General features: G+C 66.5%; 105 protein-coding genes and 1 pseudogene (1 of these 106 cut by a window edge). 45 read left to right on the top strand and 61 right to left on the bottom strand.

The genetic code is table 11. From position 1 onward, the window contains the following. Positions 1–1242 carry the 5' portion of an MFS transporter gene (locus tag ABQZ09_RS03775; RefSeq protein WP_349776150.1) on the bottom strand. 129 nt of this gene lie to the left of the window's left edge, so the window shows 1242 of its 1371 coding nt (coding positions 1–1242); its start codon is at positions 1240–1242; the stop codon falls past the left edge of the window. Between the two features lie 98 nt (positions 1243–1340). Here ABQZ09_RS03775 and soxR point away from each other — a divergent pair, with 98 nt between their 5' ends. The 6 genes from soxR (at position 1341) to ABQZ09_RS03745 (ending at position 11896) form a co-directional block, all read left to right on the top strand. Next, entirely contained in the window at positions 1341–1787 is a 447-nt protein-coding gene (gene soxR / locus ABQZ09_RS03770) for a redox-sensitive transcriptional activator SoxR (protein WP_039409341.1), read from the top strand. Positions 1788–2190: 403 nt separating this feature from the next. Further along, a complete protein-coding gene (locus ABQZ09_RS03765; protein ID WP_349776149.1) occupies positions 2191–4182 on the top strand; it encodes a M1 family metallopeptidase in 1992 nt (663 codons plus the stop codon). A 749-nt stretch (positions 4183–4931) separates the two neighbouring features. After that, entirely contained in the window at positions 4932–8087 is a 3156-nt protein-coding gene (locus tag ABQZ09_RS03760) for a TonB-dependent receptor (protein WP_184556507.1), read from the top strand. A gap of 305 nt (positions 8088–8392) precedes the next feature. Continuing rightward, a complete protein-coding gene (locus tag ABQZ09_RS03755; RefSeq protein ID WP_228314167.1) occupies positions 8393–9151 on the top strand; it encodes a SapC family protein in 759 nt (252 codons plus the stop codon). A gap of 4 nt (positions 9152–9155) precedes the next feature. Continuing rightward, positions 9156–10202 (top strand): cupin-like domain-containing protein, encoded by a 1047-nt coding sequence (locus ABQZ09_RS03750; protein WP_039565627.1) that lies wholly within the window; start codon positions 9156–9158, stop codon positions 10200–10202. Between the two features lie 176 nt (positions 10203–10378). Further along, positions 10379–11896 (top strand): tryptophan halogenase family protein, encoded by a 1518-nt coding sequence (locus ABQZ09_RS03745; protein WP_349776148.1) that lies wholly within the window; start codon positions 10379–10381, stop codon positions 11894–11896. A gap of 48 nt (positions 11897–11944) precedes the next feature. Here the strand turns inward: ABQZ09_RS03745 and ABQZ09_RS03740 are convergent, their stop codons facing one another. The 4 genes from ABQZ09_RS03740 to ABQZ09_RS03725 all read right to left on the bottom strand — a co-directional run bounded on the left by ABQZ09_RS03740 (position 11945) and on the right by ABQZ09_RS03725 (position 17367). Then, a complete protein-coding gene (locus ABQZ09_RS03740) occupies positions 11945–12952 on the bottom strand; it encodes an MBL fold metallo-hydrolase (RefSeq protein ID WP_349776147.1) in 1008 nt (335 codons plus the stop codon). 224 nt (positions 12953–13176) lie between these two features. Beyond that, on the bottom strand, positions 13177–13581 hold the full coding sequence (locus tag ABQZ09_RS03735; protein ID WP_349776146.1) for a hypothetical protein: 405 nt from the start codon (positions 13579–13581) through the stop codon (positions 13177–13179). A gap of 537 nt (positions 13582–14118) precedes the next feature. After that, positions 14119–15516 carry a trypsin-like serine peptidase gene (locus ABQZ09_RS03730; protein WP_349776145.1) on the bottom strand — a complete coding sequence of 466 codons (1398 nt, stop codon included), beginning with the start codon at positions 15514–15516 and terminating at the stop codon, positions 14119–14121. A gap of 468 nt (positions 15517–15984) precedes the next feature. Continuing rightward, complete coding sequence (locus tag ABQZ09_RS03725) at positions 15985–17367, bottom strand: APC family permease (protein WP_228314162.1); 1383 nt, start codon at positions 17365–17367, stop codon at positions 15985–15987. A 184-nt stretch (positions 17368–17551) separates the two neighbouring features. On the opposite strand from ABQZ09_RS03725, the gene ABQZ09_RS03720 reads away from it, so the two are divergent. The 6 genes from ABQZ09_RS03720 to cydB all read left to right on the top strand — a co-directional run bounded on the left by ABQZ09_RS03720 (position 17552) and on the right by cydB (position 26141). Further along, the gene (locus tag ABQZ09_RS03720) at positions 17552–18316 is read left to right on the top strand and encodes a LuxR family transcriptional regulator (protein ID WP_228314161.1); all 765 of its coding nucleotides are present in this window, start codon (positions 17552–17554) and stop codon (positions 18314–18316) included. A gap of 420 nt (positions 18317–18736) precedes the next feature. Continuing rightward, the gene (locus tag ABQZ09_RS03715) at positions 18737–19678 is read left to right on the top strand and encodes a proline iminopeptidase-family hydrolase (protein ID WP_228314160.1); all 942 of its coding nucleotides are present in this window, start codon (positions 18737–18739) and stop codon (positions 19676–19678) included. Positions 19679–20588: 910 nt separating this feature from the next. After that, positions 20589–21650, top strand: a complete 1062-nt coding sequence (locus tag ABQZ09_RS03710; RefSeq protein ID WP_039409313.1) for a pectate lyase family protein — start codon at positions 20589–20591, stop codon at positions 21648–21650. A gap of 274 nt (positions 21651–21924) precedes the next feature. Beyond that, positions 21925–23313: an amino acid permease gene (locus ABQZ09_RS03705; RefSeq protein WP_039409310.1), complete on the top strand. Its 1389-nt coding sequence runs from the start codon at positions 21925–21927 to the stop codon at positions 23311–23313. Positions 23314–23724: 411 nt separating this feature from the next. Then, positions 23725–25125 carry a cytochrome ubiquinol oxidase subunit I gene (locus ABQZ09_RS03700; RefSeq protein ID WP_228314159.1) on the top strand — a complete coding sequence of 467 codons (1401 nt, stop codon included), beginning with the start codon at positions 23725–23727 and terminating at the stop codon, positions 25123–25125. Next, positions 25125–26141: a cytochrome d ubiquinol oxidase subunit II gene (gene cydB, locus ABQZ09_RS03695; protein WP_184556473.1), complete on the top strand. Its 1017-nt coding sequence runs from the start codon at positions 25125–25127 to the stop codon at positions 26139–26141. Before ABQZ09_RS03700 ends, cydB begins: the two co-directional genes overlap by 1 nt. A 147-nt stretch (positions 26142–26288) precedes the next feature. Here the strand turns inward: cydB and ABQZ09_RS03690 are convergent, their stop codons facing one another. The 15 genes from ABQZ09_RS03690 to ABQZ09_RS03620 form a co-directional block, all read right to left on the bottom strand. Beyond that, positions 26289–27026 (bottom strand): carboxylesterase family protein, encoded by a 738-nt coding sequence (locus ABQZ09_RS03690; protein ID WP_349776336.1) that lies wholly within the window; start codon positions 27024–27026, stop codon positions 26289–26291. Positions 27027–27187: 161 nt separating this feature from the next. Further along, complete coding sequence (gene mgtE / locus ABQZ09_RS03685; RefSeq protein ID WP_039409298.1) at positions 27188–28549, bottom strand: magnesium transporter; 1362 nt, start codon at positions 28547–28549, stop codon at positions 27188–27190. Positions 28550–28850: 301 nt separating this feature from the next. Continuing rightward, a complete protein-coding gene (ptsP, locus tag ABQZ09_RS03680) occupies positions 28851–30590 on the bottom strand; it encodes a phosphoenolpyruvate--protein phosphotransferase (RefSeq protein WP_184556470.1) in 1740 nt (579 codons plus the stop codon). Between the two features lie 58 nt (positions 30591–30648). Further along, complete coding sequence (locus ABQZ09_RS03675; protein WP_039409292.1) at positions 30649–30918, bottom strand: HPr family phosphocarrier protein; 270 nt, start codon at positions 30916–30918, stop codon at positions 30649–30651. Beyond that, entirely contained in the window at positions 30911–31303 is a 393-nt protein-coding gene (locus ABQZ09_RS03670; protein ID WP_039409290.1) for a PTS sugar transporter subunit IIA, read from the bottom strand. Before ABQZ09_RS03670 ends, ABQZ09_RS03675 begins: the two co-directional genes overlap by 8 nt. A 473-nt stretch (positions 31304–31776) precedes the next feature. After that, the gene (gene rapZ / locus ABQZ09_RS03665) at positions 31777–32649 is read right to left on the bottom strand and encodes an RNase adapter RapZ (RefSeq protein ID WP_184556466.1); all 873 of its coding nucleotides are present in this window, start codon (positions 32647–32649) and stop codon (positions 31777–31779) included. Beyond that, positions 32646–33596: an HPr(Ser) kinase/phosphatase gene (gene hprK / locus ABQZ09_RS03660; RefSeq protein ID WP_005993219.1), complete on the bottom strand. Its 951-nt coding sequence runs from the start codon at positions 33594–33596 to the stop codon at positions 32646–32648. Before hprK ends, rapZ begins: the two co-directional genes overlap by 4 nt. Next, positions 33593–34051 (bottom strand): PTS sugar transporter subunit IIA, encoded by a 459-nt coding sequence (locus ABQZ09_RS03655; RefSeq protein ID WP_039409285.1) that lies wholly within the window; start codon positions 34049–34051, stop codon positions 33593–33595. The genes hprK and ABQZ09_RS03655 overlap by 4 nt, the downstream gene beginning before the upstream one ends. A gap of 21 nt (positions 34052–34072) precedes the next feature. Next, the gene (gene hpf, locus ABQZ09_RS03650; protein ID WP_005913379.1) at positions 34073–34390 is read right to left on the bottom strand and encodes a ribosome hibernation-promoting factor, HPF/YfiA family; all 318 of its coding nucleotides are present in this window, start codon (positions 34388–34390) and stop codon (positions 34073–34075) included. A gap of 87 nt (positions 34391–34477) precedes the next feature. Then, the gene (locus ABQZ09_RS03645; RefSeq protein ID WP_184556463.1) at positions 34478–35917 is read right to left on the bottom strand and encodes an RNA polymerase factor sigma-54; all 1440 of its coding nucleotides are present in this window, start codon (positions 35915–35917) and stop codon (positions 34478–34480) included. A 40-nt stretch (positions 35918–35957) separates the two neighbouring features. Then, positions 35958–36677 (bottom strand): LPS export ABC transporter ATP-binding protein, encoded by a 720-nt coding sequence (lptB, locus tag ABQZ09_RS03640; protein ID WP_039409264.1) that lies wholly within the window; start codon positions 36675–36677, stop codon positions 35958–35960. Beyond that, positions 36677–37231, bottom strand: coding sequence for a lipopolysaccharide transport periplasmic protein LptA (gene lptA, locus ABQZ09_RS03635; protein ID WP_081422339.1), 555 nt, complete (start codon positions 37229–37231; stop codon positions 36677–36679). Before lptA ends, lptB begins: the two co-directional genes overlap by 1 nt. After that, positions 37209–37784, bottom strand: a complete 576-nt coding sequence (gene lptC, locus ABQZ09_RS03630; RefSeq protein ID WP_039409260.1) for an LPS export ABC transporter periplasmic protein LptC — start codon at positions 37782–37784, stop codon at positions 37209–37211. The genes lptA and lptC overlap by 23 nt, the downstream gene beginning before the upstream one ends. After that, positions 37781–38329: a KdsC family phosphatase gene (locus tag ABQZ09_RS03625; protein ID WP_184438915.1), complete on the bottom strand. Its 549-nt coding sequence runs from the start codon at positions 38327–38329 to the stop codon at positions 37781–37783. Before ABQZ09_RS03625 ends, lptC begins: the two co-directional genes overlap by 4 nt. 48 nt (positions 38330–38377) lie before the next feature. Next, positions 38378–39379, bottom strand: a complete 1002-nt coding sequence (locus tag ABQZ09_RS03620) for a KpsF/GutQ family sugar-phosphate isomerase (protein WP_166751921.1) — start codon at positions 39377–39379, stop codon at positions 38378–38380. Positions 39380–39432: 53 nt separating this feature from the next. Between ABQZ09_RS03620 and ABQZ09_RS03615 the strand changes: the two genes are divergently transcribed. From ABQZ09_RS03615 to ABQZ09_RS03605, 3 genes are all read left to right on the top strand, one after another. Next, entirely contained in the window at positions 39433–39660 is a 228-nt protein-coding gene (locus ABQZ09_RS03615) for a BolA family protein (protein ID WP_046964476.1), read from the top strand. 232 nt (positions 39661–39892) lie between these two features. Beyond that, positions 39893–41167, top strand: a complete 1275-nt coding sequence (murA, locus tag ABQZ09_RS03610) for a UDP-N-acetylglucosamine 1-carboxyvinyltransferase (protein WP_349776144.1) — start codon at positions 39893–39895, stop codon at positions 41165–41167. Further along, positions 41164–41487, top strand: coding sequence for a hypothetical protein (locus ABQZ09_RS03605; RefSeq protein WP_039564667.1), 324 nt, complete (start codon positions 41164–41166; stop codon positions 41485–41487). Before murA ends, ABQZ09_RS03605 begins: the two co-directional genes overlap by 4 nt. 212 nt (positions 41488–41699) lie before the next feature. Here the strand turns inward: ABQZ09_RS03605 and ABQZ09_RS03600 are convergent, their stop codons facing one another. The 6 genes from ABQZ09_RS03600 to purM form a co-directional block, all read right to left on the bottom strand. Then, positions 41700–42383: a DUF3108 domain-containing protein gene (locus ABQZ09_RS03600; RefSeq protein WP_349776143.1), complete on the bottom strand. Its 684-nt coding sequence runs from the start codon at positions 42381–42383 to the stop codon at positions 41700–41702. A gap of 2 nt (positions 42384–42385) precedes the next feature. Then, positions 42386–43213 (bottom strand): DUF3108 domain-containing protein, encoded by an 828-nt coding sequence (locus ABQZ09_RS03595; RefSeq protein WP_349776142.1) that lies wholly within the window; start codon positions 43211–43213, stop codon positions 42386–42388. A gap of 64 nt (positions 43214–43277) precedes the next feature. After that, the gene (gene purN / locus ABQZ09_RS03590) at positions 43278–43946 is read right to left on the bottom strand and encodes a phosphoribosylglycinamide formyltransferase (RefSeq protein ID WP_349776141.1); all 669 of its coding nucleotides are present in this window, start codon (positions 43944–43946) and stop codon (positions 43278–43280) included. Next, positions 43933–44550, bottom strand: a complete 618-nt coding sequence (locus tag ABQZ09_RS03585) for a DUF2238 domain-containing protein (protein WP_349776140.1) — start codon at positions 44548–44550, stop codon at positions 43933–43935. The genes purN and ABQZ09_RS03585 overlap by 14 nt, the downstream gene beginning before the upstream one ends. Positions 44551–44572: 22 nt before the next feature. Further along, positions 44573–45031, bottom strand: a complete 459-nt coding sequence (locus ABQZ09_RS03580; RefSeq protein WP_047693836.1) for a hypothetical protein — start codon at positions 45029–45031, stop codon at positions 44573–44575. Positions 45032–45044: 13 nt separating this feature from the next. Further along, positions 45045–46178, bottom strand: coding sequence for a phosphoribosylformylglycinamidine cyclo-ligase (purM, locus tag ABQZ09_RS03575; protein ID WP_179454331.1), 1134 nt, complete (start codon positions 46176–46178; stop codon positions 45045–45047). Positions 46179–46200: 22 nt separating this feature from the next. On the opposite strand from purM, the gene ABQZ09_RS03570 reads away from it, so the two are divergent. The 3 genes from ABQZ09_RS03570 to hda are packed head-to-tail and all read left to right on the top strand — an operon-like array spanning position 46201 to position 49174. Beyond that, positions 46201–47313 carry a DUF2066 domain-containing protein gene (locus tag ABQZ09_RS03570; protein ID WP_039404664.1) on the top strand — a complete coding sequence of 371 codons (1113 nt, stop codon included), beginning with the start codon at positions 46201–46203 and terminating at the stop codon, positions 47311–47313. Beyond that, positions 47310–48476, top strand: a complete 1167-nt coding sequence (locus ABQZ09_RS03565) for an AI-2E family transporter (RefSeq protein ID WP_349776139.1) — start codon at positions 47310–47312, stop codon at positions 48474–48476. The genes ABQZ09_RS03570 and ABQZ09_RS03565 overlap by 4 nt, the downstream gene beginning before the upstream one ends. Then, positions 48473–49174 carry a DnaA regulatory inactivator Hda gene (gene hda / locus ABQZ09_RS03560; RefSeq protein ID WP_039564673.1) on the top strand — a complete coding sequence of 234 codons (702 nt, stop codon included), beginning with the start codon at positions 48473–48475 and terminating at the stop codon, positions 49172–49174. Before ABQZ09_RS03565 ends, hda begins: the two co-directional genes overlap by 4 nt. A 392-nt stretch (positions 49175–49566) precedes the next feature. On the opposite strand, the gene murU is transcribed toward hda, so the two are convergent. From murU to ABQZ09_RS03540, 4 genes are all read right to left on the bottom strand, one after another. Beyond that, positions 49567–50277 carry an N-acetylmuramate alpha-1-phosphate uridylyltransferase MurU gene (murU, locus tag ABQZ09_RS03555; protein WP_349776138.1) on the bottom strand — a complete coding sequence of 237 codons (711 nt, stop codon included), beginning with the start codon at positions 50275–50277 and terminating at the stop codon, positions 49567–49569. Next, positions 50274–51293 carry an aminoglycoside phosphotransferase family protein gene (locus ABQZ09_RS03550; RefSeq protein WP_349776137.1) on the bottom strand — a complete coding sequence of 340 codons (1020 nt, stop codon included), beginning with the start codon at positions 51291–51293 and terminating at the stop codon, positions 50274–50276. The genes murU and ABQZ09_RS03550 overlap by 4 nt, the downstream gene beginning before the upstream one ends. Positions 51294–51340: 47 nt before the next feature. Then, a complete protein-coding gene (locus ABQZ09_RS03545) occupies positions 51341–51613 on the bottom strand; it encodes a GlsB/YeaQ/YmgE family stress response membrane protein (RefSeq protein WP_039404677.1) in 273 nt (90 codons plus the stop codon). A 504-nt stretch (positions 51614–52117) separates the two neighbouring features. Then, positions 52118–53611 carry a M20 family metallopeptidase gene (locus ABQZ09_RS03540; RefSeq protein ID WP_039404680.1) on the bottom strand — a complete coding sequence of 498 codons (1494 nt, stop codon included), beginning with the start codon at positions 53609–53611 and terminating at the stop codon, positions 52118–52120. A 157-nt stretch (positions 53612–53768) separates the two neighbouring features. Between ABQZ09_RS03540 and ABQZ09_RS03535 the strand changes: the two genes are divergently transcribed. Together ABQZ09_RS03535 and ABQZ09_RS03530 are read left to right on the top strand one after the other, a co-directional pair. Then, positions 53769–54143, top strand: coding sequence for a ComEA family DNA-binding protein (locus ABQZ09_RS03535; protein WP_005993268.1), 375 nt, complete (start codon positions 53769–53771; stop codon positions 54141–54143). A gap of 299 nt (positions 54144–54442) precedes the next feature. Further along, on the top strand, positions 54443–55180 hold the full coding sequence (locus ABQZ09_RS03530) for a HutD/Ves family protein (protein ID WP_349776136.1): 738 nt from the start codon (positions 54443–54445) through the stop codon (positions 55178–55180). Positions 55181–55189: 9 nt separating this feature from the next. Here ABQZ09_RS03530 and ABQZ09_RS03525 read toward each other — a convergent pair whose 3' ends face one another. The 15 genes from ABQZ09_RS03525 to ABQZ09_RS03455 form a co-directional block, all read right to left on the bottom strand. Further along, the gene (locus ABQZ09_RS03525; RefSeq protein WP_349776135.1) at positions 55190–56815 is read right to left on the bottom strand and encodes a sulfite reductase subunit alpha; all 1626 of its coding nucleotides are present in this window, start codon (positions 56813–56815) and stop codon (positions 55190–55192) included. After that, positions 56812–57786 (bottom strand): FAD:protein FMN transferase, encoded by a 975-nt coding sequence (locus tag ABQZ09_RS03520; protein WP_228314147.1) that lies wholly within the window; start codon positions 57784–57786, stop codon positions 56812–56814. Before ABQZ09_RS03520 ends, ABQZ09_RS03525 begins: the two co-directional genes overlap by 4 nt. A 359-nt stretch (positions 57787–58145) precedes the next feature. Beyond that, on the bottom strand, positions 58146–58949 hold the full coding sequence (locus tag ABQZ09_RS03515; RefSeq protein WP_039564679.1) for a DUF4198 domain-containing protein: 804 nt from the start codon (positions 58947–58949) through the stop codon (positions 58146–58148). Between the two features lie 160 nt (positions 58950–59109). Further along, positions 59110–59625 carry a DUF2271 domain-containing protein gene (locus ABQZ09_RS03510; RefSeq protein WP_184556426.1) on the bottom strand — a complete coding sequence of 172 codons (516 nt, stop codon included), beginning with the start codon at positions 59623–59625 and terminating at the stop codon, positions 59110–59112. Between the two features lie 21 nt (positions 59626–59646). Then, positions 59647–60288, bottom strand: a complete 642-nt coding sequence (locus ABQZ09_RS03505; protein ID WP_349776134.1) for a PepSY-associated TM helix domain-containing protein — start codon at positions 60286–60288, stop codon at positions 59647–59649. Positions 60289–60294: 6 nt separating this feature from the next. Then, entirely contained in the window at positions 60295–61053 is a 759-nt protein-coding gene (locus ABQZ09_RS03500) for a tetratricopeptide repeat protein (RefSeq protein ID WP_349776133.1), read from the bottom strand. Next, on the bottom strand, positions 61046–61732 hold the full coding sequence (locus tag ABQZ09_RS03495) for a Fe2+-dependent dioxygenase (RefSeq protein WP_039564681.1): 687 nt from the start codon (positions 61730–61732) through the stop codon (positions 61046–61048). The genes ABQZ09_RS03500 and ABQZ09_RS03495 overlap by 8 nt, the downstream gene beginning before the upstream one ends. 47 nt (positions 61733–61779) lie before the next feature. Further along, on the bottom strand, positions 61780–64098 hold the full coding sequence (locus ABQZ09_RS03490) for a TonB-dependent receptor (protein ID WP_349776132.1): 2319 nt from the start codon (positions 64096–64098) through the stop codon (positions 61780–61782). 325 nt (positions 64099–64423) lie between these two features. After that, positions 64424–64753 (bottom strand): non-heme iron oxygenase ferredoxin subunit, encoded by a 330-nt coding sequence (locus ABQZ09_RS03485; RefSeq protein WP_039404706.1) that lies wholly within the window; start codon positions 64751–64753, stop codon positions 64424–64426. Beyond that, positions 64750–65289, bottom strand: coding sequence for a GNAT family N-acetyltransferase (locus ABQZ09_RS03480; RefSeq protein WP_184556411.1), 540 nt, complete (start codon positions 65287–65289; stop codon positions 64750–64752). The genes ABQZ09_RS03485 and ABQZ09_RS03480 overlap by 4 nt, the downstream gene beginning before the upstream one ends. A 350-nt stretch (positions 65290–65639) precedes the next feature. Beyond that, positions 65640–66884 (bottom strand): cysteine desulfurase, encoded by a 1245-nt coding sequence (locus tag ABQZ09_RS03475; protein ID WP_184438950.1) that lies wholly within the window; start codon positions 66882–66884, stop codon positions 65640–65642. Beyond that, complete coding sequence (sufD, locus tag ABQZ09_RS03470; RefSeq protein WP_349776131.1) at positions 66881–68143, bottom strand: Fe-S cluster assembly protein SufD; 1263 nt, start codon at positions 68141–68143, stop codon at positions 66881–66883. Before sufD ends, ABQZ09_RS03475 begins: the two co-directional genes overlap by 4 nt. Next, positions 68143–68907: a Fe-S cluster assembly ATPase SufC gene (gene sufC, locus ABQZ09_RS03465; RefSeq protein WP_349776130.1), complete on the bottom strand. Its 765-nt coding sequence runs from the start codon at positions 68905–68907 to the stop codon at positions 68143–68145. The genes sufD and sufC overlap by 1 nt, the downstream gene beginning before the upstream one ends. 109 nt (positions 68908–69016) lie before the next feature. After that, positions 69017–70474: a Fe-S cluster assembly protein SufB gene (sufB, locus tag ABQZ09_RS03460; RefSeq protein ID WP_047693797.1), complete on the bottom strand. Its 1458-nt coding sequence runs from the start codon at positions 70472–70474 to the stop codon at positions 69017–69019. A 15-nt stretch (positions 70475–70489) separates the two neighbouring features. Further along, the gene (locus ABQZ09_RS03455; protein ID WP_039404723.1) at positions 70490–70948 is read right to left on the bottom strand and encodes an SUF system Fe-S cluster assembly regulator; all 459 of its coding nucleotides are present in this window, start codon (positions 70946–70948) and stop codon (positions 70490–70492) included. Between the two features lie 172 nt (positions 70949–71120). Here ABQZ09_RS03455 and ABQZ09_RS03450 point away from each other — a divergent pair, with 172 nt between their 5' ends. Both ABQZ09_RS03450 and ABQZ09_RS03445 read left to right on the top strand, forming a co-directional pair. Next, entirely contained in the window at positions 71121–71588 is a 468-nt protein-coding gene (locus ABQZ09_RS03450) for an SET domain-containing protein (RefSeq protein ID WP_039404726.1), read from the top strand. A gap of 103 nt (positions 71589–71691) precedes the next feature. Further along, positions 71692–72234, top strand: coding sequence for a type 1 glutamine amidotransferase domain-containing protein (locus ABQZ09_RS03445; protein ID WP_104579806.1), 543 nt, complete (start codon positions 71692–71694; stop codon positions 72232–72234). A 122-nt stretch (positions 72235–72356) separates the two neighbouring features. Here the strand turns inward: ABQZ09_RS03445 and ABQZ09_RS03440 are convergent, their stop codons facing one another. The 7 genes from ABQZ09_RS03440 to ABQZ09_RS03410 all read right to left on the bottom strand — a co-directional run bounded on the left by ABQZ09_RS03440 (position 72357) and on the right by ABQZ09_RS03410 (position 77277). Next, entirely contained in the window at positions 72357–72953 is a 597-nt protein-coding gene (locus ABQZ09_RS03440; RefSeq protein WP_166745298.1) for a YceB family lipoprotein, read from the bottom strand. Positions 72954–73008: 55 nt separating this feature from the next. After that, entirely contained in the window at positions 73009–73437 is a 429-nt protein-coding gene (locus ABQZ09_RS03435) for a hypothetical protein (protein ID WP_349776129.1), read from the bottom strand. A gap of 171 nt (positions 73438–73608) precedes the next feature. Further along, a complete protein-coding gene (locus tag ABQZ09_RS03430) occupies positions 73609–73911 on the bottom strand; it encodes a DUF3861 family protein (RefSeq protein ID WP_166751903.1) in 303 nt (100 codons plus the stop codon). Between the two features lie 91 nt (positions 73912–74002). Beyond that, complete coding sequence (locus ABQZ09_RS03425) at positions 74003–74587, bottom strand: M23 family metallopeptidase (RefSeq protein WP_349776128.1); 585 nt, start codon at positions 74585–74587, stop codon at positions 74003–74005. Between the two features lie 149 nt (positions 74588–74736). Further along, positions 74737–75156 (bottom strand): HU family DNA-binding protein, encoded by a 420-nt coding sequence (locus tag ABQZ09_RS03420; RefSeq protein ID WP_039404742.1) that lies wholly within the window; start codon positions 75154–75156, stop codon positions 74737–74739. A gap of 530 nt (positions 75157–75686) precedes the next feature. After that, positions 75687–76541 (bottom strand): pyrroline-5-carboxylate reductase, encoded by an 855-nt coding sequence (gene proC, locus ABQZ09_RS03415; RefSeq protein ID WP_184556398.1) that lies wholly within the window; start codon positions 76539–76541, stop codon positions 75687–75689. Between the two features lie 43 nt (positions 76542–76584). Next, positions 76585–77277 carry a YggS family pyridoxal phosphate-dependent enzyme gene (locus ABQZ09_RS03410; RefSeq protein WP_166749030.1) on the bottom strand — a complete coding sequence of 231 codons (693 nt, stop codon included), beginning with the start codon at positions 77275–77277 and terminating at the stop codon, positions 76585–76587. A 326-nt stretch (positions 77278–77603) separates the two neighbouring features. Between ABQZ09_RS03410 and ABQZ09_RS03405 the strand changes: the two genes are divergently transcribed. From ABQZ09_RS03405 to ABQZ09_RS03395, 3 genes are all read left to right on the top strand, one after another. Then, positions 77604–78641 carry a type IV pilus twitching motility protein PilT gene (locus ABQZ09_RS03405; RefSeq protein ID WP_003489919.1) on the top strand — a complete coding sequence of 346 codons (1038 nt, stop codon included), beginning with the start codon at positions 77604–77606 and terminating at the stop codon, positions 78639–78641. A gap of 113 nt (positions 78642–78754) precedes the next feature. Continuing rightward, entirely contained in the window at positions 78755–79885 is a 1131-nt protein-coding gene (locus ABQZ09_RS03400) for a PilT/PilU family type 4a pilus ATPase (protein ID WP_039404792.1), read from the top strand. Between the two features lie 309 nt (positions 79886–80194). Continuing rightward, positions 80195–80869, top strand: a complete 675-nt coding sequence (locus tag ABQZ09_RS03395; RefSeq protein ID WP_039566430.1) for a YitT family protein — start codon at positions 80195–80197, stop codon at positions 80867–80869. Positions 80870–80881: 12 nt separating this feature from the next. On the opposite strand, the gene ABQZ09_RS03390 is transcribed toward ABQZ09_RS03395, so the two are convergent. Together ABQZ09_RS03390 and ABQZ09_RS03385 are read right to left on the bottom strand one after the other, a co-directional pair. After that, positions 80882–81781, bottom strand: coding sequence for a DUF72 domain-containing protein (locus ABQZ09_RS03390; RefSeq protein ID WP_228314138.1), 900 nt, complete (start codon positions 81779–81781; stop codon positions 80882–80884). Positions 81782–81817: 36 nt separating this feature from the next. After that, on the bottom strand, positions 81818–82384 hold the full coding sequence (locus tag ABQZ09_RS03385; RefSeq protein WP_349776127.1) for a DNA-3-methyladenine glycosylase I: 567 nt from the start codon (positions 82382–82384) through the stop codon (positions 81818–81820). A 308-nt stretch (positions 82385–82692) separates the two neighbouring features. On the opposite strand from ABQZ09_RS03385, the gene ABQZ09_RS03380 reads away from it, so the two are divergent. The 5 genes from ABQZ09_RS03380 (at position 82693) to ABQZ09_RS03360 (ending at position 86113) form a co-directional block, all read left to right on the top strand. Continuing rightward, on the top strand, positions 82693–83259 hold the full coding sequence (locus tag ABQZ09_RS03380; protein ID WP_039404799.1) for a YqgE/AlgH family protein: 567 nt from the start codon (positions 82693–82695) through the stop codon (positions 83257–83259). Further along, complete coding sequence (gene ruvX, locus ABQZ09_RS03375) at positions 83252–83719, top strand: Holliday junction resolvase RuvX (protein WP_184556386.1); 468 nt, start codon at positions 83252–83254, stop codon at positions 83717–83719. The genes ABQZ09_RS03380 and ruvX overlap by 8 nt, the downstream gene beginning before the upstream one ends. Positions 83720–83732: 13 nt before the next feature. Further along, on the top strand, positions 83733–84680 hold the full coding sequence (locus ABQZ09_RS03370) for an aspartate carbamoyltransferase catalytic subunit (protein ID WP_039404804.1): 948 nt from the start codon (positions 83733–83735) through the stop codon (positions 84678–84680). A gap of 243 nt (positions 84681–84923) precedes the next feature. Then, positions 84924–85358: an OsmC family protein gene (locus ABQZ09_RS03365; RefSeq protein ID WP_039404806.1), complete on the top strand. Its 435-nt coding sequence runs from the start codon at positions 84924–84926 to the stop codon at positions 85356–85358. Between the two features lie 152 nt (positions 85359–85510). Beyond that, positions 85511–86113, top strand: coding sequence for a glycine zipper 2TM domain-containing protein (locus ABQZ09_RS03360; protein ID WP_349776126.1), 603 nt, complete (start codon positions 85511–85513; stop codon positions 86111–86113). Between the two features lie 253 nt (positions 86114–86366). Here ABQZ09_RS03360 and ABQZ09_RS03355 read toward each other — a convergent pair whose 3' ends face one another. Together ABQZ09_RS03355 and ABQZ09_RS03350 are read right to left on the bottom strand one after the other, a co-directional pair. Next, entirely contained in the window at positions 86367–87248 is an 882-nt protein-coding gene (locus ABQZ09_RS03355; RefSeq protein WP_349776125.1) for a PhzF family phenazine biosynthesis protein, read from the bottom strand. A 31-nt stretch (positions 87249–87279) separates the two neighbouring features. Continuing rightward, entirely contained in the window at positions 87280–88158 is an 879-nt protein-coding gene (locus ABQZ09_RS03350; RefSeq protein ID WP_349776124.1) for a PhzF family phenazine biosynthesis protein, read from the bottom strand. 179 nt (positions 88159–88337) lie between these two features. Between ABQZ09_RS03350 and ABQZ09_RS03345 the strand changes: the two genes are divergently transcribed. The 5 genes from ABQZ09_RS03345 (at position 88338) to ABQZ09_RS03325 (ending at position 95229) form a co-directional block, all read left to right on the top strand. Then, positions 88338–90947 (top strand): bifunctional aspartate kinase/diaminopimelate decarboxylase, encoded by a 2610-nt coding sequence (locus ABQZ09_RS03345; RefSeq protein WP_349776123.1) that lies wholly within the window; start codon positions 88338–88340, stop codon positions 90945–90947. Beyond that, complete coding sequence (locus tag ABQZ09_RS03340) at positions 90931–91389, top strand: hypothetical protein (protein WP_184556374.1); 459 nt, start codon at positions 90931–90933, stop codon at positions 91387–91389. Before ABQZ09_RS03345 ends, ABQZ09_RS03340 begins: the two co-directional genes overlap by 17 nt. Then, the gene (murL, locus tag ABQZ09_RS03335) at positions 91386–92741 is read left to right on the top strand and encodes a UDP-N-acetyl-alpha-D-muramoyl-L-alanyl-L-glutamate epimerase (RefSeq protein WP_349776122.1); all 1356 of its coding nucleotides are present in this window, start codon (positions 91386–91388) and stop codon (positions 92739–92741) included. The genes ABQZ09_RS03340 and murL overlap by 4 nt, the downstream gene beginning before the upstream one ends. Continuing rightward, entirely contained in the window at positions 92722–94131 is a 1410-nt protein-coding gene (gene murD / locus ABQZ09_RS03330) for a UDP-N-acetylmuramoyl-L-alanine--D-glutamate ligase (protein WP_349776121.1), read from the top strand. Before murL ends, murD begins: the two co-directional genes overlap by 20 nt. A gap of 297 nt (positions 94132–94428) precedes the next feature. Next, positions 94429–95229, top strand: a complete 801-nt coding sequence (locus ABQZ09_RS03325; RefSeq protein WP_349776120.1) for a dienelactone hydrolase family protein — start codon at positions 94429–94431, stop codon at positions 95227–95229. Between the two features lie 187 nt (positions 95230–95416). Here ABQZ09_RS03325 and ABQZ09_RS03320 read toward each other — a convergent pair whose 3' ends face one another. Beyond that, positions 95417–96415 (bottom strand): polyprenyl synthetase family protein, encoded by a 999-nt coding sequence (locus ABQZ09_RS03320; RefSeq protein WP_039566633.1) that lies wholly within the window; start codon positions 96413–96415, stop codon positions 95417–95419. 273 nt (positions 96416–96688) lie between these two features. Here ABQZ09_RS03320 and ABQZ09_RS03315 point away from each other — a divergent pair, with 273 nt between their 5' ends. Further along, a complete protein-coding gene (locus tag ABQZ09_RS03315; protein ID WP_123137275.1) occupies positions 96689–97234 on the top strand; it encodes a single-stranded DNA-binding protein in 546 nt (181 codons plus the stop codon). 155 nt (positions 97235–97389) lie between these two features. Here ABQZ09_RS03315 and ABQZ09_RS03310 read toward each other — a convergent pair whose 3' ends face one another. After that, complete coding sequence (locus ABQZ09_RS03310) at positions 97390–98937, bottom strand: GGDEF domain-containing protein (RefSeq protein WP_349776335.1); 1548 nt, start codon at positions 98935–98937, stop codon at positions 97390–97392. Positions 98938–99148: 211 nt separating this feature from the next. Here ABQZ09_RS03310 and ABQZ09_RS03305 point away from each other — a divergent pair, with 211 nt between their 5' ends. The 8 genes from ABQZ09_RS03305 to ABQZ09_RS03270 all read left to right on the top strand — a co-directional run bounded on the left by ABQZ09_RS03305 (position 99149) and on the right by ABQZ09_RS03270 (position 108808). Then, positions 99149–100156, top strand: coding sequence for a zinc-dependent alcohol dehydrogenase family protein (locus ABQZ09_RS03305; RefSeq protein WP_349776119.1), 1008 nt, complete (start codon positions 99149–99151; stop codon positions 100154–100156). A 397-nt stretch (positions 100157–100553) separates the two neighbouring features. Beyond that, complete coding sequence (paoA, locus tag ABQZ09_RS03300; protein ID WP_349776118.1) at positions 100554–101213, top strand: aldehyde dehydrogenase iron-sulfur subunit PaoA; 660 nt, start codon at positions 100554–100556, stop codon at positions 101211–101213. After that, on the top strand, positions 101210–102160 hold the full coding sequence (locus tag ABQZ09_RS03295) for an FAD binding domain-containing protein (RefSeq protein ID WP_349776117.1): 951 nt from the start codon (positions 101210–101212) through the stop codon (positions 102158–102160). Before paoA ends, ABQZ09_RS03295 begins: the two co-directional genes overlap by 4 nt. Before the next feature lies 1 nt (position 102161). Continuing rightward, positions 102162–104369 (top strand): aldehyde oxidoreductase molybdenum-binding subunit PaoC, encoded by a 2208-nt coding sequence (gene paoC, locus ABQZ09_RS03290; RefSeq protein ID WP_349776116.1) that lies wholly within the window; start codon positions 102162–102164, stop codon positions 104367–104369. Then, positions 104366–105379 carry an XdhC family protein gene (locus ABQZ09_RS03285; protein ID WP_349776115.1) on the top strand — a complete coding sequence of 338 codons (1014 nt, stop codon included), beginning with the start codon at positions 104366–104368 and terminating at the stop codon, positions 105377–105379. Before paoC ends, ABQZ09_RS03285 begins: the two co-directional genes overlap by 4 nt. A gap of 474 nt (positions 105380–105853) precedes the next feature. Next, on the top strand, positions 105854–106462 hold the full coding sequence (locus ABQZ09_RS03280) for a nucleotidyltransferase family protein (RefSeq protein WP_349776114.1): 609 nt from the start codon (positions 105854–105856) through the stop codon (positions 106460–106462). A 533-nt stretch (positions 106463–106995) separates the two neighbouring features. After that, entirely contained in the window at positions 106996–107211 is a 216-nt protein-coding gene (locus tag ABQZ09_RS03275; protein ID WP_039414022.1) for a hypothetical protein, read from the top strand. 346 nt (positions 107212–107557) lie between these two features. After that, complete coding sequence (locus ABQZ09_RS03270) at positions 107558–108808, top strand: DUF819 family protein (RefSeq protein ID WP_039566399.1); 1251 nt, start codon at positions 107558–107560, stop codon at positions 108806–108808. 136 nt (positions 108809–108944) lie between these two features. On the opposite strand, the gene ABQZ09_RS03265 is transcribed toward ABQZ09_RS03270, so the two are convergent. Further along, on the bottom strand, positions 108945–110141 hold the full coding sequence (locus ABQZ09_RS03265) for a Tle-like phospholipase domain-containing protein (protein ID WP_104581723.1): 1197 nt from the start codon (positions 110139–110141) through the stop codon (positions 108945–108947). 36 nt (positions 110142–110177) lie between these two features. Further along, on the bottom strand, positions 110178–110987 hold the full coding sequence (locus tag ABQZ09_RS03260) for an ankyrin repeat domain-containing protein (protein WP_349776113.1): 810 nt from the start codon (positions 110985–110987) through the stop codon (positions 110178–110180). Positions 110988–111180: 193 nt separating this feature from the next. Here ABQZ09_RS03260 and ABQZ09_RS03255 point away from each other — a divergent pair, with 193 nt between their 5' ends. Continuing rightward, positions 111181–111885: an HAD family hydrolase gene (locus tag ABQZ09_RS03255; RefSeq protein ID WP_349776112.1), complete on the top strand. Its 705-nt coding sequence runs from the start codon at positions 111181–111183 to the stop codon at positions 111883–111885. Between the two features lie 169 nt (positions 111886–112054). On the opposite strand, the pseudogene ABQZ09_RS03250 reads toward ABQZ09_RS03255, so the two are convergent. Next, positions 112055–112282, bottom strand: a pseudogene (locus ABQZ09_RS03250) (hypothetical protein); the annotation flags it as partial.

Below are 112282 nucleotides of genomic sequence, written 5' to 3'. Positions count from 1 at the left end.
GCCGGCCACCGCGATTGCCTCGCTCAGCTGCAGCGCCGAGCTGTTGGCGCCTTGCTGCGCGGGCGGCGACAACGACAGCGTCAGCACCGACAGGCTGGGATACAGCAGCCCCATGCCCAGGCCGGTCAACGCCCAGCCGGCCACGGCCACCGGCACCGGAATCACCGGCCAGACCGCGCCCGCGCTGATCGCGATGCCGAGCATCATCAGCAAGGCGCCGGTCTTGAGCAGGCGCGGGCGCGACCAGCCGGCGCGGCTATGGCCCTGGTACCACGAGCCGCTGAACCACCCCAGCGCGCCCACGCTCAACGCGATCCCGGCCAGCAGCGGCGACAGCCCGCGCTCGCGCGACAGCAGCAGCGGCAGGAACGCCTCGAAGCCGAAGAACGCCGCCGCCGCGATACCGCGCAGTGCGATCACGCTGGGCAGCCCGTGTGCCAGCGTCAGCGTGCCGGCGGGTAGCAGACGCCAGGCACATGCCACGGTGAGCACCAGCGCCGGCAGCATCGCCATCAGCGCCGGCAGGCCATGCAGCTGGCCGCCCAGATACACGCCCAGCACGCCCAGTGCCGCGCCGATGGCCCAGCCCAGCAGTGCGCCGGACTGGCTAGGCCGCGCGCCGGACCAGCGCCGCCCACGCAGCGCCGGCCACAGCATCAACCCGGCCGGAATCGCCAGCAGCGGCACCGAGAGGAACACCCAGCGCCAGCCGATGTGCTGCACGATCAGCCCGCTGATGCCCGGGCCGATCAACGACGGCACCACCCAGCCGGCAGAGAACGCGGCAAACACGCGTGGCCGCAACGCTTCCGGATACAGCCGCCCGACAATCACGTACAGGGCCACCGAATACGCACCGGCGCCCATCCCCTGCAGCAGGCGCCCGGCGATCAGCCAGTGCATGTCCGGCGCCAGGCCGGCGATCAACAGGCCGATCACAAAGCACAGCAGGCCGCTGCCCAGGGCAGCGGGGGGGCCGTGGCGGTCGCTCCAGCGGCCGGCCGCGGTCATGCCCACCACGCTGGTGGCCAGCGTCCCGCCGAAGGCCAGGGCGTAGAGCGGCAACCCGTTCAACTCGCGCGCCACGGTCGGCATGGCGGCGGCGACGGCCAACGATTCGAAAGCGTTGAGCGAGACCAGCGCAACCATGCCCAGCGTGGCAGCGCGATAAGGGGCTGCCAGGATCGAGGTGGGCGGCGCGTCATCGCGGGGGGCGGCGGGCAAGGTGGTATCGGTGGGCATCGAACATCCAGAGCGAGTAAGCATGGGCGTGACCCGAAGCGCTTGCGTCGGTCACGGCCGCGCAGCATCCTGCCTCAACCAAGGTTGAGGTCAAGGCAATGCAGCGTGAGTTGTCCGTGGGCGAAGTGGCCAGGCGCAGCGGTGTGGCGGTGTCGGCGCTGCATTTCTATGAGCGCAAGGGGCTGATCCGCAGCCTGCGGACCGCGGGCAATCAGCGCCGTTATGCGCGCGATGTGCTGCGGCGGATTGCGGTGATCCGTGTCGCGCAACGGCTGGGCGTGCCGCTGCAGCAGGTGCTGGACGCGTTTTCGGTGCTGCCCGATCAGCGCACGCCCACCCGGGCGGAATGGGCGCGCATGTCTGCACGCTGGCGCGGCCAGCTGGATGCGCGCATCAGCGAGCTGCAGGCCTTGCGCGACCAGCTCACCGATTGCATCGGCTGTGGCTGCCTGTCGCTGCGCCGCTGTCGCTTGAGCAATCCCGACGATGCACTGGGCGACGATGGCGATGGCGCGTTACGACTGGGCAGCCTGACGCCGGGCTAGCCGGGCGCGCGGCAGCGCGGTGCTGCCGTGCGGCCGTGCAGCAGGGAGCGATGGGCGCAATCGGCACGCCTGCCTTCTGTGTCTGCCCGCGCTGCGTATGTCTTCCGTCGACCTCAGCACTGCGCGCACCTCGTCCGCATCGGTGTGGTGATGAGCCGATGATCGGGCGGTCGCGTGTCGACCACCGCCGTCGATCGCGGCGATGCCAGGCGATGGCCGCCTGCACCACGCGTTTGATGGGCGCTGGCGCCGTCATCAACGCGCCTTGGCGCCCCATCGCGCGCGGGTTCCCCGCGTCATGGCCGGGCCGCCACCTCGCATGCCGCCAACCGGGACCAATGGCAGTGCCGTGCCCGGCGAGCGGCGCCGTAGGATGGGTGTCCCCCCGTTGCAGGACCCGAGCATGTTCCCCACCATGCGCCGTTTGCTCACCGTTGCCGTAGCGCTGGCGTGTGCCAGCGCACCCCCGCTTGCGGTTGCCGCGCCAGATGCCGCCGCGCCGTCAGGCACGTTCGACCCGCTGGCGTTGTTCGCACCGCTGCGATTGCCGGATGCGCCCACCGCCTACCGCAGCGGCAGTGGCGTGCCGGGGCCGCTGTTCTGGCAGAACCGCGCCGATTACCAGCTGGAGGCCACCATCGACCCAGCCAGCCACACGCTCACTGGCGAGGCCGCCATCCACTACACCAACCACAGCCCGGACGCACTGGACGTGCTGTGGCTGCAGCTGGACCAGAACATGTATCGCGCCGACGCGCGCGCGGCCGCCAGCCGTCCTTCGCGGCGCACCGAGTTCAGCGATGGCATGCAGATCGCCGGTGTGGAGATCGACATCGGCGGCCGTCGCACGGCCGCGCACTTCATCGTCGACGACACCCGCATGCGGGTGGATCTGCCGCAGCCGCTGGCCGGGCAGGGCAAGGCACTGACCCTGCATATCCGCTACCGCTACCGCATTCCCGGCACCTGGGGCGGGCGCACTGCCTACAGTGCCAGCAAGCACGGCGAGATCTACGAGATGGCGCAGTGGTACCCGCGCATGGCGGTCTACGACGACCTGCGCGGTTGGGATACGCAACCGTACCTGGGCTCGGAGTTCTATCTGGAATACGGCAACTTCGATTACGCGGTGACCGTGCCGGACGGGTTTATGGTGGCCGGCTCCGGTGCGTTGACCAACCCGGAGCAGGTGCTCAGCCGCGCCCAGCAACAGCGGCTGCAGCAGGCCCGCAACAGCGACCGCACGGTGCTGATCCGCACGCCATCGGAGGTGGCCGCGCAGGCCGCTTTACCGGCGGGCAAGGGCACGCGCACCTGGCGCTTCCATATGGAGCACACCCGCGACGTGGCGTTTGCCGCATCGCCGGCGTTCGTCTGGGATGCGGCGCGCATCAACCTGCCGGACGGCAAGCAATCGCTGGCGATGTCGGTGTATCCGGTGGAGGGCGTGGGCGCGGACAAGTGGAACCGCTCCACCGAGTACGTCAAGGGCGCGATCGAACATTTCTCGCAGTGGTATCCCTATCCGTGGCCGGCGGCGATCAACCTGGGCGGTTACGGTGCGGGCATGGAATATCCGGGCATCGTCTTCGATGGCTTCGAAGATGGCGGCAAGGACCTGTTCTGGATTACGGCGCACGAGATCGGCCACACCTGGTTTCCGATGATCGTGGGCTCCAACGAACGCCGGCACGCGTTCATGGACGAAGGCTTCAACACCTTCATCGATGTCTATGCATCGGACGCCTTCAACAAGGGCGGGTACGCGCCCAAACGCGATTCGGAGTATGCACCCAAGGGCGGTAACCCGGTGGAGGAGATCCTGCCGTTGCTGGCCGATCGCAAGGCACCGACCTTGATGGATATCGCCGATGCCACCAGCGAAACCTACCGCCACACGCTGACCTACTTCAAGGGCGCGCTGGGCCTGGTGTTGTTGCGCGAGCAGATCCTGGGCCCGGAACGGTTCGACCCGGCGTTTCGCAAATACATCGCCACCTGGGCCTACAAGCATCCGACCCCGTCGGACTTCTTCCGGCTGATGGAAAGCGAAAGCGGCGAAGACCTGAGCTGGTGGTGGCGCGGCTGGTATTTCAACAACTGGCAGCTGGACATGGGCATCGCCAGGGCACAGTACATCGATCACGACCCGGCCAAGGGATTGCAACTCACCCTGCGCAGCCGGCAGCCGCTGGTGATGCCGGTCACCGTGCGCGTGGATCTGGCCGATGGCAGCCATCTGGACCGCCGCGTGCCGGTGGAGAGCTGGCTGCAGACCACCACACCGACGCTGACGCTGCCCACCACCCAGAAGGTCCTGCACGTCACCCTGGATCCGGATCACGCAGTACCCGATGCCGATCGCAGCGACGATCGCCTGGATGTGATCGGCTGATCGTCGCCAGCATGCGTTGCCGGCAGGGACAGGCGTTGCCGATCTCCGTCGGCAACGCATGTTGCCACCAGGCGCTGCACGCACCCCGTGGCCCGCAATCGATTGCGACGTGGCTGCCGTTCTTACCAACACGATGGACGACGCTGCGCCGTTGCACGCCTGCGCCTGTCGATGGCGATGGCATCGCGTCCATCGCGTGCGCGCCACCGCAGCCATGCCGAACGCGGGCGTCGCTGCCGCAGGCCTTTTCGACATTTGCGCAGTCGCCGCGTCGCGCTGCGCCAAGGCCGTTGCATTGTGCAAAGTTCGCCGTGTCTGTCGCCGGTTTTTGCGCAATCCGTTGATAACGCTTACAGCCGCGCCGCCATTGAAAGCGGCTTGCGGGCTCAAGCGGCTGCCGTATCGGCTGTAACCGTGCAGGCCAATCACTATGCTGCAACGCACGGTGACAAGGCCTTCATCGGCTGACTAGGCTGCGCGGCGTGTTAGCGCTATCACTGGCTGACATGCAGTGCAGGGCCTGCATCGCGGATGCGCCGCCGACACCATGGGGTGGGTGACGCCCGCAGCATGCACCGCACAACGCAGGGCGACGATCGAAGGGGCGATCGCCGGCATGCGCGTCAGGGGACCTTATTCAAAGCAGTACTGTTCGCCACTGCCCCGTCGGGCAGTGGTCATGACACTGCCGTGTCGCATGCCGCGACATCGGCCGTAGGCGGTTGGACTCCACTCCCGAGGACACATCGATGCGTCGTACGTTGAACAGCTTCAAGTCGAAGGCCATGTTCACCTTCGTTGGTGGCCTGTTGGTCATCAATCCCGCGTTTGCGCAGGATGTCGCTCCGCCGACGCCCGCGCCGCAGTCCAGCAGCGATGCCGCCACCACGCTCGACACCGTCAACGTCACCGGCATCCGCAGCAGCCTGGATCAGTCGATGGGCATCAAGCGCGATGCCGCCGGTGTGGTGGATGCGATCAGCGCCGAAGACATCGGCAAGTTTCCGGACACCAACCTGGCCGAGTCCTTGCAACGCATCACCGGTATCTCGATCGAGCGCCGCGATGGCGAAGGCGCGCAGGTCACCGCGCGCGGCTTTGGGCCGCAGTTCAATACCGTCACCCTCAACGGCCGCCTGATCCCCGGCGCCGACGCATTCGGCGCGCCCGGGCAGACCCCGATCGGCGGCGTGGACGTGGGCACGCGCGCGTTCAACTTCGCCCAGCTCGCCTCCGAAGCCATCACCGGCATCGAGGTGTTCAAGACCAGCCGCGCCACCGCGCCCAGCGGCGGTATCGGTGCGACGATCAACATCCAGACCGACAAGCCGTTCAATCACGAGGGCGTGGTGGCCAATGCGGGCGCCAAGATGGTGTCCGACCGCTCGCAGCCGTTCGGCGACTCGCTCACCCCGGAAGTGTCGGGCATCTTCAGCTACACCAACCCGGACAAGACCTTCGGCATTGGCTTGAGCGCCAGTTACCAGAAGCGTCACGGCGGTTCGGTGCAGGCCACCGAAAACCGCTGGAACATCCAGCGCTGGACCGGTACTGACCCGGCCTTGCGCCCGGACACCGTGGTGACCAACGCGCCGGCGATCGGCCAGCTCTACGGCATGCCCAACGACATCCGCTACGCGTTTGCCGATTTCCAGCGCGAGCGCATGAACGGCCAGGCGGTGATGCAGTTCGCACCGACCGACAGCCTGACGCTGACCCTGGACTACACCTATTCGGCGAACGAAATCCGCGAAGAACGCGGCGAGCAGGGCATCTGGCTGCAACGTGCCAACAGCTTCACCAACCTCACCTTCGATACCGGCCAGACCGTGGCCACGCCGGTGTACCTGCGCGATGTGCCCAATGGTGCCAAGGACTTCGGCATGGAGCAGCAGCGCAACGAGCAGAAGTACACGCTCGGCTCGCTCGGCTTCAATGCGGACTGGCAGGTGAGCGACCGCTTCCAGCTGACCTTCGATGCGCACAACTCCAAGACCCAGAGCCTGCCCAACGATCCGGTCACCGGAGGCAGCGCGACCTATTTCAGCTTTGCCGGAACCAACAACTGCGTCAACGGTCCTTCGTGCGGCGGCCAGTGGGGGCAGGAGCTGTGGTTCAACAATTCCCTGCCGATCGGCGCGCGCACGTGGTACCCCACCGTCGCCGATTCGCTGGCCGGCACCAATGGCGTGGTCAATCCAGATTTCACGCCCAACAATCTCGGCTCGCAGGTGCAACGCATCTACTATCAAAAGCAGGTCACCGAAACCAAGGAAGGCCGCCTGGACGGCAAGTTCGATTTCGATGACGGGCGCTTCCAGTTCGGCGTGAGCTCGTCCAACACCACCATGCACCGCCTGACCAGCGACAACTACTCCACGCTGGGCGACTGGGGCGTGGCCAATGCCGGCAACGAGCCGGGCATGGTTGCGTTGCTGCAGCCGGTGAGCATCGTGGGCATGTTCGACGACTTCAACGCCAACGGCGCCGCGCGCAACGCCTGGCGCGGCGACGCCAGCCAGCTGGCGTTGTGGGGTGGCAGCCAGTACGGCGCGCAGACGCGCTACAACCCGCTGTACAGCGCCAACAACCAGGTCGAAGAAAAGACCCGTGCCGCCTACGTGCAACTGGAGTTGACCGGCGATATCGCCGGCATGACCGCCAACACCCGCCTGGGCCTGCGTTACGAGCGCACCGATGTGGAATCCACCTCGCAGGTTGCCACGCCCACGGCGCTGCAATGGCAGGCCAACAACGACTTCCAGCTGCTGCGATCCACGGAGCAGCAGCCCTTCAGCGAGAAGACCAGCTACAACTACATCCTGCCGAATCTGGATTTCAGCCTGGACATCACCGACCAGCTGAAGGGCCGTGCGTCGTTTGGCCAGACCATTGCGCGCGCACCGTACAACAACCTGCTCGCCGGGCCGACGCCCAATACGCCGGCCGGCTCGATCCTGATCAACCCGTCCAACCGCGCCAGCGGCGATTCGCAGACGCCGACGCTGGACCCGCTGGAATCGGACAACCTCGACCTGGCGCTGGAATGGTATTTCGCCGATGCCAGTTACGTGTCGGCGACCTTCTGGAACAAGCGCGTCAGCAACTTCATCGGCACCACCGTCTCGCGCGAGACCCTGTACGGACTGACCGACCCCACCTCGGGCCCGGATGCGCAGGCGGCACTGGCCTTCCTGCAAAGCGGTGCCTGCGCCGCACAGGTCGGCGCAGCCGGTAACGACGTGGCGGCGGCCTGCTCGGCCAACGACACCTCCCTGTTCGCCGCCACGGCCCTGCTGCGCAACGCCGCGGCCACCGGTGGCCTGGGCGCCTACAACGGCAGCTCTGCGCAGAGCCTCGCGCTGGAAAACGCCTACGACCTGGTCGGCACTGCGGCCGACCCGCTGTATCAGTTCGACGTGTCGCGTCCGGTCAACCAGAACAAGGCCAACATCCACGGCTGGGAACTGGGCGGGCAGTACTTCTTCGGCAGCACCGGCTTCGGTATCTATGCCAACTACACCATCGTCGAAGGCGATGTGGCCTTCGACAACAACGTCATCGACCGCGACCAGTTCGCGTTGCTGGGCCTGAGCGATACCGCCAACGTGATGCTGATGTTCGAGAAGTACGGCTGGAGCGCACGCCTGGCCTGGAACTGGCGCGACGAGTACCTGATCGCGGCCAACCAGGATGCCTCCAACCGCAACCCGTACTACGTCGAGGCGTACCAGCAGTTCGATCTGAGCGTCAGCTATGCGCTCAACAAGCAGCTGTCGGTGGGCTTTGAGGCGATCAACCTCACCGGCGAAGACGTGCGTTGGCATGGTCGGTCGGAGAAGCAGATCGTGCGTCTGATCGATCAGCAGCCGCGCTACACCCTGGGTGTGCGTTACGCGTTCTGACACCGCGTCGCAGGCGCGCACCGGCAGCTCCTGGCGGCCGTCCTGTTCGGATGGCGGCCGCGCCCGGTGACTGCGGCGGGGTTCGCCCGCCCGCGTTCGTCGTGCAGCCGCAGTCGTGTGGCTGCAGGGCGGATGCAAGCAGCCCCAACGCGATGCGCGGGCATTCGCTCGCGCATCGCGCATGCTGCCCTGCGGCTTGCCGGCCTCCTGGTTTTTGGCAATGCTCGGCGTTCGCAGGCGCGCCGGGCGTGCGATCGATCCCTTTCCCACTGCAGTGCGCCGATGGATGCCTGCCGGAGTACCAGATGACGCGATACGCCGTACTCAACAACGTGACGCATCACGACCTGCGCGTCATCCTGCGCTTCGGCCCCGAGTTCGGTGATGCCATTGGCCTGGTCCCCGCATTCGTGACCGAATACGCCGACCTGCAGCGCGAGTACCCGCTGTTTTTCCGCAAGGACCCCGCCGGCAGCGGCTACCAGTCCGTGGCCTTGCTGGGCTTTACCCAGGACGAAAACCTGTTCCTGCAGGAAGGGCGCTGGAACGCCAACTATCTGCCCGGCATCGTGGCCAAGGGCCCGTTTCTGATCGGCTTCCAGGAGCAGCGCATCGACGGTGCGCTGGTGCAGGAGCCGGTGATCCACATCGACCTGGAACATCCGCGCGTCAGCCGCAGCGAAGGCGAGGCGGTGTTCCTGCCACAGGGCGGCCATAGCCCCTACCTGGACCACATCATCGGCGTGCTGCGCGGCATCCGCGAGGGCGTGGATGCCGGGCAGGCCATGGCCGCGGCGTTCGATGCGCTCGGTCTGATCCAGCCCGTGCGCCTGGACGTGGCGCTGGACGCGACCCACGCCGCGCAGCTGGACGGCCTGTTTGCCGTCGACCGCGAACGGCTTGCCGCGCTCGATGCGCAGGCGCTGCACCAGCTGCACCAGGCCGGCTATCTGGAGGGTGCGTTCCTGATGCTGGCATCGCAGTACAACCTGCGCCGGCTGATGGCCGAGAAGCAGCGCCGTCTGCAGCAGGCGCATGCCGCGCCTGCTGCTGCATACGCCTGATCGCATGACCGCCGCTGTCTTGCATCCGCCCGCTGCAGCGATCGCCGGCATTGCCGAGCGCAACGACTGCCGGCCCGACGCCTTGCCGCTGGCCGCGCTCTGCGCAGCAGCCGAGCCGGTGGTATTGCGTGGCCTCGCACGCGACTGGTCGCTGGTGCAGGCCGGCCTGCGCAGCCCGGAGCAGGCCATGGCGCAGCTGCGCGCGCACGATGACGGACGCACCTTGCAGTACTCCTACGGCGGACCGGAGATTGCCGGCCGGCCGTTCTACGCCGACGACTGCAGCGCACTGAACTTCGAGGTACGGCGCGGCAGCATCAGCGCCTTGCTGGATGCCATTGCCGCGCATCGCGATGACCCGCAGCCGCCGACGTACTACCTGGCCTCGCTGCCCATCGACGCTCACCTGCCCGGACTGCGCGCGCACAACGACCTGGCGGTTGCCGCCGGCGGCATCGCCGTGCAGCCGAGCATCTGGATCGGCAATCGCGTCATTGCCTCCTGCCATTACGACGCGCCCGACAACCTGGCCTGCTGCGCGGTGGGGCAGCGCCGCTTCACCCTGTTTCCGCCCGAGCAGGTCGCCAACCTGTACCCGGGGCCGCTCGAGCCCACGCCCGGCGGCCAGGTGGTGAGCATGGTGGATGTCGCCAACCCAGATCTGCAGCGCTACCCACGCTTCGCGCAGGCGCTGGCGCATGCGCGCACCACGGTGCTGGAACCGGGTGATGCCCTGTTCATTCCCGGCATGTGGTGGCATCACGTGCAATCGCTGCAGCCGTTCAATGTGCTGGTCAATTACTGGTGGAGCAGCGCGCCCGCGCAGCTGCCCGCCGCGATGCCGGCGCTGTACCACGCCCTGTGGGCCATCCGCGACCGCCCGGCCGCGGAAAAGGACGCATGGCGCGCGTTGTTCGATTACTACGTGTTCGGGCCTGCGGAACGCGCCGGTGCGCATCTGCCCGAGCAGGCGCGGCAGGCGCTGGGGCCCATCGATCCGATCCTGGCGCGCCAGTTGCGCGCCATGCTGATCGGCAGGCTCAACCGCTGACGGGCGGTGTCGTCCTGCATGCAGGCGGTCAGGCAATCGGTCGTCCTGCCGGAAGAGCAGGCAGCGTCGCAAGCGCGTGCTGGACCCGGCGTCAGCGGCCTGCGCACCGGCTGCTGCAGCCACCTTGATGCCCTGCATCGCCTCAGCCACCTCTTATCCATCCACGGGAGTTCGCAGTGACCCAGGCTCAAATTCGCAAGGTCGTCATCGCCGGCGGCGGTACCGCCGGCTGGATCGCTGCATGTGCGCTGTCGCATCAGTTCCGCAACCTGCTCGACATCACCCTGATCGAGTCCGAGCAGATCGGCACCGTGGGCGTGGGCGAATCGACGGTGCCGCCGATTCGGACCTTCCATCGCTTCCTGCAGATCGACGAACAGGAATTTCTGCGCGAGGTGGCCGGCACCTTCAAGTTGTCGATCTCTTTCGAACATTGGCTGCGCCAGGGCGAGCGGTACATCCACCCGTTCGGCATCACCGGGCAGAGCACCCTGGTGTGCGCGTTCCATCATCTGTGGCTGGAGAGCCAGCGCCGCGGCATGCGCAGCAGCTTTGGCGACTACTGCCTGGAGACCGTCGCCTCGCGCGAGGACCGGTTTGCGTTGCCGCGCGAGCCGGCGGTCAATTACGCGTATCACCTGGATGCGGCGCTGTACGCGCGCTTCCTGCGCACCCGCAGCGAGGCCTGCGGCGTGCAGCGGATCGAAGGCAGGATCCAGCAGGTGACGCAACATCCGGACAGTGGCGATGTCGCCAGCCTGGTGCTGGAAGACGGCCAGGCCCTTGCTGGCGATTTATTCATCGACTGCAGCGGGTTCCGGGGGCTGTTGATCGAGCAGACGCTGCATACCGGCTACGAAGACTGGAGCCATTGGCTGCCGTGCGACCGCGCCGTGGCGGTGCAGACCGAAGCGCTCGGCCCGCCGGTGCCGTACACCCGCGCCATTGCGCACGAAGCCGGCTGGCGCTGGCATATCCCGTTGCAGCACCGGGTCGGCAACGGCCTGGTGTTCTCCAGCCGCCACCTGTCCGACGACGAGGCCCACGCCAAGCTGCTGCGCGATGTTGCCGCCCCGGCGGTGAAAGACCCCTGGATGGTGCCGTTCCGCACCGGCCGCCGGCTCAAGGCATGGAACAAGAACGTGGTGTCGCTGGGCCTGGCCAGCGGCTTCATCGAGCCGCTGGAGTCGACCAGCATCCACCTCACCATCTCTGCGGTGGTGCGGCTGCTGACGCTGTTTCCGGCAGAGGGCATCGCGCCATCGCAGGTGCAGTTGTTCAACGACGTCAGCCGCGCCGAGATGGAGCACGTGCGCGACTTCGTCACCTTGCACTACCACGCCACCCGGCGCGCCGAGCCGCTATGGCAGCAATGCCGGGAGATGGAACTGCCCGAGTCGCTGGCACTGCGCCTGCGCGCGTGGCGCGAACGGGCGCATGCCTGGCAGGCCGCAGATGAATTGTTCCGCGTCGATTCCTGGACGCATGTGCTCATGGGGCAGGGCCTGATGCCGGAACAGCACCACCCGCTGACGCGCGCCTTTTCCGACCAGGATCTGCAAGGCCTGCTCAACGGCATCGCGCAGCCGATCCGGCATGCGGTGGATCAGTTTCCTTCGCAGCAGGCCTTCATCGAACGCTATTGCCAGGCCAGGCCGGAGATCTGGGGGGCGCGCAAGCCGGCCATGGCCTAGCCCGCGTCGTGCAGCGCGTGGCTTGCCGATTGCCAGGCCACCGTTGCGCTACAGCCGCATCAGGTCGGTGCCCACCACGATCGGCCCGCTGTAGTGCTTGCGCGCGCCCTCGCTCCACATCGCATCGGTGATGGTCGGGTCGCCGCCGGGCACGAAGTGCGTGAGCACCAGCTGCCGTGCACGGGCAGCCGCGGCGATCTTTCCGACCTCTTCGCTGGTGGAATGGCTCTTGAGCAGATGGTCGAGCAAGCTGGGCGCGTTGTCGTTGGTCTTGAGCATCCTTTCCAGTGCGGGCAGGTACATCACCTCGTGCACCAGGATGTCGGCGTCCTCGGCAAACGCCGCCAGCGCAGGCAGGTAACGCGTGTCGCCGGAAAACACCACCGTGCGGTCGCGCGCGGCGAAGCGGTAGGCAAAGGCCGGCTTGAGCGTGTAATGGTCCACTACGGTCGCGGTCACGGTGACCTGGTCGTTCTGCAAGACCGTGCCGGGCTGATCGAACTCGTGCACCTGGATGAGCTGCTTGAACGGTGGGCGGCCTTCCTCGCGGATGCGCGCGTCGATGTCGATCGCGTTCATCTCGACAAACGCATCCACCATCCTGGCGATTCCCGGCGGCCCGTAGAGATGCACCGGTGTCTGCAGGCCGCTGGCCCAGGCCAGCCACACCACGTTGAGCAGGTCGGCGTTGTGATCGGAGTGATGGTGGGTGAGAAAGACATCGCGCAATGCCGGCAGCCGGATGCCGGCCTTGGCCAATTGCTGCACCACGCCATTGCCGCAGTCGATGAGGTAGGGCTGCCCGTCGATCACCAGCGCATTGGCCGCCGCTGCGCGCAGTGGCGATGGTGTTGGCCCGCCCTTGGTGCCCAGCAACACCAGCACGCTGCCCTTGGCCGGAAACGGCGCGGGGGCTGCCGCACTGCCGCTGGCACGCGCGTGGCTGGCGCCGGATGTGGACGCCGCCGCGAGCGGGCTGATGGCGGTCAACAGCCCTGCGGACAGTGTCAGCTGCAGCACCGCGCGACGGGAGCAATGCGGAACAGGCTCGGACATGACAATTCCCTGGGCGCCGGAGGGGGGAGTGTGCCGGGAGTGGTGCCGCGCCGCCATCGCGGTGCGCCCGCCCGGGCAGCGGCGTGGCCGGTGCCGATACAGCAGATGCAACACGCCGCGGGTGCGAGCGGGCGGGCGTGGGTGATGAGGGCCGGCGGGCGGTCTGGCTGCAGCAGCGCGGGCCAGCGGCACCTTGCGCTGCGCGGTGCACCACGGCGACCCGCTCACAGCTGGCGAGCGATGAAGTCGGCTAGTGCGGGTGAGCGGTAGAAGCCCATGCAACGCGCAAAGATGGCGTTGAACGGGCCGCGGCGTGCTTCGTCCTTCATCGGCACTTCGCTGCGATCGAACTCTGCGGTGCTGGCATCCACGAATCGTTGCAGGCGATCGGTCGCCCCGGCCTTGGCATTGTCCATTGCGTAGGTGGTCAGCAGGTACGAGCGGTCGCGCAACTGGTCCTGCGCATACTTGCCGCTGCGCACGTAGTTGTTGTCCAGGCAGCGCTGCAACGCATAGGCCTTGACCTCGTCCGGGTTGGCCGGTTTGCCTGCTGCCAGTGCGTTGCCCTGCAATGTCAGTGTTGCCAGTGCAGCGATCCACGCTACGTGGCGATGACGATGAAACGGCATGGGGCATCTCTCCGCGAACAAACCCCAAGTCTGCCCGATCCTGATGGCCTGTTGCAGCGGTGCATCGCGTTGAGGCCGCGAGCCGCAAGTGACCGCGTTGCGCATCGGGCAGCACCACCAATGCCGCTGGCGCCACCGTGACGCACGTGTAGCCGCGCGCTCGGCAACCCGCAGCGCAGCTGCCGTGCTGCCCATTGATCGCGATGCTGACGGCGTTGTCGGGGGTAGGTCTGGTCTGGGCACCATCCCGGTGAGCGCGCTTTCTTGCTGGATCGCAGTGCCCCCTACCGAACGGCCGGGGAAGAGGGCCGCATGCGTTGTAGAGAGTGCCGCCGCTTTTCGAGATGCCGCACCGCAGGCGCGATAGATCACCGTCGCGCAGTGACGACGCCGCAGGTCGCGATCTGCCCTCGCTCGCGTGCTCTGAAGGCATTGGGCCGCAGGCTGCATCGTGCTCGCGTGCTGACATGCGCCAGCCAGGGGTGCATGTGGACCAACGTGGCAGGCGACAGGGCGCCTGCCACGCATCGCGCGTGCTTACTGCCCGAAGAAGGTGGAGATCGACGAGTACACGTCCGAGAAGCGCGAGTAGTAATCAGGATCGGTCTGCGCGGTGCAGTACGAATAGCCGCCATACAGGCCGCCGCGCAGCTGATACGCACCGCCGCTGGCGATGGTGAACAGACCCGAGCCGGACGAGCCGCCTTCGGTGACACCATCGTTCCAGACAACGCGATAGAACGGGCTCTGGCCGTCGATGGACGTGTTCAACCCGGTGACCGTGCCCAGTGAATACTTCTTGACGTCGCCGGAGGGGTGATGGATGCCCACGATCGAGGTCCCGGTCGAGCCGATGGCGGCGCTGTTCCAGGCCGCGTAGAACGCACCGCTGGGCGGTGCGGTCTTCAGCTCCAGCAGCGCGGTATCGCGCGTGGTGTTGGCATGGCGCAGGAACGCGCCGCCGGTCAGCGTGGTGGCCTGCGAACTGGCGGTGTTGCCGTTGCAGCTGGCCGCGTCGTAAAACCAATAGGTCTGCAGCGTATTGGCCACGGTCTGGGTGCTGATGCAATGCGCGGCGGTCCAGAACAGGTTGCGCTTGGGCGTATTGGTGTTGTTGAGCAGGGTGCCGGTGCACAGGAACGAACCCTGGCTGGTGGTGAACACCATGCGCGCCACCGCCTTGGCGGCGCTGGTGAAGCCCGTGGTGGGGTTGGCGCGGCACACGATGTCGTTCTGGCAGGAATCGCTCTCGCCAATGGCAATAGTCATCATGTCGCGCGGGCTGGCGGTGGGGCTGATGTCCAGATGCGACAGCTGCGGAATGCTCAGGCTGAAGTTTTCCGGATACAGGCCGGCCGGCAATGACAGCTCCACCAGCAGGTGTTCGCCGCTCACGGTCGGCGACCAGCCGATGGCATCGCCGGTGCCGGTGAAGCTGGCGCCGGATTGCTCGAACACGCGGCCATCGTCGCCGGCAAAGCGCAGCGTCACCCGGGACGGATCACCCGGCGTTGCACCGGCACCGCGCAAGACCAGTGCCGCGCGCAGCGAGGCGGCCTGTGCAGAGCCGAGCTTCAGGGTTGCCACGCGTGAGCCGTCGCCGGCCATCTGCCAATCGAGCTTGGCCAGGTGCACCAGCGGCTGTGCAACCGCGCGCGAAAAGCCGATCTGCAGCGGCTGGCCGTGCTTGACCTGCGCAATGCGTCGTTCACGCACGCTGCCGAGTTCCTTGCTGCTGGGTGCGGCCAGCTGCGCCACCTGTGTGGGCAGGATGCCGCCGCGCAGGCTTGCCGACTGCAGCGTGGCTGCGCCGAGCTTGGCGGCCTGCGGCGCAGTGCTGACCGGTGCGGCATCCATCTCGGTGGGCGGCGCGGCCAGTGCGGCGCTGGAAACGGCAGAGAGCAGCGCGAAATACAACGCATTCTTGCGAATCATGGGTAGTCCTTCTCGTCAGGGAACGGCAGGCGGCGGCGGGGGCCGGCAGCTGCGGCGCCATCGGTGGCGCGGAACGAGACTAGCGAATGTTTAAAGCTGAATATGTGCTGAAAATCTCGTTCGGAGATCGACAGTCAATAAAATTAGCATCCCTTTGCATGCAGCGATCGGGCGCAGCGCACACGTTGTGCGCGTGACACTCAAACGAGTAGGACGCACGCGCGTCGGCTTCGCGCGTGGCTGCTCCAGCGGAAGGTGGATCATCATGCTTGCAAGGCGAATGCAGTGCGCCTGCACTTGCAAACTCGTAGTGTCGTGTCGTGCAGCAGCACGCCCGCAGCACGGCAAACGCGGGCCGAGTGCAGGCAACGCCAGGATGGTTTGGTTGGCGCTCCTGCGCCTCGGGCGCGCGCAGCGCACCGCACCACGCCAGCGAGCCGGTGCGTCGGCGCCGCAGCGCAGCGGCCGCTATTCCAGCGCGTCGCTGGCGCGGAATTCGGTCGAGCGACCGCTGATTTTCAGAAAGGCCAGAACCGTCAGCCCCACCACCATCCACGCGGTGCCGCCAAGTTGCGCGTGAGGGTCGGCGTTGATCAGTACGTACGCCAGGATCACGATGCCGATCAACGGCACCGCCCCGTGCAGCACACGCCTGCCTTGCCGACGAAAGTGCCAGAGCACCGCGACATGCAGCAGCACGAATGCGGTCAACGCGCCGACATTGCACAACGACGACAGCAACGCGATCTGGCCGACGAACACTTCGCCCAAGACCATGCTCAGCGCCGCCACCAACACGATGGCGCGCTGCGGCACGCCGGTGCGTGGGTGGATATAGCGCAGGAACGCCGGCAACTGGCGGTCGCGCGCCATTGCAAACAACAGCCGCGAGGTTGCCGCCTGCGCCACCAGTGAGTTGGCGATCGCGGCACTGATGGCCACTGTCAGCGCGATGACGATCTGCAGCCATGGCCCTGCAACCAGCCGTCCGATCTCGAAGAACGCATCGTTGGACGCCTGCGCGCTGGGATAGCGCTGCAGGTGAGGCTGCAGCAGCGCGGCTAGCCAGGTCTGCAGCACGAACAGGCCCGCGACCAATACCAGCGCCAGCAGCGTGGCACGGCCGACCACGCGATGGCCGCCGCGGGCCTCCTCCGACAAGGTGGAAATCGCATCGAAGCCGAGAAACGACACCACCGCCACCGATAACGCGCTGAAGATCAGTTGCGGCGAAAATGCATGCGGGTTGTAGAACGGGCGCAGATTCCAGTGCGCGCCGTTGACACCACGCTGGATGGCCAGCGTGGCCAGCACCACGAAAATCGCCAGCACCACCAGCTGCGCCAACAGGAAAAAACGGTTGGCTCGCGCGGTGGTTTCGATGCCGCGCAGGTTGACCACGGTATTGAGCACGACGAAGAACGCGATCCAGGCCGGCTGCGGCACCGCCGGCAGTACAGTGTGCATCGCATTGGCACCGATCACGTAGAGCAGCGTCGGCACCAGCAGGTAATCCAGCAGGATCGCCCAGCCGGCCAGAAAGCCCATGCCGCTGTGCAAGCCTCGGCCGACATAGGCGTACACCGAACCGGCCACCGGAAACGCCTGCGACATCTGCTGATAACTCAACGCGGTGAACAGCATCGCCACGAATCCGACCAGGTACGTCAGCGGCACCATGCCCGCGCTGATGTCGAACACCCCGCCGAAGATCGAGAACGGCGCCGTCGGCACCATGAACACCAGGCCGTAGATCAGCAGATCCTTCAGCGTGAGCTGGCGTTTGAGTTCCTGGGCGTAGCCGAAGCGTTCCAGCGTGGCCGCATCGTCGCGGCGGGGTGAGTCGGTCATGCAGGTGTCCGCTAGGAGAGGGCCGTTGGGTGCAAGCGAGGGCACGGCGATGTTGCTGCGGCACTGCAGCCGTGTGACCGGCATTGTGACGATAATGTGGCCGGCAAGCCCATCCATTGGTAAAAGTGCTAGGTTTTCCGTGCTGGATGTCATCCAGCGGCGTCACTCGCCTCGAAGGACCCCCATGTTCGACACTCTGGCCAGCCTGGGCCGTGACCTGCAGGCACTGCACACGCTCAACGCCTGTCTGGACCGGGCGTTCAGCGACGTCTGCGCGCTGGGTTTCCAGTCGCTGGTGTACGACTACGCGCCAGTGCCGCTCAGCATGGAAGGCGCGCTGATCACTCCGACAGTGTTCATGCAGCGCAATGCGCCGGGCGACATGCAGCACGTGTGGTGCGAACACGGCTACTACCAGCATGACCCGGTCCAGCAGCGTGCCACGCGACGGACCACGCCGTTCGTGTGGTCGTATCGCACCGATGGCGACAGGGACGGGGTGGAATACGTTGGCGCGCAGCACCGCCAGGTCACGCGTTACCTGTGCGATAGCGGCATGGCAACCGGTGTCACCGTGCCGCTGCACCTGCCTGGCGGCGCATTTGCGACCTTCAGCGGTGCGGTGGATGCGGTGGCCGCCGAAGCGCCACGCCTGGCAGAGGCGCAGCTGTCGCCCTTCCTGTTGCTGGCCCATGCCTTCCAGGCGCGCGCGCAGGAGTTGCTGGACCCGCAGGAGCGCCGCTGCCACCACATCGCACTGACCCGGCGCGAGCGCGAGTGCCTGCAGTATTCGGCCAGGGGGCTGACTGCCAAGAGCATCGCCGCTGCGCTCAATCGCTCCACGGCGACGGTGAACCTGCATCTGAACTCGGCCGCGCGCAAGCTGGGCGCGCGCAACCGCGTCGAGGCGGTGGTGCGCGGCATGCACTATCGGTTGCTGGAGCCCTGAGCGGTTGAGCGGATGCGTACGGCGTTCCGGCTGAACGCGGCAGCGCAAAGTCCACTGATTGATGCACGCGGGCGTGCGCAGCGCAGCTGGCCTGCGGTGGCCCACGTGCGCAGCGCCAGGCCCAGCTGCCGTGTGGCGAGCGGCGGCCCCAGGCAGCTGGCGCGAGGCGCATATCCGCTCTAGTGGAGCACACGCGGCGATCGCTAATTTATGCAGAACACATGCAGGCCGATCGACGCGCGCAATCGCCTGGCTGCATCGCCGCTCCCGGCTCCGGTCTCTGTAGCCTGCCCACCTGGCGCGTGCCCGCCTGACTGCGAGGGTGGCACGACCGCATAAACCTGTGAGATTTGCCAGTTAACCCGCGACGTGCCGCTCGCTAGGCTCGGCGCTCATCATTGCCGTAAGCAGGCGCAGGTCATGCAGTCCACCGAAGGTTATGTCGAATTTCGCGGCTATCGCACCTGGTACCGCATCACCGGTGACCTGCGCAGCGATGCCTGTCCATTGGTGATCGTGCACGGTGGGCCCGGCTGCACGCACGACTATGTCGACAGCTTCAAGGACCTGGCCGCCGGCGGCCGCGCGGTGATTCATTACGACCAGCTCGGCAACGGCCGTTCGACGCACCTGCCCAATGCCGACCCGGGCTTCTGGAGCGTGGGGCTGTTTCTGGATGAATTGCAGACGCTGATCGACCACCTGGGGCTGTCGCAATACGCCTTGCTGGGCCAGTCGTGGGGCGGCATGCTGGCCGCCGAACATGCGGTGCGTCGTCCCGGTGGGTTGCGTGCATTGGTAATCGCCAATTCGCCGGCATCGATGGGCCTGTGGCGCGCGGCGGCCCTGCGCCTGCGCGCCGGCTTGCCGGAGCAGGTCCAGGCCGCGCTGGACGAACATGAAGCGGCCGGCACGCTGGATCACCCGGCCTACCGCGCGGCCAGCCAGGTGTTCTACGCGCAGCATGTGTGCCGCATCGTCCCGTGGCCCGACGAGGTGGCGCGCACCTTTGCCGCCATCGATGCCGACCCGACGGTGTACCACGCCATGAACGGCCCGACCGAATTCCATGTGGTGGGCAGCCTGCGCAACTGGAGCATCATCGAGCGCCTGCATCGCATCACGGTGCCGACGCTGGTGCTGTCGGGCAGGTATGACGAGGCCACGCCGGAAACCGTCGAGCCGTATGCGCGCCTGATTCCCGATGCGCGCTGGCATGTATTCGCCAACTCCAGCCACATGCCGCATGTGGAAGAACGCATCGCCTGCATGCGCCTGGTGGGCGATTTCCTGGAGGACCATACGCCCTGGCCGGGTGGCGAACTTGCCCATGAGCCGGCACTGGCCAGTCGCGCGGTGTGAGTGGCTGCACCAACCGTTGGCGCGCCTTTGGTGGGCAGCACGGTAAACAGCGCCGTCGGCGTCGGTGCGCGGCCGCAAACATGACATCGGCATCCACATGTGTTGCTGGCATCTCGGGTCAATCGTGTGGTGCGCCTGGCACAAGTGCATCGGTCAGCGGCGGACCGGCGGCCTTGGGCGTCCGCTGGTTGCGCTGCGTTTGACGCTGCAGTGATCACGCCACCTGCAACGCGCGCACGTTCACCGATCAAGACTCCAGTCTGGGTGCCACTCGGCCTCTGGCGGTCGGGCCGTATCCGGGCTGCCTGATGCTGTGGCCTGCGCCCCAGCGGCTGTGTGCATGATTGAACGGCGGTTCGGATCGAGCGCCGGCCGCCTGCGTCCCTCGTCCGGTGCAGCCTCATGCCGACAGCTCCACAGCGGTGGTGCCGGACCCATGCTGTCGCGCGCGCCTGTCGCAAAAAAAAGCGGTCCTTCTGCATCGTCACCGATTGGATCTGGTGATGTCGAACGCATCCACGCCGGCTGCATGGCACATCCATCGACGTGCGTGCTGGTGAAGGTTGCGCGGCAGTGCAGCACCGCGGTGTGCTCCGGCCGTGTTGCCAGCTGTGCCAGCTTCAGCGGTTGAGGATGCTGCAGTCGCATCTGCACTGCCGATAAGCGCTGCAGGCAATCGCTCGCGTTACAGCAGCCGTTGCTGCAGCGGTGTCCTGTCCTGCCTGTCCCTTGCTGTCTCTTTTGCATGTCCTGCAAAGAGAACACCGTGGTGCGTCAAACTTTCAAAGATGGATAATTGTTTTATGTTTTAAATCGCGCGAAGAATGCGGCCCCCACGCCCGCTTTGTTGTTGTCGTCGCCACTGCGCAGACGGCACGCATCGCTTATCGACTTCTTTGGGAGAGGCTGCATGATTAGCAAGATGCTCCAGGGCGCACTCGCGCTTGCGCTGTCCACGTGCGCAGCAGGCGCCATCGCCGGCCCGGTCGGGTACGGTGCCGCCACCACCGGCGGCGGCAACAAGACACCGGTCAATGTCGCCACCTTCGAGGCGATGCAGGCGGCTATCGACAGTTATTCCGGTAGCGGCGGGCTGGTACTCAACTACACCGGCAAGTTCGACTTCGGCACTATCAAGGACGTGTGTGCGCAGTGGAAGCTGCCAGCCAAGACCGTGCAGATCAAGAACAAGAGCGATGTCACCATCAAGGGGGCGAACGGCTCGGCGGCGAACTTCGGCTTGCGCGTGGTGGGCAACGCGCACAACGTGATCATCCAGAACATGACCATTGGCCTGCTGCAAGGGGGCGAGGATGCCGATTCGATTTCGCTGGAAGGCAACTCCAGCGGCGAGCCGTCCAGGATCTGGGTGGACCACAACACCGTGTTCGCCTCGTTGACCAAGTGCTCCGGCGCCGGCGATGCCTCCTTCGATGGCGGCATCGACATGAAGAAGGGCGTACACCACGTCACCGTGTCCTACAACTACGTCTACAACTATCAAAAGGTCGCGCTCAACGGCTACAGCGACAGCGACACCAAGAACTCGGCCGCACGTACCACCTACCACCACAACCGCTTCGAAAACGTCGAGTCGCGCGTGCCGTTGCAGCGCCGCGGCTTGAGCCACATCTACAACAACTACTTCAACAATGTGTTCACGTCCGGCATCAACGTGCGCATGGGTGGCGTGGCGAAGATCGAGTCGAACTACTTCGAGAACATCAAGAACCCGGTCACCTCGCGCGACAGCAGCGAGATCGGCTACTGGGACCTGATCAACAACTACGTCGGCAGCGGCATCACCTGGGGCACCCCGGACGGCAGCAAGCCGTACGCCAATGCCACCAACTGGGTCAGCTCCAAGGTGTTCCCGGAATCGCTGGGCTACATCTACACCGTCACCCCGGCCGCACAGGTCAAGGCCAAGGTGATTGCCACCGCCGGCGCCGGCAAGAATCTGGCGGAGTAACGTTCGCGCGGTACTGCAGTGACAGATCCCCGGCCTGCCCGGGGATTTGTCTGTCCAGCGCCGCCGTCCGCCGTGCCGTGACCGGGCGCAGATCGGGGGCGTAGCGCATGCCGGCGAGGCGCCGGTTCCCGATCCCGCGTGGATCCGGTCGGGACGTCGATGCAAGGTGCAGTGCAGCAGCGCCCCGCACCCCGGTCGCTGGCATGCCGTCAAGAGGCGCGGCGGGCGCCGCGACGCGGTATCGTGTCGCGCTGCCACTTCTCAAATCCCGTCCATGTCGCTTCCGAACGATCCTGTTGCCCAGAACGCTTCGACCGCCGCGCCTGCCCTGCGGCATGCGCTCAAACCCCGGCAATTGATGATGATGGGCCTGGGCACGGCGATCGGCGCCGGGCTGTTTCTGGGTTCGGGGGTCGGCATCCATGCGGCGGGGCCGGCGGTGCTGGTGTCCTACCTGATTGCCGGGGCGCTGGTGATCATCGTGATGAATGCGCTGGGCGAGATGGCGGCCGCCAAGCCGGCCAGCGGCGCTTTTTCGGTCTATGCGGCCGATGCGATGGGCCCGACCGCCGGCGCCACGGTGGGCTGGCTGTGGTGGTTGCAGATCGTGGTGGTGATCGCGGCAGAAGCGGTTGGCGCAGCGGGCTTGCTGGCAACGGTATGGCCGTCCCTGCCGGTGCCACTGCTGGCCTCGCTGTTCATGGCCACGTTCACCGCGATCAATCTGTTGGGCGTGCGCAATTTTGGTGAGTTCGAATTCTGGTTCGCCATCCTCAAGGTCGTGGCGATCGTGGTGTTCCTGCTGATCGGCGTGGCCTTGCTGGCGGGCTGGTTGCCCGGTGTGACCTCGCCGGGGCTGTCCAATTTCACCCAGAACGGTGGATTTGCGCCCAAGGGCCTGGCGGGCGTGGGCGCGGCCTTGCTGGTGGTGGTGTTCGCGTTCGGCGGCACCGAGATCGTGGCCGTGGCGGCGGCGGAGACGGCCGACCCGGGGCGCAGCCTGGCACGCACGATTCGCACCGTGGCCTGGCGCATCCTGGTGTTCTACATCGGCTCGATCAGCGTGATCGTGGCGGTGGTGCCGTGGACCAGCACGGCGCTGAGCTCGCCGTTTGCGGCGGTGCTGGAAGTGGCGCGCATTCCCGGTGCGGCCACCGCCATCACCCTGGTGGCCGTGGTGGCGCTGCTGTCGGCGCTCAATGCCAACCTGTACGGCGCCTCGCGCATGATCTTCTCGCTGGCGCAGCGCGGCGAAGCGCCGCGCCTGCTCGCCAGGACCAGTGGCGAGCAGGTGCCGCTGGTGGCGGTGATCGCCAGTGTGCTGTTCGGCTTTGCCGCAGCCGCGCTGGAAATGCTGTATCCCAACAAGGTGCTGCCGATGCTGCTCAACATCGTCGGTGCCACCTGCCTGCTGGTGTGGACGATTTCGCTGGTGTCGCAACTGATCCTGCGCGCGCGCGCCGATCGCGACGGCATCGCGCTGCCGTTCCGCATGCGCGGCTATCCGGCTCTGACGGTGCTGGCCCTGGTGATTCTGGCCGTGCTCTTCGTGCTGCTGGCCAGCTCGCCCGACACCCGCGCGCAGTTCCTGTCGATGGTGGCGTTGACGGCCGGCATCGCGGTCGTCAGCGAGCTCGCACGACGGATGCGACGCCAGCGCTAGTCAGGCGCTTCACGTGGTGGGAGCGCGCTTGACCGCGATCGAGCGTCACCGGTAGAGCGCTTCGCGCGCAAGCGCGCGTCCACCAGAGCAGGCGCCTGGGTGCTTGGCGCGGCGGAAAGCAGACGTGCGCATTGCACGATGCAGATAGCGCCGGGCCGAGCGCAACGGACACGACGTCGCGCGCTTCCGTCTTCGCCAGGAAGAGAGCTGGCGAGCAACCGAAAGCACGTCACGGGCGCGCAAGCGCGACGCTTTGACGCAGATGCGACGCCGTGTCGCATCGGGAACGGGCGCGACCGTCCCTATCATGCTGGTGCAGCGCAGGCGGTTGCGATCGGCCACCGCAGCGAGTTCCGGCGATCGATCTGCAATCGGCGCGCTGACGCTATCCACTTTCCTGGAGGGCTCTCCATGGACGCTCTGCTGTTGTCGCGGATCCAGTTCGGGTTCGTCATCGCGTTCCACGTGCTGTTTCCGGCATTCACCATCGGGCTCTCCAGCCTGCTGGCATTTCTGGAATGGCGCTGGCTGCGTACCCGCCGACCGGTGTGGCGCGAGCTGTATTTTTTCTGGCAGAAGATCTTCGCCGTGTCGTTCGGCATGGGCGTGGTCAGCGGCATCGTGATGGCGTTCCAGTTCGGCGCCAACTGGCCGGAGCTGAGCCGCATTGCCGGCGGAGTGATCGGCCCGCTGTTGAGCTACGAAGTGCTCACCGCGTTCTTTCTCGAAGCCAGCTTCCTGGGCGTGATGATGTTCGGGTGGGGGCGCGTGTCCGAGCGCCTGCATTTCTTCGCCACCTGCATGGTGGCGCTGGGCACCTTGATCTCCACGTTCTGGATTCTTTCCTCCAACAGCTGGTTGCAGACGCCGGCCGGCTACGAAGTGATCAACGGCATCGTGCATCCGGCGGACTGGGTGAAGATCATCTTCAATCCGTCGTTTCCGTACCGCTTGGCGCATATGGCGCTGGGCTCGTTCATCACCACCTGCTTCGTGGTGGGCGCGGTGGGGGCGTGGTACCTGCATCGCGGCGTGCATCGCGACGCCGGGCTGCGCATGCTCAAGCTGGCGGTGGCGTTTGCCGCCATCACCGTGCCGCTGCAGATCTTCGTCGGCGACATGCACGGCTTGAATACGCTCAAGCACCAGCCCATGAAGATTGCGGCAATGGAAGCGCACTGGCACGCCGAGGAAGCGGGCGAGGGCGTCCCGCTGGTGGTGTTTGCGCTGCCCAATGCGCAGGCCGAGCGCAACGACTACGAGCTGGCGATTCCGCGCCTGGGCAGTGTGATTCTCACCCATAGCCTGGACGGCAGCATCGCACCGCTGACGTCGGTGCCGGCAAGCGAGCGCCCGCCGGTGACGCCGGTGTTCATCGCATTCCGCATCATGGTCGGGATCGGTTCGTTGATGCTGCTGGTGGCCTGGGTGTCGGCCTTCGCCTGGTGGCGCGGCAAGCTGGTGCAGTGGCGCTGGTTGCTGGCGACCTGGCGCTGGATGTTGCCAAGCGGCTTCATCGCGCTGATTTCGGGCTGGTTCGTCACCGAGATCGGGCGGCAGCCGTATGTGGTCTACGGGCTGCTGCGCACCGCCGATGCGGTCGGCCCGCAGTCGGCCTGGATGACCGCGATCTCGTTGGCGGTCTATGTGGCCGGGTACGCGTTCGTGTTCGGCTGGGGCATCTGGTACCTGGTCAAGATCGGCAAGCAGGGCCCCACGCCGCACGCCGACGCACCGCACCTGGACCATGGCGAGCACACGCCGGCGCGCCCGCTGTCGGCGGCCGATGCACCCATCGACGGAGCTGCATGATGGACATGACGACCGTGTTGCCGGTGGCGTGGTTTGCGGTGATCGGCTTCGGCGTGCTGATGTACGTGGTGCTGGACGGCTTCGTGCTCGGCATCGGCATCCTGGCGCCGTTTCGCCGCGACGAGCAGCAGCTGGACCTGATGATGAACACCGCCGCGCCGATCTGGGACGGCAACGAAACCTGGCTGGTGCTGGGCGGGGCAGGGCTGCTGGCGGCGTTTCCGAAGGCGTACGCGGTGATCCTGTCGGCGCTGTACCTGCCGGTGTTGCTGATGGTGATGGCACTGGTGTTCCGCGGCGTGGCGTTCGAGTTCCGCTTCAAGGCGCAGCGTTCGCGGCGGTTGTGGAGCAATGCCTTTGCAGGTGGCTCGATCCTGGCCGCCTTCGCCCAGGGCGTGATCCTCGGCGCGCTGGTGCAGGGCTTGCCGATCGAGAACGACCGCTATGTCGGCGGCATCTGGGGCTGGTTCAGCCCGTTCGCGATGCTGACCGGCGCGGCGTTGGTGTTCGGGTATGCCTTGCTCGGCAGCACCTGGCTGATCCTCAAGACCGAAGGCCACGTGCAGCAGCTCGCACGTCAGCTCACCCGGCCGTTGACCATCAGCGTGCTGATCTTCATCGGCCTGGTCAGCGCCTGGCTGCCGTCGTTGCAGTCGCATGTGATGGAGCGCTGGTTCGCTGGCGCGCATTACCTGTGGTTGCTGCCGGTGCCGGTGCTGGTGGCCGTGGTGGGGTATGCGCTGTGGCGCTCATGCGATGCCGGGCGTGCGGACACGCCGCCGTTCCTGCTGGCCATGGGCCTGTTCGTGCTCGGCTTCCTGGGCCTGGTGCTGGGCATGTGGCCGTACCTGGTGCCGCCGGTCTACACCCTCTGGCAGGCCGCCGCGCCGCCGTCATCGCAGCTGTTCGCCATGGTGGGGCTGGTCATGCTGCTGCCGCTGGTGCTGGGCTACACGGTGTGGTCGTATCGCGTGTTCCGCGGCAAGATCACCGCCGACACCGGCTACCACCATTGATGGCCTGCGCTCGACGCCGTGCGTGCGGGCCGTTCGCATCCCTGGGCACAGGCGCCGCGCAGACCACGTAGCGGAGCGGTGTGCATGCGCGGCGGCGCAGGGTGATCGGCCAACGCCGGCCTGCGCCAGACTCACATGCAACGGTGTTCAGCGCAGCCGCTGCGTGAACATCCACGTCCACATGGCCGGGTCGGCGTAGGTCGTGTCCCACACGTTGTGGCTGCCTTCGGGATATTCGCTGTAGCGCAGGTTGGCGCCGATGCCCTTGGCCGCGCGATACAGGGCGCGGTCGTCGTGCGGCGGCACGGCGGTGTCCTTGGCGCCATGGAAGGTCCAGATCGGCACGTGCCTGAGCTGGCTGACTGCCGCCGTGTACGGGTCGGCTTCCTTGAGCACCAGGCTGACGTACAGCGTGCGGCGCTCATCGCGCGGCGCCTTGAGCGCGCCGCAGATCGGCACGATTGCGGCAAACCGCTGCGGCTGCATCAGCCCGATTTCCCAGGCGCCATAGCCGCCCATCGAAATGCCGGTGAGGTAGGTGCGTTGCGGGTCGGCAGCGAACTCGGTGCTGGCCGCATCCAGTGCAGCGATCGCCATGCGCGCATTGATGCCCAGCCATTCTTCGTTTTCGGGCACCTGCGGCAACACCACCAGCGCCGGGAAGTCGGCGCCGTGTTCGCTCAGGTACGGGCCCAGGCCCACCTCGGCCTGGTCGCGGCCGTTGTCGCCGCGTTCGCCCGAGCCGTGCAGGAACAACACGATCGGCCGTGGTTGCGGCGCCCTGGCCGCCGGCACGAACACCTGGTAGCGATACAGCCGGCCCTCCAGCTGCAAGGTGCGGGTGACGAAGTGGCCGTGCCGGCCGTCATGCCGGCGCTCAGCCATGCTGGAGCAGCCGGCAAGCACCAGCGCCAGGATTCCCACCACCAGGCAACGAACGATCACGCACTACTCCCCATCGATCACAGTGCTGCAGTATCACCGCATGCACCCGCACTGGCACGTCGCACTGCGGCGATCGGCATCCAGGCGTCACGCGCATGCGCTCACGGCAGCAGCACCAAGGTGGCCAGGCCGAGAAAGCTCAGGAAGCCCATCACATCGGTCAGGGTGGTCAGGATCACGCCACCGGCCAATGCCGGATCGAAGCCCAGGCGTTTGAGCGTCACCGGCACCAGCACGCCGCCGAACGCAGCGGTGAGCATGTTCGCGGTCAGCGCAGTGCCGATCACCAGCGACAGCATCGGTTGCCGGAACCAGGCCAGCACGATCAATCCAAGCCCCACGCCCAGGCACAGGCCGTTGATCAATGCGACGGTGAGCTCCTTCTTGAGCAGGGTCATCACGTTGGACGAGCCGATCTGGCCCAGCGCCAGGCCGCGCACCATCAGTGCCAGGACCTGGGTGCCGGCGTTGCCGCCCATGCCGGCCACGATCGGCATCAGCGCCGCCAGTGCCACCAGTTTTTCGATGGTGCCCTCGAAGCGGCTGACCACGCTGGAGGCCAGGAACGCGGTGCACAGATTGATGCCCAGCCAGATCAGGCGGCGGCGGAACGCACGCCGCGCCGGGCTGAACATGTCCTCGTCTTCGTCCAGACCGGCCGCACTCATGGCCTGGTGTTCGGCCTGCTCGCGGATGATGTCGACCACGTCGTCGATGGTGATGCGGCCGAGCAGGATGTTGTTGTCGTCCACCACCGGCGCAGAGATCCAGTCGTGGTCGGAGAAGCGCCGCGCGACTTCTTCGGCGCCATCGCCTACATCGATGGCCGGCTGCTCGTCGTCGATCAGCCGGTTGACCGGCGTGCTGTCTTCGTGGGTCACCAGCGCGGCCAGCGGTACGCGGCCCAGGTATTGGTGGCGTCGGCTCACCACATACAGGTGATCGGTGTGGTCGGGCAGCTCGCCGCGCAGGCGCAGGTAGCGCAGCACCACATCGACATTGACGTCGGCGCGCACCGTCACCACGTCCGGGTTCATCAGGCGGCCGGCGGTGTCTTCCGGATACGACAGCACCTGCTCCAGCCGTTCGCGGTTCTCGCGGTCCATCGACTTGAGCACTTCGTCGATGACGGTGTCGGGCAGATCCTCGACCAGGTTGGCCAGATCGTCGATGTCCAGGTCTTCGACCGCGGCCACGATCTCGTCCGGGTCCATGTCGGCCAGCAGGCTTTCGCGGACTTCGTCGCCGACGTGCAGCAGCACCTCGCCATCGTCCTCCGGGTCGACCAGCCCCCACACCACTTCACGCTTGCCGGGTGGCAGCGATTCGAGCAGGTTGCCGATCTCCGCCGGCGCCAACGTATTGACCAGCCGGCGCACTGGTCCCAGGCGCCCGCTGTCCAGCGCGTCGGACAGCAATCGCAGCTGGCGCGCAGTCTTGTCGTGGCGGACGGCTTCGGCCATGCGCGGCTCCCCGGAAGAGTGGACGCGCCGTCAGTGGAAGACGCGGTGCTGGGTCAGCACGGCATTATCGCTTGCGCATGGTGACGAAACATACAGTGCGGGCGCGCTTGCGGACGGTCGATCGGGCGCTGCCGGCTTGCTGGCGCGCCTGGCAAACGCTGCATGCAGCCATGACGAACCCGAGTTGGTCTGTCAGCATTGACCGGTGATTGATTGCCAGGTCGATGATCGACGCAGCGCCCACATTCGCCCTGCGGGCACTTTCCCCGCACGCGGGAGAAGGACGTACAGCAGCGCTGGTCTAGCTGCTCTTGCAGCTGCCGCCTGGTGCGATGGAGGCCAGCCACTTCTCGATGCTCTTGCGGTCACGTGCGCGCAGCAATTTCTCGCCATGCACGCGCAGCTCGCCCAGGTGGATGTCGCGTACCGCGCGGCGCACTTCCAGCAAGGTGGCCGGATGCAGGCTGAATTCGGTGAGTCCCAACGCCAGCAACATCGGTACGAAACGCGGGTCGCCGGCGATCTCACCGCACACCGCCACCGGCTTGCCGTGGGCGCGCCCGGTGGCGATGACCTGCGCAATCAGCCGCAGCACCGCCGGGTGCAGCGGCGAATACAGCTCGCCCAAGGCTTCGTTGTTGCGATCCACCGCCAGCAGGTACTGCACCAGATCGTTGGTGCCGATCGACAGGAAATCGATGTCGTCGATGAAGCAGTCCAGCGCCAACGCCGCCGCCGGCACTTCGATCATCGCGCCCAGTGGAATGTGTTCGGCGATCTCGTGGCCCTCGTCGCGCAGCTGCGCGGCGATTTTTTTCAGTTGCTTGCGCAGCAACTGGATTTCTTCGCGGCCGCTGACCATGGGCACCAGGATGCGCACCTGCCCGTAGCCGGACGCGCGCAGGATCGCGCGCAGCTGCGCCTGCGCAACCGCAGGGCGGGCCAGCGACAGCCGTACGCCGCGCAGGCCCAGCGCCGGGTTGTCCTCGTCGCTCAGGGTCAGCCCGGTGCGGTCGGCCTTGTCGGCGCCCAGGTCCAGCGTGCGGATGGTGACCGGGCGGTCGCTCATGCCCAGTACCGTGTCGCGATAGGTCTGGAACTGCTCGTCTTCGTCCGGCAGCTCGTTGCGCTGCAGGAACAGGAATTCGGTGCGATACAGTCCCAGCCCGCTGGCGCCCAGCGCATGCGCACGCGCGACGTCTTCCAGCGATTCTGCATTGGCCAGCAGGGTGATATCGACGTTGTCGCGGGTGCGCGTGGGCTTGGAGCGCAGCCGCCCGAGTTCGCGTTGCTCCTTGGCCAATGCGCGCAGCCGCTCGCGGTAATCGCGCAGATGCTCGGGGGTGGGGTCGACGATCACCTGGCCGGAGCCGGCATCGACGATCAACACATCGCCATCGTTGATGCGCTGGACGGCGTCGCTGACCCCCACCACCAGTGGCAGGTGCAGGCTGCGCGCCAGGATCGCGCTGTGCGACAGCGCGCTACCGGCGGTGGTGACGATGCCGACCACGCCCTGGGCCTGCAGCTGCGCCAGTTCGGACGGCGCCACGTTGTCGCAGACCAGGATCTCGCCGGCCACGCCTTTGAGATCGGGGGCACGCTTGTGCAGGAATGCATGGATGCGGCCGATGACGTGATCCAGGTCGTCCATGCGGCTCTTGAGGTAGGCGTCCTCCATGCCGTCGAACACCGCCGCCAGGCGGTCGCGTTGCACGCGCAAGGCATAGTCGGCGCTATAGCGGTGCGTGCGGATCAGCTCGTCCAGCCCCTGCAGCAGCTCCGGGTCGTCCAGCAGCAAGGCGTGCAGCTCGAGAAATTCGCCTACCTCGCGCGCCAGCGCGCCATGCAGGCGATCACGCAGTTGCTGCATTTCCACCCGTGCAGATTCGATGGCCGTGTGCAGGCGCTGCAATTGCGTTTCCACCTGATTGGCAGGCACGCGTTGTTCGGCTACTTCCAGGGTGTGGCTCTGGCGCACGCGCGCACGCCCGAGCGCATTGCCGCGCGAGGCGCCGTGTCCGCGCAAACGCAGGCTCATGCGCGTGCCCGGCGCGCTGGCGCCGTGTCGGCTGCAACCGCACCGACGCCGCGCATGCTCAGCTGTCCTCGTCGAAACGACGCTCGAACAACTCCACCAGCGCCTGCAAGGCCTGCGCTTCGTCTTCGCCATCCAGCCGCACCACCACGCTGGTGCCTTGCCCGGCGGCGAGCAGCATCACGCCCATGATGCTCTTGGCATTCACTTCGCGGCCCTTGGCCGCCAGCGTGGCGTTGCTGCGATAGGACGACAGCGTCTGCACCAGCTTGGCGGTTGCCCGCGCATGCAGTCCGAGTCGGTTGGACACAATGAGTTCGCGTTCAAGCATCGTCGATGATCGCTCCGTTGCGGGTACCGGCCGCCGCAGTGGCGGGCAGTTCCTGCAAACCTTGTTCGGGGTAATTCATCACCCGCAGCAGCATCGGCAGGCTCAACGCGGACACACGGCGAACCGGCGTGCCCAGCTTGGCCAACCGGCTGGCGAGATTGCTGGGGCTGGCGCCATACAGGTCGGTCATGACCAGCACGCCGTCGCCGCCGTCGACCCGGCGCATCGCCGCCGAGGCCTGGGGCAACAACGCGTCCAGGTCTGCATCGAACGGCACATCGAACGCTTCGGTCTTCAGCGGCAAATGCCGCAACAGCCCCGTCGCCACGTTCAATAACGCCGCGCCGATGCCGGGATGGGTAATGAGGAGAATGCCACAGGCCATGCCGAAACGTTAACAGGTCAGCATGACCGCGCGATAGCGTTTGCCCGCACCGATGTGTTGCGAACTGAATAGCCGTTTAGGACCACTCCAGCGACCTGGCTGCACCGATACCGTCAGCGCGTCGCAACGTGCGGCACTGCTCCGCGACATGCACAGCGCCAGCAATATGGCCAACCGCACAAGCGGGCGCTGCTGTTGCCGCGGCAACCGGCAGCGGTGTAGTCATGCAGTCCGACACGCCGCCGCCGCGTTCGTCGTGCCGTGTTGCGTGGGGATTGAACAAACACGGCACGCGGCGTTGGGACGTCGCTGAGTCAGTCGCATCGGGTGCGACGTTGTCGCCCGGCATAGCACCCACCAGCCGCAAGCCATCCGCATTCCACACTAAGGCACTGCAAAAAGCACCCTCTCACATGGGTGCAGCACAAACAGTTCGCAGAATGCCGCTGTAACGATTCCCGATTCCCGGAATTTCAATCCTGCTCGCGATGAAACGTCGCCACTTCCGGCCAACCCTGCTCGCGCGCATGCCGGGCCATGCGTTCGGCCATGTACACCGAGCGGTGCTTGCCACCGGTGCAGCCGAAGGCGATGGTCACGTAGCTGCGGGTGTCGTTGCGCAAGCGCGGCAGCCAGGTGTCGAGCAGGTCCACGATCTGCGCGCTGTAACGCTGCACATCGGCTTCCTTGTCCAGATACTCGCGCACCGCGGCATCGCGCCCGGTGAGCGGGCGCAGCTCCGGGTCCCAGTGCGGATTGGGCAGCACGCGTGCATCGAACACGAAGTCGGCTTCGGCGGGCACGCCGCGCTTGTAGGCGAACGATTCGAACAACAGCGACAGGCGATCATTGGAGCCGAGCGCAAACTCGGTCACCACGCGGCGACGCAGCTGATGCACGTTGAGCGCACTGGTGTCGATGATGGCATCGGCCTGCAGTCGCAGCGGTTCGGTCAACTGGCGCTCGCGGGTGATCGCTTCCGGCAAGGCCAGGCCAAGATGGCTCAAGGGATGGCGGCGCCGGGTGTCGGCGTAGCGCTTGATCAACGCCTCGTCGCTGGCCTCGAAAAACAGCAGCCGCGCCTCGATGCCGTATTCCTGCGCGGCCTGGCGCCATTGCGCCAGCTGGGTCAGGTCGCTGCGGCTGCGGACGTCGATGCCCACCGCCAGCCGCTGGTCGCCGAGCGGGTTGCCACGCAGGCGGCTCTTGACGAAGTCCGGCAGCAACTCCACCGGCAGGTTGTCCGAGCAGTAATAGTCCAGGTCCTCGAAGGTCTTCAGCGCGACCGATTTGCCCGAGCCGGACAGCCCGCTCACGATCATCAGCGTGGAGGGCGCGATACTCATGGCGTGCGTCGCTCCAGCAGGTTGCTGTGGCGGGCGATGAACATCGCCGCCGGGTCGATGCCCTTGGTGCGCAGGATATGCAGCCGGGTGGCCGCCTCAGTGAGCACGGCCAGGTTGCGGCCGGGCATCACCGGCAGGGTGATCAGCGGCACGTCCAGGTCCAGTACGTGGCGGCTGCCGGAATCGCCGGTCAGGCGCTCGTAACCGGACGGCGTGGGCTCGGTCATCGGCCGGGTCAGGTGCACGATCAGGCGCAGGTATTTGTTCTTCTTCACCGCGGTGTCGCCGAACATGTCGCGCACGTTCAACACGCCCAGGCCGCGCACTTCCAGCAGGTCCTGCAGCAGTTCCGGGCAGGTGCCGTCGAGCACGTCGGGGGCGATCTGGGTGAATTCGGGCGCGTCGTCGGCCACCAGCCGGTGACCACGGCTGAGCAGTTCCAGCGCCAGCTCGCTCTTGCCCGAGCCGGCTTCACCGGTGATCAGCACGCCGATCGAATAGATCTCCATGAACACGCCATGCAACGTGACCCGTGGCGCCAGTGTGCGCGCCAGGTGGTAGGACAGGTGGTTGAGTAGTTCATGGCCACGCTTGGGCGAGATCCACAGCGGCGTATTGGATTCGTCGGCCGCCGCGCGCAGGTCTTCCGGGCAGGACTGGTTCTTGCTGATCGCCAGCGCCAGCGGCTGTACCTGGATGATCTTTTCGATGGTTTCCCAGCGCTGCCGGGCATCCAGCGAATCCAGCCAGGCCAGTTCCTCGGTGCCCAGGATCTGCACCTTGTTGGGGTAGATCACGTTGAGATACCCGGCCAGCGACGGGCGCCGCGCATTGTTGCTGCCGGCCTGGATCTCGCGGTGCTCACCCTTCTGGCCGGCGACCCAGCGCAGCGCCAGCTTGTCGCGCTGCTGGTCGAACAACTCGCGTGCGGTGATGCTGGTATTCATGCCGCGCTGGCCTGAGGTGGCGGGACGTCGGTCAGCAACGCGAGCAGGGCATCGGCATTGGGCGCTGCGCGCAATTGCTGGCGAAAGTCGGCGTCGGAAAAGCGCTCGGCCAGTTCCGACAACAGCATCAGATGCTGGTGGGTGTAGTGCGCGGGCACGGCCATCGCAAAGATCAGATCCACCGGCTCGTCGCCGCCAAAGGCCACCGGCGTGTCCAGCCGCAGCAGGGCGCCGCGGGGTTCGGTCAGATTGGGGCAACGTCCATGCGGAATGGCGATGCCGTGGCCGATGGCGGTACTGCCCAGGGCCTCGCGCTCGCACAGGTTGGCGTAGAGCTCGTCTGCGCCGGCCTGGCGGCAGGACAGCAGATCGGCGGCGGTGTGCAGGACGGTGTCGCGATCGGCGGCCGGCGACACCACGGTGCGCACGGCCGCCATCAGATCGTTTAAAGGCATGAGGGCATCAAGCGGGAAGCGTCATGCGGGATTGTCGCGCACCTCGCGTGCGTGGTGGTTACATTTCTTTTCTTTGTGCTTGAGCACCAGGCGGTCGAGCTTGTCGACCAGCAGGTCGATGGCGGCGTACATGGTGGAACCGCTGGCATCTGCGTGCAGCGTGCGACCGGGAAGGTTGACGGTGGCGACCACGTGGTGGTCCGGCTTGCGAACGGCCAGCTGCGTTCGGACTTCACAGTGCTGGTCGAAATGGCGCTGCAGTCGCTGCAGCTTGCTTGCCACGTACTCCCGCAGGGCGGGGGTCACTTCAAGCTGGTGGCCATACGTCTCGATGCGCATCGGATACCTCCATTGGTCGGTGGGCCAATGAACCGTTCCGGTGATCCGACTAACCCGGCGCAGGCCGGCGTTGCGGTGGTTGCAACGTCAGGCGATGCGCACGCGTTCGTGGGAAGCGGAAATGTTCATGGCCTCACGATACTTCGCAACGGTGCGCCGCGCCACTGGTACGCCGGAGGTTTTCAGCAGATCCGCCAGCTTGGCGTCCGACAAGGGTTTGCGCGGGTTTTCTGCATCGATCAGGCGCCGGATCATGGCCTGGATGGCAGTGCTGGAGGCCTCGCCGCCGCTGTCGGTGTCGATGCCGGAGGCAAAGAACGAGCGCAACGGGATGGTGCCGCGCGGGGTGCGCACGTACTTGCGGGCAATGGCGCGGGAAATGGTCGACTCGTGCAGGCCGAGCTCGCCGGCGATCTCGCGCAGGGTCAACGGCCGCAGCGCCTGCGCGCCGAATTCCAGGAACCCGGCCTGGTGGTGCAGCAGGCAGCGCACCACCCGGAGTAGGGTTTCGCCGCGCGCTTCCAGGCTCTTGAGCAGCCAGCGTGCTTCCTGCAGCTGCCCGCGCAGGTAGCCGGCGTCGGACTCGCCGCAGCTGCGGATCAGGTTCTCGTAGCCGCGGTGGATGGTGACCTTGGGCTGCGCGCGGCCGGCCAAGGAGGCGCGCCAGACCCCGCGCTGGCGCCAGATCACGCAATCGGGCACCACATAGGTGTCCTGCGCCAGTTCGCCGATCTGCTTGCCCGGGCGCGGGTCCAGCGAGCGCACCAGCTGCACCGCCTGCTCGACATCGGCGGTGGAGCGTTTGAGTTCGTGTGCCAGCCCGGCCACGCCGCTGCGCGGCAGCCGTTCCAGCGGGCCGGCGACGATCTGCTGGGCCAGCTCGCGCCCGGGGGTGGCCGGGTCGAGCACGGCCAACTGCAGCGCCAGGCATTCGCCCAGGGTACGTGCACCCACGCCGACCGGGTCGAAGCGCTGGATCTGGTGCAACACGGTGAGCACTTCGGCCTCGTCCACCGCCGCGCCCAGCGCCAGCGTCTCCAGAATGGCCGGCAGCGGCTCGCGCAGATAGCCGTCCTCGTCCAGCGCGTCGATCAGCATCGCGCCGATCTGGCGATCGCGCGGCGACAACGGCGACAGGTGCAGCTGCCACAGCAGATGGTCGGCCAGCGTCTCGGACTCGGCCACACGTTCGGCGGCGTCACCGGACTCGTCGTCGTCGAAACTGCCGCCGCTGCCCGAGCCGCTCCACTGCAGTTCGTCCTGCGACCAGTCATCGTCGCGCTCGGCAGGGGCCGGATCTTCGCGCTGCGGTTCTTCGCTGGACGACGATGCGCTCGCCTCGGGCGCCGGTTCGTTGGCCGCATGCGCCGCTTCATCGGCCCATTCCAGCAGTGGATTGGTTTCCACTGCTTCGGCGATTTCCACTTCCAGCTCGGTGGTGGACATCTGCAATAGCTTGATCGCCTGACGCAACTGCGGCGTCATGACCAACTGTTGTCCTAGCGATGTCTGGAGCCGGGCTTTCATGCGGGCACTGACTGAAAAAAGCGTTGGCGCGGCGACGCGCTCAAAGGCGGAAGGTTTCCCCCAGATACACGCGACGGACGTCGGGATTGGCCAGCAGCGCGTCCGGTGCCCCCTGCGCCAGCACGCCCCCCTCGGCGAGGATATACGCGCGGTCACAGATTCCCAAGGTCTCGCGCACGTTGTGATCGGTGATCAGCACGCCGATGCCGCGTTCCTTGAGGTGGATGATGATGCGCTGGATCTCGCCGACCGAAATCGGATCGACGCCGGCGAATGGTTCGTCCAGCAGCATCATGCGTGGCTTGGCGGCCAGCGCACGCGCGATCTCGCAACGGCGCCGCTCGCCACCGGACAGGCTCGCACCGAGCTGATCGGCGACGTGGGTGATCTGCAACTCATCCAGCAGCGAAACCAGCTCCTTCTCGCGGCCGGCGTTGTCCAGCTCCTCGCGCAGTTCCAGCACCAGGCGGATGTTGTCGGCCACGGTGAGCTTGCGGAAGATCGACGGCTCCTGCGGCAGGTAGCCCACGCCGAGTTTGGCGCGTGCGTACATCGGCTCGGCGGTGAGATCGCGGCCGTCCAGCTCGATGCGCCCGGCATCGGCCTCGACCAGACCCACGATCATGTAGAAGCAGGTGGTCTTGCCGGCGCCGTTGGGGCCGAGCAGGCCGACCACTTCGCCGGCTTCCAGCGTCAGGCCGAACTCCTTGACCACTTCGCGCTGCTTGTACTTCTTGCGCAGACCGGTGGCGACCAGCATTACTTCTTCCCCTGCGGCTTGGCCGCGGGCTTGGCGGCCGGCGCCGGCGTGGCCGCGGCAGGCGCAGCGGTCTTCGGCTGGATGATGGTGCGCACGCGGCTGCCATCGCCACCGCTCTGCATGTTGCCGGTCTTGGTGTTGTAGACCATGCGCTGGCCGGCGTTGGTGCCCTTGGGCGAGTCGACCTTGTAATTGCCGGTCAGGACGATGACTTCGTTGGCGACCTGGTACTCGATGTTGTCGGCCTGGCCGTTCATCATCGCGCCGTCGTCCATCTGCTGCTTGAGCGTGGCCTGCTTGCCGGTGAGCACCACGCGGTCGGTCTGCCCGTTCTTCTGGAAGATGTCGGCGGTGTCGGCATGGATTTCCAGCGTGCCCTGGGTGATCACCACATTGCCGCTGAAACGGCACTTGCCGCTGTCGTCGAGCATGTTGCAATCGTTGGCATTGGAGTCGATCGCCATCGGCTGATTGCGATCGCTGGTCTTGGCCATGGCCATCGCGGGCAACAGCAGCGCGGCAAACGCCAGTTTAGCGGGCAGCATTCGGTTCATAGCGGGTCTTGACCTGAGAAAGGAGCTTGTACTGGCGTGATTTGAGATCGGCCTCGAAGCCGACCCCGCTCTGCATGATACCCGGCCGGCTCATGCTCACCGGCGCGGCGGTCTTGGCGAGATTCTGCTGCGGGAACACGTCCAGGCTTTCGGTGCGGAAGGTGGTTGGCGGGGTGTTGCCGGTGGTGGGGCTGTCGCCTTCGACACTGCCGCGCAGGCGCAGTTCGTCGCCCTTGGGGCTGACCCAGCCGGTCTTGGCGCGCAGCGTCCACGGCTGGTTGGCGTTGTCGGGCAGCAGGAACACCGGCGTGGTGATGTCCGAGGTCTGGTCGGCGCGGTTGCGGTGCATTTCCGGCGCGCGCAGCGTCATCGATTCCTTGCCGGTCTGCTTGTCCAGCGCGATCAGCTCGAAATCGCGCAGCACGTAGTCCGCCTTCGACTCGTCCACTGCCGCCGCGACCGGGCGCGCGCGCTGCTGCCACGCCGACCAGCCGGAGATCACGGCGGCGGCGAACAGCACCACGCCCAGGGTGGTTCTCCAGTTCCAGTTCATGCGGAAAACCTTTCGATGATGCCCTCGACCTGGCCCTGCGCGGCCAGCACCACGTCGCAGACCTCGCGGGCCGCGCCTTCGCCGCCACGGGCGCGGGTGTGCCACTGCACGCGCTCGGCAATCCAGGGGTGTGCGTTGGCCGGGGCCACCGGCAGGCCGACCGCCAGCAGGGCGGGCAGATCGGGCAGGTCATCGCCCATGAACAGCACCTGGTCCAGCGACAGGCCATGTTCCTGGCACAGCGCCAGGACCGCCAGGCGCTTGTTCCTGACCCCGATCTGCACGTGCAGGCCCAGGTCCTGGCCGCGTTTTTCCGCCGACAGGCTGGCACGTGCAGTGATCAGTGCCACATGGATGCCGGCATGCTCGAGTTGCTTGAGGCCCTGGCCGTCCAGCACGTTGAACGCCTTGCTCTCGTTGCCGGCGTGGTCGTAGTACAGGCGCCCGTCGGTCAGGGTGCCGTCGACGTCGAAACAGGCCAGGCGGATCCGCGCGGCGCGGTCGATCAGGTCGGCGGGAAGGTGCTGCAAGGGAGAGTAGGGCATCGGCACGAATCAGTAGGAACGGGGTCCGGCGGTTGAAAACTGAACCTGTTAAACCACCTTGGCGCGCAACAGGTCGTGAATGTTCAATGCGCCGACCGCGCGCTGTTGTGCGTCCACCACGATCAGGCCGTTGATCTTGTAGTCCTCCATCAGCCGTGCGGCCTCGGCGGCGAGCTGGTCGGCGCCGATGGTGCGCGGGTTGCGCGTCATCACCTCGGCGATGCCGGCATTGCGCACATCGATATCGCTGTCCAGGGCGCGGCGCAGATCGCCGTCGGTGAACAGGCCGATCAGCCGGTCCTGGCCATCGACCACGGCGGTCATGCCGAGGCGCTTGCGGCTCATTTCCATCAACGCCTCGCTCAGGCTGGCGTCCTCGCGCACGCGCGGCAGGTCGTCGCCGGCGTGCATCACGTCGGTGATATGCAGCAGCAGCCGCCGGCCCAGGCTGCCGGCCGGATGCGAGCGCGCAAAGTCGTCGGCGGTGAAGCCGCGGGCATCGAGCAGTGCCACGGCCAGCGCATCGCCCATGGCCAGCGAGGCGGTGGTGCTGGAGGTTGGGGCCAGGTGCAGCGGGCAGGCTTCGGCGGAGACGCTGACGTCCAGGTGCACGTCGGCGGCCTGGGCCAGGGTGGAACCTGCGCGCCCGGTCATGGCGATGATCGGGTTGCCCTGGCGCTTGAGCACCGGCAGCAGCATGCGCACTTCGTCCGATTCGCCGGAATACGACAGCGCCAGCACGATGTCGGCCTCGGTGATCATGCCCAGGTCGCCGTGGCCGGCCTCGCCAGGATGTACGAAGAACGCCGGGGTGCCGGTCGATGCCAGGGTGGCGGCGATCTTGCGTGCGATATGTCCGGACTTGCCCATGCCGGTAGCCACCACGCGCCCGCGCGAGGCCAGCACCAGCCGGCAGGCGGCGGCAAAGTCGCTGCCGATCCGCTCGCCCACGCTGGCCAGTGCGTCCTGCTCGATCTGGAGCACGCGCTGGCCGCTGGCGACCAGGCTGGCGTCGCTGACGGTGGCGATGGGCAGGGGCGAGACAGCCATGCAGGACTCGGGTGAAGAGTAGAATGTGCGCTCATTTTATGAGGAAACGCCCTTTGGACGCCGAAACCATCCGTAAACTCATCGAATCCGGCTTGCCTGAAGCCCGCGTCGACGTGCACGGCGACGATGGCGTGCACTTCGAGGCCACCGTGGTCAGCCCCGCATTTGCGGGCAAGGCCCCGCTGGCGCGCCACCGCATGGTCTACGCGACCCTGGGCGAGCTGATGGGCGGGGCGATCCACGCGCTGCAGCTCAAGACGCTGACCCCCGAGGAAGGCTGAGCCCGGCAACCGCGCTCGCCGCCAGGCGGCCGGGCCGGGACGGGAATCGGCATGCAGCTGCATCCTCGGCTCCCTGGCTTGGGTCCACGATCACCGCGTGTCGGTGTCCAGCGCGTCCAGGCAATGCCCAGCGTGGCGCTCGGTCTCCCGGTCTCAGCGCCGTTCGCCTAAAGGCCGTCCGGCCGCACGTCCTTCCCCCGACATACCCTTACTTCGGACTTCTCAGATTCCCATGGCAAAAATCGTAGTGACCGGCGGCCAAGCGCTGCACGGCGAAGTCAATATTTCCGGCGCCAAGAACGCCGTGCTGCCGATCCTGTGCGCCACCCTGCTGGCCGACGCGCCGGTGGAAATCAGCAACGTGCCGCACCTGCACGACGTGATCACCACGGTGAAGCTGCTCGGTGAGCTGGGCGCCGAGGTCACCATCGACGAAGGCACGCTGGCCAAGGGCCGCTCGATCCTGGTCGATCCGCGTTCGGTCACCCATCAGGTCGCCCCGTACGAGCTGGTCAAGACCATGCGCGCTTCGATCCTGGTGCTAGGCCCGCTGCTGGCGCGCTACGGCACCGCCGAAGTCTCGCTGCCCGGCGGTTGCGCGATCGGCTCGCGCCCGGTGGATCAGCACATCAAGGGCCTGCAGGCGCTGGGTGCCGACATCAGCGTGGAGAATGGCTACATCAAGGCCACCAGTAGCGGGCGCCTGAAGGGCGGCCGCTACGTGTTCGACATGGTCAGCGTCACCGGCACCGAAAACGTGCTGATGGCGGCCGTGCTGGCCGAAGGCACCACGGTGCTGGAAAACGCGGCGATGGAACCGGAGGTGACCGACCTGGCCGATTGCCTGATCGCGCTCGGTGCGCAGATCGAAGGCGCCGGTACCCCGCGCATCGTGGTGCAGGGTGTCGAGCGTCTGGGCGGCGGGCACCATGCGGTGCTGCCGGATCGCATCGAAACCGGCACCTTCCTGGTGGCCGCGGCGATGACCGGCGGCAGCGTCAACGTGCGCCGCGCACGCCCGGACACCCTGGATGCGGTGCTGGACAAGCTCACCGAAGCTGGCGCCAGCATCACCACCACCGCCGACAGCATCACCCTGGACATGCACGGCAAGCGCCCGCGTGCGGTCAACCTGACCACCGCGCCATACCCGGCGTTTCCCACCGACATGCAGGCGCAATTCATGGCGCTCAACTGCGTGGCAGACGGCGTAGGCGTGATCAACGAAACCATCTTCGAAAACCGCTTCATGCACGTCAACGAGCTGCTGCGCCTGGGCGCGGACATCCAGGTCGAAGGCCATACCGCCATCGTGCGCGGTGCCGAACGCCTGAGCGGCGCGCCGGTGATGGCGACCGATCTGCGCGCGTCGGCATCGTTGATCCTGGCCGGCCTGGTGGCCGACGGCGACACCACCATCGATCGCATCTACCACCTGGACCGTGGCTACGAAAACATCGAGGAGAAGCTGGGGGCGCTGGGCGCGACCATCCGGCGCAGCGCATGATCCTGCGCGGACGCTTCACCACCCGGCGCAAGATCCTGCTGGGCGTGATCGTGCTGATCTTGGCGTGGCTGGCCTACGCATGGAGCGTGGGCATGGCCATCACCCAGGGCGTCGAGTTCAAGGACATGGACTGGAACGGCGACGGCACCGCCAGCCGCAACGAGATCGCGCAGTCGTTCTATGCGGTGGCGGTAAAAAAGACCGTCGAAGGCAAGCGCCATTGCGACCTGTTTTATTGGCGCGGCACGGATGAGCAGATCCGGGTGGACTGCCGCACGGTGTTTTCCAGTGGCGATGACAAGGCGGCGGCCAAGCCCTGAGGGTCGAGCGTTTCTGCATGCTGCGGAGATTCCGCCGCATGCCGATCGGAATGAAGAGCCCGGCTCGCAGCCGGGCTCTTCATCGCTGTCGGAGGCAAGATGCCTGTCGAGCAGGTTCCCATGGTCTGGTAGGAGCGTGCCCGCGCGCGACGGGGCGTTACCCGTAAAGCCCCGTCGCGCGCAGGCACGCTCCTACCAGGGGCGCCTGGCGCTTAGCGCAGGCCCTTGATGGTCAGGTCCAGCGCATCCTGGCCCTTTTCCTTCTGCAGCAGGCGCGCCGGCACCGGCAGGTCCTTGACCACCCAGGCGATCAATTCCTTGTCGCCGTCCACGCGCGAGACCTTGGTGGCCTGTTCCTGTTTGCCGTTGACGGTGATGGTTTCCTTGCCGACCACCTTGTAGCTCATTGGCTTGATGCGGCCTTCGTCCACCATGCGGTAGTTGAGCGGCTTGCCGGCGGCCAGGTCGCGGGTGATTGCCAGGTTGATCAGCAATGCGTCCATATCGCCAGGCTGCAGCTTGACCGGACCGCGACGGTCCGGCTTGATGTCGCCACCCCAGGTGGCCTGGCTGGTCTTCCAGTCGTAATTGGCGGTGACGTTGCGGCGCTTGACCATCATCGACGAGGTGTCGTTGCTGCTCACCGGGCGCAATTGGCCGTTGGCTTCCTCGAACACCGTGCTCTGGGTCAGGTTGGCCAGCTGGTTCTGGATGGTCAGCGTGTAGCGCCACTGGTTGGCGCCGGCCGCGGCCAGGGTCATGGTGCCGTTGGCCTGCATACCCATGTAATTGGCCGAGTAGTCGGCCTGGAAGGGCTGCACGGCAAACGCCGGCAGGCTGGTCACGGCCAGGGCAGCGGCGGCGATCAATGCGCTGGGGCGGAAAGAGAATGTCATGGTCAGGCTCCTTGGTATTCGACCAGGCGGAGATCGACCTGATCCTCACCTTTGTCACGTTGCAGGATGCGCACCGGGGTCGGAACCCCGTTGGCGATCCAGAGGATGGTTTCGTTGTCGCCGCCGTTGACGCGATACACGCGCAACGCGTCGTAGCTCAGGTCGCCGACCTGCACCACCTCGGTGGTGTCGGCGGCGCGGTAGTCGTACTTGCGCACCTTGCCCACGTCGACATAGCGGTAGCTCAGGCTGCGGCCGGGCTGCGCGTCGCGCATCAGCGACAGGTTCAAGGAGAGCGCGCTCTGGTCGCCGGGCTGCAGCGGAATCGGTTGTTGGCGTTCCTTCTTCAGATCGCCATCCCATTGCGCTGTGCCGGCCTGCCAGTTGTAGACGCCGGTGACCTTCTTGCCGAAGAACACCGCCTTGCGCACGGTGCTCTGGCTCAGCGGCACGTAGGTGTCACCGTCGACACGGAATACCGTGCTCTGCTCCAGGTTCAGGCCCAGGATGCTGGCAAAGCCTTTACGGCCGCGTACCGACATGTCGATGCGCCACTGGCTGCCATCGCCGTGGCTGACCTGCATCGTGGCGTCGCCCGCTTCCTTGCCGCGATAGAACGCCTGGTAGGTCGCCACGAACGGCTCCAGCCGTGGCGGCGTCCAGGTGCTGGCGGGCAGGGTGGCGGCAGATGCCGGTGCCGCCGCAGCAGGGGCCACCGGCATTGGCTGGGCGGGCGCGGGGACGTGAGGGGCCTGTTGCGCGCGGCCGGGGCCGGCCTGCGTGAGCAGGGCGGTGGTCAACAGCGCGGCGGCGATCGGAAGGACGTTCATGCGCTGATTGGGGCACAGGGCCCACAAGGATGTCCGAGGCAGGATGAGGGGGGCGTCTGCGCATTCAGGCGAATACGGTGTCAGCGGACTCTAGTCGTAGTGGCGTAAACAGGCACTGACCGTCGAGGTGGATCGCATCGCCGTGGATCTGCACACGCCCACTGGCCAGCAGGTCGAGGGTGGCAAGCAGCAGCGGATGCTCGCGGGCCAGGACACGCGCAGCCAGCTGGTCGGCACTGTCGCCAGGCAGCACCGGCACGCGGGCCTGTGCGATCACGCTGCCGGCATCCAGCTCGGGCACCACCAGATGCACGCTGGCGCCATGTTCGGCATCGCCGGCTTCCAGCGCGCGCGCATGGGTGTGCAGGCCGCGATACTTGGGCAGCAGCGACGGGTGGATATTGAGCATGCGGCCGGCAAAGCGGCGCACCAGCGGCTCGCCGAGGATGCGCATGTAGCCGGCGCAGACGATCCAGTCCGGCTGCACGGCGGCGATCGCATCGCCCAGCGCCGCATCGAACGCGTCCCTGTCGGCAAACGCGCGCGGGCTGGCGCTCCAGCGCCGTGCCGCGTCCACCTTCTGCAGGGCCGGCGCCTGCGGGCGATCGGAGAACACCCCGACCACGGTTGCGTGCAGGCGCCCGCTGGCGATGGCATCGAGCATGGCCTGCAGGTTGCTGCCGCGGCCGGAGGCCAGTACGGCCAGGCGGAGCGGGGCGTCAGTTGCGTGCATTGAGCAATGTCCTCACCACGGGGTAGGCCGCCAGGCTGCCGAGGGTGGCCAGCAGCATGTCGGTATGCGCGTCCCAGGGATCGCCCTGCTGGCCGTTGTAGGCTTCGGCGGCCTGCGGCGACAGCAGCAGCGCAATGCCCCATTCGAACCACTCGTAAATCAGGCTGACGCACATGATGCTCATCACCGTCAGCGCGAAGGCCTGACGCCGCGTCAATCGCGGCCATCGCCGCACCGCCAGCTGCATCACGGCCGGGGTAAAGCACAGCCCGAACAGCAGATGGATCAGCCGGTCGAAATGATTGCGCGTCCAGCCGAACGCCGTAGCAGGCGACCAGTGCAGCAGCTGCCGGCTCCAGTGTTCGTAGGGCACGTTGGAATACAGCCAGCGTGCGCCGATGCAGTGCATGCAGATGAACACGCAGATCGCTGTAAAGGCACCGGTGTCCATCGGGCAGCGACGGTCGACACCCACCAGCGCAATCAGCCCGGCCACGGTCAACGTACTGTGCAGCGCCTGCTCGAGCGGCCACAGCGGGGCGATCCAGCTTGCTGCAAACACTGCCAGCGTGGCGACCAACGCGGCCAGCTTCGGACGGCGCATGGCGCGTGGGCTCGCCTTCATTTCAACCTGCGGCAGGCGCAGCGCCGAACAGTGCCTTGACCTGGGGGCGCAGCAAGGTGACCAGCGTGAAGACTCCAAGCACGGTCCCGAACGGCATGAAGCTGCAGGAGATGCCCGCCACGATCAGACAGAGCAGATGCCGCCGGCGCTGGGCGATGCAGCGCCCGGCATAGGCCATGAACCCGGCCAGGGTCAGGCCGCCGGTGATCAGGGCGGCCGCGAACACCACGAAGATCCAGCCGAACAGGCGCATCTCGGCAGGTGCGGGTTCCCCATTGCTGCCCTGCATCGGCAACTGCCCGGTGACAATGGCCAGCCCCATGACCAGATGGATCAGCGGGAACAGCGAAAACAGCCCGGTGATGCCGGCCAGCACGTAATGAAAGATCGACAGCAGCTTGAGATGCTGCAGGTCGTCGGCGCTGGCCGACGGAGCGGCCAGGGGCGGGGAAGCGTCCATGCGAGGTTCCTGGTCAGCCGATCTGCACGCGCTCGTCGCCGTGCGCGGCGACCACCTGGCCGATCCGCCAGTGGGCGAGCGACTGGCCATCCAGCGCCTGTTCCAGCGCCGCCGCCTGATCGGGCGATGCGACCAGCACGAACCCGATCCCGCAGTTGAAGGTGCGCCACATTTCGGCATCGGCCACCGCGCCTTCGCGCTGCAGCCAGGCAAAGACCGGCGGCAGCGTCCACGCCTTGGCATCGATCTCCAGGCCCAGGCCATCCGGAATCACGCGAATGATGTTTTCGGTCAGCCCGCCGCCGGTGATATGCGCCATGGCGTGGATCGATTCGCCATGCGATTTCAGCAGCGCCAGCACCGGCTTGACGTACAGCGCGGTGGGCGCCATCAAGGCATCGATCAACCTGGTGCCATCGTCCAGCACGTGCTCGGCCGGCGCGCCGGCGCGTTCGTAGATCTTGCGGATCAACGAATAGCCGTTGGAATGCGGGCCGGAAGACGCGATGCCGATCAGCACGTCGCCGGCGCGTACCTGTGCGCCGTCCAGCAACTGCGACTTTTCCACCGCACCGACGGTGAAGCCGGCCAGGTCGTACTCGCCGGGCGGGTACATGTCGGGCATTTCGGCGGTTTCGCCGCCGATCAACGCGCAACCGGACAGCTCGCAACCGCGTGCAATGCCGCCCACCACCGCAGCCGCAGTGTCCACATCCAGCTTGCCGGTGGCGAAGTAGTCCAGGAAGAACAGCGGTTCGGCGCCCTGCACCAGCACGTCGTTGACGCACATGCCGACCAGGTCGATGCCGATGGTGTCGTGGCGGCCCAGTTGCTGTGCCAGCTTGAGCTTGGTGCCCACGCCGTCGGTGCCGGAGACCAGCACCGGCTCCTTGTACTTGCCGGACAGGTCGAACAGCGCGCCAAAGCCGCCCAGGCCACCCATCACCTCCGGCCGGAAGCTGCGCTTGACCAGCGGCTTGATGCGTTCGACCAAGGCGTTGCCGGCATCGATGTCGACGCCTGCGTCGCGGTAGGTCATGGGCGAGGGAGTAGAAGGCGTTGGGCTGGTCACGGGCGTGGGTGGCTCGGCAGTAAAGGCGGCGATTTTAACAGCCACGTTGGCGCTAGCGCCCCATTCGGGCAACAATTCACCTGGATACGCCTATGCCATGGAACCGTCGATGCGCCGCAGTCTCGCTTTCTTTCTCGCCCTCGTGGTCGCCATGCCCGCCGTTCCGGCCTTTGCGCAGGCCGACCTGCGCACCGAAGGCGACGTCGCCAAAGCGCAGAGCGCGTACGATGCCGAAGTGCCGGTCAACAGCCAGAGCGAATCCGATCGCCCCGGTGCCCTGGCGCGCGCGCTGGGCGCGGTGCTGGGCAAGGTCTCGGGCGATCGCTCTGTGATGAGCCGGCCGGGGGTGCCGCAGGCGCTGCGCAATGCGCCCAATTACGTCGAGCACTACGACTACCGCCAGGATCAGGGCACTTCGCGCTCCGGTGCGCCGACCTTCCGCACCACCCTGGTGGCACGGTTTCGGCAGTCCGATGTCGATGGACTGATCGCGGCACTGGGCCTGCCGGTCTGGCCGCTGCCGCGGCCCAAGCCGGTGCTGTGGCTGGCCATCGATGACGGCAGCGGTCCGCGCCTGGTCGGGGTTGCCCAGGCCAACGCCGCCCGCAGCGTGCTCGACCGCGCCATCGAGCGTGGCTATCGGCTCGGCCTGCCGGGCGGCGCCGCTGCCGAGCAGGTACTGGCCGGCGCGATCTGGCGCAAGGACACCGCCGCGGTGTCGCGCGCCTCGGCCAAGTACAGCCCGCCGATGCAACTGATCGGCAAGCTCTACCGCAATGCCGCCGGCTGGACCGCCGACTGGGTGTTCGTGGACAACGGCAATGTGTTGTCCAGCTGGACCAGCAGCGATGGCGATGCGCGGCGTGCGATGGCGGCCGGTGCCGACGGCGCGGCCGATGCACTGGTCAAGCGCTATGCCAAGCGCGTGGACTCGGGGGTGCCGGGCGTATACCGCGCGGTGATCACCGGCATCCATAGCGCCGACGATTACCTGCGGGTTGCCGCTGCGCTGCAGGGCGTGTCGGTGGTGCGCAGCATCCGCCCGGTCAGCGCCAATGGCGACCGCATGGAAGTGGATCTGGAATTGCTCACGGGCATTTCCGGGCTCAACCGTATGCTCGGCGACAATAGTCCCCTGGTCTCGGTGTCGGTCCCGACCGAGGGCCCGATCATTCTCGAAAACGAGCGCGCCGAGTACCGCCTGAAATGACTTTGACTCCCGAAGCCGAGATCGCCTTATTCCTGCGTCGCCTCAAATGGGCGGCGGTGATCGTCGGTGTGCTGTGGGTGATCTCGCTGCTGGCGCCGATCCTGACGCCCTTCGTGCTGGCCCTGCTGCTTGCGTGGCTGGGCGACCCGCTGGTGGACCGCATCGAGCGCGCCGGGCGTTCGCGCAACGTGGCGGTGGCCCTGGTGTTCGTGCTGGCCACGCTGTTGTTCGTGCTAGCGCTGATGATCCTGGTGCCGATGATCGAACGCCAGATCATGACCCTGATCGATGCACTGCCGCAGATGCGCGCCTGGGCGATCAGTACCGCCATTCCATGGCTGGAAGCCAAGACCGGCGTGGAGCTGATGGGCTGGCTGGACCCGGAGCGGCTGATCGACTGGATCCGCAGCCATTGGGAACAGGCCGGCGGTGCCGCCAAGACCTTCTTCGGCTACGTGTCGCGCTCGGGCTTTGCGATGGTGACCTGGGTGATCAACCTGGCATTGCTGCCGATCCTGGCGTTCTACTTCCTGCGTGACTGGGACCGGCTGGTCGAGCGCGTGGCGGCGGTGATACCGCGTGCCTACATCGGCACGGTGAGCCGGTTGGCGCTCGAATCCAACGACGTACTGGGCGGCTTCATTCGCGGCCAGTTCCTGGTGATGCTGGCGTTGGGCGCGATCTATGCCACCGGCCTGTCCATCATCGGGCTCAACCTGGGGCTGTTGATCGGCATCATCGCCGGTTTCATCAGCTTCATTCCGTACCTGGGCGCGACCACCGGCATCGTGCTCGCGCTGCTGGCGGCCATCGTGCAGGCGCAGGGCCTGGACCTGAAGCTGCTGATCGGCGTGGGCGTGGTGTTCACCGTTGGCCAGTTGCTGGAAAGCTACGTGCTCACCCCGCGCATCGTCGGCGACAAGATCGGCCTGCATCCGGTGGCAGTGATCTTTGCGGTGATGGCCGGCGGCCAGTTGTTCGGCTTCCTCGGGATGTTGCTGGCATTGCCGGTGGCGGCGGTGGCCAATGTGCTGCTGCGCTACGCGCATGAGCAGTACACCCGCAGCGACCTGTATGCAGGCGAGCGGGCCGGCATCGTGCTGCAGTCCACGCCCGAGCGCAGCATCATCATCGACCCGAGCAAGGACGCAGATCGGCCGTGAGCGTGCCGCAGTTGCCATTGGCGTTGCGCGCGCCATCCGACCAGCGTTTCGACAGTTACATCGCCGCGCCCGACGGCCTGCTTGCACAATTGCAGGCGCTGGCGGCCGGGCAGGTGAACGACTGGCTGTACCTGGCCGGTCCCGCCGGTACCGGCAAGACGCATCTGGCACTGGCGGTGTGCGCTGCGGCCGAGCAGGCCGGGCGCGCAACGGCGTATCTGCCCCTGCACGCGGCGGCTGGACGGCTGCGCGATGCGCTCGAAGCGCTGGAAGGGCGCAGCCTGGTCGCACTGGACGGCGTGGACAGCATTGCCGGGCAGCGCGACGACGAAGTGGCGCTGTTCGATTTCCACAACCGTGCGCGCGCGGCCGGCATCAGCCTGCTCTACACCGCCCGACAAATGCCCGATGGCCTGGCCCTGGTCCTGCCGGACCTGCGCTCGCGCCTGTCGCAATGCATCCGCATCGGCTTGCCGGTACTCGACGATGCCGCGCGCGCGGCGGTGCTGCGCGACCGCGCGCAGCGGCGCGGCCTGGCTCTGGACGAGGCGGCGATCGATTGGTTGCTGACCCATAGCGAGCGCGAGCTGGCCGGTCTGGTGGCCTTGCTGGATCGGCTGGATCGCGAATCGCTGGCCGCCAAGCGCCGCATCACGGTGCCGTTCCTGCGGCGTGTGCTTGAGGATCGTGGGTCGTAGAGCAGTCGGCAGGATGACTGCGCTCGTTGTCCGGGAGGCGCGGTATGCCTTGCGCTTCCCAGCTGCGCGTCTATCTGCAGCGCCCAGGCTGTCGGAGCACAACGCCTAGAGCTTACAGAGAGGATGGTCTGTGGCGCTGCTGCAAGGCCCTTGCCCGCCCACCATCGCGGGACACGCCGCAAGTACGTCCTCATAGGCTCTGGCGCGGCATCCATGCCGCTCGAGGTCCCGCGACGGTGGGCGGGCAGGGACCCGTCGGGATGGTCGGTGCGCATGGATAAGAGTAGGTGCGACGGCCCTCGGGCTGGCTGCAAGGCCCGTCGAGATGCTCGATGTGGGTGATTCGCTCAATGCGCAGTGCGCGGCCGGGCGTTGTAGCGGTGTGGTTGCGATCAGCCGCCGTCGTGCAGCAACTGCGCATCCAGCGCCGCCAATCGCTGCGGCGTGCCGACATCGGTCCAGCGCCCGGCATGGTGGATGCCATCGACCAAGCCTGCTGCCATCTGCGCGCGCAGGATCGGCGCCAGCGCAAACCGCGGCGCCGTGCTGCCCTGTGCTGGCAGCGGGCCAATCACCGATGGCCAATCGCGTAGCAACGCCGGCCGATAGACACCGATGCCGGCGTAGGTATGCGTAGCAGGGAGATCGGCGCGTACCTTGCCATCGGCGTCCAGCGCGAAATCCGCACGCGCTGCATATGCAGGTTGGTCGACCAGCACCAGCTGCGCCAATCCCTCCGGCGCACGCGACAGGCGGGCAAAATCGAAATCGGTCCAGATGTCGCCATTGACCAGCAGAAACGGTGCATCGCCCAGCAGCGGCAGCGCATGCAGCATGCCGCCGCCGGTTTCCAGTGGCGTCGCACCTTCGTAGGAATAGGTCAGCCGTAGACCGAACGTGCTGCCGTCGCCCAATACCTGGGGAAACTGCTCGGCCAGCCACGAGGTGTTGATCACCACCTCGTCCACGCCCAGTACCGCCAATTTGCGTAGATGCCACACGATCAACGGCGTGCCGCCGACGGATAGCAGCGGCTTGGGCGTGCGCTCGGTGAGCGGGCGCATGCGCTCGCCGAATCCGGCGGCAAAGATCAGCGCTTTCATGCCGTGACCTGCTGCGCGCGTGCAGCCAGTGCGGGCTTGATCACCTCGTCCAGCAGGCCGAGCAACGGCGCAAGCTCGGTGTAGCGAGGCAGTACCTCGTCCAGATACGTGATGAAACGCGGCACGTTCTCCAGATACCAATGCTTGCCATCGCGATGGCTCAGCCGCGAAAAAATACCCAGATTCTTCAAATGCCGTTGCACGCCCATCCAGTCCGCATCGCGCAGAAATTGCGCCAGCGGCGGTACCGGTAATCCGGCCGCACATGCGCGCGCGTGGTAGCGCTGCAGCCAACCGTCCACGCGGGCGATCGGCCAGCTCACCGAGGTGTCCTTGAACAGGCTGATCGGGTCGTAGGCGATCGGGCCGATCACGCAATCCTGAAAGTCCAGCACTGCCGGGCCATCGGCCACCGGCATCAGATTGCGCGGCATGAAATCGCGATGGGTGAACACGCGTGGCTGCGCCAGGGCGTTGTCCATCAAACGGCGCTGCACCAATTGCAGTTGCTCGGCATGGCCACAGTCCAGCTGCACGCCGAGATGGCGTCCCAGAAACCATTCCTCGAACAGTCCCGCATCGCGTTGCAGCAGCGCCTCGCCGAACACTCCGCTGTCGGCAGGCGGCGGAATCTGCTGCAGCAACAGCAACTGCGCGATGGCACCATCGATCAGGTCATCGGCGTTGGCGTCGGTCAACACCTGCGCCAACGTCGGCACGCCCAGATCCTCAAGCAGCAGGAATCCGCTCTCCAACTCCTGCGCCAGCACCTGCGGCACGCGCACGCCGTGCTCACGCAGCACGCCGTGCATGCGCAACCACGGCGCTACATTCTCCAGCGCTGGTGGCGCGTCCATCACGATGCGATCGACGCCACTGCCCTGCGTGCGCCAGTAACTGCGAAACCCGGCGTCCATGGACGCGCGCTGCAGCGTGGCGTGTGAATCGTTGAGGGCCTGGCGCGCCCAGTGCAGGCGCAGCGCGTCGCGCGCAGTGTCCGAAGGTGATGACGTCATGTGTTCTGAGCTGTCGTGTCGTGGTGGGTCAGGCGCGCGGGCAGCGCTCAGCGTTTGCTGCCGCTGAACAACCGCAGCAGCGCGAGGATGGCGATGGCACCGAGCAATGCGCCAAGGAAACCGGCCGGCTCGCCTGCGCGGTACCACCCCATGTAGCGCCCAAACCAACTGGCAACCACTGCACCGGCGATCCCGAGCACGATGGTCAGCAGGCAGCCCAGGCGCTGGGTACCGGGCGTAATGAAACGCGCCAGCAGCCCGACGACAAAACCGACCAGCAGGATGTAGAGCCAGCTATCGCTACCAAATAGATTGTTCATCGCAGCACCGCGAGTGGACGGGATCGGCAGCCTAGCATTTCGGATGTCGCTACCTGGCGCCGCGGGCGCAGGAGCGACCGCGCCGATGCATCGGCTTCAGAGAGCGTAGTGATTGGCTTCTGCCGCTGTGCGCTTTTGATTCGTGCGAAGCCATCTCCCCGACCAGCCGCTTCCAAGAGACATGTCCGCAGAAAAATATCGCGGATGAGGTTTGCAAAACCAAAGGCATCGCAGGCGACGCTTCAGGGAAAGACAACGGCTCTGCATCGGCAAGCCACTCCCAAATCCGAAGAGGAGCAGATCCTAAGCCCCTCTCCCATCGGGAGAGGGGTTGGGGTGAGGGTACGGGGCCAGGCGACGCGTAAGGCCAGGCAGAGCCAAGTGCACCAGGAGCCTTCTCGCCAACCAGCCAGCCCACTAACCACGCAAGCACCCGCACGAATCGCCCTCAGCTTTCCTATCGACCGATGCAAGCCAACCGCATGCATCGGTTCAACCGCTAACTCAACAGCACCCATGACCTCCATGCCGGGTGCCGCTATCGGCCGCTACCGGCGAGCCACTGGTTTCGCCGCGCAGACAGGCCGCGTGATGGTCGGCGATCACCTTCGATACGCAGGCGGTGACGCGCTTGCCCATCGGGATGTGCAGGAACTCGTTCGGACCGTGTGCATTGGAGTGGGGCCCCAGCACGCCGGTGATCATGAACTGCGCACCGGGGAACTTCTCGCCCAGCATGCCCATGAACGGGATCGAGCCGCCTTCACCCATGTACATCGCCGGCTTGTGGAAAAACGCCTGGCTGGCGTCGTCGATGGCCTTTTCCAGCCACGGCGCCATGGCCGGTGCATTCCAGCCGGACGATGCCTTCTCCAGCTCCAGCGTCACCTGGGCGCCGTTGGGCGGATCACGCAGCAGCGCTTCCTTGAGCAACTCGCCGCAGGCCTTGCCGTCGGCCGTCGGCGGCAGCCGCAGCGACAGCTTCACCGCCGTCTGCGGACGCAGCACGTTGCCGGCCGAGGCCAGCGGCGGCATGCCGTCCACACCGGTGATCGACAGCGCCGGGCGCCAGGTGCGGTTCAACACCAGCTCGGTGAGGTCCTCATGCATCGGCACCAGGCCATCGACCATCGGGAACTTGTCGAAAATGGCGGTATCCAGCGTTGCCGCTGCAGCCTTGGCCTGGCTCAGTCGTTCCGCCGGCACCTCGACATGCAGGCCGTCCAGCAGGATGCGGCCACTGGTTTCGTCTTCGATGCGCGAGAGCAGCTGACGCAACAGCCGGAAGCTGGACGGCACCACGCCGGATGCGTCGCCGGAGTGCACGCCTTCTTCCAGTACCTTCACCGTGAGGTTGCCGCCGGTCAGGCCGCGCAACGAGGTGGTGCACCACAGCTGCTCGTAATTGCCGCAGCCCGAGTCCAGGCAGACCACCAGCGACGGCTTGCCGATGCGCTGTGCCAGGTGGTCCACGTAGGCCGGCAGGTCGTAGCTGCCGGACTCTTCGCAGGCCTCGATCAGCACCACGCAACGCGCGTGCGGCAGGCCCTGCGTGCGCAGTGCCAGGATCGCCGCCAGCGAGCCGTAGATGGCGTAGCCGTCGTCGGCGCCACCGCGGCCGTACAACTTGTCGTCGCGCAGTACCGGCTCCCAGGGGCCAAGGTCGGCATCCCAGCCGGTCATTTCCGGCTGCTTGTCCAGGTGCCCGTACAGCAACACGGTGTCGTCGCCCGATTCCGGGCCGGTGGCCGGGATCTCGATGAAGATCAACGGCGTGCGGCCTTCCAGGCGCACCACCTCGACCTGCATGCCGTCGATCGCCTGTGCCCGCGCCCAGCTTTCCATCAGGGTGACGGCCTGCTCCATGTATCCGTTGGCCACCCAATCGGTGTCGAACATCGGCGACTTGTTGGGAATACGGATGTAATCGACCAGTTGCGGGACGATCTCGCGGTCCCAGGTGTCGCTGATGAATTGGTCGATCTTGGCGCTGTCCATGGAGGCTCCGAATGCGTGACGTAGCAGCACATTCTACGCCGGTGACATGGGGTAGGGATTTCCCTACAAGGCGGCGCGCAGTTCACCGGCTGTGTGAAAAGTTCGTTGGCGATAGGATTGCTGCATGTGGCGCGGGACACTGGCTCCGCCGGCAGGAATGCTGGCTAGGACCATCACCCAAGCCACAAGGAGCGTTGCAATGAAGTCATTTACCGTAGTCCTGAAGTCCCTGCTACTGGCGTTGCTGTTGTCCTCAAATGCGTACGCGCTTGAGAAGGTCGATATCAATACCGCGTCTGCTGAGGAATTGGACAAGGTGCTGACGAACGTCGGGCGATCAAAAGCCGAGGCAATCGTCGAGCACCGTCAGGCAAACGGTCCCTTCAAAAGTGCCGAGGAACTGGCACTGGTCAAGGGCATCGGACTCAAGACGGTCGAACGGAATCGCGACCTGATCGAGGTAGGAGCCACGATGGCTCCCGCCAAGAAGGCTGCCAAGGGGGCGGCGGTGAAACCGGTGGGACGGCGTTAAGGGGAAGGGATCCGAGATACGGTTCGACGCGAGGATGCGTGGCCGCAACCTAACTGGACAGGATGTCTGGGGGATGGCTGGAAGCCGACAAGGACGTGGAATCGCCCGGTGTTGCACTTGGATGTGCAGCCGGGCGTTTTTCGTTGGGGCAGGCGGAACTGGCGGCTCCGCGGAAACTGGTCCACTCCATGAGCGAGGGCCGTGCTGGGCAGGCGGGGCAGGGCAGCGGTGATGTCTGCGTGCCCGGCCATCGAGGGCGGGTGACGCTGTGACGGCAGGGCTTCGGGCACAATGCGCCGATGCAGCTGACAGACCTGAGCAGCCGGGTGATTCCGGCCACCGACTACCGCCGCGAGCGCTGGCGCAATCAATTGGGGTGGACGCGCGAGATCCTGCGGCTTGGGGACGCCGAGCACTGGGCGCTACGCCTGTCGATCGCCGAGATCGAGCAGGACGCTGTGTTTTCTGCGTTTCCGGGCGTCGACCGCGAACTGGTGCTGCTGCACGGTAACGGCATGCGGCTGCAGTTTGGCAACGGCGAGCACGCCGCCGATGGTGATGCGGGCCATGGCGATGCTGCAGGTGCAGATGCAGATGCAGGTACAGAGACAGGTCAGAGCGGCGGCCTTCTGATCAACGCGGCTGCTGGCGTGGCCTCCTCTCGTGCGGGCCGTCGTGTGGCGTTGCTGCCGCCTTACCAGCGCGTCCGATTTGCGGGCGAAGAGACGGTGAGTGCCGAACTGCTTGACGGGCCGACCCAGGACTTCAACCTGATGTGGCGGCGCGATCTATTGCGGACCGAGCTGCTGCATCGGCCCCTGGTCGGCACCATGCTGTTTTTCGCCGACCCTTCCAACGCCTGGGCGATCCATTTGCTGGCCGGTCAGGCCAGTTTTGGCCGCGATAGTGCGCTGCCGCCGTTGGCGGCCGGCGATACCGCCTGGCTGAGCGCCGCGACACGCAGTCGCTACGTTCTGGATGGCGGTGGCGAGTTGCTGGCGATTCGGGTGAGCCCGTATCCGGGCGCGGCCGAGTAGGCCACAGGCTCAGTACACGTCGCGGCGGTAGCGGCCGCTGTCCACCAGCGCCTGCCTGAGTTCGGTTCCTAAAATGGTGTCGAGTGCGCGATCGACGTCGGGTGCCATGCCGCGCAGGCTACCGCAGAGATAGAGGCGGGCGCCGCGGTCGACCCACTGGCGCAAGGTGTCGGCAGCGGCGGTGAGTACATGTTGTACGTAGCGCGGCGCGGCGTCCTGGTCGCGCGAGTACACCAGATCGAGACGGGCGATCCAGCCCTCACGCCGCCACTGCTGCAATTCTTCGGTGTAGAGCGCGTCGTATGCGGCATTGCGTTCGCCGAAGATCAACCAGTTGTTGCGCGCGCCTGCGGCAATGCGTGCGACCAGATGCGCGCGCAACCCGGCGATGCCGGTGCCATTGCCGATCAGCAGCATGGGGTGCTCCGGTACCGGTGGATGAAAGCCCGGATTGCTGCGCACACGCAACGCGATGTGTGCACCGATCGGCGCATGCAGGCAAAGCCAGCCGCTGCCGACGCCTGGGCGTCCATCGGCCTGCCGGTGTTCGCGGATCAGCAGTTCGGCGTGTCCTTCCTCGGGGATCGATGCCAGCGAATACTCGCGATGCGGCAACGCAACCAGGTTGTGCACCAACGCGTCGAGGTCTGCATTGAATATCGCGGCATCGGCATCGGCATCAACATCGTCAGGCAAACGCGCGCCGCTGAGCCAGTCGCGCAGCGGGCGGCCGTCGATCATCCGCGCGCCATCGCATCGGTGCTGCTGCAACCAGGCCTCCACCTGCTCCGGCGGATTTTGCGGGGTGATCTCGGCGATGTCGCCAGCCTGCCAGTGCGGCAGCGGCCCCTCGCAGGGCGTGAGCCGAAGCCGATGGACCGCTGCGCCGGCACTGCCAGGATTGACGTGGCAACGGTCGCGTAGCTGCCAGGCGGCATAAGTCGGCAGGCTCCAGTTCGGCTGCGCATCGAGCGCAGGTGTGAGTGCTGCCAGATGGTGCTGCCACCGTTTCAGCGCAAGCGGGTCGGCATTGTCGACCTCGATGCGCTCGAACAGACGGACGCCGCCACGCGCCTGCAGGCGATGATCGAGGCGACGACCGAACGCACAGAACTGCGCGTATCGCCGATCGCCCAGTGCCAGCACCGCGTACTGCACGGCTGCCAGATCCTGCCCGTCGTCGCTGAGCCAGTCGCGCTCTGCTACCTGTGCGTGATCCGGCGCATCGCCCTCGCCGGTGGTGCTGACGATGCACAACAACCGCGGTACGCGCGCCAGTTGCTCCGCACTGACCGCCTCCAGCGGCAACGCGTGGGCGCCAATGCCTGCCAACTGGAATGCCGCTGCGCTGCGTTCGGCAAGCTCGCGTGCGAACCCGGTCTGGCTTGCCCACGCGATCAGCAGGCTGCTGCCGCGCCCGTGCGGCGCACCGGTCCGGGTGCGGCGGCGGAGGAAGATGGCGGTGCACAATCCTGCATAGCTCGCCACGCCAAGGCCGGCCCACTGCCAGCGATGCGGAGTGGGCGCGCTCCACCATGTGCCAGCATGCAGGCTGGCAAACCATGCGCCCAGCGCGGCCAGGGCGAGCAGCAGCGCGCCATTGCCAAACCAGATGCGGGCAGGTGTGCCGCTCACGACGCCGCCAGGTGCTGCTCGAACGCGGGGCTCATCGCTTCGCTCAGGGCGCCGTCCTGTCGGGTCAGAAAGCGCACGGCCAGGTTGGCGTTGCGTGCGTAGGCCAGCCCGGCATCGGCGCCAAGGACGGTCATTGCAGTGGCCCAGGCATCGGCATGCATCGCATCGCACGCGAGCACGGTCACGGCAGCGGGCGCATGCGCGATCGGGGAACCCGTGCGCGGGTCCAGCGTGTGCGTGTAGCGCGTTCCGTCCGCGTCGAAACGGTGCCAGCGATCGCCGGAGGTGGCCACGGCCAGTCCGTCCAGGGCGACTACGCGGGGCGGCAGTGCAGCGCCAGCCTCTTCATCGGGCGCGGATTCGACCAGCACGCGCCAGGCGCTGCCATCGGGCTTGCGTCCATAGCCGAACAACTCGCCGCCGACCTCGATCAGGGCGCTGGCGATATCGGCCTTGATCAGCGCGTGGTGCACACAATCCACGCCGTATCCCTTTGCGATGCCGGACAGGTCCAGCGCGACGGCACCTGGCTGCAGCAGCCGCTGGCCATCCAGCTCCAGTCGCTGCCACCCGCAACGCAGGCTGGCCAATGCGATCTGCTCGGGGGAGGGCACGCGTCGCCGGCCGCCGGAAGGGCCAAAACCCCACAGCTCGACCAGCGGCCCGATGGTCGGATCGAACGCGCCACCGCTGGCCTGCGCGATCTGCAGTGCGGCGTGCAGCACGCGCTGGAAATCCTCGGGCAAGGGATGCCAGCCTCCCGCAGCAGCACGGTTGTAGCGGCTGATGTCCGAGCCCGCTTCCCAGGTGCTCATCTGCGCCACCACCCGGTCGAGCGCAGTCTGGATGCCTGCATGCAGGGGATGCAGGTCGCGCGCGCGTGGCGCCACCAGCTTCACGCTCCAGGTGGTGCCCATGCTGCGGCCGCCCAGGGTGGCAAGCGTTGCGTCTGCGGGAATCGGTGAGTTCATACGTGGACTGGTGGGCGGGCGCTGCGACAGGAACGCCATGGTGAGGTGCGGCGCAGCCGATTGCATCCGCATGCTGGCGGTTCGGCGATCAATGCCCTCTGCTGTGCGCATCCTTCCAGCATCCCGGCGTGGACCGTTGCGACGCGGACGGTAGCGCGGGGCGACGGCTCCCTCGTGCACGGTCCTGGTATGTCACCAGAACCGTTGCGCGCGCTGCCGTCACTGCGGCCAAGAAAGCTAGCAAGCAGTCGCCAGGTGGGCATTGGCCCTGCACATGAGCCGAAAGTGCACGAGGACACGCAGATGCCGAGCACCGACCGCGTCTGCCAGCTGGTGCGCAGCAATGGCGTCAGCCGCTCTTATTGCGGCAGCACTTCCAGCGTTGCCACATAGCCCAGGCGACGCTGCTTGGCCTGCGGCAGCGAGGTCCTTGTGTCTTCGCTGGTGGTCTCCAGCCAGTACATGCCCGCTTCCGGCCAGGTCACGCTGAAGTTGCCCTTGGCGTCGGTCTTGAGCTTGATTTCATGTTGCGCATCGCGATAGCGGGTGCCGCCTCGCACAATTTCGATCTCGAGGCCGGCTGCCGGCTTGCCATCCAGCTGCAGGGTGAACTGCGCCGCTTCGCCGGCCACCAGATCGTTGGGGTGGGTGACCGGTAGCAGCTCGATGCCCTTGCCGGTGGGCTTGAATACGGTGGTGGTGGGAGCGCCGCGGGTAACGAAGGTCTCTACGCGGTTGAGCGATTGCGAGACCTGCAGCTCCTGCGCATTTTTCGGCACGTCGGTGGCGAAGCTGGCTTCGTTGCCGCGCCAACGCTTGGGCTTGCCGTCTTCCTTCCAGCTGGCGAACAGGCCGGCGTTGACGATGCCGAGCTTGTAGGTGCCCGGCTGGGTGAGTTGCAGGTCGAACACGCTGCGGTATTTGCCGGTTGCCGGATTTTCCGGCTTGAGCGTGCTGCCGTCCGGCGCAGTGATGCTCAGGTTGTCCAGGCGCAGCGGCACGTGATTGAAGTAGAACAGGTCGTTGGACACCGCCGCATCGACGGTGATCCACGGGGCTTCGCCGGCCAGCACGGTCTGCGAAGGCAGCAGCCAGGCCTTGTGGGCCAGCGCGCTGACAGGAAGTGCGGCAAGCATGGCGATCAGGGCGAGCGAACGTGTCATGACAACTCCTTGAAGACGATCAGGTCGATGGGGCGCGTGGTTGAGCAGCGCGCTGCGGCGCTGCGGGGGCAATAGGCCGGCGAGGTAGAGCGTGTTTGCTGCGAGGAAACCGCGTGCGTCCTGCGCGCCGCTGCATGCCTGGCCGCGGCGCGCTCGCGCATCACGGTTTGGCAGTCAGGCTGACCGTGGCCAGCTCGCTGCTGCCGCTGGCCTTGGCGGATTGCGCAGACGTGGCCGGCCAGGTGAAAGGCACCTTGACCAACTCACGCCCGCCGACTTCGCGCGCGGCCTCCACCACCAGCGTGTATTGACCGGCCGGCAGCGCCTTCAGCGCGCCCTTGGTGTCGGAGAACGACAGCGCGTGCGCGCCGGCCGGGCGGGTCGGGCCGGTCACGCCATCGACCGGCACGGTCAGGGTGCGGCCGCTCTTGCGCCACCACTGGCGCAGGTCCGGCAGCCACTTGGTGCCGTGGCCTTCGGCGGTGTCCTTGGACTGGTACCAGACCGCCAGGTTGGCCGCGACTTTCTGATCGGCGCCTTCCAGCCAGATCGCCACATAAGGGCGGTGATATTCGGCGACATTGAGCTTGGGGATTTCGACGTTGATGTCGAGCGTGGCCGCATACGCCGGCATGGCGAGCAGGCCGCTCAGGGCGATGGTCAGGGTGGCGCGCATGATCGTCTCCGGTAACGAGGGTCAGTGGATCAACAGCAAGGCAAGCAGTAGCGGCACCAGCAGGCCAAGGCCGACCAGCGGCCAGGTCATGCTGCGCTGACGGGCATGCAGGTGCAGCAGGAACAGGCCGGTGATGCAGAACACCAGGCAGGCGATGGCGAACACGTCGATGAACCAGCCCCAGGCCGGCCCCGCGTTACGGCCCTTGTGCAGGTCGTTGAGGTAGGCGATCGCGCCACGCGTAGTGGATTCGTATTCGATCGCGCCGGTGTGGCGGTCCAGGCTCAACCAGGCATCGCCGCCTGGGCGGGGCAGGGCCACGTACACCTCGTCCGCGGACCACTCGCCGCTGCGCGCGCCGATGCCGGTGTCCAGCTCGCGCTCCAGCCAATGCGCCACGCGTGGCGGCAGTGGTGCGTCGCCCCCCTCTGGCCTGTCGCCCAGGGTGGTCAGCAGCGCAGGCGGCAGGGTCAGTGCGCGCTGCTCGGTCGATGGGCTGGCTTCGATGCGTGCAGCGTGATTCAGGGTCAGCCCGGTGAGCGTAAACAGCAGCATGCCGATCAGGCACAACGCCGAACTGATCCAGTGCCACTGATGCAGCATGCGCAACCAGAATCCGCGGCGTTGCTGGGCGTTGGCGACGGCGTCGTTCGAGGTGGACATGCGGGTCTATGCCACGTCCGCAGGAGCGGACGGCTGCAGGTGCGCCTGCCGCAGGGCCGCCTGGCCCAGCATTGCGCGCAGGCGCGGCTGCGGTGCATTGGCCAGCACCGGCGTGAGCTGACGCAGGAAGCCGGCGTGTCCCCCGGCGATGGCGCGACGCATCCACTGTTCGGCCAGATCCAGTTCGCCACTGTCTGCCAGCAAGGTGGCATAGCTTGCCTGGCCACGGAAATCGCCGGCTTCGGCGGAGCGGCGATACCAGTGGCGCGCGGCCAGCGGATCGGGGCTGCAGGCCAGGCCCTGGTCGAGATAACGCGCCAGAAAGTTCATCGACTTGGCGTGGCCACGCTCGGCCGCGCGGCGATACAGCGCCAGGGCCTGCGCATGGTCCTGCGCCACACCCCGGCCGGAGGCGTGCAGATGCGCCAGGTTGTACATGCCCCACACCAGGTCGTGCTCGGCGGCGCGGCGGTACCACAAGGCCGCCAGCATCTCGTTGGCGGCAGTGCCAAACCCCAGCTCATGGCAGCGGCCCAGTTGATTCATCGCCTCCGGATGCCCGCCATTGGCGGCCACTTCGTACCACAGCATTGCCAGGGCTGGGTCTGCGGCGATGCCGCGCCCTTCGGCATAGATCTGGGCGAGCAGCAGTTGCGCATTCGCATCGTGACCGGCCGCGGCCCTGCGCAGCAACGCGACAGCCTGGTCCGGCTGCGTGCGCAGCAGGCCGATCCACTGCGCAGGGTCCAGTGCAGGCTCAGACATCGGCCCATTGCCGCAGCAGGTTGTGATAGACGCCGGTGAGCTGGACCAGCGACGGATGGCCGGGCGTGTCTTGTGTGAGGCGCCTGATCGAGACATCCAGTTCGAACAACAGGCGGCGCTGCGCGTCGTCGCGCAGCATGCTCTGGGTCCAGAAGAACGACGCCACCCGCGTACCGCGCGTCACGGGCATCACCTTGTGCAGGCTGGTGCCGGGGTAGATCACCAGGTGCCCGGCCGGCAACTTGACCGACTGGGTGCCGTAGGTATCTTCGATCACCAGCTCGCCACCGTCGTAACTATCCGGGTCGCTGAGAAACAGCGTGCCCGACACATCGGTACGTACCGGTTCGGCGCCACCGCGACTGCGGTCGTACCGTACCGCGTTGTCGACGTGATAGCCGAACGACTGCCCGCCGCTGTAGCGGTTGAACAACGGCGGATAGATCCGGCGTGGCAATGCCGCCGAAAAGAACGTGCTGCTGCGCGAGAGTGCCTCCAGCACCAGCGCACTGGCGTCGCGCGCCACCGCGCTGTCTTCGGGCAGCTGCGCATTGTCCTTGGCCTGTGCCGATTGGTGGCCGGCGGTGATGCGGCCGTCTGCCCAATCGGCCGCGTCCAGTCGCGCGCGCAACGTGTGCAGCTGCGCGGGCGTCAACACATCGGGAATGGGCAGCAACATGCGGTGTTCTCCACGCCGTCCGTGCCAGCCGGACGGCGTGCCGGGGGTCAGAAACTGAAGGTGGCGTTCAATACTGCCGAGCGGCCGTCGCCCGGCAATGCCCAGCCGTTTCCGGCGGTGACGGTGCCTGCGGCATTGGCGGTCAGGTTGTTGCGCACGCTGGTGTAGTACTCCTTGTCGAACAGGTTGTTGACGTTCAACTGCAGGCTGAGCCAGTCGTTGACGCGCAGGCCGACCATCGCCCGGTGCACCCAGTAATCGTCGGTCTTGATGTAGGCCGCGCCCGACGCATTGTTCGGATAGAAGCCGCCCTGATAGGTGACGCCATAACCAAAGGTCCACTGGTTGAGCGAATAGGTGGTCCAGATGTTGCCGGCATTGCGCGGGGTCTGCACCAGTTCGCGTCCGGCGACCGGATCGCCGGTGAGGCTGGCGGTGCGATTGGACACGCTCTGCAGCACTTCGCTGTCCAGGAAGGTGTAATTGGCGAAGATCGACCAGCGGTCGGTTAGGTAGCCGGCCGCACCCAGCGCGATGCCGTCCACGCGCGCCTTGCCGTCCAGGACCTGCTCGGTAATCAGCGGGTCGCCACTGTTGACCTTGTAGTTCTCACGTTCGTTGCGGAATACCGCCGCGGTCAGCGCCAGGCGCTCATCCAGTACGTCCCATTTACCGCCGAGTTCGATGTTGACCGCCGTTTCCGGCGCGACATTGCAGTTGGCACCGGCGGTGGCGCTGGCGATCGGCGTGCACGAGCCGTTGACCGACGCCTTGGAGGGCGTCTTGCTGTTGGCGTAGGACAGATACAGGCTGGCGTTGTCGACCGGCTTGAACACCAGGCCGGCACGGTAGGAGAACAGGTCTTCTTCGTTGCCGGCCGGGAAACCTGCGGCAACGCCGGTGATGCCACCGGCGGCGTTGACGGTGTAGGTGGTGCTATCGCCTTCGTTGTGCTCGTAGCGCCCGCCGACATTGAGCATCCACTGCTCGTTGAACTGCAGCGTATCGAACAGGTAGATCGCCTGGTTGGTCAGGCTGCCCTTGCTGTGAGCGGTGCGGAAATAGTTCTGCGGGCCGGTCCAGATGTTGTACGGATTGTCGAAGCTCTGCAGCGGGTAGGTGATGCCCGTGGTGGAGCCGTCGGCATTGCGGAAGGTCGTACCGCTGTCCAGCTCGAAGTCTTCCTTGCTGAAGGCCACGCCGGCGACGATGCGATGCTCGATGGCGCCGGTACGCAGCGTGGCGGTCAGATCGGTCTGGCTGTGCGCAATGAAATTCTCGGTCTCGCGCACCAGGCCGCGCGGGCCGCTGTTCGGGTTCCAGGTGGCGGGCGGCTGGCCGACGCAGGCGCGACCGGTGTACGGGTCGGTGCCATCGGGCAGGCACCAGGTGCCCTGCAGCGCGGTGGCATTGAGGCTCTGGTCCACCCGCTGCAGACGCGCCAGGCTGCGCAGCTTGAAGGTGTCACTGAAGTCCATGTCCAGCACGCCGGTGAGCATGTCGACGTCGATCTCCTGACGCGAGGTGTTGCGATAGCCGTAATAGGTTTCGCGGTCCACGCCCGGCAGCGGGCCGTCGTTGAACGGGCTGAGCGCAAACGGCACGCCGTACTGCGGCAGGTTGTTGTCGTGCTGGTGCAGGTAGCTCAGGGTGAAGCGGGTGTCCGAGCCCAGGCCGAAGGCCACCGACGGCGCAAAGCCCCAGCGGTGACGGAATTCTTCATCGCGGCCCGGCACGTCCTGGGTGTGGCCCATCGCGTTCAGTCGCACGGCGGCGCCGTTGTCGAAGTCGTGGTTGCTGTCGACGGTGAGGCGGCCGTAGCGGTCGCTGCCGCCACCGATCAGCACGTTGGTGAAGTCGCCCTGGCCGGCCGTCTTGGTCACCAGATTGATGTTGCCGCCGACCGAGCCGGCACCGGACATGGCCGAATTGGCGCCGTTGATCAGCTCCACCGCTTCCAGGTTGAAGGTATCGCTGCGGCTGTATTGCGCGCTGTCGCGCACGCCGTCGGTGGTGATGTCGCTGCTTGCCGTGAAGCCGCGCAGGTTGATGCTGTCGCCATAGCCGCCGCCGCCTTCGCCCGCACCGAAGGTGATGCCGGGCAGGGTGCTCAGCACATCGCGCAAGGACAGCAGATTCTGCTGGTCCATGGTCTGCTTGGTGACCACGGTGATGGTCTGCGGCGTATCGCGCAGGGCTTCGGTGTACTTGGGCGAGGACGGCTTCTGCGCACGTTCCTGCTGTACCCGGATGGCATCCAGATCCACTGCACCCGGAGGGGCCGGCGCGTCGCCAGGTTGGGCAAGGGCGGGGGCGGACAGCGTCAACAGCACGGCCGAGGTGAGCGGGGAAATCCTGGGAGTCATGAGATGTCTCGAAAAGGAAAGCGATGCTCCGGCCTGGCGATGGCTCGGCGGATGCGGGAAGGGTCGAACGCCGCCGCTAGCCCACCGCGACCCGCCGGCTGCCACCACACGCGCGGCGGCGCGGCGCTGAAAAGCGCAGGCCGGCAACAGGCGGATCAGAGGTGTCGGGCAGGGCAGGGCGCATGGGGTCGCAGGCAGGTCAGATGTTAAGAAGACCTGAAGGGCTGCGATCTTAAATGCAAATCATTCTTCTTTGCAATCTTCGCCGATCGACGGCGCACGCTGTCCGCCGATGGCGGGCGCTAGCGTGGGGTTGCGGGTCGCCTCAGCGGTCGTCGCGGGTCCAGATGCCGTCGTGCTCGCGCTTGACCGGAAACTTGGGCACGGCAGTGTACGCGGGTGCACACAGCGGGCGGCCGTCGCGGATATCGAAGCGCGCGCTATGCAGCTGGCACTCGATGGTGCCGGCCACCGGGTCGAAGCTGCCGGGCGACAGTTCGTAGTCCTCATGGCTGCAGCGGTCTTCCAGCGCGTACAGCTCGCCGTCGAGGTTGAACACCACGATGGGCGCGTCGGTCACTTCATCCCACACGGTTTGCAGTTCGCCGGGCAGCAAGGCTGCGCTGGCGCAGACAAAGGTCCACGTCTCGCTCACGGGGATGCGCCGTCCAGCGGTTTTTCCAGCACTTCGAAGCGCAGATCCTGACGCAGCGGCACGCCGAAGCGTTCGTCGCCGTACGGAAATGGCTTGAGGATGCCGGTGCGGCGATAGCCGCGGCGCTCATAAAAGGCAATGAGTTCGTTGCGCACATCGATCACGGTCATGCGCATGACCGGCAGCTGCCATTCGGTGGCGGCGATACGTTCGCCCTCGGCCAGCAATGTCTTGCCGAGGCCGCTGCCCTGCAGTGTCGGGTCGACCGCGAACATGCCGAAATACCCGGCGCCCGCATCGTCGGCGATGTGGGCACACGCCACCAGCCGGCCATCCTGCTCGACCAGCAACACCAGGCTACGTTCACGCAGGATGTCCTGCCGCAGCACTGCAGGATCGATACGCGCGCCATCGAGAATGTCGGCCTCCGTGGTCCAGCCCACGCGGCTGCTGTCGCCGCGATAGGCCGAGGTCACCAACTGGACAAGGGCGTCGATGTCATCAACGGTGGCGGTGCGGAAAGTGGTGGTCTGCATGGGGGGCAGTTTAGCGGGAATCGGGAATGGGTGATTCGGGGTTCGCTGGTGCTTGGTCGGTTGCATGTAGACATGTATGGCAGCCCCGCAATGCACGCAGGATCTGCTGGGCCATCCGCAACCAGTGCAGGCAAAGCCGGAGGAAGCAGAAGCGAGCCCCTCTCCCCCCCGGGAGAGGGGTTGGGGTGAGGGTACGGAGCGAAGCGCTCGTGCAGTCGAACAACGCCAGGCTTTGCACGTACCCTCATCCGCCCCTTCGGGGCACCTTCTCCCGATGGGAGAAGGAACTGCAACGCGGATCTCAGGGAACACGGTTCCCACGAATCCCAACCCCAATCCCGACAATCAACTCACCCAAGCAACGTCCGTACCTTCTTCAATGCCGCAACAAAGCGCTCGATCTCGTCGTGCGTGTTGTAGAACGCCAGCGAGGCGCGGCAGGTGGCCGCAACACCGTAGTACTGCAGCAGCGGATGCGCGCAGTGCTGGCCGGAGCGGACCGCGACGCCCTCCAGGTCGAGCAGGGTGGCCAGGTCGTGCGAATGTGCGCCGTCGATCAGGAACGACACCACGGCCGCCTTGTCCGGCGTGGTGCCGAAGATACGCAGGCCGTCGATCCGCTGCAGCTCTTCGGTGAAGTGCGCCAGCAGTTCGGCTTCGCGCGCTTCCACGTGGTCCAGACCGATCGACTCCAGATACTCCACGGCCGCGCCCAGGCCGATGAAACCGGCGATGTTGGGCGTGCCGGCTTCGAACTTGTGCGGGGCATCGTTGAAAACGGTGTTCTCGAAGCTCACTTCCTTGATCATCTCGCCGCCGCCCAGAAATGGCGGCATGGCCTGCAGATGTTCGCGGCGTGCCCACAACGCGCCGGTACCGGTGGGGCCGCACATCTTGTGGCCGGTGATGGCATAGAAATCGCAGCCGATGCCGGCCACATCGATACGCCGATGCGGCGCCGCCTGCGAGCCGTCCACCACGCTGACGATGCCGCGCTTGCGCGCCTCGCGGCAGATCTCGCGCACCGGATTGACCGTGCCCAGCACATTGGACACATGCGTGATCGCCAGCAGCTTGACCTCGGGCGTCATCGCCTTGCGCAAGGCGTCCAGATCCAGCGCGCCATCGGGGGTGATTTCGGCCACACGGATGGTAGCGCCGGTGCGCTGGGCCACCAGCTGCCACGGCACGATGTTGGCATGGTGTTCCATGCGCGAGATCAGGATCACATCGCCGGCGCCCAGGCGCGGCAAGGCCCAGGAATAAGCGACCAGATTGATTGCGAAGGTCGTGCCGCTGCACAGCACTAGCTCGTCGGCGCGCACGTTGAGAAAGCGCGCCAGCTTGCTGCGGGCGCCCTCGAACGCGTCGGTGGCTTCGCTGCCGAGCGCGTGCACGGCGCGGCTGACGTTGGCGTTCTGACGGCGATAGAACTCATCGGTGGCCGCGATGACCTGCAGCGGCTTCTGCCCGGTGTTGGCGTTGTCGAAGTAGATCAGCGGCTTGCCGTGCACCTGCCGCATCAGCAGCGGAAAGTCAGAACGGACGCGCTCCCACTCCGGGGCGCTACCCGCAGCGACGGCAGGCGCGTTCATGCCACACCTGCCGAATTCAGGGCGCGGTCCAGCTGCAAGGCCAGCACGGCGCTCAACGCCGTAGGCAGAACCCGTAGCGGCTCGTGGCAAAACGCGGCGCTGAGCAGGCGCTGTGCCTCGGCCTGCGGCAGGCCGCGGGAGCGCAAATAGAACAAGGCGTTTTCGTCAAGCTGGCCGACCGTGGCGCCATGCGCAGCCTGCACTTCATCGGCATCGATCACCAGCACCGGCTGGGTGTCGATCTCGGCGTTGGCAGACAGCAACAGGTTCTTGTTGGACAGCCGCGCGTCGGTGCCGTCGGCGCCGGGCCGGATATGGATGCCGCCATGAAACACCAGGCGGCTGCGGTCGGCGCCGACACCCCGCCACACCAGCTCGCAGGCGGTATCGCGGGCGATATGGTCGATGCCCAGGCGCGTGTCGACATGGCGGCGGCCGTTGCCCAGCAACACGCCGTTGGCGGTGAGCCGTGCATTGTTGCCTTCCAGGCGCACGTTGAGCTCGTGCCGCGACAGGCCGGCGCCCAGTTCCAGATCCACGCGCTGGTAGCGTGCATCGCGCGCGAGCACGGCATCGGTGCGCAGCAGCGAGGTCGCTTGCGCGCTGTCGGCTTGCACGCGGGCATGCGACAGCGCCGCGTCCTGACCCAGGTGCACATGCATCACGCTGTTGTCCAGGTGCGCCGCGTCGCCGACGTGCAGATGGTGTTCGACCACGCTCAGTGCTGCGCCGGCCCGCAGTTCGATCAGATGGCGGTGATGCCAGGACAGATCGTGCTCGCCGGCCACGCTGACAAAGACGAGGTGCAGCGGCAGCGCGATCTGCGCGCCGTCGCGCACACGCACCACTACGCCTTCGTCGGCCAGCGCGGCATTGAGGCGGGCGAAGATCTCGTCGCTGCCCTCGAAACGACGGCCGAGCAGATGCTGCGCGTCATCGCCTGCGGCGATCGAGGCGGACAGGGTGTCCAGCTGTACACCGTCCGGCAGGCTCGCCACCTCACTGAGCGCCGCCGACGGCCGTCCATTGACGAATACCAGCCGTGGCGTCGGAATGTCGTCCAGCACGGCGGCATCGACCAAGGTCGGTACCAGTGGCGCCGGGTGGAAACTGCGCCGTTCCAGCTGCCGCAGCGAGGTGTACTTCCATGCTTCGGCGCGCGGGCCGGGCAGACCGGCCTGCAGCGCGGCATCCAGCTCGGCGCGGCGCGCATCGTCACCGCAGAAGCCGCGTGCCAGGGAGTCGAGCAGGGCGCTCATCAGGCGGCAACCTCGGGCACGACACGGTCCTTGAGGAAGTGATAGCCGTGTTTTTCCAGTTCCAGCGCCAGCTCCGGGCCGCCGCTCTGCACGATGCGGCCTTCGGCCAGCACATGCACCACGTCCGGCTTGATGTAGTCGAGCAGGCGCTGGTAGTGGGTGATCACCAGGAACGAGCGCTCCGGCGAGCGCAATGCGTTGACGCCGTCGGCCACGCTCTTGAGCGCATCGATGTCCAGGCCGGAGTCGGTCTCGTCCAGGATGGCGAGCTTGGGTTCGAGCACCGCCAGCTGGAAGATCTCGTTGCGCTTCTTTTCGCCGCCGGAGAACCCTTCGTTGACGCCGCGATGCAGCAGCTCGTCCTTCAGATGCAGTACGGCGAGCTTCTGGCGCACCAGCTTGAGGAACTGCATCGAGTCCAGCTCGTCCTCGCCACGTGCCCTGCGCTGTGCATTGAGTGCGGCGCGCAGGAAGTAGGTGTTGTTGACGCCGGGGATTTCCACCGGGTACTGGAAGGCCAGAAACAGGCCGGCGGCGGCGCGTTCTTCCGGCGGCAGGTCGAGCAGGTCCTTGCCTTCGAACTGCACGTTGCCGGCGCTGACCTCATAGCCGTCGCGCCCGGCCAGCACATTGCCCAGCGTGGATTTACCCGCGCCGTTGGGCCCCATGATGGCGTGCACCTGGCCCGGCTGGATGTCCAGCGACAGGCCCTTGAGAATGTCTTTGCCGGCGATGCTGGCGTGGAGGTTGTTGATCGTAAGCATGGGATTGGTTATTCGAAATTTGGGATTGGTAACAGCAGAAGAGTCAGGATGGCAGGGAGCGAGACTTTGCGAATCTCCAATCTCCAATGCCGAATCCCTGCAGGCAGTGTCAGCCGACGCTGCCTTCCAGGGAGACTTCCAGCAGCTTCTTGGCTTCCACCGCGAACTCCATCGGCAGCTCGCGGAACACCTGCTTGCAGAAGCCGTCGACGATCAATGACACCGCGTCTTCCTGGCTGATGCCGCGCGCGCGGCAATAGAACAGCTGGTCGTCGCTGATCTTGGACGTGGTGGCCTCGTGCTCGACCGTGGCGCCCGGGTTCTTCACCTCGATATAGGGGAAGGTGTGCGCGCCGCATTGCTTGCCGATCAATAGCGAATCGCACTGGGTGTAGTTGCGTGCGCCATCGGCGTTGCGGTCCACCTTGACCAGGCCGCGATAGGTGTTTTGCCCGCGCCCGGCGCTGATGCCCTTGCTGACGATCTTGCTCTTGGTGCGCTTGCCGATGTGGATCATCTTGGTGCCGGTATCGGCCTGCTGACGGTGGTGCGTCAGCGCGACCGAATGGAACTCGCCCACCGAATCGTCGCCAAGCAGCACGCACGACGGGTACTTCCAGGTGATGGCCGAGCCGGTTTCGACCTGGGTCCAGGTCACCTTGCTGCGCGCGCCACGGCATTCGGCACGCTTGGTCACGAAGTTGTAGATGCCGCCAACACCATTCTCGTCGCCCGGATACCAGTTCTGCACCGTCGAATACTTGATCTCGGCATCTTCCAGCGTCACCAGCTCCACCACTGCCGCATGCAGCTGGTTTTCATCGCGCATCGGCGCAGTACAGCCTTCCAGGTACGACACGTAGGCCTTGTCCTCGCACACGATCAAGGTGCGCTCGAACTGGCCGGTGTGGCCGGCATTGATACGGAAATAGGTGCTCAGCTCCATCGGGCAACGCACACCCTTGGGAATGAACACGAAGCTGCCATCGGAAAACACGGCCGAGTTCAGCGCGGCGAAGTAGTTATCGCCCACCGGCACCACGCTGCCCAGATACTGCCGGACGATCTCAGGATGTTCCTTGATGGCCTCGGACATCGAGCAGAAGATCACGCCCTTTTCGGCCAGCTCCTTGCGGAACGTGGTGCCGACCGAGACCGAATCGAACACTGCGTCCACTGCAACGCCGGCCAGCTTGGCACGCTCGTGCAGCGGTACCCCGAGCTTGTCGTAGGTGTCGAGCAGTTCCTTGGGCACCTCGTCCAGCGATGCGTACTTCGGGCCCTTGGGTGCGGAGTAATAGCTCAATGCCTGGAAATCGATCGGCGCGATGTTCAACTTCGCCCACTCCGGCATCGGCATCTTCAGCCAGTGGCGATACGCCTCCAGCCGCCAGTCGGTCATCCATTGCGGCTCGTCCTTCTTGGCCGACAGCGCGATGATGGTGTCTTCGTCCAGGCCGGGCGGGAGCGAATCGGACTCGATCGCGGTGATGAAGCCGGCGTCGTAACGTCGGCCCAGCCGTTCGAGGATCTGTGCGTTCTGCGGGGGAGCTAGTTCGGTGGCCATCGGGCTGCCTACAGGTCAGGTGGTCGCGACGCGTGCGGCGATGGAACGCCGACGGCTGTCGCCAGGGAGAGAGAGGGGCTGCAACATCTGCGCGAGCGTGACCCGACGCAAGGCGTCGCCGACCACGTCGTTGATCAGGCGCCAGTTGGAGCGCACCCCGCAGGTCTGCGCGATGCCGCACTGGCTATGGTCCTGGCTGCATTCGGTAATCGCCAACGGGCCTTCCATGGCCTCGACGATTTCCACCAGGGTGATCTGGCTGGCCGCGCGCGCCAGTCGGTAGCCGCCATGCACGCCGCGCAGGCCTTCGACCAGACCGGCCTGCGACAACGGCTTGAGGATCTTGCTCACGGTCGGCGCTTCCAGGCCTGCCTGTTCGGCCAGCTCGCTGGCGCTGAGGACCTCGCCACACCGGGCGGCAAGCACGGTCAGCACGACAGTGGCGTAATCGGTGAGTTTGGTGACGCGCAACATGAAGGACGGAATACCTTAAAGCGGACCGAAATTGTACTCTTTTGGCGCGGACAGGGCCAACTGCCCGGTTCAGCCCCCGGCAAGCACCCGGCGTTGCGGCAGCGGGTGCGCTTGTGCTTGGCGCATGAGCGCGCTGCGGTCACAATGAGCGGCCCCCTCACCGGACCCTTACATGTCGCGCAAAGTTGCCGCCCGCAAGTCACGTATCCACGGCAATGGCATGTTCGCCCTCGCCCCGCTCCGCAAGGGCGAGCGCATCATTCAATACAAGGGACGCTTGCGCACGCATGCCGAAGTGGATGCAGACGATACCGGCGATGTGGAAAGCGGCCACACCTTCCTGTTCACGCTCAGCGACGATTACGTGCTGGACGCCAACTACGAAGGCAACGTCGCACGCTGGATCAACCACAGCTGCAATCCCAATTGCGAAGCGGTGATCGAGGAAGCCGAAGGCGACGACCGTCGCAAGGACAAGATCTTCATCGAGGCCAAGCGCGCCATCAAGGCCGGCGAGGAACTCACCTACAACTACGGCATCACCTTGAGCGAGCGCCACACCCCGCGTCTGAAGAAGATCTGGGAATGCCGCTGCGGCTCCAAGAACTGCACGGGCACAATGCTGCAGCCCAAGCGCTGACCGCACGGCGGACACCGCGCGCTGACGCGCCGCATACATCGGTTCACAGGTGCGCAACGGCACGCTGCCTAGGGTGCGGGCTTCTTTGAGGAGGAGCCCACACATGTCGTATTCGCTCTCTGGCAAAACCGTCGCCGTGCTGGCGACCGATGGTTTCGAACAATCCGAGCTGACGGAGCCCAAGCGCCTGCTGGAATCCTGGGGCGCCAAGGTCGATGTGATCGCGCCAGGCGACAGCGCCACGATCCGTGCCTGGAACCATACCGATTGGGGCGATTCGGTCGCCGTCGACCGGTCGCTCGCACAGGCAACGCCGAACAGCTATGACGCCCTGGTCCTGCCCGGCGGCGTGCTCAATCCCGATACGCTGCGCACCGATGCGCAGGCGATTGCCTTCATTCGCGCCTTCGCTACGGCGCACAAGCCAGTGGCCGCGATCTGCCATGGTCCATGGCTGTTGCTGGAGAGCGACCTGGTACGCGACCGCAACGTCACCTCCTGGCCGTCGGTCAAGACCGATCTGACCAATGCCGGCGCGCGCTGGCAGGACGCCGAAGTAGTGGTGGACGGGCAGTTGATCACCAGCCGCAAGCCGGACGACATTCCGGCGTTCAGCGCCGCCGTCGCTAAGGCGCTATCCGCTTAGGGGCGAGCGCGTAGCCGGTGGCAGCACGCATATAAAGGCCCGGCGCTGATGCGTCGGGCCTTTGTGTGGACGCTGCGTTGCGCAGGGCAGGTTGACCGGCACTGCACGTCGCAGCGTGCGGCTTATTTGCCCGAGAGTGCCGCCGCCGGCACCAGCTGTTCGATGTTCTGGTTGAAGTTGACGGCGACCCGCCCATTCTGGATGCCGACCGATTCCACCTGGACGGCGCCCATCACCGCCGCGATCGACGGGTCGATGCGGTAAATCGGTTCCTTGCGCGCATAGTCCGCCAGCCAGGTGTTGAGCAGCTGCCGGGTGCTGTGGTCGAGTTTTGCACCGGCATGGGCCGGCCGGAAATCGTCGATGCTGGGCTGGTCGAGATAGAAGCCTTGCTTGGCGACGTCGTAGCGCAGCGCGCTGGTCAGGGTCACGTTGCCCACCGGCGATGGCGCCCCGCCGGCAGTGGCCACGGCCAGATCGAACGCCATCTTGAGCCGGTCGCCCGGCGGCAGTGACAGCGCAGGATTGCTGACCGTCATTTCGACCAGGCCGCCGAGCGTGTCGTGCGTCTGCGGAAAACGGCCGCCGAGATACTGCTGCAAGTCGCTGGCCTGCACGCTGATCTGACGGCCCTGGATCTGCGGCGCTGCCCAGGCACCGGTGGCGGGAAGTGCCAAGGCAAGGGCGAGCACGGATCCGGTAAGCGAACGCAGTTTCATCGAGTGACTCCGGCAACAGGTGACACAACCTTAGTCGGCGCCGGTGAACCACGGGTTAGCGCAGCACCGGCTGCAGCGTGGCCGAGTAGATTTCCCAGCGGTCGCTGCCGGCACGTGGTTGCAAGCGGTACGCGCCCACCAATTGTTGCGTGCCGGACCGGGTGCGGACGGTGACGCGCACGGGCACCTCGATCTGTCGTGGCGGATGCTGCTGATCCAGCGGCAGCGGCGGGTCGTTCATGATCCGCATCGACTGGATGTCGCTCATGCCGCGCAGGACCGCGTCGTCGGGCACCGGCGCCGGGCGCCCGCCCGTCCACAGCGCATCGGCATCGGCGCGTGCCTCACCGGGCAGTGCGCCCAGGTAACGCTGCACGGTGGCGCTTGCTTCTGCAAACGCGGCGCGTGCCTGTGCATCGTCGGGATCCTCGGTAGGCGCGGGCGCTGGAGTACCCGGAGCGGCGTGGATGGCCGCCTGCTCCATGGCATCAGCCTGGTGCGAGGATGGTGGAGGGGCCGCGATTTCCTGCTCTGCGGTGCGCTGACAACTGCAGCCGGCAAGTGCGGCCACTGACATGACGATTGCAATCCAGCGCATGGCGCGTCCCCATCCCCGATGCGCGCAGTGTAGCGGCGCAGCGCACCGCGCAGGTGCTCAGGCGCCTGGCTGTACGCGTTGCAGGCGCTCGAGCAGGAGCTGCAGTTTTGGTCGCAACGCGTCGAGGGCGTCGCTGGGTTGGGTGCGCGGGCGAGCGGCCAGATCCTCCAGCAGCTGCGAGCCCACCGTCAACGCGGCGCATTCGTCGCTGCTCAGGTCGCGGCGCAGGTGCAGTTCTTCGAGCAGGCGCATCCAGTCCGCCCGCGAGCGCTGTTCGAACTCGATGGTGCAGCGGTCGTCGCACGGGCGTCCGTCGTTTTCGATGGGCGTGACCGTAATGCGGTAGCGTTTTCGGGACATGGTGGTCGCGTCACTCCTGGACTGACGCCACCATAGGGGCAGGCCGCCGCGCGCTCGAGAGCGCGGGCCATGACGCAGTGTTCCAGCGCGCTCAGTCGGCAGGCGGCAGTGGGATTTGACGCAGCAGCGGCAGTGGATCGTACGCACCGTTGCGTCCATAGACCCCAAAGTGCAGATGCGGCGGCGTGCCGCGCGCATTGCCGGTGGTGCCGACCATGCCCAGCTGCGTGCCAGGCTCGACCACATCGCCCACCGCCAGGCCTGCAGCCCAATCGTCCAGATGCGCGTAATAGTGGCGCTCCATCGCCGGGCCGAGTAGCCAGACCTGCTTGCCGCCCAGGCCTTGGTCGCGGATGGCGCTGACCACGCCGCGTGTGGCTGCCAGGACCGGCGTGCCACGTGGCGCAAAGATGTCCACACCTGCATGGGTGCGATCGCGGCCGCGCGGTGCGCCAAACGTATCGGCGATGTGTCGCGCACGCACGTCCTTGACCGGGATGGCCAGGCGCTCCGGCGGTGGCATCCGCGACAACTCCCAGGTAGTGCGCAGTTGTGTTGCGATCGGCAATTGCCACGCCCAACGTGCGGCGACTGCCAGGACACACAGCGCGGCGATCCACAGCAAGAAGCGGCGAAGCCGGCGTGCGGGGCTGGAGCTTGGAGTGGCTGAGGTCACGAAAGATGCTGCTTGCAGGGACGCCGGCCAGGGTAGGGGAGCGGCGATGAGCGAGGTGTGTGGTGGGTGCGGCACTGCATTGACGTCATGATGTGCGCAAAAAAAAGACGGCCCGAAGGCCGTCCCGATGACACCGGATGCGCGCTGGATCAGAGCGCGGCGTCTTTCAGCTTCTTCAGTGGGCGAACCTTGACCTTACGGGTTGCGGCCTTGGCAGCAAAGATCTGCTCTTCCTTGGTGAAGGGGTTGATGCCCTTGCGCTTCGGCTTGGCCGGCACGTTGACCGAGGTGATCTTGAGCATGCCCGGCAGGGTGAAGCTGCCGACGCCCTTCTTGTTCAACGAGGAATGCGCAGCGGCTTCCAGCGACGCCAGCACGGCGCGCACGTCCTTCGGAGCCAGCTGGGTGGATTCGGCGATGTGGGCGACCAGGCCGGTCTTGCTCAGGGCTTCCTTGATCGGCTTCGGCGCGGCCGACGTAGCGGCCTTGGCCGGCTTCGCAGTCTTGGTGGCGGCGACCTTTTTCACTGCCTTCTTGGGGGCAGCCTTCTTAGCGGCGGTTTTTGCCATGAGGTATACGTTCCGTATTCGTTGGTGGTGTTGGGTCTGCCGACCCAGTCGGCAACGCGAAATGTAGGGCAACTGCTGCGCGCCGCCAATAGGCAAACCATGAAACAACACGAAAAAAGCGTCTTTCGACGGGGATTCGTTCACCGGCGGCGCAAAACGCCGACAGAAACGCAGTGCTCGACGCACACGGCGCACGTGTTGGTGCGGCATCTGATGCAGGGCAGCAGGTGGTTTGCGCAGGCAGGTGTGCGTGTTTGCGCGCATGGGGAGCACGCATCGATTGCGCTTCGGTCGGCATTGGGTGGCATGCGCTGCAACGAGCGATGGCGAAGCGGCCTTGCGTGCGTGCTGCGCAGCGTCCATTGGCATCGATTGCAGGGACGGTGAACGGGATGTGCGTTGAAGGCCCGCAACCGGCACCGATGCCGTGTCGATGCTGGATGCGGCCGGCGAGTCGCTGCCGTTGGCGTTACCGGCGGATCGCGCGGCGGCATCGCAGCGGTCGATGCCGCCGCGGACCTGTTGTGAGGTTAGTCGTTGGCAGCCGACAAGCTGCGGCCGCGCTCGGTCGCCGCCGCGATGGCTTTGGCAGTCAACGCTTCGAAACCGCCCGCCTGGAAGGTCTCGATGGCCGCTTGCGTGGTGCCGTTGGGCGAGGTCACGCGGCGGCGGAGCAGCTCCGGTGCTTCGCCTGATTCGGTGAGCATGCGCGATGCGCCGAGCAGGGTTTGCAGCACCAGCGTGCGTGCGGTGTCGGCCGGCAGGCCCTGCGCCTGCGCTGCGGCTTCCATGGCTTCGGCCAGCAGAAACACGTACGCCGGCCCGCTGCCGGAAACCGCCGTCACTGCATCCATCTGTGCTTCGTCTTCGATCCACACGGTGACGCCGGCGCTCTCCAGCAGGCCGGTCGCGTGCGCACGCTGCGCATCGGACACGCGCGCGGTGGCGTACAGACCGGTCACGCCGGCGCCAAGCAGTGCGGGCGTGTTGGGCATTGCGCGCACCACTGCCACATCGCCACCGGACCAGCGCTGCAGCTGCGTGGCGGTGATGCCGGCGGCGATCGACAGCAGCAGCGGCTGCTGTGCCTGCGCGAGGTCGGCCAGTTGCGCACACACGGCCGGCATGACCTGTGGCTTGACCGCGAGCACCCAGGTGGCTGCGCCGTCGGCCGCCGCCTCTGCGTCGGCGACCACCGCCACGCCGAAATCGCGCGACAGCGCGGCACGCAGGTCGGCGACCGGCTCGGCGACGCGGATGTCGGCTGCCGGTGTGCCTTGCCGGATCAGTCCGGCGATCAGGCTGCGTGCCATGTTGCCGCCGCCGATGAACGCGATGGGCGCGGCGTGGGCGGGCGATGGCGCAGGCGAAACGGGCAGGGGCATCGTGGTCACTCCGGTCATAAGAATAGGTGTGGCGTTGCGCAGATCAGGCGGCGGTGTCGGTCAGCGGCGCTCGCGTACCGAACAGCGCCGTGCCGACGCGCACCATGGTGGCACCGGCCGCGATCGCTTCGGCGAAGTCGGCGCTCATGCCCATCGACAAGGTGTCGACCTGCCGGTGCGCCTGCCGCAGCTGTGCGAACAGGGATTGCATGCGCGCAAACGCGTCGGCGCGCCGCGCCTGCTCCGGGAACGGCGCCGGGATTGCCATCAGCCCGCGTAGCTGCAGACGCGGTTGCAGCGCAATGGCCTCGGCCAGCGCGTCGATCGCCTCGGGGGCGCAGCCGTATTTGCTGTCCTCATCGTCGATATTGACCTGGATCAGCACCTTCAACGGCGCGCGGTCGTCCGGCCGGTGGCGCGCCAGCAGCGGAATCAGCTTGGGGCGATCCACCGTCTGCACCCAGTCGAAACACTGGCTGGCGACATCGGCCTTATTGGATTGCAGGTGGCCGATGAGATGCCACTCCAGGCCCAGCTCGCGCAGGGCAGCAATCTTGGCCTGCGCTTCCTGCACGTAGTTTTCGCCGAAGGCGCGCTGCCCCTGGGCAGCCAGTGCGGCCACCGCTTCGGCGGGTTTGGTCTTGGACACCGCGAGCAGACGGACATCGGAGCGCGCATGCGCCGCCGCCGCGGCGTGGATGGCATCGAGGATCTGCTGCAGCGACGAAACCGGCACGTGGCATTCCAGAAAGGACGGGAGCGCTAGTGTGCCGGCGCGGCTGGCTTCCTTCCAGGGCGTTGCGTGCCTGGCACGTGCGCCCAGGCCGGCGCGCAGGGGTGTTCCCGCAGCTGAGGCGACGTGCGTGGCAGCGGGGTTGGCCAGGCCAGGCAAGCCGTTCGCAAGCAGGTGCCGGGCCCGCCCATGCCCGAAAGACAACGCCTTCAGCCCTGGGCGGCCGTGCCGACCTGAACTGGTGGCGGGCCGCTTCCCGCTGGCACCCGGAACGCTATACTGCCGGCCGGGGAGTACCTTCCAATCGCAGCCTAGGGGAAAAGCAGCGCATGGATATCGCTGAACTATTGGCGTTTTCCGTCAAGAACAAGGCATCGGACCTGCACCTGTCTGCAGGGCTGCCGCCGATGATCCGTGTCGATGGCGATGTCCGCCGCATCAATATTCCGGCGCTGGACCACAAGCAGGTGCATGCGCTGGTCTACGACATCATGTCGGACAAGCAGCGCCGCGATTACGAAGAATTCCTCGAGGTCGACTTTTCGTTCGAGATCCCGTCGCTGGCGCGCTTCCGCGTCAATGCGTTCAACCAGAACCGCGGCGCCGGTGCGGTGTTCCGTACCATTCCCTCCGAAGTGCTGACGCTGGAAGACCTGGGCTGCCCGCCGATCTTCCGCCAGCTGATCGACCAGCCGCAGGGCCTGATCCTGGTCACCGGCCCGACCGGGTCGGGCAAGTCGACCACGCTGGCCGGCATGATCGACTACATCAACAAAAACGAATACGGCCACATCCTCACTGTCGAGGACCCGATCGAATTCGTGCACACCTCGCAGAAGTGCCTGATCAACCAGCGCGAAGTGCACCGCGATACGCACGGCTTCAACGAGGCGCTGCGCTCGGCGTTGCGCGAAGACCCGGACATCATCCTGGTGGGCGAATTGCGCGACCTGGAGACCATCCGCCTGGCGCTCACCGCCGCGGAAACCGGCCACCTGGTATTCGGCACCCTGCACACCAGCTCGGCGGCCAAGACCATCGACCGCATCATCGACGTGTTCCCGGCCGGCGAAAAGCCGATGGTGCGCTCGATGCTGTCCGAGTCGCTGCGCGCGGTCATTTCGCAGGCGCTGCTGAAGAAGGTGGGCGGCGGCCGTACCGCCGCCTGGGAAATCATGGTCGGCACCCCGGCCATCCGTAACCTGATCCGCGAGGACAAGGTGGCGCAGATGTATTCCTCGATCCAGACCGGCCAGCAATACGGCATGCAGACGCTGGACCAGCATCTGCAGGACCTGGTCAAGCGCAGCCTGATCACGCGCAACCAGGCGCGTGAGTACGCGAAGGACAAGCGGATATTCGAGTAGCCGGGATTTGGGATTCGGGATTGGGGATTCGCAACGGCGATTTCCCTGACCGGACCCCGCTCTTGCGAATCCCGAATCTCCACTCCCGAATCCCTGCTCCCGAGGAGCACGCCATGAGCACCATCGACTTCACCTCCTTCCTCAAGCTGATGGCGCATCAGAAGGCGTCGGACCTGTTCATCACCTCCGGGATGCCGCCGGCGATCAAGGTGCATGGCAAGATCAGCCCGATCACGCAGACACCGTTGACCGCGCAGCAAAGCCGCGACCTGGTGTTGAACGTGATGACGCCGTCGCAGCGCGAAGAGTTCGAAAAGACCCACGAGTGCAACTTCGCCATCGGCGTGTCCGGGGTCGGGCGTTTCCGTGTGAGCTGCTTCTACCAGCGCAACCAGGTGGGCATGGTGCTGCGCCGGATCGAGACGCGCATTCCCACCGTGGAAGAGCTGAGCCTGCCGCCGGTGATCAAGACGCTGGCGATGACCAAGCGCGGCATCATCATCTTCGTCGGCGCCACCGGTACCGGTAAATCGACCTCGCTGGCGGCGATGATCGGCTACCGCAACCAGAATTCCACCGGGCACATCATCACCATCGAGGACCCGATCGAATTCGTGCACAAGCACGAAGGCTGCATCATCACCCAGCGCGAAGTGGGCATTGATACCGATAGCTGGGAAAACGCGCTGAAAAACACCCTGCGCCAGGCGCCGGATGTGATCATGATCGGCGAGGTGCGTACCCGCGAGGGCATGGATCACGCCGTGGCCTTTGCCGAAACCGGCCACCTGGTGCTGTGTACGCTGCACGCCAACAACGCCAACCAGGCGATGGACCGCATCATCAACTTCTTCCCGGAAGACCGGCGCAACCAGCTGTTGATGGATCTGTCGCTCAATCTCAAGGGCGTGGTCGCGCAGCAGCTGATTCCGACCCCGGATGGTCGCGGCCGGCGCGTGGCGATGGAGATCATGCTGGGCACGCCGCTGGTGCAGGACTACATCCGCGACGGCGAGATCCACAAGCTCAAGGAGATCATGAAGGAGTCCACCAACCTGGGCATGCGCACCTTCGATCAGAGCCTGTTCGAGCTCTACCAGGCCGGCGAGATCAGCTACGAAGACGCCTTGCGCTACGCCGATTCGCAAAACGAGGTGCGTTTGCGCATCAAGCTGTCGCAGGGCGGCGATGCCAAGACCTTGTCGCAGGGCCTGGATGGCGTGGAGATTGCCGAAGTTCGCTGAGGCAATGCGGAGGGCGTGCCGATGCGCACGCACGTCGAACGCCAGTGGCGGCCCGCTGGGCGCGCCCGGCACCGCCAGTGCGGTGCTGCCGCGCCGGCACGCGCGTGATGACTGAGGGATGTGGCGCACGCCAGCGTGGTCGGCGGCCACGGTAAGCGCGCCGATCGGCGACGCCGGATGCCGCGTGCGTCAGGGCGCTGCGGTTTCAGATGTAACCGCGCCAGCCGATAGTGTCTAATAACGCACCCCACTGCAGTGCCCAAGCCCGTGAGCCTTCCCGATTCCGATCTGCGTCCGGAGCAAGAACCGTTGCCCGATGACGGTGCAGTGGTCACATCCGGCCCGCTGACGCCACCGCCGGATTCTGCCGGGACCGTCGCCGACGACCAGGCGTATCACCACTCGGTGGCCGAAGACGCCCAGGGCATGGTGCTGGCGACGCTGGTCGCGTCGCTGGGCCTGGCGATCTTTGCCAAGGGCGGGCTGATGATCGGCGGCATGGCCGGCGTGGCGTTCCTGCTGCACTACGCCCTGCACTGGAATTTCGGCCTGGTGTTCGTGCTGGTCAACCTGCCGTTCTATTGGCTGAGCGTGCGCCGCATGGGCTGGGAATTCACCTTGAAGACCTTCGCGGCAGTCGGCGCTTGCGGCGCGCTGACCAACCTGTTGCCGCGCTGGGCCGACTACGCGCACATGAGTACGGCGTTTTCGGCGATCGTTGGCGGCGCGCTGTCCGGGCTGGGCATCCTGTTCTTCATCCGTCACCGCGGCAGCCTGGGCGGAATCGGCATCCTGGCCGTGTACCTGCAGCGCGAGCGTGGCTGGAGCGCGGGCAAGGTGCAGATGAGCTTCGATGCGATGTTGATGCTGGTGGCATTTGCCATCCTCACCCCGGACAAGGTGCTGTATTCGGCCCTGGGCGCCTTGATGCTCAGTCTGGTGCTGATGTTCAACCATCGCCCGCATCGCTACATGGGCGTGTGATCGGCGCACGCGTCAGATGCCGCCCGCGCGCGCCGGGCAATCGGTCGGCAGGTGCAGGCGTTGCAGCAGGCCGCGCGCGTCGAACGGGGCGTGTACCTTCATGTCGTTGTCGAAGTAGCAATACACATCGCGCGTGGCCCGTTTGAGCGCGCGCGGGCCTGCACGGACTGCATCGTCCGGCTCGCGGCCATGCGCCCAGGCATCGATGCGCGCGGCCCAGCGGTCCAGCGCGCCGTCGCTGTAGCCGCTGGCATAGAGCTGCGCATCGCCATGCAGGCGCAGGTAGACGAAGTCCGCACTGACGTCTTCCAGATACGGGAACTTGCCCGCGGTGTCGGCCACCACCACCGCCACCTTGTGACGGCGCAGCAGGCGCATGCAGGCGGGATCGCAGAAACTGGCGTGGCGCACCTCCAGCGCATGACGGATCGGCCGCTTGCGATCGATCGCAAGCGCACTGCGCCCGTGCATCAGCGCGCTGTCGCGTTTGCGCGCCAACGCCAGCGCGGCCTCGCTGTCGCGCGGCAGGCTGGCGAGAAATCCATCGAGCAACGTGGCGTCGAAGTGCAATGTCGGCGGCAGCTGCCACAGGATCGGCCCCAGCTTGGAGCCCAGCCGCAGCACGCCGGAGGCAAAGAAATTGGCCAGCGCCTGCTCGCAGTCGCGCAGGCGCTTCATGTGGGTGATGAAGCGCGGGCCCTTGACCGAAAACACGAAGTCGTCCGGCGTCTCGTCATGCCAGGCCTGGAAGCTGTCCGGCCGCTGCAGCGAATAGAACGAGCCGTTGATTTCCACGCTTGGAAAGCAGCGCGCGGCGTATTCGAGCTCGCGCCGCTGCGCCAGGCCGCTGGGATAGAAGGTGCCGCGCCAACGCGGGTAGCGCCAGCCGGAAATGCCGATGCGGATAGCCATGCACCCAGCATTTCGTCTGTGCCGTGGAGGAGGCGTCTAGCCGCGCTGGACCGTGCGCGCGGGTGAGGGCGTCTGTGCCCATGGCGGCGACAGCGCCTGGATCTGTGCAAACGCCGCGCAATCGGGGTGATGCGCGCCGGGCAGGTAACCCAGGCTCATCAGGAATTCGCCGGTGATCTCGCCACCGGTAAACCTGAAGGTCTTCTTGAACAATTTGACCCAGGCCGGCTTGTCGCGCGGATGCTGTGCATCCAGCCATTGCGCAAAGCTGCCATGCGTGCGGCGCAGCGTCTGGATGACCTGGGCGTTGTGGATGGCTGCCCGGATCTTCAGACGATTGCGGATGATGCCGGCATCGTTCATCAGGCGAGCGATGTCCGCCTCGCCATAGGCCGCGACCGTATCCACGTCGAAGCCGGCATAGGCCCGCTGGAAATTGCCGCGCTTGCGCAGGATGGTCTCCCAGCTCAGGCCGGCCTGGTTGATTTCCAGCACCAGGCGCTCGAACAGCTCGCGCTCGTCGCGTTGTGGAAAGCCGTATTCGCGATCGTGGTAATGCCCGTGCACCGGATGGCCGGGGGCGATGCTGCAGTAGCCGCTCATATGGTTGCCCGTGGCCGCGCGCGCAAGCCGGAGCGCGGCCGCGCGTGGACCGCTTCGGCAGAGGGCGCCCGTGCCGGCAGTGGGCGACGCCGTTGGCCCGCCAGCGGCCCGGTTGCACTGCGGCGGCTGGCGTTCGCTGCAGGGAGGCGCGCGGTCGCGGTGACCACGCGGGCCTGGCGCGGCGGGCGCCTGCCCGCGGGGCAGCAACTGGCGGTAGGTGTGGTCTGCATTCGCGCTCCAGGGTCACGTCCGGGGCCAAGTATGGCAGCGGCTCTGCGCGCGGCGGAGCGAACGGCTAGAATGCGGGCATGTCCGTTGTTCCCACGCCGCTTGCCAACCAACTGCTGATCGCGCTTCCGGCGCTGTCGGACCCTACCTTTTCGCGCAGCGTCGCGCTGATCTGTCAGCACGACGAAAACGGCGCGATGGGAGTGCTGGTCAACCGCCCCTCCGAGTACACCCTGGGCGAGGTGCTGTCGCAGATGGGCATCGCGACCGAAGATGCGCAGCTGTGCGAGCAGATCGTGCTCAGTGGCGGCCCGGTGCACCCGGAGCGCGGGTTTGTCATCCACGACGACGCGCGCGAATGGGATTCCAGCCTGGAAGTGGGGCAGGGCGTGTTCCTGACCACCTCGCGCGACATCCTCGAAGCGATGGCGGCCGGCGAAGGCCCGCGCAACGCGCTGGTGGCGCTGGGCTGCGCGGGGTGGGGCGCGGGGCAGCTGGAGTTCGAACTGGGCGAGAACAGCTGGCTCACCGCGCCGTCGGACGCCAATGTGCTGTTTGCCACCGCGCTGGAAGATCGTTGGCAGACCGCGGCTGGTCGCATCGGCGTGGACCTGTTCCGGCTGACGGATTACTCCGGGCATGCCTGAGGCGGGCACCATCCGCCCCGATGGCACGGTGCTGGGCTTCGACGTAGGGTCGCGCCGGATTGGCGTGGCGGTCGGTACCGCGCTCGGTGCCGGTGCACGCGCGGTCGCCGTCGTCCAGGTGCATGCCGGCGGCCCGGACTGGGCGGCGCTGGATCGCGTGCACAAGGAATGGCGGCCCGACGGCCTGGTGGTTGGCGACCCGCTCACGCTGGACGACAAGGACCAGCCTGCACGCAAGCGGGCGCATGCCTTTGCCCGCGAATTGCGCGAGCGCTACGCGCTGCCGGTCGTGCTGATCGACGAACGCTCCAGCTCGGTCGAAGCCGCGCAGCGGTTCGCCCGCGAACGTGCCGACGGGCGCAAGCGCCGCCGCGATGCCGAGGCGCTGGATGCCATGGCCGCCGCCGTGATCGTCGAACGCTGGTTGGCCGCGCCTGACCAAGCCACTCTTCTCCCTTGATCCCCGACCTGCGATGACCACCATGCAACTCGATTCGGACGGACGCCTGCGTCACCTGCTCACCCTGGAAGGACTGCCGCGCGCGACATTGCTGCAGCTGCTCGATCGCGCAGGTCAGATCCGCGATGCCGCGGTCGGCCGCGTCGGCAAGCGCAGCGTGCTGGCCGGCACGGCGGTATGCACCCTGTTTTTCGAGCCGTCCACGCGCACGCGCAGCTCGTTCCATCTTGCTGCACAGCGGCTGGGCGCGGACGTGCTCAACTTCGATGCGTCCACGTCCTCCACCCGCAAGGGCGAGACCGCGCGCGACACCTTGAAAAATCTCGAGGCGATGGGCGTGCGCGGGTTTGTGGTGCGCCACCCCGACGATGGCGCGGTGGAAGCGCTGGCCGCCGCGGCGGGCGAGGGAACTGCATTGATCAACGCCGGCGACGGCCGCAGCGCGCACCCCACCCAGGGTCTGCTCGACATGCTCACCCTGCGGCAGGCCAAGGGCACCGACTTTTCCAAGCTCAAGGTGGTCATCGTCGGCGACGTGAAGCATTCGCGCGTGGCGCGTTCGGACCTGCATGCACTGCGCACCCTGGGAGCCGGCGAGATCCGCGTGTGCGGCCCGGCCAGCCTGTTGCCCGATGACGACATGCTGGACGGCTGCGTGGTTGGTCAGGATTTCGATGCCATGCTCGAAGGCGCCGATGCGCTGATGATGCTGCGCCTGCAACGCGAGCGCATGGAAGAGGGGCTGGTGCCATCGCTGGAGCACTACCACAGCCAATACGGCCTGACCCGCGAGCGCCTGGCGCGCGCCGGCCGCGATGCTGCCGTGCTGCACCCGGGCCCGATCAACCGCGGCGTTGAAATCACCGACGACGTCGCCGACGGCGCGCAATCGTGCGTGCTGCGCCAGGTCGCCAACGGCGTTGCGGTCCGCATGGCGGTACTGGAAACCCTGCTCGGTTAAGCGTTACCGGCAACGCGGCCGCCAGCCAGCGCGGTCGCGTCCGGCGTGTGAAGTCGTCATGGCAAACAGACAGAGTCTTGCCACCAAGTGCGCCCCGAAGTCCGCTCTTACGATTCCCGATTCCCGATTCCCGATTCCCGATTCCCGATTCCCGAATCCCGAATCCCGAATCCCGAACGCGAGCACCACGCCATAACACCCGCTCGCCTATCGTGGCGGTCCCTTTCATCGCAGGAGACCGCAATGGGTATTTCGCGTCACGCCACCGCTCACTGGGAAGGCGACCTCAAGACCGGCAAGGGCCAGCTCAGCACGCCGCAGAGCGGCTTGATGGACAACACCCGCTACGCCTTCAGCAGCCGCTTCGGTGACGAGAAGGGCACCAACCCGGAAGAGCTCATCGCCGCAGCGCATGCCGGGTGTTTCACCATGGCACTGTCGGCGCAGCTGACCGAAGCGGGCTTTCCGCCCACCTCACTGGATACCCGTGCCGACGTCGACCTGTCGATGGAAGGCGGCCCGCAGCTGTCGCAGATCCGTCTCAAGCTCACTGCCGTGGTACCGGGCATCGACGAAGCCAAGTTCCGTGAGCTGGCCGATACCGCCAAGAAGAATTGCCCGGTTTCCAAGGCGTTGAGTGCGGTGCCGATCAGCCTGGAAAGCGAGTTTTCCAACTGACCGGCAGCAGGCTGCGCAGCGCCGGTGCAACGTGCCGGCGCACGCAGCTGGCGGCGACCTGAATAGGGCTTTGGCCGCCCGGGCCGGTTCAGGGCGGTTTCACCGCAGCAGGCCGAGCATCGGCAGCGTGTCCTCCCTGTGAAGCTGCTGCAATGAAAACTCTTGTGCTTTGTGCTCTGGTAATGGGTCTGGCCGTGGCGGGCAACGCCACAGCGCAGCGGTACGACAGTGGCTACCGCGACACCTATCGCGGCGGCTACGAGGATGGTCGTTACGAATATGCGCGCGTGGTGCGCGTGGACCCGATCATCGTGTCCGATTCCTATAACGAACGCAGCAGCGAACGCTGCTACAACCGGCCGTCCGACGGCTACTACACAAGCAATGACGGCTACTACCGCGATGGTGGTGGCTACGGCGGGCCGAATGCGTCCAACCGCGGGGTCGCCAGCGTGATCGGCGGCATTGCAGGTGCGGTGCTCGGCAGCCAGGTGGGCGGCGGCAATGGTCGACTGGTCGGCACTGCCGTGGGCACCATGGCCGGTGTCGCGGCGGGGCGTTCGATCTACGAGGCCAACCACCGCACCTATCAGGGCAATGTCAGCGTGTGCGAGCCGGTGTCGTACCGCACTACCCGCGAGCGCGTGGACGGGTATGACGTGACCTATGAATATGCCGGCCGCACGTACCACACCCGCAGCGATTACAACCCGGGCGACCGGATCCGCGTGCGCGTGGATGTGCGCCCCGACTGACGCCGTGCGATGTGGCGAATGTGAGAACGCTGCGGGAGACCGCAGCGTTTTTTTATTCCTGCGAGGTGCCAGGGAGCGCAGATCCCGCTTCCTCCTGCAGGCGACGTTCGATCCGGTCAAATCTCGCACGTCTGCTTGCTGACGGTGCAGCGGCGATCGTGTGCAACGCGACGCGTCGAGCCTTCTTCCCGGCCTGGCGACGCTCGCTGCAGCCGGCACCCGGCGAGCGTCGCCCGCCCAGCGTCGGCCGCGCTCAGGCCCAGTCCAGGGTGCCGCGAATCACCGTCTGGACCTGGCCGCCCGACCACACGGCACCGTCGCCGTCGATGCGCAGTTCCAGCAGGGCATCGAAGCCGATTTCGCGCCCCTGGCTGACCACGTAGCGGCGGTCCTTGCCGGGCAGTGCGTGGCGGCTGTCCAGCCAGGCGGCGAGCACGGCATTGGCCGCGCCAGAGGCGGCATCTTCAAAACGCCGGCCGTTGCCGACAAAGGCGCGCACGGCCAGATCGTAGGCACCGGCGGTGGCGGCGCGCGCATACGCAAACACGCCCATGCTGCCGGTGGATTCGGCCAACGCGGCGATCGCCTCCCACTCCGGCTGCAGGCCGCGCAACGCGGCCTCGCTGGCCAGCTCCACCACCCACCAGGTGCGGCCGCCGTCCATCAGTGCGGGCGGCAGGGTACCCAACGACCAGCCATGCAGTGCGTCGCGCAGGCGCGGGTCATCGGTCTGCACCTGCTCGGCGACGCGCGCGCGCGGGGTGCGGATGGCGATGCTGCGGTGGCCATCGATCTGCTCCACGCGCAGCGGCAACTGGCCGGCGATGCCGTCCTGCACCAGCACGCCGTCGTCGGGCGCGGCCAGCCCGGCCTCGAGCACCGCATGCGCCGTGCCCACGCTGGGGTGGCCGGCGAACGGCACCTCCTTGTGCGGGGAAAACATGCGCAGCCGGTAGCTGCTGTGCGCGTCCGCCGCGGGGAACACAAAGGTGGTCTCCGGCAGCTTGGTCCAGCGCGCAATCGCCTGCATGGCCACATCGTCCAGGCCCTGCGCATCCAGCACCACCGCCAGCGGATTGCCGCTGCCGGGGCGGGCGGAGAACACATCCAGTTGCAGGAAACGGCGGGTGGTCATGAGGGCGGATCCGCGGACAGGGCGCGGCAGCTTACCAATCGATGCGTCCGTCGATCACCTGCAGGGTCGTTCCGCCGATCCAGACCTCGCCTGCAGCGTCCACTTTGATGTGGATGCGGCCATCGCGGCCGACCTCGCGGCCCTGGCTGGCGACATAGTGCAGCCCCGCGCCCGGCAGGCGGTTTTCGCCGTGCAGGCGTGCGGCAATGCACGCGTTGGCGCTGCCGGTGACCGGGTCCTCCGGGATGCCATCGCCAGGGCAGAACGCACGCACCACCAGGTCTTCGCTGCCGCCGTCTGCGGGCGCGTAAATCGCCAGCCCGGTGGCGGCGCTGGCCTGGGTCAGGCGGGTGATGGCGGCAAGATCGGGCACTGCCTGGCGCACCGCCGCCGCATCGGCCAGTTCCAGCAGCCACCAGTTCGGGCCATTGTTCCAGAGCGCTGCCGGGTGAGGGGCGGTGCGCAGGCCGGCAGCGGCTGCCTGCAGCGCTGCCGCGTGGGTGTCACCGGTTGCGATGACGCGGGCACGCGGTGCGCGCAGTCGCACCTGCACGCTGCCGTGGCGGTCGAACACATCCACCGGCAGCACGCCGGCCGCGCATTGCTGACGCAGCCGGCCGTCGGCCTTGTAGCTGGTGAGTCCATGGGTCGCTGCGGCCCACGCCGCGCCCACGCTGGGGTGGCCGGCAAACGGCAGTTCCGCGCGCGGGGTGAAGATACGGATGTGATAGTCGGCGTCGGGCACGCTCACGGGCACGAAGAAAATCGTCTCCGACAGGTTCAGCCATGCGGCGATCTGCTGCATCTGCTGGCCGGACAATGTGCCTGCATCGAACACCACGCCCAGCGGATTACCGCCGCCGGTGTGGCTTGCGAAGACGTCCAGTTGCAGATAGCGATGCTTGCTCATGATCGATGCGGACTCGGTGGTGGGAAGAGGTGCGGATGGTTGCAGCGCAAACCGTTGCCGCAAGGATGCAACGCGTTGCGGACTGCGAACAGGCACGGGGTCATGCGGGCGGTATTGGCAGTAGAATCGGGGGTTCCGCCCGGCATACCGGCTTTTCCCCCATCTTAAACGCCTACCCCATGTCAGCTCCCCACACTACCGATCGTTGGATCGTCCTCAAGTTCGGCGGCACCTCTGTGTCGCGTCGTCATCGCTGGGACACGATTGGAAAACTGGCGGGCAAACGGGCGAACGAAACCGGCGGCCGCGTGCTGGTGGTGGTGTCTGCACTGTCGGGCGTGACCAACGAGCTCACCGCCATTGCCGATGGTGCCGCCGACAGCGCGCAGCGGGTGGCAGCGCTGGAACAACGCCATCGCGACTTCCTGGCCGAGCTGGAGCTCGACGCCGATGCGGTGCTGGGCGAGCGTCTGGCCGCGCTGCATGCGCTGGTGGGCGATGCACGCGCTGCCACGCGCACGCTCGACTGGCAGGCCGAGGTGCTGGGGCAGGGCGAGTTGCTGTCTTCCACCATCGGCGCGGCGTATCTGCATGCCAGTGGCCTGGACATGGGCTGGCTGGATGCGCGCCAGTGGTTGTCGGCACTGCCGCCGCAACCCAATCAGAGCGAGTGGTCCAAGCGCCTGTCGGTGTCGTGCCAGTGGCAGTCCGATGCCGACTGGCGCGCGCGCTTCGATGCGCAACCCACGCGCTTGCTGATCACCCAGGGCTTCATTTCGCGGCACGCCGATGGCGGTACCGCCATTCTGGGGCGCGGCGGTTCGGATACCTCGGCGGCGTACTTCGGTGCGTTGCTGGGTGCCAGCCGGGTGGAAATCTGGACCGACGTGCCCGGCATGTTCAGCGCCAATCCAAAGGAAGTGCCGGACGCGCGCCTGCTGACCCGTCTGGACTATTACGAAGCGCAGGAAATCGCCACCACCGGCGCCAAGGTGCTGCATCCGCGCTCGATCAAGCCGTGCCGCGATTCCGGCGTGCCGATGGCGATCCTGGACACCGAGCGCCCGGATCTGCCCGGCACCAGCATCGACGGCAATGCCGAGCCGGTACCGGGGGTGAAGGCGATCAGCCGCCGCAACGGCATCGTGCTGGTGTCGATGGAAGGCATCGGCATGTGGCAGCAGGTCGGCTTTCTCGCTGATGTGTTTACGCTGTTCAAGAAGCACGGTTTGTCGGTGGATCTGATCGGCTCGGCCGAAACCAACGTCACCGTGTCGCTGGATCCGTCGGAGAACCTGGTCAACACCGATGTGCTGGCGGCGTTGTCGGCGGACCTGTCGCAGATCTGCAAGGTCAAGATCATTGTTCCCTGCGCGGCCATCACCCTGGTCGGGCGCGGCATGCGTTCGCTGCTGCACAAGCTGTCCGACGTGTGGGCCACGTTCGGGCAGGAGCGCGTGCACATGATTTCGCAATCGTCCAACGACTTGAACCTGACCTTCGTCATCGACGAGGCCGATGCCGATGGTTTGCTGCCGATCCTGCATGCCGAGTTGATCGACAGCGGCGCGATGCCGGTGAGCGAAGGCGAGGTGTTCGGCCCGCGTTGGCGCGAGATCATCGGTTCGGTGCGTCCGCGCCCCACGCCGTGGTGGCATGCCGAGCGCACGCATCTGTTGTCGTTGTCCAGCGCCGGCACGCCGCGCTACGTCTATCACCTGCCCACGGTGCGTGCGCGGGCGCAGGCGCTGGCGCAGATCGCGGCGGTGGACCAGCGCTATTACGCGATCAAGGCCAATGCGCATCCGGCCATCCTGATGGCGCTGGAGCAGGCCGGTTTCGGTCTGGAATGCGTCTCGCATGGCGAATTGCGCCGTGTCTTCCAGACGCTGCCGGAGCTGTCGCCGCGCCGCGTGTTGTTCACGCCGAGCTTTGCGCCCAGGGCCGAGTACGAAGCGGCATTCGCGTTGGGTGTGACGGTGACCGTGGACAACGTCGAGGCGCTGCGCAACTGGCCGGAGGTGTTCCGCGGCCGCAACGTGTGGCTGCGCATCGACCTGGGTCATGGCGATGGCCATCACGAGAAGGTCAATACCGGAGGCAAGGCGTCCAAGTTCGGCCTGTCGTCCACGCGCGTGGATGAGTTCGTCGAGGTGGCGCGCATGCTGGAGGTCACCATCACCGGCGTGCACGCGCACCTGGGCAGTGGCGTGGAAACCGGCGAGCACTGGCGGATGATGTACGACGAACTGGCCGGTTTTGCACGGCGCATCGGCACCGTGGAAACCATCGATATCGGCGGTGGTCTGCCGATTCCGTACAGCGCCGAGGACGAACCGTTCGACCTGGAGGTGTGGGCCAAGGGCCTGGCCGAGGTCAAGGCCGTGCATCCGGGCTATCGCCTGGCGATCGAGCCGGGCCGTTACCTGGTGGCCGAAGCCGGCGTGTTGCTGGCGCAGGTGACGCAGGTGATCGAAAAGGACGGCGTGCAGCGCGTTGGCCTGGATGCCGGAATGAATACCTTGATCCGCCCTGCGCTGTACGACGCCTGGCACGACATCGAAAACCTCAGCCGGCTCGATGTGCCGGCAGACGGCAGCTTCGATATCGTCGGGCCGATCTGCGAATCGTCGGATGTGTTCGGCAAGCGCCGCCGTCTGCCGGCGGCCACCGCGCCGGGCGATGTGGTGCTGGTGGCCGATGCCGGTGCGTACGGCTATTCGATGGCCAGCACCTACAACCAGCGCGAATTGCCGCGCGAAGAGGTGATCGATGCGCCCGCTGGCTGAGTTCGTGGCGCTCAGCACGCTGGCCGGTGGTGTGGCGATGGTGTTTTCCACCGCCCTCGACATGGCCAGGCAGCCGGCGCCGTGGACCGACAGCCTGAAGTGGCTGCTGCCTGCATTGCTCGCTGCCGGCCTCGGTGCGTGGGGCGCGGCGCGTTGGCAGCGACGCCGCCAGGACCGCTCGCTGGCGCAGCACGCCGGTGGCATGGCGCTGCGCACGGTGCTGTTGAGCGCACTCGGCTATCTGCCGGCGTTGCTGCTGTACTTGCTGGTCGCACTGCTGGTCACCGGCGATGCGAAGGCGATCCGTGCGGACGTGATGCTGCTGTTGTTCCTGATCGGCTGCCTGCCGCTGCTGTGGGCGGCGGTGCCGTTTTCCATGATTGAATATGCCTTGTGCCGGCGTTATCTACGCCGTCAACGGGGTCTTGCAGGGTGTCCATGAGCGCTTTCGACAAACATCAGGTGTCCACTTTCCGTTTCGTGCGCTGCGCGCTCGACGCGCAGACCGGCGTGGCGACGCTGGTGTATGCCTTCGACCAGGGCCCGGAACTGGTGGAGACGGTGGCCGTGCCGGGCGCACCGTTCGTGCTGGACGGCGCGCGCGCTGCCGCCGTGCAGCAGGCGCTGCAGCTGCTGCACCTGATCGCCGGCGTGAGCTACTACAAGGCCGCGGTGCCGCCGGCCATCGCCATCGACAGCTACAGCATCGATGCCGGCACTGCTGCATTGGTGGAAAGCGTCTACCTGCATGGCCTGGGCGAGTTTGCCTACCGCAACGGCCTGAACCTGCACGGCAAGATCAATTTCCCTGTCTCAGCACACGCGCCTGCCGATGCGCCTGCGCTCGGCCTGCGCGAGCATGCGCTGGTGGCCATCGGTGGCGGCAAGGACTCGCTGGTCAGCATCGAGGCCCTGCGGCAGGCGGGCGTGGCGCAGACCGTCAGCTGGATCGGCGGCTCGCAGCTCATTCGCGCCTGCGCCGAACGTACCGGCCTGCCGGTGCTCAACGTTGGTCGCGTGCTGGCGCCGGAATTGTTCGAGCTCAACCGCCAGGGCGCCTGGAATGGGCACATCCCGGTCACTGCGGTGAATTCGGCCATCCTGGTGCTGTCGGCGCTGCTGACCGGCGTGGATCAGGTGGTGTTCTCCAACGAACGCTCGGCCAGCTATGGCAGCCAGATTCCCGGCACCGGCGAGGTCAACCACCAGTGGTCCAAGGGCTGGGCGTTCGAGCAGGCCTTCGGCGATTACGTGCAACGGCACGTGGCGGCCGACCTGCGGTACTACTCGTTGCTGCGGCCGTTGTCGGAGCTGGCAGTGGCGCGGCAGTTCGCCAAGACCGATCACTACGACGCGCATTTTTCCAGCTGCAACCGCAACTTCCACATCATGGGCGAGCGGCCGGTGCATCGCTGGTGCGGTGTCTGCCCCAAGTGCCATTTCGTCTTCCTGGCGCTGGCACCGTTCATGCCCAAGACGCGGCTGGTCAAGATCTTCGGGCGCAACCTGCTCGACGATGCCAGCCAGGCTGGCGGCTACGATGCGCTGCTGGAATTCCAGGATCACAAGCCGTTCGAATGCGTCGGCGAAGGCCGCGAATCGCGGGCGGCGATGGCGCTGCTGGCAACGCGCGCGGAATGGAAGGAGGACGCGCTGGTGATGCGCTTCATCCGTGAGATCCAGCCGCAGCTGGATGCGCAGGCGTTGCAGATGGAGCCGTTGATGGCCATCGATGGCGAGCACCGCATTCCTTCGGCGCTGTGGGAGCGCGTGCGTGCGAATTTCGCAGCTTGAGGGCAGGGCGGTTGCGTTGTGGGGTTGGGGGCGCGAGGGGCGCGCCGCCTATCGCGCGCTGCGGAGTGCCTTGCCCACCCAGCCGCTGACGGTGTTCTGCACCACCGAAGAAGCACGTGAGCTGGCTGCGCTGGCCGACGCGGCGCTGCAGGTGGAGACCGACGCCAGCGCGCAGGCCTTGGGCCGGTTCGAGATCGTGGTGAAGTCGCCGGGAATCAGCCCGTACCGCCCCGAGGCGCTCACCGCTGCAGCCGCGCACGGCACGCAGTTCATCGGCGGCACCGCGCTGTGGTTTGCCGAACATGCGCAGGCCGACGGCGCCGTGACGGGCGCCATCTGCGTCACCGGCACCAAGGGTAAAAGCACCACCACCGCGTTGCTGGCGCATCTGTTGCGTTGCGCCGGGCATCGCACCGCCCTGGTCGGCAATATCGGCCAACCCTTGCTGGAAGTGCTGGCACCGCAGCCGCCGCCGGCGTACTGGGCGATCGAACTGTCCAGCTACCAGACCGGCGAGGTCGGGCGCAGCGGCGCACGTCCGCAACTGGCGGTGGTGCTGAACCTGTTTCCCGAACATCTGGACTGGCACGGCGATGAAGCGCGCTACGTGCGCGACAAGCTGTCGCTGGTGACCGAAGGCCGGCCGCGGATCGCGTTGCTCAATGCCGCCGACCCGCTGCTGCGCGGACTGCAACTGCCCGATAGCGAGGTGCGCTGGTTCAACCATCCCGATGGCTGGCATCTGCGCGGCGATATGGTCTACCGCGGCGCGCAGGCGGTGTTCGATACCGCCGATGTGCCGCTGCCTGGCGAGCACAATCGACGCAACCTGTGCGCGGTGCTGGCTGCGGTGGAAGCGCTCGGCCTGGATGCCGCCGCGCTGGCACCGGCGGCGCGGAGCTTTCGTCCGTTGCCCAATCGCCTGCAGCTGCTCGGCAGTGTGGATGGCATCAGTTACGTCAACGACTCGATCAGCACCACCCCGCATGCGTCGCTGGCTGCGCTGGCCTGTTTTGCGCAGCGTCGCGTTGCCTTGCTGGTTGGCGGGCATGACCGCGGGCTGGACTGGCAGGAGTTTGCCGCGCACATGGCGCAGCAGGCGCCGCTGGAGATCGTCACCATGGGTGCCAATGGCCCGCGCATCCATGCGCTGCTGGCGCCACTGGCCGGGACGGGACGGTTCGGCCTGCATGCCGCCGCCGACCTGGAACACGCCATGCAGCTGGCGCGCGATGCACTGGGCGAGCAGGGCGGCGTGGTGCTGCTGTCGCCGGGCGCGCCCAGCTTCGGCGCCTACAGCGATTATGTGGCGCGTGGCCGGCATTTCGCCCAGGTGGCGGGGTTCGACCCTGCGGCGATCAGCGCGATCCCGGGCCTGGGCGTCCAGTAAGAACGTTGTTCGCCTGCCCGCGCCACCGCATCGCTTGGCGGTCAGGGGGCAGTGCGGCCGAATCGTCGCGCAGCTGACTGAGGTCAGCGAGTCCATGCCTGCGCACTTGCAGGCGGTGTGCAGTGAAGCGCGTTGCCCTGGTGTCTGCGGCCAACCCGCCCATCGGTATCGGCGCGAGCCGTTAGCCGGTTCACGACCAGCCGGTGATCGGGAAGGGATTTTGCTGCCGGCGCGCATCGCGACCACGCCTGCACGGTGGCTGGGCCTACACTCGCGGCAAATCCCCGGAGCAAGCGCATGCACAAGCAATGGTCGTGGAGCGGTGTGGGTCTGGTCGGCGTTCTGGCATCGTTGGCACTGCCGGCGATGGCGGCGATGCAGGCCAAGCCGCTGGAATGGAAGATCGGCAAGGACACCTATAGCGGCGTGCTGGTCTACGACGATGCCGGCGCTGCCACGCGCCCCGGCCTGGTGATGGTGCCCAACTGGCGCGGCGTGAACGACTCGGCGGTGACCAAGGCCAGACAGCTGGCTGGCGACGATTACGTGGTGCTGGTGGCCGACGTATACGGCAAGGGCATCCGCCCCAAGGACGACACCGAAGCCGGTGCGCAGGCCAAGAAGCTGCGCGATGACCGGCCCACCTTGCAGGCACGTGCGCTCAAGGCGGTGGATGTGCTCAAGGCGCAGGCCGGCAAGGCGCCGCTGGACGCGTCACGGATCGGCGCGGTGGGCTTCTGTTTCGGCGGCACCACGGTACTGGAGCTGGTCCGCGCCGGCGCGCAGCTGGCTGGCGTGGTCAGCCTGCACGGCGGCATCGCCACGCCCGCTCCTGCTGCTGCCGGTTCGGCCAAAACACCGCTGCTGGTGCTCAATGGCGCCGACGACAAGAGCGTGACCAAGGCGGATATTGCGGCGTTCGAAACCGAGATGAATGGCGCCGGCGCCGATTGGCAGTTCGTCAATTTCAGCGGGGCGGTGCATTGCTTTGCCGAAGCCGATGCCAACAGCCCGCCGGGCTGCCTGTATAACCCGCGCGCGGCCAAACGCGCCTACCGCATGCTGGGCGATTTCTTTGAGGAGCGGTTTGGTCGATAGCGGAGATTGGTGATTCGGGATTCGCAAAGGCGCGGTCCCGTCCTTCGAATCTTCCCGTGAGGCTGTGCTCAGGGGCTTGTGTTGAACCGCGCTGTGCCATCGGGTGCCGGGATTCGTCAACGTGCGGCCAAGCCGCCGTTGCGAATCCCCAATCCCGAAGCCCGTCCGGCGCGCGCAGCGCGCTGGATCAATGCGTACGTTCGACCGCGTAACGTGCCAGTCCACGCAAGGCGGCCACCGCCGGGCTGTGCGGCAGGCTGTCCAGCGCGCGTTCTGCGGCGGCGGCATATTCGGCCGCGCGCGCGCGGCTGTAATCCAGGCCGCCGGTGGCCTGGATGGCGGCCAGCACCTCGGGCATCGCCGCTGCATCGCCTTGTTCGACGATGGTGCGCAGGCGCTGCTGGGTGGGCGCGTCCGAATGCGCCATGGCGTGGATCAGCGGCAGCGTGGCCTTGCCTTCGGCCAGGTCGTCGCCCAGGTTCTTGCCCAGGTCGGCTGCCTCCGCGGCGTAGTCCAGCACGTCATCGGCAATCTGGAACGCAAAGCCCAGCTGCATGCCGTAGTCGTACAGCTGCTGCTGCACCGCGGCGTCCGCACCGGAGGCCAGTGCGCCCAGGCGCGTGCCGGCAGCGAACAGCACCGCGGTCTTGCGCTCGATCACGCGCAGGTAGGCGGCTTCGTCGGTGTCGGGGTTGTGCACGTGCAGCAGCTGCAGCACCTCGCCTTCGGCGATGCGGTTGGTGGTGTCGGCCAGGATCTGCATCACCTCCATGCGGTCCAGCTCCACCATCAACTGGAAGCTGCGCGAGTACAGGAAGTCGCCGACCAGCACGCTGGGCGCGTTGCCCCACAGCGCGTTGGCGGTGCTGCGGCCGCGGCGCAGGTCCGACTCGTCCACCACGTCGTCGTGCAGCAGCGTGGAGGTGTGGATGAATTCGATGATCGCCGCCAGTTGGTGGTGCTCCGGGCCGGAGCCGCCGGCGGCATGGCCGGCCAGCATCACCAGCATCGGACGCAGGCGTTTGCCGCCGGCGGAGATGATGTGATCGGCGATCTGGTTGATCAGCACGACGTCCGAGGCCAGGCGGCGACGGATCAGTGCATCGACCGCGGCCATGTCTGGCGCGGCGAGGGACTGGATCTGGGGCAGGCCCAGCACGGTGGGGAGGTCTTCGGCGATGGTCATGCGCAGGCGTTCGTGATGTGCATCGATTATAGGTGCCCGGGCCGGATCCGTCCCGCCGACCCAACCGGTGGCTTCACATTTGCGGCCCGGGGGGCCTGGCCGGGCCCCGCAAAGGCCCGCGCGGGCTGGATTTCCGACCCCCGGCAGGGCGCTTGCCCGGCAGCGCCGCGCGGCGACCTGCCACGACCGCCGACAGGCAGGTGCGGTAACATTGCCGCACAGACATTCATCGTTGCGCGCTCCCGGCGCCAGCGCATCATCTCGGAAGCACCTATGGCCCGCGGCATCAACAAAGTCATCCTCGTCGGCAACCTCGGCAACGATCCCGACACCAAGTACACCCAGGCCGGCATGGCCATCACCCGCGTGAGCCTCGCCACCACCAGCGTGCGCAAGGACCGCGACGGCAACAACCAGGAACGCACCGAGTGGCACCGTGTGGTCTTTTTTGGAAAGCTGGGTGAAATCGCCGGCGAGTACCTGCGCAAGGGCTCGCAGGTATATGTCGAAGGCGAACTGCGCTACGACAAGTACACCGGGCAGGACGGCGTGGAAAAGTACAGCACCGACATCGTCGCCAACGAGATGCAGATGCTCGGCGGCCGTGGTGAAGGTGGCGGTGGTGGCATGGGCGGAGATCGTCCGCAGCGCTCGCAGGCCCCGCGTCAGCAGCAAGGCGGCGGTGGCGGGCAGGGCGGTGGCGGATACGGCGGCGGTCAGGGCGGCGGGCAGGATTACGCGCCGCGTCGTCAGCAGCCGGCCCAGCAGCAATCGGCGCCGCCGATGGACGATTTCGCGGACGACGACATCCCGTTCTGAGCCGCGCTGTCGCCCTCGTCATCCGGAAGGCCCGCCATGTGCGGGTCTTCTGCATTCAGTGTCTTCGGGAACCAGGCGTCACCGGCTGGCGGGACGGTTCGCTGTCCAGCAGCGGCTGACGCCGTCGGCGAGGCGGCGACCGGACTGGCGCCTGATTACGCCGATGTGCGATCCCGCCCGCTTTGCTTGGCACGGTAGAGCGCCGAATCGGCGTCGTGCACGATGGCGTCCGGCGTCTGCGGTGTTTCGCCCGGTTCGAAGGTTGCGGCGCCCACGCTGACGGTGACATGCGCGCTGGTCGGGCTGGACAGATGCATCAGGCCCAGACCGGCCACGGCGCTGCGCACGGCATCGGCCAGGCGCAACGCGCCGGCGGCATCGGTATGCGGCAGGATCATGCCGAACTCTTCGCCACCGTAGCGGGCCGCCACGTCTTCACTGCGGCGCGAGCAGGCCGCGATGGCGCCGGCAATCAGGCGCAGGCAGGCATCGCCATTCACATGGCCATAGGTGTCGTTGTAGAGCTTGAAGTGGTCCACATCGATCATCAGCACCGATAACGGTGACTGCTGGTGCACTGCTTCGCGCAATGCTTGCGACAGGCGGTAGTCGAACGCGCGCCGGTTGGCGATGCCGGTCAGTGCATCCACCCAGGCTTCGGAGCTGAGCTTGGCCTCGTTGCGATGCATGCGGCGCAGTTGCAGGTCCAGCCAGATGCCCACGCCCAGCAGCACGATGCAGCCGAGTGCGGCAATCACGATCCGCTGGGTTGCTGCCTGCCGCCAATTGGCCAGCGCATCGTCCACCGACACACCCGTCAGCACGGTCAACGGATATGGGCGCGCCGGAGCGAAACTGGAGATGCGCTCCACGCCGTCGATCGGCGAACGATAGGTCGCAGTGCCGTGCTTGCGCGCGCGCATGGTGACGTAGATCGAGGTGCCCGCGATCGAGGTGCCGATGACGTCGTGTTTGTCGGGCCGGCGTACCAGCACGATGCCATCGTCGTTGGTCATGCCGATGGTGCCGTTCGGGCCGACTTCGAAGGTGCTGTAGTAATTCTGGAAATACTTCAGCTGCAGCGTCACCAGCACCACACCGGCAAATTCGCCATCGCTGTCGTTGAGCCGGCGACTGAGGGTCATCACCCAGCTGCCATCGGAACGGCTCCGCACGGGTGGGCCCACCAGCGACAATGCATCGCGGTGGTCGCGGTGATATCTGAAATAGGCGCGGTCGGCGTTGTTGTGGGTGCGGGGCGTGCTGTCCAGCGATGAGCTGACCCAGCTGCCGTCGGCCGCATAGATGAAGATGCCATGCAGGCGGTCCGAGCGCCTGGCCTCACGGACCAGAAACTCGTGCATCGCCGAGTGCGCGCCGTTGTTGCCTTGATCGTGTTCGACCCGCGAGACCAGGCCCGACAGCACCGCGTCGGCGATGGACAGGGTGTCGCTGGCATGCTGAGCCAGCGAATTGGCCAGATTCAACGACTGCGCCTCGGCGCTGCGCAGGGCGCTCGCGCGCTCCTCGTGGATGGACCAGTACTCCGAACCGAGCAGCAGTAGCCACGAAATGGTCAACACGAAGTGCAACGCGATGCGTTGTGCACGTTGGCGCCACCGCTTGGTTGTTGACGTCACTGTGGCTACCTGTATGGACACCAGGGCGATGCAACCGGTGTGCCAGCCTACGCGTGGCCGCAGTGGCAACCGTGTGCAGTCGCGCAACCACAGCGCCGATCTGTGATTGGCAGCGCACTGCTGCGCTGCAGTCCGCTTGCCACGTGTGGCCGTCACTCGGTGGTGCGCATCAGCATCCGGCGTGACCGCCGTTGCAATGCAAGCCAGCTCGACTGCATCCGCATCACGGTGCGCGTGGTATTCCGGGAGTCGATTCGTTATCCGAGGAGCTCTCATGCGCGCCATTCGTCTCTCGCAACCCGGCGGTCTGGATGCATTGCAGTCGGTCGATGTGCCCGACCCGGGGCAGCCCGCACGCGGACAGATCCGTGTGCGTCTGCATGCCAGTTCGCTTAACTTCCACGATCTGGGCATCGTGCTTGGCCAGATGCCGACGGCGGACGGACGCATCCCCATGTCCGATGGCGCCGGCGTGATCGAAGCGGTCGGCCCGGACGTCAGCGAGTTCGCAGTGGGCGACCACGTGGTGTCCACCTTCTTCCCGTCCTGGCTGGACGGCGAGCCGCTGCATGCGGGCTTCGCCACCACTCCGGGCGACGGGGTCGATGGATACGCGCGCTCGGCGGTGGTCACCGCTGCGCACGCGTTCACCCATGCACCGGCCGGCTACAGTCATGCCGAAGCCGCCACCCTGACCACGGCCGGCGTCACCGCCTGGCGGGCCCTGGTAGCCAATGGTGGCCTGAAGGCAGGCGACACGGTGCTGGTGCTCGGCACCGGCGGCGTATCGATCTTTGCGCTGCAGTTCGCCAAGGCAATGGGCGCGACCGTGATCGCCACCTCGTCGTCGGACGAGAAGCTGGACAAGGTACGGGCGCTGGGCGCCGACCACCTGATCAATTACCGCCAGCATGCCGAATGGTCGAAGCAGGTGCTGGAGATCACCGACGGGCGTGGTGTGGACCATGTGGTCGAGGTCGGTGGGCCTGGCACGCTCGCGCAGTCGATCCGCGCGGCGCGTGTGGGCGGGCACATCGCCTTGATCGGTGTATTGACCGGCGCCGCCGGGCCGGTGCCGACAGCGGAGATGATGGGCCGCCAGCAGCGTCTGCAGGGGCTGGTCGTGGGCAGCCGCCGGCATCAGCAGGCACTGGTGCGGGCGCTCGACAGCTTGCCGCTGCGTCCGGTGATCGACCGGGCCTACGCACTCGACGACATCGGCGAAGCATTCGCCTTGCAGAAGTCCGGAGGCCATCTGGGCAAGATCGTGCTGGAGTTCTGACGACGTGGCCCACCCGGCGATGCCGGCTCACTGACAGCGGAGCCGGCACGCTGATAAACGCACACTGCGCATTGCATCACAGCATCAGGACCGCGAGGCGCAGCGAAGATTGTCTGCAGTGCTGCAGCGGCCCGCGTCGATGGCTCCAACGCCGTCGACGCTAAATGACGCGGCTTCATCGTTGCATGCAAGGCGCAGCGCCCGCGCATGCGCTGGCGCTGCGCCGTGATGAGCACGTTCCATGGATGCATGCAGACGCCAACATCGCTACAGGTTGTACAGGCGGCACTGGACTGATCGTTCTCTGGAGTATGTGTAACAGGCGTCGGTACTCACGCGCTTGTGACCGGCGGCGCTGCACATTGATAAAGAACTGAATTAGCCAGCATTGTTGGAGATGCCAGCCATGAGAGATATCAAGATGACCCGTCGCGAGGTACTGATCGCTGGCACGGCGTCGGCAGCCAGCGTTGCCGCAACCCAATCGATGGCTGCGACCGCTGCCACTGCCATGTCGCAGCGGCAGGCAGTCGAGCCGGCCAACGCCTCCAGCCAGGTTGCCTTCGAAGTCAACGGCAAGCCGGTGACGCTGACCCTGGACAACCGCACCACGTTGCTGGACGCACTGCGTGAGCATCTGCAGCTGACCGGCACCAAGAAAGGCTGCGATCACGGCCAGTGCGGCGCCTGCACGGTCATCGTCGATGGGCAGCGCATAAATTCCTGCCTGTCGCTGGCGGTGATGCATCAGGGCGCCAAGGTCACCACCATCGAAGGCCTGGGCACACCGGACAAGCTGCATCCGATGCAGGCGGCCTTCGTCAAGCACGACGGCTACCAATGCGGCTATTGCACACCCGGCCAGATCTGTTCGGCAGTGGCCGTGCTCGACGAAGTGAAGCGCGGCATCCCCAGCCATGTGACCGAAGACCTCACCGCCAGGACCCGGCTGACCACGCCGGAACTGCAGGAACGCATGAGCGGCAACATCTGCCGCTGCGGTGCGTATTCCAACATCGTCGATGCGATCAACGATGTTGCAGGAGACCGCGCATGAAGGCTTTCAGTTACGAGCGCGCCACCTCGCCTGCGGATGCGGCCGCCAAGGCGGCGCGGCAGCCCGGTGCGAAGTTCATCGCCGGCGGCACCAATCTGCTGGACCTGATGAAGTTGCAGATCGAAACCCCGTCGCATCTGATCGATGTCAACGGCTTGAGCTTGGACACCATCGAGGCCACGCCCGATGGCGGCTTGCGCATCGGCGCCCTGGTGCGCAATACCGACCTGGCCGCCGATGCACGTGTGCGCCGCGATTACGCGGTGTTGTCGCGTGCGTTGCTGGCAGGCGCGTCGGGCCAGCTGCGCAATCGCGCCACCACCGCAGGCAACCTGTTGCAGCGCACGCGCTGCCCGTATTTCTACGACACCAATCAACCGTGCAACAAGCGGCTGCCCGGCAGCGGGTGCGCGGCTATCGGTGGCTTCAACCGGCAGTTGGCCGTGATCGGCGCCAGCGAGGCCTGCATCGCCACCCATCCCAGCGATATGGCCATTGCCATGCGCGTACTGGACGCGGTGGTGGAGACGGTCCGTCCGGATGGACAGACGCGCGCGCTGCCGCTGGCCGATTTCTATCGCGCCCCGGGCACCACACCGCATCTGGAAACCGTCCTGGAGCGCGGCGAACTGATCACCGCGGTGACCCTGCCCAAGCCGCTGGGTGGAACGCATGTGTATCGCAAGGTGCGTGACCGCGCCTCGTATGCATTCGCGCTGGTTTCGGTGGCCGCCGTCGTGCAGCGCGACGGCAGCGCCCGCGTTGGCGTGGGCGGCGTGGCGCACAAACCCTGGCGCAGCGAAGCGGCCGAGGCGCAGTCGCGGCAGGGCGCACGTGCCATCGCCGCTGTGCTGCTGGACGGCGCACAGCCCACCGAACACAACGCCTTCAAGGTGCCGCTGGTCGAGCGCACCCTGACCGCGATCCTGGCCGACACGAGGGCCTGATATGAAATTTGACACTCCCGCCGGTACCAACCCCATCGATCAACTCAAGCTCGTCGGCACGCCCGTCGACCGCATCGACGGGCCACTCAAGACCACCGGCCAGGCGCCGTATGCGTACGAGCACCACGACCTGCCCGGACATGCCGCCTACGGGCACGTGGTGGGCGCCGGAATTGCCAAGGGCACCATCCGCAGCATCGATCTGAGCGCTGCACGGGCGGCCCCGGGCGTGCTTGGCATCATTACTGCGCAGAACGCCGGCAAGCTGCAGAAGGGCAAGCGCAACACGGCCAAGCTGCTGGGTGGGCCGGAGATTCAGCACTACCACCAGGCGATTGCAGTGGTGGTGGCGGAAACCTTCGAGCAGGCACGCGCCGCCGGCCAGCTGATCAAGGTGGACTACGGCCGCCATGTCGGTGTGTACGATCTGGACAAGGCACGCGACAGCGCAAAGGTCACCAAGGCCGGCGGCGCGCCGAACAGCGATGTCGGCGACTTCAACGGCGCGTTCGCCGCTGCGCCGGTGCAACTGGATGCCGAATACACCACGCCGGATCACTCGCACGCGATGATGGAACCGCACGCCTCGATCGCGATGTGGGAAGGCGACAAGCTCAGCGTGTGGACCTCCAACCAGATGATCAACTGGGGCGCCGGCGATCTGGCCACCACGCTCGGTATCCCGCGGGAAAACGTGCGCATCATGTCGCCGTATGTCGGCGGCGGCTTTGGCGGCAAGTTGTTCCTGCGCGCCGACGCATTGCTGGCATCGCTGGCGGCCCGCAAGGTCGGCCGCCCGGTCAAGGTGATGCTGCCGCGGCCGTTGATCGCCAACAACACGACCCATCGCCCGGCCACGGTGCAGCGCATCCGCATCGGCGCCGAGCGCAACGGCAAGATTACTGCAATCGGCCACGACAGCTGGTCTGGCGACCTGCCCGATGGCGAGCCGGAAATCGCCGCTGCGCAGACGCAGCTGCTGTACGCAGGTGCCAATCGCCTGATCACCACCCGGCTGGCGGTGCTCGACCTGCCCGAAGGCAACGCGATGCGTGCCCCTGGCGAGGCGCCTGGCTTGATGGCGCTGGAAATTGCCATGGATGAAATGGCCGAGAAGCTGGAGATGGACCCGGTTACCTTCCGCGTCGTCAACGACACCCAGGTGGACCCGGAAAATCCGCAGCGCCCGTTCTCGCAGCGGCAGCTGGTGAAGTGCCTGGAGGACGGTGCCAAGCGGTTCGATTGGTCAAGGCGCAAGGCCAAACCGGCTGCTACCCGTGACGGGCGCTGGTTGGTCGGCATGGGCGTTGCCGCGGCGTTTCGCAACGCGCCGGTCATGACCTCGGGCGCGCGCATGCGGCTGGAGCAGGGCGGCCGCGTGGTGGTGGAAACCGACATGACCGATATCGGTACAGGCTCCTACACCATCATTGCGCAGACCGCCGCCGAAATGCTCGGCGTGCCGCTGAACTGGGTGGACGTGCGCTTGGGCGATTCCAGCTTCCCGGCATCGGCCGGTTCCGGCGGCCAGTGGGGCGCAAACAGTTCCACCGCCGGCGTCTATGCGGCCGCCGTCAAGCTGCGCGAGGCCATCGCCGCGCGACTGGGCCTGGACCCGGCCAAGGCCGAGTTTGCCGATGGTCACGTGCGTGCCGGCGGCAAGCGCATCGCGCTTGGCGATGCTGCTGCCAACGGTGCGTTGGTGGTGGAGGACAAGATCGAGTTCGGCGACCTGGCCAAGCAGCAGCAGCTGTCGACCTTCGGCGCGCACTTTGTCGAGGTGGGCGTGGATGTCGCCACCGCCGAGGTGCGCATCCGGCGCATGCTCGCGGTATGCGCAGCCGGACGCATCCTCAATCCCAAGTCTGCGCGCAGCCAGGTGATCGGCGGCATGACCATGGGCGCGGGTGCGGCATTGATGGAAGAACTGGCGGTGGACAAGCGCTTCGGCTTCTTCGTCAACCACGACCTGGCCGGCTATGAAGTCCCGGTGCATGCGGACATCCCGCATCAGGATGTGGTGTTCCTGGAAGAGAGCGACCCGATGTCGTCACCCATGAAGGCCAAGGGCGTGGGCGAGCTGGGGATCTGCGGCGTGGCAGCGGCGATCGTTAACGCGGTCTACAACGCCACCGGCGTGCGGGTGCGCGATTACCCGGTCACGCTGGAAAAGTTGCTGCCGCATCTGCCCGCGTTGCTGCGCGCGTGAGCGCAGTCGTCGCTCCGGCCACGCATGTCACGCCGGCCGAATCGGCGTGGCCAGCATGGCCGAGCTATGCACTGCACGACGATCTCCTGCCAGTGTTGACCGCGTGGCATCGCGCCGGGCAGCGCGTGGCGATCGCCACGCTGATCGACGTGCAAGGCTCCTCGCCGCGCCCGCTGGGCAGCGAGATGGCGATCGGTGCCGATGGCCGGGTTGCCGGGTATGTGTCGGGTGGATGCGTGGAGGCGGCAGTGGCGCACGAGGCGATGGCGGCCCTGCGCGACGGGCAGCCACGCTGGCTGGATTATGGCGAGGGCAGTGAGGTGCTGGACATCCAGCTCAGCTGCGGTGGCCGTATCGGTGTACTGGTCTGGCCGGTGCCCGATCTGGCCGAGCATCTGGCGCGCTGGCGTAACGCGCGTCAGCATCGTCGGGCATTCCATGTCGCGCTGGATCGCACCAGCGGGGCAGTGCGCTATCCCGCCACTGCGCACGAGGTACGTCCCGGCGAGTTCCTGCGCATGCATCGCCCGCCGTTACGGCTGGTGGTGGTCGGTGCGGATCCGGCCTTGCTGGTGTTGATAACGCTGGCCAGCCAGATGGGTATCGAGCTGCATGTGCTGCGACCGCACGGCCCGGGCGAGCCGCCCCCCGGCCTGGCGGCCGAGCACTACGACCGCCGTGCGCTCGGCGATGCCTTGAACGACGTCCAGCTGGATGCAAGCACTGCCTTGTACAGCCTTGCGCACGACAGCGCGATCGATGTGCAGGTGGCCAGCCGTGGCCTGGCATCGGAGGTGGCGTGCATCGGCATCCTGGGCAGTCGACATAAACGCGAACAGCGTCTGCAGGCATTGCGCGCACTTGGGCACGACGATGCGGCGCTGGCACGCCTGCGCCTGCCTGCTGGCTGGCGCATGGGTCGCTCCTCGCCGCACACCATTGCGCTGGGCATCATTGCCGAGGCCACGCAGGCGGTGGCGGATGTGCAGGCGAATGTGGTGGCGGGGTAACTTGTTGCGCTTCGACGCGTCGGGCAACCGGGCCTGGCGGCCAACCGTGGTTGTGCACGATCCATGGATCACACGTCCCGCTGTTGCCGATCCTGCACCTGGCGGATGAGCGCTCCTCGATCCCATCACCGGCGATCGCCTGAACACCACGCGCGTTCGATCAGCCAGGCACGACCTGCGTCGATGCGTGGTGCAATCGACGCGGCCAATGCGGCAGCAAACAGCGCGCACACAGCACGCAGTCACTTCGCACGCACGGTCCGGCTTCTACGCTGAGGTCGTCTCCACTCCGTACGACGTCGCCATGTCACCAGCTCCTCGTTATGACGACACATTGCGCAACAGGGTCGATGCCACATCGTTCCAGGCGCCGAATGCCCACGCCTCCCGCGCATGCGCACGCGCCGCCGCGTCGCTCACCCAGGTGCAAGCACGTCCATCTCGCGGGTCGTACGCGACACCGAGCGTGAGCCCATGAGCGGCGATCACGCCGCATTGGTATTGGCGGCCGGGGCGGGCAGCAGGCTGGGACGATCCAAGCAGTTGCTGCGGCGCGATGGCGAACCGTTGCTGCGTCGCGCCGCACGCATGGCGCTGCAGACCGCGCCACGCCGCTGCGTGGTGGTGTTGGGTGCGGATGCGGAAGCACTTGCTGATGTGCTGCAGGGGCTGGAGGTGGACGTGCTGGTGCACGCCGGGTGGGCCGCCGGCATGGGTTCCAGCCTGGCGGCGCTGCGCCAGCATGTGCAGGGCGACCCCGACGTGCGCCGCAGCCTGATTCTGGGGTGCGATCAACCGGCGCTGGACGCACCGCACCTGCGCGCGTTGCTGGAAGAGGCCAACCGAGCGACCTCGGGCTGCGCCACCAGTGGCTACGCCGGCGTGCGCGGCATCCCTGCGGTGGTGACCCACGCGGCCTGGGCCGATGTGGCACTGCAGGCCGACACCGGCTTGCGCGGCCTGTTTGCGGGTCTGGATGCGCAAGCGCTTGGCTGCGTCAGCGCCCCGGCGCTGGCGCTGGATGTGGACGCCCCGGCCGATCTGGTCGCCGCACAGCAACGGGGTTGGATCGACCGGGAGTGAGACGCGATGACGGGTATCGCCTGGCGCGATCGGTCAGCCTGCGACGCACCGGCCAGATGGTCGTCGCCGCCTCAGGACCACAGCACCAACGCTTCCCTGATCACCAGGACATAGCCCAGCACCATCGCGGTCTTGACCGGAAACTGAAATTTTCTGAGCAGATACATGCCAACCCCTTCCCCAAGGATGTGTCCAAGCGCCCCTGCAACTCATGCTGCATCGCCCGCGCCCTGGTGGCGGCAGCTGTGACGATGTCCTCACTGCGTTTGGCGGAATGTAGCGGCGGGCGTCAGCGGTGTCACGTGAGAATTTTCCTACCCAGGTGCCAGTGTCCGCCTGACAGTGCCGTCATTCCCAAACCTGCATGCTGCCTATGCCAAACGCGGGGCCCTCGGCCACTCTCCCGCGGCCCCTTGAGTAAGGGCATGTTGGCGTGATTGCAGGCGTACGACATCCCCGATGCCGGTGCCGGGCGCCTTGATGCGCTGCAGTGCACCACTGTTCCAGCGCAGCACCTACCGGCCGGAGGCCACATGGACGAGTCCCGTTATGTCGTACGCATTCATCCCGAGCAGGGCGGTTGGTGGGTCACCCGCCCGCAGTGGTCGCCGCTGCGCTACCTGCGCGAGCAGGGCGCGCTGGAAAACGCCGAACTGATGGCCAAACTGCATTGCCTGACCACCGGCCAGCCGAGCGGCGTGGTGCTGAATACGGCCGACGGCGAGCGCCTGGTGCGACGTTACGGCTGAGGTTCCAACCGCAGGTCTGCAGCGCTTGTCGCTGCCGGCCTGTTCGCCAGGCGCCATCCGCGGCAGTTGCAGTGGGTCGCCACCGCGATTGCCGCCAGAGCCGGTGGTGGCCGCCGTCGGCGATGGCGTCGCCGGTGTGCTGATCAACGTCGTTGCGGATCCCAGCGCTGCCGCGGTGGAGCACCTGCCGCGATGACCGCCACGGACCGCACGGCTGATCACTGCGGTCATGCGCCCGACCTGACCCACGGGGTTTGCGCGGCCGGCATGGTCGGCTAGATTCGTCGTCATCGGCCGCTCCCGGTTCGATCCGCATTGGCGGCCCTTGTCCGGATACCTGCCCGCGGTGACTGCGCCTGCTTCTGCCCTGATTCAAAACGATATCGTCGTCTTTGGCTTGATCGCCGCCACGCTTGGCGCGGTGTTCTGGACGTCGTCGCGCGAGCAGGGCCCGTGGCGACGGGTTTATTCCGTCGTACCGGCGTTGTTGCTGTGCTATCTGCTACCCGGCATCTACAACACCGTAGGCCTGATCGACGGCGCCACGACTCGGCTCTACAACCCCATCGCCCGTGACGTGTTGCTGCCGGCGGCGTTGATCCTGCTCACCTTGAGCATCGACCTGCGCGCGATCCTGGGGCTGGGGCCCAAGCTGGTCGCCATGTATCTGGGTGCGTCGCTGAGCATCATGCTGGGCGCAGTGGTGGCGTTCTGGGTCATGGGCTGGCTGCACCCGGCCACCGTGGCCGGCGATACCTGGGCGGGCATGGCGGCGCTGGCCGGCAGCTGGATCGGCGGGGGCGCCAACATGCTGGCGATGCGGGAAGTGTTCAACGTGGACGCCACCACCTTCGGCCAGTTTGCGGTGGTCGATGTCGGTGTCGGGTATGTCTGGATGGCGGCGCTGATCTTCCTGGCCGGGCGCGCCCGGACCATCGATGCGCGTAGTGGGGCGGACACCCGTGCGCTGGATGCCTTGCAGGAACGCATGGCGCGCTTTCAGGCCGAGCATGCGCGTATTCCCAGCCTGACCGACCTGATGGTGATCGTGGCGGTGGCGTTCGGTGGGGTCGGCCTGGCGCATGCGCTCGCCAACCCGCTGGCAGCGTGGTGCAAGGCGCACCTGAGTTGGGCCAGCCAGTTCAGTCTGGACACGCCCTTTGTCTGGGTGGTGGTTCTGGCCACCAGTGTGGGGTTGTCGTTGAGCTTTACCCGCGCACGCAACCTGGAGGGCGCCGGTGCGTCAAAGATTGGTTCGCTGCTGCTGTATTTCCTGATCGCCTGCATCGGCATGCAGATGGATCTGCTGGCGCTACTGGATCGCCCCTGGCTGTTCCTGCTCGGCCTGATCTGGATCGCCGTCCACATCGCATTGCTGTGGGGCCTGGGCCGCTGGCTGCGGGTGCCGTTCTTTTATTTTGCGATCGGTTCGCAGTCCAACATCGGCGGTCCGGCTTCGGCGCCGGTGGTGGCCGCCGCCTTCCATCCCGCGCTGGCGCCGGTGGGCGTCTTGCTGGGCACGATGGGCTACGCCACCGGCACTTACCTGGCGTACCTGGTCGGCATCACGCTGCGTGCGATGGCCGGGGCAGGGTAGCGGGGGATCGGCCGATGGTCCGGCCGGCCCAGCGCGGCAGGGTCAGCACATGCGGCATGAAGATCTCTCTGCATGCCACTGCCGTTGTCTGCACCGCAGGCGGCGGCGTGCCGCCTGCGGTGAGACGGGGCGCCGATTACTGCTGAATGACGCGGCGCTGTTCTTCCTGCTGTTGCGCAGGCGGGTGGGCGTGTTGCTGGTTTTGCTGCTGCAGCTGACTGACATTGCCGTGCGCGGGTTCGTGTGCGGCCGAGGCGGTCTGGACATGGCTACGCAAATGCGTCGGGTCGTCCATGCGCCCCTGCACCGCGATCAGGCTATCGCCATTGCGGTTGGGCACCAGATGGTCGATGCGCTGCAGGCCGTCGCTGCCTGCGCGTGCAGCCACACTGGCGGCCGTGTTGATAAACGCCGTGTCATCGCGCAGCCCCAGCCGGTCGCGTTGGCCATCCAGCTGCACCACCGCGTCGTTGAACAGCTGACTGCCGGGCTGCAGCGGTGCGGCCCGCGCCTGGTCGGGCGCCTGCATGTCCTGGGCCTTGATCACCGAGTCCATGCCGTGCAGATCCAGGCGATGCTTGAGCATCAAGCCGGGCACCAGACGCTGGCCGAACGATAGCGGGTCCGGTTCCGGCAACTCGATCTGGTGGCCGGCCGCGTCGGGCATCGTCCACTTCAGCGGAATGCTGTCTTCCTGCAGGTGGGTCAGGATTTCGTTCTTGACGTGGTAGCCGCGGATCAATTCGCTGCTGGCGTAATCTTTGGCTGCCGATGCATCCAGGCCCGCGCGTTCGAGCGTGCGGTCGTTGACGCCGGCGGCGTTGTACGTCACTGCCGGGATGTCGTTGACCATGGCCGACGCCGCGGCCAGTCCGCCGCCCAGCGAATGCCCCGCGATGACCACCTGGTCGCCGAATGCCTGCCTGGCCTGGCTGCCCAGCTGGATCGCCGACGCATATTGCGCATCGTCAAAGCCCAGGCCCTGGCCGATGTTGTGCTTCCAGTCCTTGCCTTCGTCGGTGCCGCAAAAGCCGAGCACGACCTGGCCTTGATCGTTGCGATAGAACGCGGCATCGAAGCCGCTCTTGGCATCGTGCAGCAGTGCCGGGTCGATACCGGCCTGCTGCAGCGCGCTGTCGTCCATGCGCGACCAGCCATTGGCCAGCGGGGCGAAGGTTTCGGCGCCGCCTTCGCGGCGCTGATTGGCGGTGCTGTAGAGATCTTGCAGCAGCTCCGGAAACTGGCGGTCTTGCGGTTGCGGTTGTTGACCGCGCATCGACTCTGCGAAGGGAGTGGTTGCAGCGGTGGAAGATGTGGATTCTGACGGGCTCATGCGCGGCTCCTTGCGTTCGTCGTACGGAAAGCGCGCTTAGCGGCTGCTTTCCACGGGAATGTTGTGGGCGCTCAACCACGCGCGCACGTCCGATCTGACCTGTTGGCCGCTGGCATTGAGCAAACGATCCGGCGTGGTGAAAAAATAGGCCTGGAAGGTTTTCTGCTGTGCATTGCGCAGCGTGGGGTCCACGCCGGCCTTGAGCAGCTGCAGCACGGCCGGGCTGGCGCCGCCGCTCTGGGCGGCCAGGTGCAGCAGGCTATTGCCGGTATGGTCGACGCGCTGGACGTCGGCGTCGGCGTCCAGCAGCAGGCCGATCTGCGCATCGCGCTTGCTCTGCACCGCACGGAACAGCGGCGTCCAGCCGGCACGTGCACTGACCACATCGATCGGTGCCTTGTGCTGCAGCAGAATCTTCAGATAGTCCGGGTCCTTGGCCATGGCAGCCATGTGCACGACCGTTTCCTGGTCCATGCCCGGCAGCGATGGGTCCGCGCCTGCGTCGAGCAGGGCCTGCAGTGCGCGCGGTTGTTCGTTCCAGATCGCCCATTCCAGCAGGGTCACCTGCTGATCGCCGTGTGCGGCCAGATCGACGGTGGGGGCGAGTGCCTTGATACGAGCGACGTCGCCCTGCGCGATGGCGTTGGCGATGTCGGTCAGGGCTGGGTCGCGGAAGGCGATGGTATGGTCCTGCAGCGTAGCTGACATGGTGGTTTGCTCCTTGGCACCGGGTGAGGCGGTGCATGAGACCGCGAAAAACGAGGTCGCAAGAACGAGCAGGGTGGGGAATCGCGTCTTCATCGAAATCTCCTTGTCCTGATCGCATTCCTGGTGGCGCCGCAGCACGTCCCGCTGCAGCGGGGCCGATCCTACCAGCTGCAAAAATCAGGCGCGGTAAGATTTCGTGACATGGCTAAGGCCGTGCATGGGTGGTCCAGCCTGCTTGCTCATCCGTTTGCCTCTGTCGCAGTCGTGCGATAGCTGCCGTCACATGCACGTGCGTGGCACCACAGCCGGCGGTCACGCCACGGCCCGCATAATGGCGCTTTGCGAGCAGATGGGTGCAATGGTCTACGAGCTACTGATCAGTGATTGCGATGGGGTTCTTGTCGACAGCGAGATACTGGCCGACCGGGTGATGCGCGAGGCGCTGGCAGCATTCGTGCCGGCCGAGCCGCTGGAACATCTGCTGGAAAGCACGTTCGGGCAAACCACGCGCGAGGTATTGCGGCGCGTGGAAGAACGCTTTGCGCTGCAGTTGCCGGAGACCTTGCTGGCGCAGATCCAGGCGCGCAGCGAGGCACTGATCCAGGCGGAAGTGCAGCCGATACCCGGTGTGCGCGAGGCGCTGGAACAGATTCCGCTGCCGTTGGCAGTAGCGTCCAACAGCCGCCGCCACAACGTGATCGCATCGGTGGAACGGGCCGGGCTGACCGCGCGTGCGGCGGGGCGCGTGTTCAGTGCCGACATGGTGGAGCGGCCCAAGCCGGCACCGGATGTCTATCTGCTGGCAGCACGCACGGCAGGAGTGGCGCCGGAGCGCTGCCTGGTGATCGAAGACAGCCCCACCGGTACCACGGCCGCCGTGGCGGCAGGCATGCAGGTACTGGGGTTTATCGGTGCCAGCCACATTCCGCCTGGCCACGGTGACACCCTGCGCCGCCTCGGTGTGCTTGAAGTGTTCGACGAAATGCGTCGTTTGCCTGCGTTGTTCGCACGGCTGGCGCAACGGCGCGCTGGTTGAGTGAAAGGCTCGGTGAGTAGGGCGCAGGCAACGCGCAACGCTGCACTCTGCAGCTGACCTGCTGCTCTGTGGCTGATCTGCCAGTATCGAGCAATCAGGTCAAGACTCCTGCACTGTGCGCATTGCGATCACCTGGCTGTCTTCACGTCTGGTCGAGGGCGCGGCGCCCTCACCGCTCGCGGGGCACGCCGTCAACCCGTCCATGGGGGCTCGATGCGGCATCCATGCCGCCACACGGTCCCGCAATCGGCGAGGACACCACGCCAGACAGTTGGTCGGTGGTTTTGTTGAAAAGCAAAGACACCGCGTCGCAGCTTGCGAGTCGCTGTTGAAATCCATGCAGACCGACCATCTCGACTGGTCCTTGCCCGCCCACCGTCGCGGGACCCTTGGCGGC

Source organism: Xanthomonas sp. WHRI 6106 (assembly GCF_040202405.1).
Lineage (GTDB): Bacteria > Pseudomonadota > Gammaproteobacteria > Xanthomonadales > Xanthomonadaceae > Xanthomonas > Xanthomonas cannabis.
The sequence above is the reverse complement of the archived record's forward strand: the minus strand, read 5'-3'. Positions and strand labels throughout refer to the sequence as shown.

Excerpts from the sequence above, each read along its gene's own strand:
- ABQZ09_RS03510 (WP_184556426.1), bottom strand. The coding sequence starts at position 59,625 with ATGCGCGCCACCCTGACCATCGCCCTGAGCGGCCTGCTCGCCATGCCG.
- ABQZ09_RS03435 (WP_349776129.1), bottom strand. The coding sequence starts at position 73,437 with ATGGAGCAGGCGGCCATCCACGCCGCTCCGGGTACTCCAGCGCCCGCG.
- ABQZ09_RS03720 (WP_228314161.1), top strand. The coding sequence starts at position 17,552 with ATGTTCGACACTCTGGCCAGCCTGGGCCGTGACCTGCAGGCACTGCAC.
- ABQZ09_RS03515 (WP_039564679.1), bottom strand. The coding sequence starts at position 58,949 with ATGACACGTTCGCTCGCCCTGATCGCCATGCTTGCCGCACTTCCTGTC.
- ABQZ09_RS03480 (WP_184556411.1), bottom strand. The coding sequence starts at position 65,289 with ATGCAGACCACCACTTTCCGCACCGCCACCGTTGATGACATCGACGCC.
- ABQZ09_RS03370 (WP_039404804.1), top strand. The coding sequence starts at position 83,733 with ATGACCACCATGCAACTCGATTCGGACGGACGCCTGCGTCACCTGCTC.
- ABQZ09_RS03305 (WP_349776119.1), top strand. The coding sequence starts at position 99,149 with ATGCGCGCCATTCGTCTCTCGCAACCCGGCGGTCTGGATGCATTGCAG.
- ABQZ09_RS03595 (WP_349776142.1), bottom strand. The coding sequence starts at position 43,213 with ATGAACGTCCTTCCGATCGCCGCCGCGCTGTTGACCACCGCCCTGCTC.
- ABQZ09_RS03700 (WP_228314159.1), top strand. The coding sequence starts at position 23,725 with ATGGACGCTCTGCTGTTGTCGCGGATCCAGTTCGGGTTCGTCATCGCG.
- ABQZ09_RS03345 (WP_349776123.1), top strand. The coding sequence starts at position 88,338 with ATGTCAGCTCCCCACACTACCGATCGTTGGATCGTCCTCAAGTTCGGC.
- ABQZ09_RS03475 (WP_184438950.1), bottom strand. The coding sequence starts at position 66,884 with ATGAACGCGCCTGCCGTCGCTGCGGGTAGCGCCCCGGAGTGGGAGCGC.
- ABQZ09_RS03605 (WP_039564667.1), top strand. The coding sequence starts at position 41,164 with ATGATCCTGCGCGGACGCTTCACCACCCGGCGCAAGATCCTGCTGGGC.
- ABQZ09_RS03740 (WP_349776147.1), bottom strand. The coding sequence starts at position 12,952 with ATGTCCGAGCCTGTTCCGCATTGCTCCCGTCGCGCGGTGCTGCAGCTG.
- ABQZ09_RS03550 (WP_349776137.1), bottom strand. The coding sequence starts at position 51,293 with ATGACGTCATCACCTTCGGACACTGCGCGCGACGCGCTGCGCCTGCAC.
- sufD (WP_349776131.1), bottom strand. The coding sequence starts at position 68,143 with ATGAGCGCCCTGCTCGACTCCCTGGCACGCGGCTTCTGCGGTGACGAT.
- ABQZ09_RS03750 (WP_039565627.1), top strand. The coding sequence starts at position 9,156 with ATGACCGCCGCTGTCTTGCATCCGCCCGCTGCAGCGATCGCCGGCATT.
- ABQZ09_RS03360 (WP_349776126.1), top strand. The coding sequence starts at position 85,511 with ATGAAAACTCTTGTGCTTTGTGCTCTGGTAATGGGTCTGGCCGTGGCG.
- ABQZ09_RS03355 (WP_349776125.1), bottom strand. The coding sequence starts at position 87,248 with ATGACCACCCGCCGTTTCCTGCAACTGGATGTGTTCTCCGCCCGCCCC.
- ABQZ09_RS03325 (WP_349776120.1), top strand. The coding sequence starts at position 94,429 with ATGCACAAGCAATGGTCGTGGAGCGGTGTGGGTCTGGTCGGCGTTCTG.
- ABQZ09_RS03265 (WP_104581723.1), bottom strand. The coding sequence starts at position 110,141 with ATGAGCCCGTCAGAATCCACATCTTCCACCGCTGCAACCACTCCCTTC.
- ABQZ09_RS03760 (WP_184556507.1), top strand. The coding sequence starts at position 4,932 with ATGCGTCGTACGTTGAACAGCTTCAAGTCGAAGGCCATGTTCACCTTC.
- paoC (WP_349776116.1), top strand. The coding sequence starts at position 102,162 with ATGAAATTTGACACTCCCGCCGGTACCAACCCCATCGATCAACTCAAG.
- ABQZ09_RS03520 (WP_228314147.1), bottom strand. The coding sequence starts at position 57,786 with ATGAACTCACCGATTCCCGCAGACGCAACGCTTGCCACCCTGGGCGGC.
- ABQZ09_RS03655 (WP_039409285.1), bottom strand. The coding sequence starts at position 34,051 with ATGCCTTTAAACGATCTGATGGCGGCCGTGCGCACCGTGGTGTCGCCG.
- ABQZ09_RS03620 (WP_166751921.1), bottom strand. The coding sequence starts at position 39,379 with ATGGCTGTCTCGCCCCTGCCCATCGCCACCGTCAGCGACGCCAGCCTG.
- ABQZ09_RS03315 (WP_123137275.1), top strand. The coding sequence starts at position 96,689 with ATGGCCCGCGGCATCAACAAAGTCATCCTCGTCGGCAACCTCGGCAAC.
- ABQZ09_RS03390 (WP_228314138.1), bottom strand. The coding sequence starts at position 81,781 with ATGGCTATCCGCATCGGCATTTCCGGCTGGCGCTACCCGCGTTGGCGC.
- murA (WP_349776144.1), top strand. The coding sequence starts at position 39,893 with ATGGCAAAAATCGTAGTGACCGGCGGCCAAGCGCTGCACGGCGAAGTC.
- ABQZ09_RS03675 (WP_039409292.1), bottom strand. The coding sequence starts at position 30,918 with ATGCTTGAACGCGAACTCATTGTGTCCAACCGACTCGGACTGCATGCG.
- ABQZ09_RS03445 (WP_104579806.1), top strand. The coding sequence starts at position 71,692 with ATGTCGTATTCGCTCTCTGGCAAAACCGTCGCCGTGCTGGCGACCGAT.
- ABQZ09_RS03755 (WP_228314167.1), top strand. The coding sequence starts at position 8,393 with ATGACGCGATACGCCGTACTCAACAACGTGACGCATCACGACCTGCGC.
- ABQZ09_RS03255 (WP_349776112.1), top strand. The coding sequence starts at position 111,181 with ATGGCGCTTTGCGAGCAGATGGGTGCAATGGTCTACGAGCTACTGATC.
- paoA (WP_349776118.1), top strand. The coding sequence starts at position 100,554 with ATGCCAGCCATGAGAGATATCAAGATGACCCGTCGCGAGGTACTGATC.
- ABQZ09_RS03730 (WP_349776145.1), bottom strand. The coding sequence starts at position 15,516 with ATGATTCGCAAGAATGCGTTGTATTTCGCGCTGCTCTCTGCCGTTTCC.
- ABQZ09_RS03565 (WP_349776139.1), top strand. The coding sequence starts at position 47,310 with ATGACTTTGACTCCCGAAGCCGAGATCGCCTTATTCCTGCGTCGCCTC.
- ABQZ09_RS03715 (WP_228314160.1), top strand. The coding sequence starts at position 18,737 with ATGCAGTCCACCGAAGGTTATGTCGAATTTCGCGGCTATCGCACCTGG.
- ABQZ09_RS03530 (WP_349776136.1), top strand. The coding sequence starts at position 54,443 with ATGCAGCTGACAGACCTGAGCAGCCGGGTGATTCCGGCCACCGACTAC.
- ABQZ09_RS03275 (WP_039414022.1), top strand. The coding sequence starts at position 106,996 with ATGGACGAGTCCCGTTATGTCGTACGCATTCATCCCGAGCAGGGCGGT.
- cydB (WP_184556473.1), top strand. The coding sequence starts at position 25,125 with ATGGACATGACGACCGTGTTGCCGGTGGCGTGGTTTGCGGTGATCGGC.
- ABQZ09_RS03725 (WP_228314162.1), bottom strand. The coding sequence starts at position 17,367 with ATGACCGACTCACCCCGCCGCGACGATGCGGCCACGCTGGAACGCTTC.
- lptC (WP_039409260.1), bottom strand. The coding sequence starts at position 37,784 with ATGAACTGGAACTGGAGAACCACCCTGGGCGTGGTGCTGTTCGCCGCC.
- ABQZ09_RS03350 (WP_349776124.1), bottom strand. The coding sequence starts at position 88,158 with ATGAGCAAGCATCGCTATCTGCAACTGGACGTCTTCGCAAGCCACACC.
- ABQZ09_RS03455 (WP_039404723.1), bottom strand. The coding sequence starts at position 70,948 with ATGTTGCGCGTCACCAAACTCACCGATTACGCCACTGTCGTGCTGACC.
- sufC (WP_349776130.1), bottom strand. The coding sequence starts at position 68,907 with ATGCTTACGATCAACAACCTCCACGCCAGCATCGCCGGCAAAGACATT.
- ABQZ09_RS03385 (WP_349776127.1), bottom strand. The coding sequence starts at position 82,384 with ATGAGCGGCTACTGCAGCATCGCCCCCGGCCATCCGGTGCACGGGCAT.
- ABQZ09_RS03600 (WP_349776143.1), bottom strand. The coding sequence starts at position 42,383 with ATGACATTCTCTTTCCGCCCCAGCGCATTGATCGCCGCCGCTGCCCTG.
- murL (WP_349776122.1), top strand. The coding sequence starts at position 91,386 with ATGAGCGCTTTCGACAAACATCAGGTGTCCACTTTCCGTTTCGTGCGC.
- ruvX (WP_184556386.1), top strand. The coding sequence starts at position 83,252 with ATGCCTGAGGCGGGCACCATCCGCCCCGATGGCACGGTGCTGGGCTTC.
- ABQZ09_RS03400 (WP_039404792.1), top strand. The coding sequence starts at position 78,755 with ATGAGCACCATCGACTTCACCTCCTTCCTCAAGCTGATGGCGCATCAG.
- lptA (WP_081422339.1), bottom strand. The coding sequence starts at position 37,231 with ATGAACCGAATGCTGCCCGCTAAACTGGCGTTTGCCGCGCTGCTGTTG.
- sufB (WP_047693797.1), bottom strand. The coding sequence starts at position 70,474 with ATGGCCACCGAACTAGCTCCCCCGCAGAACGCACAGATCCTCGAACGG.
- ABQZ09_RS03320 (WP_039566633.1), bottom strand. The coding sequence starts at position 96,415 with ATGACCATCGCCGAAGACCTCCCCACCGTGCTGGGCCTGCCCCAGATC.
- ABQZ09_RS03405 (WP_003489919.1), top strand. The coding sequence starts at position 77,604 with ATGGATATCGCTGAACTATTGGCGTTTTCCGTCAAGAACAAGGCATCG.
- hprK (WP_005993219.1), bottom strand. The coding sequence starts at position 33,596 with ATGAATACCAGCATCACCGCACGCGAGTTGTTCGACCAGCAGCGCGAC.
- ABQZ09_RS03490 (WP_349776132.1), bottom strand. The coding sequence starts at position 64,098 with ATGACTCCCAGGATTTCCCCGCTCACCTCGGCCGTGCTGTTGACGCTG.
- ABQZ09_RS03440 (WP_166745298.1), bottom strand. The coding sequence starts at position 72,953 with ATGAAACTGCGTTCGCTTACCGGATCCGTGCTCGCCCTTGCCTTGGCA.
- ABQZ09_RS03580 (WP_047693836.1), bottom strand. The coding sequence starts at position 45,031 with ATGGACGCTTCCCCGCCCCTGGCCGCTCCGTCGGCCAGCGCCGACGAC.
- ABQZ09_RS03645 (WP_184556463.1), bottom strand. The coding sequence starts at position 35,917 with ATGAAAGCCCGGCTCCAGACATCGCTAGGACAACAGTTGGTCATGACG.
- ABQZ09_RS03365 (WP_039404806.1), top strand. The coding sequence starts at position 84,924 with ATGGGTATTTCGCGTCACGCCACCGCTCACTGGGAAGGCGACCTCAAG.
- ABQZ09_RS03735 (WP_349776146.1), bottom strand. The coding sequence starts at position 13,581 with ATGCCGTTTCATCGTCATCGCCACGTAGCGTGGATCGCTGCACTGGCA.
- ABQZ09_RS03710 (WP_039409313.1), top strand. The coding sequence starts at position 20,589 with ATGATTAGCAAGATGCTCCAGGGCGCACTCGCGCTTGCGCTGTCCACG.
- ABQZ09_RS03545 (WP_039404677.1), bottom strand. The coding sequence starts at position 51,613 with ATGAACAATCTATTTGGTAGCGATAGCTGGCTCTACATCCTGCTGGTC.
- ABQZ09_RS03495 (WP_039564681.1), bottom strand. The coding sequence starts at position 61,732 with ATGTTGCTGCCCATTCCCGATGTGTTGACGCCCGCGCAGCTGCACACG.
- rapZ (WP_184556466.1), bottom strand. The coding sequence starts at position 32,649 with ATGAGTATCGCGCCCTCCACGCTGATGATCGTGAGCGGGCTGTCCGGC.
- proC (WP_184556398.1), bottom strand. The coding sequence starts at position 76,541 with ATGCCCCTGCCCGTTTCGCCTGCGCCATCGCCCGCCCACGCCGCGCCC.
- ABQZ09_RS03535 (WP_005993268.1), top strand. The coding sequence starts at position 53,769 with ATGCTGGCTAGGACCATCACCCAAGCCACAAGGAGCGTTGCAATGAAG.
- ABQZ09_RS03585 (WP_349776140.1), bottom strand. The coding sequence starts at position 44,550 with ATGCGCCGTCCGAAGCTGGCCGCGTTGGTCGCCACGCTGGCAGTGTTT.
- murU (WP_349776138.1), bottom strand. The coding sequence starts at position 50,277 with ATGAAAGCGCTGATCTTTGCCGCCGGATTCGGCGAGCGCATGCGCCCG.
- ABQZ09_RS03420 (WP_039404742.1), bottom strand. The coding sequence starts at position 75,156 with ATGGCAAAAACCGCCGCTAAGAAGGCTGCCCCCAAGAAGGCAGTGAAA.
- ABQZ09_RS03430 (WP_166751903.1), bottom strand. The coding sequence starts at position 73,911 with ATGTCCCGAAAACGCTACCGCATTACGGTCACGCCCATCGAAAACGAC.
- mgtE (WP_039409298.1), bottom strand. The coding sequence starts at position 28,549 with ATGGCCGAAGCCGTCCGCCACGACAAGACTGCGCGCCAGCTGCGATTG.
- ptsP (WP_184556470.1), bottom strand. The coding sequence starts at position 30,590 with ATGAGCCTGCGTTTGCGCGGACACGGCGCCTCGCGCGGCAATGCGCTC.
- ABQZ09_RS03690 (WP_349776336.1), bottom strand. The coding sequence starts at position 27,026 with ATGGCTGAGCGCCGGCATGACGGCCGGCACGGCCACTTCGTCACCCGC.
- ABQZ09_RS03295 (WP_349776117.1), top strand. The coding sequence starts at position 101,210 with ATGAAGGCTTTCAGTTACGAGCGCGCCACCTCGCCTGCGGATGCGGCC.
- purN (WP_349776141.1), bottom strand. The coding sequence starts at position 43,946 with ATGCACGCAACTGACGCCCCGCTCCGCCTGGCCGTACTGGCCTCCGGC.
- ABQZ09_RS03625 (WP_184438915.1), bottom strand. The coding sequence starts at position 38,329 with ATGCCCTACTCTCCCTTGCAGCACCTTCCCGCCGACCTGATCGACCGC.
- hpf (WP_005913379.1), bottom strand. The coding sequence starts at position 34,390 with ATGCGCATCGAGACGTATGGCCACCAGCTTGAAGTGACCCCCGCCCTG.
- ABQZ09_RS03765 (WP_349776149.1), top strand. The coding sequence starts at position 2,191 with ATGTTCCCCACCATGCGCCGTTTGCTCACCGTTGCCGTAGCGCTGGCG.
- ABQZ09_RS03340 (WP_184556374.1), top strand. The coding sequence starts at position 90,931 with ATGCGCCCGCTGGCTGAGTTCGTGGCGCTCAGCACGCTGGCCGGTGGT.
- ABQZ09_RS03280 (WP_349776114.1), top strand. The coding sequence starts at position 105,854 with ATGAGCGGCGATCACGCCGCATTGGTATTGGCGGCCGGGGCGGGCAGC.
- ABQZ09_RS03570 (WP_039404664.1), top strand. The coding sequence starts at position 46,201 with ATGGAACCGTCGATGCGCCGCAGTCTCGCTTTCTTTCTCGCCCTCGTG.
- ABQZ09_RS03500 (WP_349776133.1), bottom strand. The coding sequence starts at position 61,053 with ATGTCTGAGCCTGCACTGGACCCTGCGCAGTGGATCGGCCTGCTGCGC.
- ABQZ09_RS03540 (WP_039404680.1), bottom strand. The coding sequence starts at position 53,611 with ATGGACAGCGCCAAGATCGACCAATTCATCAGCGACACCTGGGACCGC.
- ABQZ09_RS03670 (WP_039409290.1), bottom strand. The coding sequence starts at position 31,303 with ATGGCCTGTGGCATTCTCCTCATTACCCATCCCGGCATCGGCGCGGCG.
- lptB (WP_039409264.1), bottom strand. The coding sequence starts at position 36,677 with ATGCTGGTCGCCACCGGTCTGCGCAAGAAGTACAAGCAGCGCGAAGTG.
- ABQZ09_RS03380 (WP_039404799.1), top strand. The coding sequence starts at position 82,693 with ATGTCCGTTGTTCCCACGCCGCTTGCCAACCAACTGCTGATCGCGCTT.
- ABQZ09_RS03705 (WP_039409310.1), top strand. The coding sequence starts at position 21,925 with ATGTCGCTTCCGAACGATCCTGTTGCCCAGAACGCTTCGACCGCCGCG.
- ABQZ09_RS03450 (WP_039404726.1), top strand. The coding sequence starts at position 71,121 with ATGTCGCGCAAAGTTGCCGCCCGCAAGTCACGTATCCACGGCAATGGC.
- soxR (WP_039409341.1), top strand. The coding sequence starts at position 1,341 with ATGCAGCGTGAGTTGTCCGTGGGCGAAGTGGCCAGGCGCAGCGGTGTG.
- ABQZ09_RS03505 (WP_349776134.1), bottom strand. The coding sequence starts at position 60,288 with ATGTCCACCTCGAACGACGCCGTCGCCAACGCCCAGCAACGCCGCGGA.